Below are 115343 nucleotides of genomic sequence, written 5' to 3' on the forward strand. Positions count from 1 at the left end.
ATTTTAAATTTTTATAAATCATCCCATTCGTCATGGACACCGCTACAGCGTCCATGGCAAGCCCTACCCCTATCAGGGCTACTTCAACAAACCCCATTTATTTCAGATCACCGCACGATCCTACAGGAACCTTCCCTTCGATAGCCGCGATCACTTCCAGCGTTTCTTTCTTATCGAAATAGCTGCACAGCTCCAGGAAGTATACGCCCTGTTGTTCCACTAACTCTTTTGCCGCCACTTTAGCCGCGTCAAGATCCTTGACAAAGTGGACATATGTATTGCATTCTTCACTCTTAAGGCTGAATTTCTGCGTTTCTTCAACGCCGTCCATAACAATAACGATCCCGTATTCCTTAAGAGAATCCAGCGCCTCGATCTTGGCCAGCTCATCGGGCAGATAATCCGCATATGTGATCTCCATTTTGCCGGTTACAGACTCTTCCAGCTTTGCCGCTGCTTCTTCACCAAAATCTCCACACAGATCGATCAAATCATAGCCTTCCTTATCCAGCTTTTTAATCAGCTCCTCTGTCATCTCAAAAGAACTTGTTCCTGTCACCAAGCTATAGCTCTCATCATTCTCATAAACGAATGAATAGTTTTCCGGCGATGATCCCGGAACGTTTTCAATAAATGCAAACTTAAACATATTTCCTCCTAAACTTCTTTCTTATCCCCACGGCCCAGCCGCTCTTAAATAATGGCACCATTCCAATGCGCAAGCTGCGTTTATTATACCGCAAGTCTCGATACTTGGCGGCTTCGCCGCATGGAAACTTGCGGTGCAATGGTTCCTTCCTTGCGGCAACGCCGCTTCCAAATGGTGGAACCATTATAACGCGCAAGCCGCGTCGCAGCGCGTTTCAATGAACGCTTCCCCGCGGCAACGCCGTACCAAACGCCGCGTTCATTATACCACAATGCCCCTGGACTTTCCAATCCTCATGGTGTAAAATAGCTCTGATAAAATTCACGAGGAGGGATATTCGTTTTGAAGATTGTCATTTTTGACGGGCACACGATTAACCCGGGCGATTTGTCCTGGGAGGCACTTGAGGCCATAGGCGACCTGACTGTCTATGATGCCACGGAGCCGCAGCAGGCTCTGGAGCGCATTGGGGACGCTGAGATTCTCATGACCAGTAAATGCCCTATTACAAAAGAGTTTATGCAGCAGTGCCCCAATTTACGATACATTGGTTCAACTGCTACCGGATATAATAACATTGATGTGAAAGGGGCCAAAGATCTGGGAATCGCAGTCACCAACATTCCCGCTTATTCGACGGAAGCCGTGGCGCAGCACACCATCGCGCTGATGCTGGAGCTGTGCAACAATGTGGGTCTTCACAACCAGTCCGTCAAAAACGGCGAATGGGCGGCCTGCAAATATTTCTGCTACTGGAAGGAACCGGTCCGGCTTCTGGCCGGCAGATCACTGGGGATCGTCGGCTATGGACAGATCGGCAAAAAAGTAGCTGAAATCGCCAGAGCGCTGGGAATGAGCGTAAACGTATACAGCCAGGATCGGGAAGCCGCGATCAAATCCGATTTTGTTTCCCTTCATTGCCCGCTGACCAGGGAAAACGCCGGCTTTGTCAATGCCGATTTTATCGGGCGGATGAAGCAGGGCGCGGTTCTGATTAACACGGCCAGAGGCGGTCTGGTGGACGAAAATGCCCTTGCGCAGGCTCTGCGGGAAGGGCGGCTGAGCGCCGCAGCCGTAGACGTTCTTTCTCAGGAACCTCCCACACCGGAAAACCCGCTGCTTCATTTGGAAAACTGTATCATTACGCCTCACCTGGCCTGGGTACCTGAAGAAATGCGCAAGATCATTTGTCAGACCCTTGCCGATAACCTGAACAGTTTTCTGGAGGGCGGCACGCTGAATCGTGTGGACCTGTAAGCAGAGTGAAAAGATAAACGTTGGATATCCAAAACAGCGACCGCCTGTTCCGAGCCATGATCGGAATGGGAGATCGCTGTTTCTGTTATTGCTGCGGGCCTTTGGCCGCTTTTCTCCTTCTCCTGCGGAGAATCATTATGCTGACAGCAGTGATGACCGCTGCCAGCAGCAGAACCGCACCCAGAGCCATAAACATGATTTTGTTGGGCTGTTTCAGCAGCTGAACCGGATTTAAGCTGTCGACCTCAGCCTTGCGTCCCTGGAGCTGGCCGTAGTCTGCGGGTATTTTTCCATCCTCAAAGGATTCCAGGTAAGAAGCCAGCGCGTACCACGCTTTCAGTTCCCTGCCCCCGCTGTAAATAATATGGTCTTCAAAATTCTCAATGGGTTTTCCCTCCTTATCCTTCGGTTCAATGGAGAGAAGCCCAAAAGACTGCTCCTTTACAGATCCCAGCATCTGGCAGGAATAAAGATCCGTCGCAACCCGATAGAGCCGGTCATCTTTCAGCTCTTCATAGCTGCCGTTTCCCAGATCCAGACATATATCGACAGCCCGATTGAGAATCAGACGGCGGGGGTTGTAATTATAGGCCAGGCCGCTGGAGTACAGGCGTGCCACCGGCATCATGTCCGAAACAGAGGCATCCACCTCAGCCACGGCCCTCAACTCTTTACCGGTCAGATAGGCGCTGACAAGCGGATACCCTGTAGTGCCATCCTTTCCATATCCAAGAGAAAGCACGTTAAAGGCGTCCGCTACGGTAACGGGCCCCTCTCCCAGAGATGCTCGCACCACTCCCGCCGGTACAACAGCTACATCTATCGGCCGTGAATCTTTCCCTTCCGCACGGCGAACCCCATAGATGTAGGAATCGGCAATCAGGTTTCCCAGCGGGTCTTCCCCCTGGACAATGCTGAACTGTTCGATATCGGTAAAGGCTTTGTCGTTTTCCGCCAGCACATCCTTCATGCCATATCCGAATTCCGAAAAGTATGCTTCATCCGCCAGCTTTTCAAAATCTTTTAACCTTGAAAGAACACCGGCATCCTCTTCAACGCCGCTGTCCAGAGGAATCAGCTGATAGTTTTTCAGGTGGAAACCGCCGTCTTCTCCCTTTTCCATCACCAGATGACCCAGCTTATACGTATAGCTTCCGCAGGAAACCACCGCCGTACTTCCCACCATAATGGGTTCCGGCAGCTCCGTATGACTGTGGCCGCTGATTATCACATCAATGTCCGGGACTTCCTTTGCCAGAATCTCATCTTCCGATTTGTCGGGATCCTCGCTGGTTCCGCTATGGGACAGACATACGATCATATCGGCGTTTTCCTTTTCCTTGATTTCGCCGACAATGGATTTGGAACTTTCCACAGGATCCTTAAAATAAAGCCCGCTTTCCGGTGCGAATTCATCCGCCTCCCTGCCCAGAATCCCAAAGACCGCAATTCTCATACCGCCCTTTTCAAACACTTCATAGGGCTTGACCCCGTATGCGCCGCAGGCCTCTTTCAGCTTGGACGCGGCTTTCTTTTTCCCTTTATCAGCCAGCGTTCTTTTCCAGTCAACATTGGCTGAAAGCAGCGCAGGCAGAGGGTCGCCTGATTGGACCGCCGAGTTGAGCATGTCCGCCAAACCTTCCGCCCGGTAATCAAATTCATGGTTGCCGAAGGTGGTGGCGTCAAACTGCAGAGTTCCCATCATCCTCAGCTCCGAGGCTTCGGCAGAAAAGATGGACTGGTAGGGCGTTCCCATGGAAAAATCCCCTCCGTCCAGCAGCAGACTGTCAGGGTACGCTGTTTTGATCTGATTTACCGCAGTCCGCACCCTGGCAAACCCTCCCCGCTCCTGCGTGTTTCCGTCCCTGACAATTTTTTCGCCATCCATATGAGAATGCATATCGTGAGTAAATATAATTGAAACCGTTTTGTTTCCAGGTTCTGGCGCTCCGCCTTCCGCCCATACGGCCGCTGCGCAGAAAAGCGTCGTCATCAGCGCAGCCGATAAAATCGCGATACCTTTTTTCATTTCTGCCTCGCTTTCCCTGTTCCCGGATTACAGCGGTATTTCTTTTTTATTTATATTCATAAACTCGATTCTGGCAGTGCCTCCCAGGAATTTAACCGTCAGCTCCTCCAGCTTTTGTGCTGCCTGCCTCAAATCCCCGCTCCTTCCCGGATCCACGGATTCGATTATCAGAAAAGCATTTTTCGTATCCTCCGTAAGCATCGTGCGCTGTCCGTCACGCCAGTTCCAGCAGCGGCAGACCGCTCCCTCGTCATCCTTGTAGATGATCTCTCCCGGCAGAGCCTCGTCGTACTCTTCATCGCCCAAAGCCAGAAAAGGCTCTCCTCCTTCCGCCACGGTCAGACGCATATCGCCCGCAAAGGTGTCAATATCCTCGCCTCCGCAAGGCAGGCCAAAGCTCAGAGAAACCGCATTGTACAGATCGACCAGGGGATTGATACAGCCCACTTCTTTTCCCTTCTGCACCCGCTTCAGCAGTGCTTCGATCGAGCAGCGGGCGCCCTTCTTTGTTTTAAATTTCTTGAATGCGTCGCGCCAGACTGCAATCACTTCATTTTCACTAAGAGGGTCCTTTGTGATAAACTTTTTCGCATCCTCGTTGGCTTTCTCCAGTAGTTCTATAATGTCCGGCCTTACGGGTTCGGCGGAAGCCTCCGTGTTATCAATCCTTTTCGCCACTACCACCGCGATTTCGGCCTGCGGGAACAGCTCCCAAAAATCATCTTTTATTACAAATTTGGACATTGTATTTCCTCCCTTAATTTTTCATTTGTCAAACATACTGTCATTTTATCATACGGGTAAGTCGGACAGCAAGCCAAAGCGCCGGATTTCCTTGTCTTCCGGCTCCCTCTGAGACTTTCCACTGACTTATTATGTACGGAAATACCGCTCATTAAAATTTACGGCGATATTTCCGCATGTTTTTCATGCCGGTTTGCGGTCATCCTGCCCTGTTAACGGACAAAACCATAGTAAAGGTTGATGCCCCGGACAATTCCCTTGGCAAAGCTTTCAGGATCATTGGTCAGCAGATACACATCTCCCAGATTTGTGATATATCCCATTTCCACCAGGACAGACGGCATTGATGTCGCCCGCAGCACGTAGAGGCTGGGCCTGATAAAAACGCCTCTGTTTCGCAGTCCTGTCATATCGTTCAGCCCTTCAAGAATGCGCTCACCCATGGTATAGGCCGGGCTACCGGCGCTGTATACATAAGTTTCGCTTCCGCTGGCCGATGTGTTGGTGCTGGAATTACAGTGAAGGCTGATGAAGAAATCGGCGCCCCAGGTGTTGGCCTCGTAAACTCTGGCCTGCAAACTGGTGGCGTTGCTGGTTCCCAGCTGTTCTTCCGGCCAGTTTCGGGAAAGACGCACGTCGAAATTCGGGTCGTTTCCAAGGATCGCCGCAACCCGAACGCCGATATCATAAGTGATATCCTGCTCCCTCACACCGTTGGCTTCCGCTCCGGCATTGGGATTCTGCGGGTTATGTCCCTGATCGACAAATATTTTAATTGCCATAGCATATTCCTCCTTTTGATTCCTATTAGTATATGCGCAGGAGGTGTGAATTGCGCTTCTCAGGGCATATTGGCTTTTGGGGGATTGGTTGGGAGATTTTGTGGTTATGGGATATGAAAGGTTGCCCGGCGCTCGCGACTATGAGTGGCAGCCCGGCCTTCGTGGCTATGAGTGCCAGCCCGGCTTTCGTGGCTATGAGCGGCAGCCCGGCCTTCGTGGCTATGAGCGGCTGCCCGGCGCTTTTTGACAAAAACAGGGGGCAAAGCGGATGAAATTTGTAGGATTGCGGGGTTGAGCAGCAAAAAGCAGCAGGATTTAAAGCCATTTTGGGACAGATGTGCCAGGAATCGTTGAAAAAAGATCCGCTTTTTTGTTTTTTTAGCCGGCAAAGCGCCGGATTCGCTTTATTGCGTTACTGTGAAAAATACACAATCTGCATGAACACAATATCGTGCGAAAACGCAATAATACGAAAAAGCCGCCTACCAGCCAGACTCTGCGTAAGTCCAGCTGATAGGCAGCCCTTTCGTTTTCACACTTTTATTCAAGCTTGGCGCCGTAGAGCCAGGTCTATCTTTCATCATCGACCCGATCGGTCCACGGATTTCCGGCAGATGGCGGATCATCCAGCAGTAGTATATTGTTTACAGTCGCCGTCGCGCATGCCGTTACCATGTTGGCTGCCCTCGCCTAACACTGGATGCGGAATTTTATTTCCACGCCGTCCATTTCGACGTATTGATTATCTAAAAACTTTACGATGGCCTGAGCTGTGGTCATTCTCGTTGTTTCTGCCATAACGTCTCGTCTCCTTTCATCTGTCCCCGATTTATACCCTGGCGATCATTTTGCCGTATTTTTCTTTGGTTTCTTTAATAAAGGCTCTGACAGCTTCCGTATCAGGAAGCTCTTCGGAGCTGGAATGGCTGCGAACCATCATGGCAGCTTCGGCACTGCCGAATTCCAGACATTCCATGATATCCCATCCCTGGAACACCCCATACAGGAACGCCGATGCATATCCATCTCCACCGCCGAAGGATTTTAGGGCTTCTACAGGGAAAGGCTTGATACTGAAACTTGCACCGTCTTTCAGGTATGCGGTAGAGCCCTTCTTTCCATGTTTAATCACTACGATTTTCGCGTTTTCCGCCTGCCATGCGGCCGCCGATTCTTCATCGGTGCGGCCCGGCTCAATGAGCTTTTCCGTCAGATTGAATTCTTCCCTGGAGCCCATGATGATATCCGCTTCTCTGGCTACCATGGCGTAGTAGATGGAAATTTCATCGTCGTTTTTCCAGTTATATGCCCGATAATCGATATCGAAGATGATCCGTGTATTGTTCTTTTTCGCCAGCATCATGGCCTTGAGGGCCGCTTCTCTGGATGGGCTCGCCGCCAGAGCGGTGCCTGAGATCAGGAGCGCTTTAGCATTTTTTATGTATTCTTCGTCTACATCTTCTGTGGACAGCTGCAAATCCGCGATGCAGTTGCGGTACATGAGAATGCTGCTTTCTGTCGGTGAAAGGATTTCCGTAAAGGTCAGTCCCAGCTTTTCACCGTTCACGCATTTGGTAATGTGGGAGGTGTCGATGTCCTCCTTCTTGAAAACATCCACCACATACTCACCGAACTGGTCGTCGGAGACCTTGCCGATAAATCCCGCTTTCAGACCGTGACGACTCACGCCGATGGCTGTATTGGCAGGGGAACCGCCCACATATTTTTTAAACGTCGTAGACTCCGACAGGGGATGAAAGTAGTCAACCGGATTAAAGTCGATAGCTATGCGTCCCAAGAGTACCAGATCCATGGATCTTTTTTCATCAAAATCGATATACTTCATTTTCTTACCTCCTTGCGCTCCTTAAATTCACCGTACTACAGTCCGGTCGTTTCCGCAATTTACCACATTTTCTACCCCTGCTGCGCAGGGTGTGTTGAATACTTCAATGTGATGCTTTACATTTTCATATACGCCCTGAATCATGGCTTCGTTGAGCTCAAAGTAATTGTGAGAGCCATCGGTGCTCATATAGGTCTCGACTTTTTCCATCAGTTTGTTAAAGCTTGCGGTCGCAATGTTAACTTTGCGTATTCCCAGGCTGATGGCTTTCTGAAAGTCAGAATCGGATATGCCGCTGCCCCCGTGGAGCACCAGAGGAATATCTACCTTTTTTTGAATTTGTTTCAGCACGTCGAAAGCCAACACCGGTGCCGCCGGATAGTTGCCGTGGGCATTGCCGATGGCCACAGCCAGCGTATCGATTCCGGTCTGCTCGCAGAAACGCTTCGCATCTTCCGGGTCCGTGCAGCGTATCCCGTAATCCGAGCTGCCGTCCTCGCTTCCGCCCACCAGGCCCAGCTCCGCTTCTACGGTTGCTCCGTACTTTGCGGCCAGGTTCACAACCTTTTTGGTTTCTGCCATATTTTCTTCAAAGGGAAGTGTGGAAGCATCCAGCATCACAGAGGTAAATCCCAATTCCAGCGCCCGGTTGACTGTTTGGATCGTAAGCCCGTGATCCAGATGTACGGCGACATCCACTTTGGAATCCCAGGCCGCCTGTACCATCATGGGGCCGATCAGTTCCAGCGGAGAATGTCCCAGCCGCACTTCCGCTACCTGCAGAATGATAGGGATGTTCAATTCTTCCGCCGCTTTTATGGCTCCCCGGACCATCTCCATGTTTCCCACACTGAAAGCGCCGCAGCCGATATTCTGCTGCTCAGCTCGCTTTAGCAGTGTTTTCATCTTTACCAACGCCATCTCTGCCGCCTCCCGTTCTGACAGGTTCGTCTTTTCTGTGCATAGTTTATGTCGTGATTATGTATTAGTTAACTCTTGATCATCTTTTGTTAAGTTTATCTTAGCACTTGCTCAATACTTTGTCAATAAAAGTTCTTCACAAATTACTCAAAATATACTATAATATTATCATAAAGTTAACCAAAACTTTCAACGCTGAGAAAATCAAGATTAAGAGGAGGCCGGCTATATGCGGACGAAACGGATCGATTCGATTGAGCAGTTCATAGAGCAGGAAAAATCCGTATCCTTAGATACGCTGTGCGAAGAATTTGAGGTATCGAAAAATACCATTCGAAGAGATATTAATGAACTTGTAAAAAAGGGAACCATAAAAAAGGTATATGGGGGTGTGACTGTCAATCAGACCGCGGAAAGCCAGCCCCTGCTGCCCTATCAGCAGCGTCATGATTCCTTTGCTGAGGAAAAGGATGCGATCTGCCGGTTGGCGGTGGAGCATGTAAACGATGGGGATAATATCTACATCGACACCGGGACCACCTGCATGAACATGATCGACCACATGGCGGATATAAACTGTACGATCATCACCAACAGCCTGCATGTCTGCTGGAAGGCCGTGCCCTATCCGAACCTGAAGGTGATCTCTCTGCCCGGCATCCTCAAGAGGGAAACCCTTTCTTTTGTGGGATCCGATGTGACCAATCACCTGCAAACCTTCAATATTACCAAAGCTTTTATGGCCTGCGCCGGGCTTACTGTGAATAACGGCGTGACCAACGCTTCCACCGAAGAGTATCTCATAAAAAAAGCGGTCATTGAAAACAGCAGGCAGCATTATCTGCTTACAGATCATTCCAAATTCGACCGAGCTTCGCTTATGACCTATTGTGGGCTTGAGGAAATCCACCATATTATAACAGATATGGCGCCGGGAAAAAAGTATTTGAATTTCTGTAAAGAACATGGAATAACCATTGAAACCTGCCGATGAGGCAGGTTTTTTCTTTGGCTTTTCATTGTTTCCGGCAGGACAAGCTACAGCTTTTCAAGCTTTTCAAGAAGGCGGTCCACAGGCCGTTCCGCTTCCGGATCGCCGGTGCATTTGGTTGGCGTGCGGTTGAGGATATCGTTGAGGATGGGCTGCCGCGTACCGGCTGAGTCGACGGCAATATCGTTCCACATGACCAGATCCACCGCTTTGTTCAGGTAAGCGACCTGGCTGCGCCCGTGGGTCTTGGTAATTTGAAACTCGCCCGCCATATCCAGGTAGGCCTCAATCCGCCCTTCCGACAGCCCGGCTTCCATAAAGCTGTCGCAGATCTCCCGCTCAGTCAGAAGCAGGAGACGGTCTTTGTCATCCGGATCAACCCCCGCCAGCACAAAAGCGAACCTTGTTCCGCAGTTGACTCCGATCAGGGACGGCCTGCCCTGTAGCATGATTACATGCAGTTCCCAGCAAAAAAGGTCGTCCGTTTTATCGCCGTAAGGCGGTTTTTCCATTTTAAAAAATCGTTCCATGGGGATGGTAATTCCCAGCTGCATAGGCATACTCCTCTCTCAAAATATTTACCCTGAAATTCCGTAAGCAAACAGGCGCCTTTTCGCTTTTTCTTTGTAAAGTGATAAATCGATTCCGGCGCTTTTGGTAGAAAAGGGACACCGAAGCGGATATTTTTTCAACGGTTTGCGGTCCTGTCGATCAGTTTCAAGCGGAAACTCTCCCGGAACCGATCAGGAAAACCCGGAAACCCACGTTTTTCGTCCGCTTCGAGCCAATTCTGAACCAAAAAGCGCCAGAGGCAGGGGCAGACGGCACAGTCCTTTAAATAACAACTGTAACAGCCGCAAATAAACAAGGCGCTTCCTCCTCTATGTTAGTTTGGAAGGAAACGCCATGTATATACAGGCAGGTTTTATTTTTTATTATGTAGGCATCAACAGCGCCTACCGCTAAAAAAATTGGCTATGGAGTTGTGGGATTGGAACACCGCCTGTGCATCTTTTCTGTATCTGGCTGCCGCTTTCATGATGTATTCGGTCCAGGCGTTTCCGTCCCGCACCTGTGCTCCCGCAGCGTATGCGGACTGTGGAAAGGAAAAAGGAGCAAATTCTGCTCCTTCATTTTTATCGGGTATTTACCTGTCTCAAGCTTTTGCCAGAAATGCCTTATAGGCCATATATGCTTCATACACGTCGGCTTTGGAAACTACTTCCCAAGGTGCGTGCATGTTCATTACCGCAACGCCGGCATCGATCACGTCCATGTTGTAATTGCCCATAATATAGGCGATGGTGCCGCCGCCGCCCTGGTCCACTTTTCCCAGCTCCGCAGTCTGATAATTGATCTCCGCATCGTCCAGAATTCCCCGCAGCTGAGCGATATACTCCGGGTTGGCGTCATTGCAGCCGCTTTTTCCCTTGGCCCCCGTGTACTTGTTGAAAACGACACCCTGGCCCAGATATGCGGCATTTTTCTTTTCACTGACATTTACATAGAGAGGATCAACTCCTGCGCTAACGTCGCTAGAAAGCATTTTTGTATTGGAAAATGCCCGTCTGATCTTCACCTGTGACTGGTCACCCATGCAGGCTAAAAGCTCGGCGATCGTGTTCTCCATGAAAACAGATTGCGCCCCTGTGGCGCCCATGCTTCCAATTTCTTCTTTATCTACCAGGAAACAGCAGTTGGTATACTGGCAGGTTTCCACATCCAGAATCGCCGCCAGGGAAGTGTAAGCGCACACCCGGTCGTCGTGGCCATAGCCCATGACCATGCTGCGGTCCAGGCCGCAGTCCCTCGCCTTTCCGCTGGGCACCACTTCGATTTCTGCGCTGAGGAAGTCTTCCTCTTCAATATCGTAAGCCTCCCTCAGGATGCGAAGAATGTTGGCCTTTACCGCATCTTTTTCTTCATCCTTGAGGGGGATATTGCCCACTGTCACATCCAGGTTTTCACCCTCGATCACCTTGTCGGCAGTGCTCTTAAGCTGTTCCTGGGACAAGTGGATCAAAAGATCGCTGACACCGAAAACCGGATCGTTTTCATCCTCACCGATAACCAGATCAATCTTGGTTCCATCTTTCTTCACCACAACTCCGTGCAGGGAAAGGGGAATCGTAACCCACTGATATTTTTTAATGCCGCCGTAGTAGTGGGTATCCAGCAGCGCAAAGCCCTCGCTCTCATAGAGAGGGTTTTGTTTCAAATCCAACCGCGGCGAATCCACGTGTGCGCCGAGAATGCGCATGCCTTCTTCCAGCGGTTTTTCTCCAATCACAAACAGAGCGATGTTCTTACCTCTGTTGAGAGCGTAAACCTTGTCCCCGGCTTTCAGACTCCGGCCCTCCCGGATGATGTCCTTTAAGTTTACAAACTGTTTCTCTTCTGCCAGGCGCACCGCCTCTTTCACGCAGGCCCGCTCCGTCTTTCCTTTGGTGAGAAACTCCTTGTACCTGTCGTTAAAGGCAAATACCTGCTGTTTCTGCTCCTCTGTGTATTTTTCCCATGCGTTTTTCTTGTACATTTTATTCACTCCTTATCTATGCTAAATAATATTTACGTAGTTTGCGTTCGCCCTGCTCGCAAAGAACGCCTTGTTTTACCAGGTCCTTTAATATCCGTTTTGTTGTGGACTCCGCAAGGCCTAAAAGCTCTCTGGCCTCTTTGTTTGTGATGCTCTCGTGCTCTTCGATATACTGCAGGATCATTCGCTCACGCTCCAGTTTTATCGGCTTTTTATCGGCTTTTATCGGCTTTTCACTAGTATACCGATACAGGTTTACACGAAAGGAGTCCCCAATTTCCAGAAACTCCGGCTCCGGAAGACTGTATTCTGCAGCCCGTTTCACAATTCTGCGTATGCCGGTCCCCCACTCTTCAATGATTTCCATACGGCTCAGCACTTCCGCTACACCCCTGTTTCGAATCTTCGATCTGCCGCTCATGGCCTCCTCTAAAGTCAGCCCGCCATATAGCATGCCCGGCGAAGTCACTTCAAGTCGATCGTCATAAATAGCCACCTGCACACAGGCGTTGTCCAAATAATTCCTGTGGCACACTGCATTTACAATCATTTCCCGGATTGCCCCGATTGGAAGTTCATAGGCATCTTTCCTCACGATACCCTCTATTTCCGCACTCAGATCAATATGTCTCAGAACAAACTGATAAGCGCTTTCAATTTGCTTATAAAGCGGACCCCCATATTCTTTCTTATCAATAAAGATATCTCTGTCTGTCCCTTTAAACAGCGCACATTGAATTTTCGCAAAAGGAAAATGTTCCCCTGTCATTAATACAAATGCATTGGTAGCGGCCAATTGGGATTCTGTTTTTTTAAGGATTTTCCAGTTGAGCAATTGCTGTTCTGTTACAGGCTTTACCATCCGCTTTTCTTCCTCAGAAACTGCTGCCTCCAACATGTATTTTGTAATGTCGTCACAGAGCTTTTTAACTGTCTCGGCCTCCACCGGATATCCGATACAAATCTGCTCGTCCCAGGAAAGATTCATGCCTTCCAGCTCCAGTTCCTTTATCTTCATAGCATCCGCAGGTCTTGTTGTCCCTCCTACGCGCACGTAAGTACCCTGTACCTTGCCTTCGCTCTTTAAATAATAGGGTCTGCTGAATCCGGGGTAAACTTCAACGATTACAATACATTTATTATTAACCGTTTGGAAGGTTATATTAGGTATAATCTGAGGGAAGCAGCTATCTGAAACAGAATTGGCGATATCATCCATGATCCGAAACACTTTTTTTCGGCAGTTCTCTTTTGAATTCCAGGTTTTTGGATTCACCTTTTAGAATTTCCTGTAAAATCATGATATCCCCCTTTTACCGCAGATATGTTCAGTATATCATTTCTTCCCGGAAAATAAACACGAAAAAAGCAGATTTCGCAGCGTTTTTCTCGCTCCCGCCGGAATCTGCTTTTTATCCGTCTATTTTTTACGTTTCTTTACACACTCTGCCAGGAGGTACTCGATCTGCCCGTTGATGGAGCGAAAGTCCTCTTCCGCCCATTTGGCGATTTCATCCCACAGAGACGGCGCGATGCGAAGCAGGATCTGCTTCTTCTTTTTCTCTGACTCTTTGAGTTTTTTCTCCCGGTCTTTTATTTCCTTTTCCAGCGCTTCCAGCTTCGCAAGTTTTTTCTGCAGCTGCTGTTCTTTCAGGTCCAGATTTTCACTCATGGTCCTGTCCCCCGTTTAATAGATGGTTCCGCTGTTGACAATGGGCTGGGCTTCTTTGTTTCCGCAGAGCACGACTAATAGATTGCTGACCATGGCGGCTTTTCGCTCTTCATCCAGAACGACGATATCCTCTTCGCCCAACTGGTCCAGCGCCGATTTTACCATGCCCACAGCACCGGTAACGATCTTCTGTCTGGCTGCGATGATGGCGGAGGCCTGCTGTCTTTGCAGCATAGCGGCTGCGATTTCTTCCGCATAGGACAAATGGGTGATTCTCACTTCCAGAACTTCAAGCCCCGCATCTTCAACCCGCTGCTGCAGCTTGCCTTTCATGGTTTCGGCAATTTCCTGGCTGCTGCCCCGCAGGGTCTTTTCATCCGTATCCGTATCCTCCATATTATCGTAAGGGTAAAGTCTGGCTATATTCCGGATTGTGGAATCGCACTGGGTGGACAGGTACTGGAAATAGTCATCTACATTGAAGACGGCCTTGGTCGGGTTTACTACTTTCCAGACAACGATGGCCCCGATAATAATCGGATTACCCATGGCGTCGTTTACCTTCTGGGTGCCGTTGTTGAAGGTCAGGACTTTGGTGGAAACCTTTTTGCTCACCGGCTGTTTTTTGCCTTTACCGTTCTTTTTGTTACTTTCGTTCAATTCTTCGAGAAATCCCTCAGGCGCTCCCTGTTTTTCCGCTACTGGATTTCTTCCGGTAGTAAAGGGATTGACGAAAAAGAATCCATGGCTCTTGATGGTCCCGTAATATTTACCAAACAGAGTCAGCACCAGCGCTTCGTTGGGGTTGATGACTTTCAGCCCTGCGAAAAGCACGCAGATTATGCAGAAAACGATAACCGACACTGTAATCAAAACAGCCATCTCCTGCATGATTCCAAAAACCATTGCTGCCACAGAAGCCAGCAGCACCAGAATCAGAACCAGCAGCATCGCCATGCCGTTCAGCGGCTTTAACACTTTTTCTTCAATTTCTGTGTTTACATACTCATTCTTCATTTTACCTTCCTCCTTTTATTCCTGAAATACGGCAGGCATTCTTGCCCTCCACATTTTTGTTCTCCGGCTCTCAGGCAATCCAGCATGACGTTATTTGTATTTGACTGCGGTTCCATAGGCGATGACCTCCGCGGTCCCGTCCATGATGGCCGATGTAGCGTATTCGATGCGGATCACTGCGTCCGCTCCCAAGGCCTCGGCTTCTTCGACCATTCGCTGCGTGGCGATGGCCCGGGCTTCGTTGAGCATCTCGGTGTAGCCGTGCAGTTCGCCGCCCACGACATTTTTCAGTCCGGCCATGATATCCTTTCCGATGTGCTTAGATTGGACAACGTTCCCTTTGACAATTCCCAGGGCATCGATCTCTTTACCCGGTACGTAGTTGATGTTCAGCAACAGCATTTTTCTTTCCTCCGTTTATCATCCTTTTATTGCATTAATATTTATTTGATATCAAAATAATATCACATTATTATTTTTTGTCAAGCGAGCTGTCATAAGTTTTTTTGAATTTGTCTGAAATTTTTTTAATGACTTGACATGATTGCAGGCGATTGGTAAAATATTACATGTAAATAAATGGATATTTATTCTTGCTGCAGTTTTCCTGCATGTTGAGGAAGATTTCCTTGCCTTCAAGAAGTAAAATGCTATACTAAAAGGAGTAAGAGATTGGGAAAAAAGAAAGAACTGAAGGATTTGAATTTACTGGATCGATTTTTGTTTGCCGAAGCCGTGGAAGACCCGGAGATTTTGCAGGATATACTGGAGATTATTCTAGGCAGAGACGTGGTGCTGAAGCACTTGCCGCAGACGGAGAAAGAAGAGCGGAAGACGGTCTGGGGCCGCCAGGTCCGGCTGGATGTGTGGGCCATGGATGAGAATGAGGCGATCTACGATACGGAGGTGCAGAAAAAGAATACGCACAACCTCCCCAAGCGGACTCGTCTCTATAACGGACTCATCGACAGCAAGCTGTTAGAGTCCGGAGTCCTGGAATATAACCGGTTGAACGATGTGTATATCATCATGATCATGCCCTTTGATCTGTTTGGCCTTGGCTTGTACCGCTACACCTTCCGTATGGCCTGCAGGGAAGTCCCCGGACTGGAATTGGAGGATGGGGCCACCAGGATTCTGCTCAACACCAGAGGAACAAACTCTGCGGGCGTCAGCGAGGAACTGATCGCTCTGCTGCGATACATGGAGGATACCTCGAAGGAGGTGGCGGAGCATTCTTCCAGCGACCGCATTCTAAAAATGCAGGAAAAAATCGAAAAAATCCGATCCAGCGAGGAGATTGGAGTGAAATACATGAACGCATATGAGGAACGGATGCTGGAGCTGCAGGAGGCCAGGGAAGAAGGGCTACAGGAAGGCCTACAGGAAGGACGGGAGCATGGATTGCAGGAAGGACGCCGGGCTGGCCGGGAAGAGGAACGAAAAACGATGGCTGCTGAATTAAAGAAACTGGGAATGTCCCCGGAAGAAATTTCGAAAGTCACAAAACTGAGCCTTGAGGAGATTGAGGCATTATAAGCTCAAACTCTGGAAGCCGCTTTATCTAAAAACCGACCAAAAGCAGTATACATATTTCTGCCTGCTTTTCTGCGTCTTCTCAAATAAATAACACAGCTGGTTCCCCCTGAAAGCACTTGAATCCGGGTGTCTTCAGGGGATTTCTTTGCGGCATTTACGGCTGCGGCCGGACATTTTGCGACCAAGAGGCTCTTTTCCTGCTGATGGCTGCGGGATTTGTAAGCAAAACCGAGATTTGGTCGCAAGGCTGCAATCCATCGCTCGCTGTCTGAAAGAACCTCATAATTCATATAACACACATGATACAGGCCGCATATACGTCTTACCCCACAAGCAAGCAGGTTATAACGGTTCAGAAAAGCTGTTGCAAAACGGCATCTACTTTTCTACTATAATTTATTAAAGCGTTTCCGGCGCTTTCGCTATAAAGAAATATGCAAAGCAGATGTTTTTTCAACGTTTCTCTCTACCGCAGCATGCGAAAAAGCAAAATTGGATGGAATCTGAAGCTTTAAATGCTGCAAACCCATTGCTTTCGTCCGCTTTACCCATATTTTTTTCAAAAAGCTCCAAAGAAGCAGTGGCCTCCTGTTCCGGGCAGATCGCCAGGTATCTTGCGAGAACATTGCGGGAACATTGCCAGAATATCGCAAAAGTATTGCAAAACCCGGCGGCACAATGTGCCGCCGGGGAAAACATCCATTCAGGCATTTTATTTCTTTTTCACCGGGAAGCAGACTTCTGTCACCAGCTCTTCTGGGTTCTGCGTCTCTGACGGCCTAACATGGTAGATGCAAAAGGAGGTTCCATCGAATTCATAGCCATTGTCCCTGACCCAATTGGCCACTGCCAGATTGACTTCCGTCAGCTTTTCGTAGCTGCCCTTGTAGGTGGCGGAGGCGATTTGGCATTGAGGCATGGTTTTAAACTTCACATGCTCGGTATCCTCATAGCTTCCCTTCACTGCAATCTGGATTTCAACATCCACGTCCTGATCCTTGTGCCCTTCATCGTAAAACAGCGCCAGACCATAACAGGGATCACCCTGCTGCAGATTCATACCTACGGTTTCTTTATACAGCAGTTCCCAGAGAACCCCTTCCTGGTCGTATGCGGGAATAACCTGGCGCACACTGGCTACATAGCGCTGGGGCATGGTTTTTAAAGTCACATCATATTTCATCATTTCATCGTCCTTTCGTAGCAGCTGGATCGTGTTGTCGAGGAGCAGCAGCCGCTGATTCAGTTCGTCAGCCTGTTCCTGAAGCTCTTCCTTTTTCAGTACCAGAAACTCCTTTAAGGTCTCCGGTTCCTCGTAGCTCTGCAAAATTTCCGAAACCATAGACAGGCTGAACCCCATCATCTTCAGGGCGCTTATCCGACCTGCCAGCGGAAGCTGAGCCTCGCTGTAGTAGCGATATCCGGAAACGGAATCAATTTTTTCAGGCTTGAGGAGTCCGATCTCGTCGTAATGGCGAAGCATACGGATACTGATTCTCGCCAGCTTTGAAAAATTACCTATTTTTAACATTTGTTCTACCTCGCATATGCGTTTTTTGAGCTCAACTAAAGAATACTGCCTGACATGATGTGAGAGTCAAGGGGAAAGAACAAACTTTTTCAATCGTGCGAAAGCTCCTTGCGAAGCACCTCTTTTCCCCGATGATAATTTACCTTTGCAGCAGTTTCACTGATGCCCAGCGATTTTCCAATTTCTCGAAAAGAAAGCTCGAAATAAACCCGCAGAATCAACACGTCTTTTTGCTTTTTCTTCAGACCGCCGATTGCCCTGCGCAGTTCCCCTTTCATCAGTTTTGTTTCACAGATCACTCCCGGATCTTCGCCGCCATCGCAGAGCAATTCTTCTTCCAGCCTGCCAAAGTCCACCGAAACATCTTTATGCTTCTGCAGATATTTAAAATAGCTATTCTTTGCAATCTGACAGAGCCAGGTAAAAAACTGGCATTTCCCGTTGTACCGATGGATGGAGATGAAGGCCTGGTAAAAGGCTTCCTGGGTCAATTCTTCGGCAAGAAGGCGATCTCCGCCAGAAAGTCTGAGAAGAAAGGCAAAGAGAGCATGGTAATACTCCTTATATATAGCACCGAACTCCTTCATACCTGCTCCTTTAGCTCCTTCATCGGCTTCTTTTCGATCAGCACATCGTTATCCTGCGGCCCCGTCTCGCCGCTGGGATCCCAGCAATCGGGCACTTCCTGATAGAGCTCCAGCTCCGAAGTTTCCTCATTGAAGAAAAGATACGTGCCGTCGGCCAGCGGTTTGCCAAAGTGGGCGGCGGCTTTCAGTCTGCTCCGTTCTACGGCTTTCTGTCCCCAGTCCGTCTGTCCTTCAATCCAGGTGTTGAGCCGCACGGCCACGGGCTTTGGAAAGCTTTCATAAATTGACCTGCTTCCGCCATCTCCCAGCTCATAGTCCTTTACGTCCTGAATTTTAAAAGTTTTTCCATCCCAGACTGCGGTCACAATCATGGGCTGCTGTTCAAACCCTTTATATCTCGATTCCGGAGCGCCGTCCACGTTCTCGTATACATTTCCCCTGTATTCGAAAAACTGGTAAGCCGCACCTTTCAGATAAATCCTATACTGATTTTTATCCTGCTCCACATCCAGAATCGATGCGTCAAAGGTCTTAAAAACATTAAAATACTTGCTATAATCAGCTTTGTCCTTATTGCGTTTTTCCAGCTGCTCCGTCATCTGCCGGTACTGCTCCGCTGTCAGGACAGGCGGGTTCTCCTCCACTTTCTCCCAAGGCCACAGCCGCATACTATAATTTCTCCCGTATTCGGACTCGTATACCACCTGCTTGAATCCCAGAGAATAGTAGACAGTCGTGTCTGTCTGCCCATTATCCACCCCGCCCCTGCCCAGGACAATCGGCGGAACCTGACTGGTGACCGCAGCTTTATAGTTTACAATACACACGGTAGCCAAAATCACAACGAATACCAGCAGGACAGTCCCCACAATCCTGCGGCGCCTCACCTTCCTGGCCAGCAAAGAAAACTTTTGATCCGTCGCCTTACCGGGTTCCGACGTTTTCTCAACTTCCAGATTTCTATTTTCGTCCATAACAATACACACTCCTTCGTTTTCTATTTGAAACGTTTCGTAAAGTTAATACGTTTCAGACGGAAAAGGTTACACTTTTTTTCATTTGTTTATAGTATAATGTCCTAAAAGACAACGACGTATGGGAGTTGCTCCCAACTCTCTCGCCTATTCTTGTCATATGTGCCAAATAAAGGAGGGGCTTTTATGTATCTGCGCAAAGATACTGCCGCAAAGATTATCCAGGAGATCAGCATGATCCTGGATTACGACATCAATATCATGGATGAAAAGGGGGCTATTTTAGCCAGCACCAACCCGGACCGGGTGGGAATGTTTCATGAAGGCGCGTTCCGGATCATTCGCCATGGCCTGCGGGAGCTGGCAGTATATGAGGACGGCCAGTATCAGGGCTGCCGCAGGGGAATTAATCTGCCCATATTCCTCAACGACAGGATCATCGGCGTAATCGGAATCACAGGGGAAGTGTCGGAAGTGATGAAATACGGCAAGGTACTGAAAAAAATGACGGAAATCCTTCTGATGGACCTTTTTTCCTACCAGAAGAAAAGCCAGCAGGAACAGGTCCGCCTCATCTTCGTCAATGAATGGATCAATACGCAGCCCTTTGCCTTTTCGCCCGACTTTAAAGAATCTCTGGCAGAGTATGGGCTTCCCATTGAATCAAGCTACGCGGTCTGTCTGGTGACGCCGGCGTCCGTACTGGAAGATGCGGAGGATCTGAAAGAAAGAAGCTTTCTTCATGCCCGAAACGGAGAAACAGGGATTGTGATTTGTGCCGTCTCTTCGGCAGATCAGGCGGAAGCCTTCATAAAAAAAGCGGCCCGCAACTCCGGGGCGGATGAATTTCTGTGCGCCATAGGCGGCATGCAGAAGGATTATACCGGAGTCCGTCACTCTTATCGTCAGGCGCAGAAGCTGATGGCGTTAAAGCGTGGGAAGAAAGGATGTTTTTTCTACGAAGATTCCGTCGCCGAGCTCATTTTAAACGATGTAGACGCGGAATATAAAGAATTGCTGAGCCGCCAGCTTCTCTCACAGCTGACCCGGCAGGAGCGGCAGGAGTTTGCTGACTTTATGGAGGTTTACATCCGCTGCAACGGTTCGGTCAATGCCATTGCTAAAGAACTGTTCGTCCACAAGAACACGGTCCAGTACAAGATCAATAAAATCGTAAGAAAGACAGGGCGTGATCCCCGAGTTCTCAAGGATGCCTTCGTCCTGGCCATGACGGCTCAGTGGATGCAAAGAAACTAAGCCACCTACGGGTTATTTTTTCTCAGCTGAGCCGCAATGGCACCATACAGCTCATCGCTTTTGATCGGTTTGGCAAGGTAGCCGTTCATTCCCTTTTCCATAGCGGCATGCGCATCCTCGCTGAACGCATTGGCAGTCAATGCAATAATTGGAATCGTTGCCGCATTTCCATGTCCGCTGTTTCGGATTTCCTCCGTAGCTTCAAGGCCGTTCAGCTTCGGCATTTGTATGTCCATCAGAATCAAGTCAAAGGTCCCTGGCTCTTCCCTGCAAAATTCCGCGACAACCTCTTCACCGTCCCATGCGTGACGCATTCGTGCTCCCGTTTTTTTCAGCAGGTATTCGATAATCTCCGCATTGATCTCATTGTCTTCGGCGAAAAGAATATTTGCCCTCCCCAGCAGTTCCATATCCGCCTGCGACGGCATATCCAAATCAGGCTCTCTTTCCGCAGCGGCCTCCGCCCGCGCCTGATCCAGCGGAAGGTCAATGGTAAAGACAGTACCTTCATTGGGCTGGCTTTTTACTGACAGAACTCCGCCCATAAGTTCCACCAGCCGGAAGGTAATCGCAAGCCCCAGCCCCGTCCCCTTATGGGCAATCGAAGTAGACTCCTCCTGTTCGAAGGGTTCGAACATTCTGCCCATAAATTCTTCTGTCATGCCGATCCCCGTATCCGATACGGTAAATCGTATAATAGGTTCGCCTTCCCCTTCTATACTTTCGGCATATAAGCTTATCTTTCCTTTCTCAGGGGTAAACTTTATCGCATTGGACAGCAGATTGATAAGAATTTGTCGGATATGCAGCTCATCAGCCGATACCAGTTCCGCCTCCCTGCTGAGCCCCTCTCTGGAAATCAGCAAATCGATCTGCTTTTCTGCCGCCTGCGCACCGAACATATCCCGCAGTTCATCCAGCATTTCATAAAGATGAAATGCTTTGTTACTCAGGAAGATCTTCCCGCTTTCGATCCGCGACATATCCAGAATGTCGTTGATTAGCTCCAAAAGGAATTTCGATATTTTATCAATCTGCGCCAGACACTTATCCACCTTTTTTATATCGGGCAGACTTTCCCTTGCGATCTGTGTCATCCCGATGATACCGTTCATGGGCGTTCGAATTTCATGGGACATTCTGGAAAGAAACCGGCCTTTTTCCCGACTTGCGGCCTCTGCCTGCAACAGCGCCTCCCGCATTTTTTTCTGCCGTGCTCCATAAACTGCCGTTGCTCCTGCAGAAATAATCAAGATCAGATAGAGACTAATCAGCCATCCCTTTGCGCGGTTTGCCTGTTTTTCCGAATACACCTCCGCAGCGGAAACCAGCCTGTCAGCCAAGGTAAAAAATGTCTCACTTTGCGTAAACAGCTTCTCCTGATCGGCACCTTTCCTCACTTTCGCAATTTCGCCTTTCAGATCGTTCCAGGAAGCCTGGACCTGGTCCAGCAGCGCGCAGTAGTCCGCGTCCGTCACTTTCTCCAGCTGGTTTTCTCCCTGGCCGTGCTCCAAATCGTAAAGAATTCCATCTATCCGCTGGAGCAGCGGGTCATCGGATTTTCCGTACAATTCTTCCTTTACAAGCTTTTGCGTGGCACCCCGAACAATGCCTGAATAATTTACAATCCGGGCATTTCCCTGCAGGTTTTTAATGGTATAGAAAGAAAAAATCCCGACTCCGGCAAAGGAGACGAGAATCATCGCGATCATCATTTTTTGCTGCGGCTTCATTTTCTTCATTCTGTTCACCGATTCCTATATGCACTATACACATATTATACTGGCAGCCTCTATGCTTGTCCATTAAAAAATAGAATCACGACTCACATCCTTTCCCAAATCAGAGGGCCGTTTCATATACTATTCTGTAAAGGGGATGATCCATTGTCAAACAAAGAAAATATCAACCGGGAGCTTTTTGAAAAACAGCCTGTAAGGAAAGCTTTTATCACCCTTGCCGTTCCCACTGTTCTCAGTCAGGTAATCATTATTGTTTACAGCCTGGCGGATTCTTTTTTTGTGGGCAGGCTCGGCGATCCGAATCAGGTGGCCGCGCTGGCGATTTCTTTTCCTGTCTTTAATATGCTGACGGCGCTGGCCAATGTATTTGGTATCGGAGCGGCCAGTGTCATCTCCCGCAGCCTGGGTTCCCACAATGGAGAGCGGGCGGCAAAGGCTTCTTCCTGCGCCTTCTGGGGCGCAGTCCTGTCATCCGGGCTGATGGTGCTGATTCTCGTCTGTTTTATGAAAGACATCCTCTTTCTCCTGGGTGCCGGAGAGGATACATACACCTATACCCGGGAATATCTTATCTGGGTCGTTTTATTCGGCGGGCTTCCTGCTGAGCTGTCCCTTCTGCTGGGGCATCTGCTTCGTTCCGAAGGACGGACCAAATCGGCCAGCCTGGGAATGACGCTGGGCGGAGTGCTGAATATAGTCCTGGACCCGCTCTTTATTTTCTGTTTTCACTTAGGTGTGTCCGGTGCGGGAATGGCAACCATGCTTGCTAACACTGCATCCATGCTTTTTTTGTTTTTTATCTTTACACGAATTCGCTTTCATACGGCCTTGTCGCTGGATCCGAGGAAATTCACCCTGGGCGAAGGGATTCTGCTGAGCATCGTATCGGTGGGGCTCCCTTCGGGCCTCAATACCTTTCTGGTCAATCTGGATAACGCCTTAATGTCCGGCCTGACCTCAGCCTATTCCAATCAGGCGATAGCCGCCTACGGAATCACCCAGAAGATCACCACAGCTACCATCCATATCAGCCAGGGCATGGCTCAGGGGATCCTGCCTCTGATCGGCTACAATTATTCACAGGGAAGCCTTTCCCGGGTTCGGGAGACCAACCGTTTTGCCCTGCGCACACTTTTCATCTTCACGATTGCTTTCTTCGCAGCTATCGAGCTCTCCGCCCCCGCTCTTGCCCGCGTCTTTATCGACCAGGCGTCTACTGCCAGGGTGACTGCTGTATTTATGCGCTGCTGGATGCTCTGCTCCTTCGGTATGTGCCTGTTCCAGATGTACAATGCGATCTTCCAGGCGGTAGGGCTATGGAAGCAGGCCCTGCTGCTCACCGTCTGCCGGCTGGGTATCTTTTTCCCGGCGGCGGCTCTGGGGGCGGATGCGCTGTTTTCACTCCGGGGGTTGATGTTTTCCCAGCCTCTTTCGGATACCCTGACACTGCTTCTCTGCATGCTGGCCTACCGTAGAATGAACAGCCGCCTGCTTTCGGACACCGGGCCGGCAAAGCTCAGACAGTAATCACAGCCCTGCTCCCGCCGAATTTATCTTTCTTCACGATGATCTGGCGGTCAATCTTTTCTTTCAGCTCCGACACGTGAGAAATGATCCCCACCAGACGGTTTCCTTCCGTAAGATCCGCCAGTGCCTGGATCGCCTGCCGCAGGGATTCTTCATCCAGTGAGCCAAAGCCTTCATCCACGAACATGGTATCCAGCTTTACCCCGCCGGCAGAGGACTGAATCTCATCGGAAAGCCCCAGCGCCAGCGCAAGGGAGGCTTTAAAGGATTCGCCGCCGGAAAGCGTCTTGACGCTTCTTTCGGTACCGTTGTAGTGGTCGATTACATCCAGCTCAAGCCCACTCTGACTGCGGTTGTTCTCCGCTTCACACCGGCGTTTCAGCTCATACTGGCCGTCGGACATAATCATGAATCTGGTGTTGGCTCTGGCGATGATCCGGTCAAAGTAAGTCATCTGTACATAGGTTTCCAGCATGATTTTTTCTTTTCCGGTAATCGCCCCGCCCGCGGTATCCGACAAGGCTTTCATCCAGCCCCATTGTTCCTGCGCGGATTTAAGCTCCTGCTCTTTCTCGCGGATATGGGAGAAGGAGTCCTGATTCCGATCCAGCCGTGAACGGATCTGTCTCAGTTCCTGGGTAAGCCGGTTCTTTTCCCCTTCCAGGCGGCTTTTTTCTTCGCTCGCCTTATCCGGCTCCATCTCTTCAAAATGGCCGCCCCGTTCATTTAAAGTACGGACAGTCGCCTCAAGCGCCGTAAGCTTTTCCTTGCCGGCCAGCCATTCTTTTTCCGCTCTTTCGAAGTTCTTTTCAAGGGTCGATCGTTTATTGGTCAATGCTTTCAGATGCTTTTCCGCATCTTCTTTCGTGGAAAAATCCAGTTTTTCACTGAGGCTGTGCTCCTGTTCCCGCAGGCTTCTGATCTCACTTTCCAGCTCTGCCAATTCCCGCAAATCCAGGTTCAGTCCCTCTTTTTCTTCCTGAGATTTTTTCTCTAAAAGCGGCAGCTCCTGTTCCAGCTCCACCTTCTTGTTCGCCAGCTTCTGCTGCTGCTCCACCGTCCTGCTCAGCTCCAGGCGCTGCTGATTCAATGTTTCCCGTTCTTCTTCTATGCTCCGGGAAAGCTGGTCAAAGGTGCAGTCTTTAAAAAGCTGTTTCGCCTGCTGATCCACCTCTGCTCTCTGCGCCTCTGCCGTTCCCTTGATTTCACCGGCAGCAGCGCTGGCTTTGCCCATCTCCTCCTGAGCCTTTTCTTTCTTCAGGCGGGCCTGCTCCACTTCCTCTTCACTGGGAGCGCTCTGTGTAAGCCTGGCAGGCTGCGGATGGGAAAGGGAACCGCAAACCGGACACGGTTCGCCTTCTTTCAGCTCCTGCGCCAAAATTCCGGCCTGCTCATCAAGAAACGCCTGGTTTTTTCCTGCATATTCCATTTGCATGAGATCCGCCTGCGCCTTAGCTCCCTGATAGGCAAGAGCAGCCTTTTCCCAAAGCGCCATTGTTTTCTCATACTGTTTCTTCTTCCGGCTAAGCTGCTCCAGCTGATCTGCCATTCTGAGGTTTTCTTTTATCTCCTGATCTGTTTTTTCTTTCTCTATACCGATGTCCTTCAGAGTTTCCAGCGCTTCTCTCTGCTGCCGGATATCCCTGTCCACGGCTTCAATGGAAAGCTCCCGTTCTTTTTTCCTGCGCTCTTTTCGATCGGTTTCCCCGAGAAGCCTTTTTATGCGGCTGCTCTTTTCTTCCAGCTCATCATACTCAGGCAAACGGTTTTTTTCTTTTGCGATCTGCTGTGTCAGTTCCTCCCGTTCCGCCGCCGTGCCAGACTCCCGGTCCAGGATTTCCTTTTTTCTTTTCTGCTCCTGCTGTTCCCTTTCCATGGAGATTTGGGCAGCCTTTAAATCGGCGGCAGCTTTTTGCGCCTCCTTTGCCTTTTCGATTTCAAGATCCAGTGAGCGCAGCCTCTGATCCAGCTGCTGCAGCTGTTCAGTCTTTTGCTCATTCTGCTGGCTGTCCTGCCTGATAATTTTTTCAATCAGCTCCAGCATATCTCCGGCTGCGGGTTCCCCCTCCCTTGCCTGTTGCCAATGGCTGAAATAAGGATTTTCTTCCGCGCACTGAATCCCGTTCACATATTGCTCCAGGCTGGCTTCTACCTTTTTATATTGTCTCTCCTGCGCCAAGGCTTCTGCCTTCAGCTTGCTCTGAAGCACTTCGTAATTTTGGGTGAGGAAAATCTGGCGGAAAATCTTTTTCCGTTCCTCCGTGGGCGCCAGCAAAAGTTTTAGAAAGTCGCCTTGTGCGATCATGGCGATCTGGGTAAACTGGTCACGGTCAATACCCAGAATTTCTCTCACCGCCTCAGTCACGTCTCTGGTCTTGGTTATCACTCTGCCGTCAGGATAGTTTAGCTGCGCCTCCGCTTTTTGAACGGCGGTTCCGCTTCCTTTCTTGGCCGGCCTCAAATATTCCGGACTGCGTCGCACCGTATATTCTTCACGGTCATAGCAAAAGACCAGTTCTACAAAGGTGGGCACGGCCGGATCAGCATATTTGCTGCGGAACATGCTGGTTTCCCGCACAGTTCCGCTGGCTGCTCCAAAAAGGGCATAAGTGACTGCGTCAAAGATGGTCGTCTTTCCGGCGCCGGTGTCCCCTGTAATCAGGTACAGCCCCTGGGTTCCCAGCCTGTCCATTTCTATCACCGTCTCGCCCGCATATGGACCGAAAGCGCTCATAGTCAGTTTGATCGGTCTCATTTCTCATCCTCCCATATTTCTTTTATCAAATTCCGCACCAAATTTTCCTGCTTTTGCGACATGTCCCGTCCGTTCTGCATCCGGAAAAAATCCGCAAACAGCTCGGAGGGCTGCTTTGTTTCGGTGACAGTGGTCAAGTCCGCTCCCTGAGCACGGGTGCGGCTGTTATCGTAATCCAGCTTCATGATATTGGGGTAAACTGCCCTCAGTTTTCCGATAGCGTCGAAAACATCCTCTTCGTCCGTTAAGGTTATGTGCAGGTAGTCTTCCCGCCCGCCGGACTGGTAAAAATCCCTCGTCGTCACTTCCATATAGCTGCCCCTGATTTCCCGCATTTCCCGTTTTGGAATCAGCGGTACGGTCCGCAGAACAACATCCCCTTTCTCCTTCATCTCCACTATGGTAAGAGATTTTTCGTGAGACACCTCGGAAAAAGAGTATTTCAGCGGGGTTCCGCAGTAGCGGGCCAGCTTCGTCTCTCCGTCCTGCTCTTCTTCGGGGGCAAGCCGGATATTCTGCGGGCTGTGAAGATGACCCAGAGCCACATAATCAAAATCCGCAAAAATCCCTGCATCTACGTTATCGGTCCCTCCTACGGAAATCTCTTCGGAGTCGCATCTGCTGGCACCTGTGACAAATTGATGGGTCACCAGGATGTTCCGCTCCTGCGAATCCAGGGACAGCTTGTTCACCGCCGTGCGCAGAGCCTCATTATAGGTGCTGACCTCTCTATCGTCGTCATCGGTGAGAACGGCTTTCACGTGGGCCGGTTTGAGAAAAGGCAGAAGATAAACGTTTATTTTTCCAAAATCGTCTTCAAAGGTCACCGGCCGGATCTGCCCGTCGTAAACTGGGGAAACATGGATGCCGCCAGCTGTCATGAGCCGGGCGCCGAAGGCCAGCCTTTCCGGAGAGTCGTGATTTCCGCTGATAACCAGCACGCTGCGGTTTTGGCGGGAGCATCGCACCAGAAAGTCATCGAATAGACCAACGGCCTCTGCGGACGGAACGCTTTTATCGTAAACATCCCCGGCGATGAGAACCGCATCTGCCTGCTCATCTTCAATCGTTTCCAAAATTTTTTCCAATATATACGTTTGATCTTCTATCATGGAAAACCCGTTAACCCTCTTTCCAAGATGAAGATCGGACAAATGTATCAGTTTCATAAATCCCCCTGTCGATTGACCGGCTCCGCACCGGCCCCAATAAATCAAATCCTGCATGCTGTTATTATAGCACCTCTCTCGCCTGTAGCAAATATCGCGTTTTTAAGTACACTGACCTCTTTTCTTTCTGCCAGTCACAAAGTTAAGTGCGGCATTTTGAGCAGGCGTAATGGTTCGGGTCTGAGATGCTAAGAAAGACTGCCCAAAAGGCAAATTGCTATTTTTATCAACACGCAGCGGGAAACCGGATTTTTGTTGACCTTTTTTCAAGGTTGCGGAGCATACATGTACAGAAACTCGATCAATATGCGTCTTTGAGCAGGAGCAGAGGCCGCAAACCTTGGAAATACCTCAACAAGAAAGCTGAAATAAATCCGTTGTTGAACAAATACGCACATCAGTTAAAAAAGGCCTCGTTCTTCCAGAAAAAAATGTCTGTCCGATTTCGCATTACAATGTGCCAAAGTGTTTTCGGATCTTTCATCAAAAAGGACCAGCGGTTCCGGTAACTAATCCCTTTTTTTCGAAAAGTTACCGCATCTTGCAGCACCGGGCCGGACTGAGTCCACCCATCCGTTCCGGTATAATTTCTTTTTTCTCTGGGAAACTACCTTTGGAGGAGGTGGCATTTATGGATAGAAATTTTAAAGTCGCGGATTTATCGGAAGAAAAGATTGCTGAGATCAATGAGTTTCAGCGGAAGCTGCGGTCAGAGACGAATCAAAATATCGTGCTGATCGCCTATGCGCCCAGCGAAGAGCGGTAATCGCCGCTGATTTTAAGTGGGCTGTCTGAGGCTGAGTTTGGGACCGGAGGCAGGCTGGCAGCTGAAATCCGGTCCGAATTAGGTTGGCGTCATTTTTGCGTCAACAGCAAAAAGAAAACCCTGCAATCGTTAAAATTGCAAGGTTTTTGTGGTGGAGAATAGGGGGATCGAACCCCTGACCTCCTGATTGCGAACCAGGCGCTCTCCCAGCTGAGCTAATCCCCCACGCTGCTATTAATTGAACAGCATTATTATAGCACGATTGGGTTGGAAATAGCAATAAAAATGTTACGTTACTATAAATTCCAGGTGCCGCATATTCACGGATCTAGAACAACTGCATCCGCTTTTAACTCAATTCCCCAACACCCAGAGCTTTACCACAGCCAACGACTCACGCAGGTATGCTGACGGAAGGTAGTACCAATCCGTATCGGCTCCCAATCCGGCAGCTTCTATCCCGGTCAGTTTGGCCATATTTCCGGCTCTGTAAACATGAAAATAATTAGTTATATACACGCACGTATACGCCCTTTCCTGAAAGCGTCCGTCCAGCAGCTCACGGGAAAACTTGAAATTTTCGTAGGTGCTGGTGGCTTTTTCTTCCTTCACGATTTTGTCTTGTGGGATGCCCTTGTCAACCAGATAGGCTTCCATGGCAGCTGCCTCGGTGATCGTTTCCTGTGCGCCTTTGCCACCGCTGACGACAATCAGCGCGCCTGGATTCTTTTCCGAGTATTCTACCGCTTTGTCCAGCCTGTGGGCAAGGGAGCGCGAAACCTGATCGCCGTGAACCGCCGCGCCCAGCACAATGACGGCATCTTCTTTATAAGCCACCGAATCGCTGTGCCCCTGACAAGCGAGAAATCCAATCAAACATATGAGCAGCAGCAAAACGGCCAGCACCGCGTATTTCACGATTCGAGGGAAACCCTTTGCCGTTATCCTTTCTATTTTTTTGTACCAGATGCCATACGCAGCCAATGCGGCTCCCGCCATAAGAACCAGGATCGTACCTGTATTGACATTGGTTTTTACCGCTAAAAGCAGTCCGTCGGCAAGCAGTAAAACGCCTGCGATGAAAATGATTTTTGCAACAATTTTTTTGACCATAAATACTGTAGCTTCCCTTTCTTTAACATTCACCTATGAGCCCTGTGGGGGCCGCTTTCCGTATCGCTCACAGGCCTCTTCCATAAACTACAGATTATTATACCACAATCATGCCTGATCCTGCTCGTATACTATTCTGAGCAGATTGTATCGGCATTGCCGTAAGGGTGAATATCGTATAATAAAAGTTATCCATATTCGCTCCTTTTAAAAAGAATATGGATAACTTTGCAACGGTCCGGGCGATTCATTTTTTAAAATCAGGCTATTTAACAGGAAATGATCGAAAACAGACCCTTCCAGGCCATAACTTTTATCCACTAAGACGTTTTTTCTGTTTAAAGTGGATAAAAAATTCCAAATATGGAAAGCTGCACCCAGAAATGAACCTCTGGCCCGCCGCTTATATAAATCCCCTTACTTTTTCAGAGACAATCCCAGAGAAAGGGTATTGATCCCCTGGGTAATGATGGTGAAGGCCACCATGTAGCCCACCAGCGCCACACCCATCAGCGGATGGAACAGGGCCACAACCGCTATCAAAATGGAGAGAATACCGAAGATCATGCCCCCCAGCCACGGCTGTTTCTTTTGCTTCATCTTCCATGCGCCGCAGACCCGAATAATGCCCGAAACCAATACAAATGCCATGATGAAATAAATGATGACCGTGTCCGCGAAGAATGCGCCGTAGTAATTGCAGAGCAGCACAATGCCTCCTATGATGGAAAGGATTCCGAAGAAAGCGTCCCAGCCGGAGCCTTCTTTCTTGCCAAAATAATTAATGGTGATATTCAGTCCTGAAATAATCAGTATGATTCCCAACAGCCAGGCCAGACTCAGGGCCGCCACACCCGGCCGAAACACACAGAAAATACCCAGCAGTGTGGTCAGCACACCTAAAATAATGGTTACAATTTTCAAAATAGACCTCCTTAGTTTATCGATAACTTTTTTAAAACACTCAGATTGGGCGGACCTGCCGGCCGCCCGCTTTCATTTAACTGCTTGCCGCAGGTCGATCTGCTCCACCTCCGGGGTTTCCTCCCCTATGGAGCAGACGGACAAACAGTAATCCGGTCCGATATCCGGCTCGCAGAAATGGTAGAGCTGGTCGTCTTCGCTCTGCCGGACTGTAGGCGACGGTTCCATCCGGATTTCAAAGGCATGAAGGGGCAGGGCAAAACCCTTTCCCACCGCCTTCATAAAACTTTCTTTCAGGGTCCAGAGGCGATAAAATTCCCGCTCTTTTTCTTTTCCCTGCCAGCGTCCCAGATAGGCCCGCTCGTTTTCCGTAAAATAGCGGCTCAGATCGGAGACGGATATCCGCGCTCTTTTCTCTACGTCTACGCCGATTTCACCGTCACTGATTCCGCATACGGCGCGCTGCTGTGAATGGCTGATGTTAAAGCAAAGCTGCGGCAAATCGGCCAGCAGCGGCTTTCCGTAAGGGCCCTGGGTGATGGCCAGTTCCTTCAGGGAGAGGCCCTGCCCGGACAGAGCCTTTTCCAGCAGCAGCTCCGCCGCCAGACTCTGGGCCTGATCCTTACGGAAGCGGTATCGCAAAACCGCTTCCTTCCGCTCCCGTCGCACGCCGGAAAGAGCCCGGTAAAACAACCGATCTTCCATCAGCGGCTCCGTTCCGGCGATATAAATTTTCAACATTCCCTTGTTTTCCTTTTCTGTTCAAAGTCCGGGCGGCCTGCGCCTCTCCCGAAAAAATCCAAATTGACTTTTTTTGTATCCGCCGGACCCAAACACGGCCCGCCGGATACAATTTCAAAGCATTACAGATTGGAGAAAAATCCCAAACCATCCAGCGCCTCCACAAAGCGTCCCACATACTCCTTAGAAGTGGTCGGCCAGTTGTATTGCAGCCGGTAAAGCACCTGCATAGTGTAATGGTTCTCTTTTTTCACCGGCAGGGTTATCTTTCCGTGGCCCATATTCTGATAAGCGATCATGCTGGACAGCACCTCCGCTTTCTGCGGGTCCTTCTGGGCCTTTTCAAGCGCCGCCAGATAATCTTTCTCCTCCGCCAGCTCGATATCCATGCCGTGGCGTTTCATCTCATGAATGATGTCGCCCATGTAGATGCTGTGGTTGTTGTACGGATGGAAGAGGCAGCAGGCTTTCGGCGTTTTTGCCAGCTGCAGGATGGCCTGGGACGTGCTGTCGATCGGAGCCATTTCCGCCGCCGAATCCATCATGGTATAAGGGAACCTGCCGATCAGCTCGTAGGATTTCAGCCTGCCCACAAAGCTGTTGGTGGAGAAGTTCATCTGGAACTCTCCGTCCGTATCGCGGGCGGACAGGTTTCCTACCCGCATGATCTTGGCGCTGAGGCCCTGGGAAACTTCTTCCAAAATCGCCCGTTCAGCCAGGAATTTACTGTGGCCGTACTTGGTATCCAGCGCCTGGCCGAAGTAGAGCATGTTTTCGCTCATCACCGTGTCCTCCGGCGGCATTCCGCCAACGCTGAAACCGGAAACGCTGGTGGTGGAAATATGAACCAGACGGCTGCCGGTTTCCTTGCAGTAAGCGATGCAGTTGAGCGCGCCGCCCACATTGACGTCCTCGATATCCGTGCCGCTGGAGAAATGCTTTACATTGGCCGCACAGTTGATTACCGTATTGATTTCACAGTCTTGCAAACGATCAAAAGCCTCGGTGCCGGTCACATCGCCTTCGGTGATAAACAGCCGTTTGCCGATCAATTCCTCGAAGGTATCCTCAAAGTAATAGAAGAGCATGGATTTCAGCCGATCTTCCGCGGAGTTGTAACGTCCCTTCCGCAGAATGCAGTGCGCTTTTCCCTCTTCGGTCAAGAGGAATTCCCGCAGGATATGGATTCCCAAAAATCCGGTAGCTCCGGTCAGCAGGATGTTGCCCAAAGGCTGCATTTCGCCCTCCTGGAAGGCTTCCAGGTTGTTTCCTTTCAGAACGTTTTCGATATTGGCATAGTCGTAGAGGGACAGGTCCGCAAGCTCCGAAACCGGACCGGACTCTTCCTGGAACAGCGCCGCCAGTTTTCTCGGGGTCGGATGGGAGAAGACATCGCCATAGGTGATATCAAAGCCCGCCTCCGTAGCCGCGATAATAACTCTGGTTACCACCAGCGAGGTTCCGCCCAGGTCAAAGAAGCTGTCGTCGATTCCCACCTGATCCATTTCCAGAACTTCGGCGAAAATCTTACAGAACACTTCCTCCGCCTTGGTGGTCGGCTTCACATACTCAGCCGCCGCGGCCAGCTCCGGCTCCGGCAGCTGCTTTCTGTCGATCTTGCCGTTTGGCGTCATCGGCATCTCATCCAGCTGGCGGTAGGCCGTCGGAATCATGTATTTGGTCAGTTTTTCCGCCAGGGCTTCTTTCAGCGCTTCCACGGAAATCGTTTCTCCCGCCGTATAATAGGCGCAAAGATGCTCCGTCTCGTTGATCTTGCGAATCACAACCACCACTGCCTTCATCTGCGGATATTCGGCAATGCAGTTTTCGATTTCTTCCAGCTCGATCCGCAGGCCCCTCAGTTTTACCTGATGGTCGGTTCTGCCCAAAATGACGATATCGCCCTCATCGGTCCATCTGGCGTAATCGCCGCTCTTATAAATCCGTTCACCGTTAAATTCCACGAACCGCTCAGCCGTCATTTCCGGCAGATCGTGATACCCTCTGGCAACACCCATGCCGCCGATGTAAAGCTCGCCCACCACGCCAGGAGGCAGCAGATTGCCGTTGCTATCCACCACGTATTCCGTGTAATTGAGCAGCGGTCTGCCGATGGTAATCCGATCTTCACAGGTCAGCTCCTTGGCATTGCAGGATACCGTGATCTCCGTCGGCCCGTAGGTATTGAAAATGCGGGCATCGGTCACTTCTTTGAGTTTTTCCAGCAGTTTCAGGCTGTACTGTTCCCCGCCGGACATAACCACCTTGCACCGGGCAAGGGCCTGGCAGAATTCCAGCGATTCCATGTACTGGAGCATTCTGGACGGAGTGGCGTTGAAAATATCGGCCCCCGTTTTTTCCATCAATGCCGCCAGGTGGGCCGGGTGGTTGCCGTCGTCTTCATTGGCCAGCACCAGGGTCAGCCCGTTGCACAGGGCCACAGCCGTCTCCTTCAATGCCATATCAAAGGAAACCGTAGTAATGGACATCATCACGCTTCCGCAGGTCACGCAGGCGTGGACATGGGGGTTGGCCTCGTGGTCGTAAACATAGTTGGCAATGCCGCCGTGCTCCAGCATGACGCCCTTCGGCTTTCCGGTGGAACCGGAGGTGTAGATCATGTAAGCCAGATCCTTTTCGCTAACTTCCACCTTTGGATTGTCTGTGTTTTCGCAGGTTAAAAGCTCCTGAATATCAATGGCTCTGCCCGGCGCGAAATCGCCAAGGCGTTCTGCCGTGGTTATGACGAAAGCGGCCTGGCTGTCTTCGGTGATCTGACGAATCCGCTCCGCCGGGTATTCCGGGTCGCAGGGGATGTATGCTCCCCCGGCCTTCATCACGCCGTACATGGCGATCATCAATGCTCCCGTTCTACCCAGAAGGATGGCTGCCGTATCGCCCTTGGAGAAACCATGCTCCGCAAGACCGTTTGCCACCCGGTTCATCTGTGCGTTCAATTGCTCATAGGTATACGAACCTTCCGCCGCGATCAGGGCTGTCTTTTCCTTATGAAGGGCAACCTGTTTTTCGAAGACCCGATGGAGAACCTTTTCCTCCAATTCACAGGATCCGGCCTGGCGGAACTTATCAAGCCGCGCCTGCTGCTCTTCGGTCACCAGCGAAAGCTGACCCAGCAGCGCAGACGGTTCCTCCATCATGCGCTCCACGCACACAGCCATGGAAAGTGCCAGCTGGTCCATCAGCTCCCTGCTGTAGAGAGCATTGTTGTATTGCAGGCACACAGCCGGGTTTCCGTCTCTCTCCTCAATATGGATCGACAGTTTGAATTTCGGATGATCCGATTCCATGCTGTCAAGCTCCACCGGCTGCCCGGAAACCATGGGAAGTTCCAGCACGCCCAGCTGACAGGCGTACATGATCTGCGGCGCGAAATCATAGTCAGCGGCAATTTTGGTAAATGGGTATTCTTCATAGGAAACCGCGTCTCCCAGCACCTGGCTGGCCTCCTCAATCAGTCGGAGCACCGTCTTGCTTCCTTCCACATTGGCCGCCAGCGGCAGGGTCTTGACAAACATACCCATGGCGTTTTGCAGTTTCAGGTCCGACCTGCCGTTACTGATGGTGCACAGATAAATATCCTTGCTGCTGAGATATCTGGACAAGGTGTAAAACGCGGCGGCCAGGAACAGCTGCGCCGGTGTCACACTGTGCTCCCGGCAGAAACCGTCCACCTTTAAGCCATCGCACAGGGCTGTGCTTTCTTCTTTCCTGCCGCTCTGCTCCTGACCGGAAAGATCGGGAGCCAGCTCGCTTGCGCCCCGGCAGTTTTCCAGCATCTTGGCGAAGAATTCTCCGCCCTGGAGATAATGCTCCCCGTGCTCCTGCTCTTTTTCCCTGGCAGCAAAATCGTAATAGCTGAAGGTTTCCTTTTCCGGAATTTCCCCTCCCAGGACAGCCGCCAGCTGGTGCATGAACAGATCCAGCGAACCGCCGTCACAGATAATATGGTGGAAATCCGCAAACAGACAGGTACGCGCTTCCGTCTCCACAATGGACAGCCGGTACAGCGGCTCGTCTAAAATGACGAAAGGCTTGACGTACTGCGCCTTGTACTTGGCAAGCTCCGCTTCTGTCATGGAAAGCAGCGGAATCTCCTCCGGCTGGCCCTTGTAGGGCATCTGCACATATTCTTCCCCGTGGACCCGAATTCTGGTATTGATATACGGATGGGCCGCGATTACCGTTTCCGCGGCTTTTTTCAGCTGCGCCGCAGTAACGGAGGCCGGGAAGCTGAACATGGCCGGAATGTTGTAGGCCGTGCTCTCCGAATCCTTCATGGCATCATAGTAAACGCCCAGCTGGGTCTGAGTCAGCGGATACCATTCTTTGAGCTCCACCGCTTTTTCCTCCGCCGGTTCTTCGTTTCTCTTCTGCCGCAGCGCCAGATAGATCTCATCCTCTATGGAAAGAATGGTGCACTGCTTCATCATTTTTTTCACTTCCAGCTCCACTCCGTATTCCCGCTGCACAGCGGCCGCCAGCTTGATGGCGGAAAGGGAGGTCAGTCCTGCGTTCATCAGGTTTGTGCTTACAGAAAAGCCTTCGTGGCCGACGATTTGACTGATAATAGCCTTTAAATCGGTCTCCAGCAGAGTCATGGGCCGGTTATCATCGGAAACTGCGGCTTCGGCCTGTGGTTTGGGATCCGGCAGCGCCCGCTTGTTGACCTTCATATTCTGGTTCAGCGGGATTTGATCGATCTGCATGGTCACTGACGGTACCATGTATGGCGGTTTTTCCTCCATAATAAAGGCGCTCAGCCCGTTTACATCTATTTTTTCATCTCCTACCACGTAGGCTGCCACAGCCTTTCCGCCGGCGGGAGCATCAAAGGCCATGACCGTGGCGTCCTTAACGCCCGGATACTGACGGATCACCCGCTCGATCTCCGTCAGCTCCACACGGAAACCTCTGATCTTCACCTGGCTGTCCCGTCTGCCCACAAATTGCAGGTTGCCGTCCGCCAGGAACCGCACCATGTCGCCGGTGTGGTAGATCCGCTCAAAGCCTTCTTTGCTGCTGAATGGATTCGGCGTGAAAACCTTCTCCGTCTGCTCCGGCCTGTTGAGGTAGCCGCGGCTCACCTGGTAGCCGGCTACGCACAGCTCGCCGGTGGCCCCGGTGGGCACTCTTCTGCCGTACTTATCCACGATGTACAGCTCCATATTATCCATGGGCCGTCCGATGGGCACGTTGGAATAACGTCTGGTTTTATCCAGCCGGTAAATGGTCGTAAAGATGGTACATTCCGTAGGGCCATAGGCATTGTACAGCTCAAAGGCAGCCTCTGTCTGCAAAGGCACCAGTGTTTCGCCGCCCACGGACAAATGCTTTAAGGACTTGTTTTTCCCCTCCTCGGCAAACTGACGTCCCACCTGGGTAGTCATAAAGGAGTGGGTCACGTTCTCCTGTTCAAAATAATCGCTGAGACTGGTAAGCTCCAGACGCAGCTCTTCCGGCACAATGCATACCGCCGCGCCCCTTGTGAGGGCCGGGTACATATCCATCATGCAGGCGTCAAAACCGTAGCTGGCGTAAGCGGCCACCACGTTTTCTTCTTTCAAATCGTAGTAATTCCAGTACCACTGGCAGAACGCGCGCAAATTTTTGTGCAGCAGCATACAGCCCTTGGGCGTTCCGGTGGTTCCCGAGGTGTAAAGCAGGATATACAGATCCTCCGGCGACGGCGGGGTAAGGCTTTCCTTTTCCGGAAGCGGCAGGGTGGGGATATCCTTCAAAAGGAGCACCGGCCCGTCATATTCCGGCACCAGCTCCAACAGCTGTTCATCGGCGATGAGCAGCGACGCCTGGGCGTCCTTCATCATGAAGGCCAGCCGTTCGGCGGGATAAGTCGGGTCCAGCGGCTGGTAGGCAGCCCCTGCTTTCATGATGCCAAGAGATGCGATGGGCATGTATTCGCACCTTGGAATCAGCACGGAAACAACCTGCTCCCTGCCGATGCCCAGCTTCTGCACATAGCCCGCCACCCGGTCGGAAAGTTCATCCGCCTGGGCGTAGGTGTAACGTTTGTCTTTATAGATAACCGCCGTATGCTCCGGCATTTCCGCCGCCCGCCTGTTAAACAGGTCGATGATGGTTTCACTGCGGTCATAGACTACTTCCGCCCCGTGGAAACGATCCAGCTTCCGGCCTTCTTCCTCGTCGATGAGGGCGATATCTTTCAGGCACGGTTCGCTGAGGAAACCTTCCATAATATTTCCCATCATGGCGCAGAAGGCTTCGATGGTTTCATCCTCGTAGACATCGCTGCGGTATTCCAGGAACAGATCGTAGCTGCCCTTTTTCTTGAATACGTGGAGGGTGATATTGGCAAGGCTGCTGCCGGTTTCCAGGGCCTCCATGGGCAGTCTGGCTTCTTCGATCTCAATGGCGTTTAAGGTCTCGGCCTGATAAACAAAGAGAATATCCGAGCTGATGCCGTAAGTATTGGCCAGCTCACCGAAGGAGCAGCAATCGTGGTTCATGGTTTCGAAGAAATCCGCCTGCATTTTCTGTAAAAACGACTGAACTGCCGCGTCTTCCTCAATATTTGCGTATACGGGAATCGTGCGCACCAGCATGCCCACTGTGTTTTGGAAACGCGGGTCGTGGCGGCCGTTGTTGACCGTGGTAAAGAGGGATTCCGTCTGCCCGGTGTATTTTGCCAGGGCATAAGCAAATGCTCCCAGGAAGAAGGTGTTTTCCGTAACCCCGGCCTGTCTCGTGAAATGCTCCAAAGCGCCGGAACTGATGCGGCCCTCCAGGTTGCAGTAAAGCCGCTTGGCCGGATGGTCGGCCGACTGGTCTTCGTCTTTATCGAATAACAGGTTGGAATCCACTTCGTTTCCGGCCAGCAGCCGGTCGAAATATTCTTCCGCCTCCTGATAACGCTGGGTGTTCTTTAGCTTCTGTTCATAGTTGGACAGATCGAACTGGGTAATCTCCTCCGGCTGCAAATCCTGCCCCAGATAAGCTCTGGCTGCCTGGGAGAAAAAGCTGGCAAAGGATGCTCCGTCGGAAATGATGTGGTGCATATCTGCCAGCAGGCAGCCATCCTTTTCCGTCTCATAAAGTTCCATGCGGAACAGCGGTCCCTTTTCCAGATCAAAGGGCCGGACAAAGGATTCCTTGATTTGCTCCAGCTGTTTTTGAGAAACCTTCTCAAGTGGAATCTCAAATTCCTGCGCGGCGCCGGGAACCATTCCGTAGGTTTCATCCTGCTGACGCACGGCAATGCCCATGACCGGATAATGTTTGACTGTGTCCAGCAGGGCCTGGCGGAAACGCTGTAAATCCACGCCTTCCGGGATTGTGAATGCAAAGGGGATGTTATACATAACTCCCGTAGGATTTTGCAGGCATTCCAGGAAAACGCCCATCTGGCTGTCGGTGAGGGGGTAAAAATCCTTTTCTTCCCGGCAGTTTTCATAGGGATCTTCTTCCTTCTGACCGCACAGAGCAGCGATTTTTTCCGGCGTTTTGCCCTCGAAAACCTGCTGAGAGGCCAGATTCAGCTCTTCGGCAAAAGCTTGCAGACGCACAGCTTTAATGGAGTCGCCGCCCAGAGCAAAGAAGTCGTCTTTTCTGCCCACCTTTTCTACGCCCAGGATTTCTTCAAAGCCTTTACAGAGCAATTCTTCCTCCGGCGTTACCGGCGCTTCATATTCCGCCTTGAAAGCCGACAGCTGCGGCGGCTTGAGGGACAGCCGGTCCAGCTTGCGGTTCACGTTCAGGGGGAAGGCTTCCAGTTCCACAAAGAAGCTTGGGATCATGTAATCCGGCAGTTTCTTTTTCAGCTCTTCCTTGATTTTAGCAGCCGGGTCCTTTTGCGCGCTGTCTTTTTTCAGCTGAAAATAACCGCACAGATAGGTCTGTCCGTATTCGTTTTCAAAGCCTTTGACTGCTGCTGTTTCCACAAAATCAAGGCTGTTCATCAGGGTTTCGATTTCCCCGGTCTCCACCCGCTGGCCGTTGATTTTCACCATCCAGTCCTTACGGTTGACATAGATCAAATTTCCTTCCGGTGTGAATTTTCCCAGGTCATTGGAGTGATAGAGGATTTTGTCGTCCTCCCCTTCGGCGAAGGGATTGTCGCAGAACACTTCCGCCGTCTTTTCCGACAAATCGATATATCCCCGGGACAGAGGGCCGGAAATGCAGATTTCCCCGATTTCTCCCTCTTTGGTCCGGCTTCCGTCTTCGTTAAGCAGATAAATCTTCATGCCCTCAAAAGGCTTGCCGATGGGCGTATTGTCGTACTCCTTGTCCACCGTGAAAATCGTGGCGCCCGGCGTGGTTTCGCTGGCTCCGTAAAAATTGTACAGGGTGTAGCCCTGGCCGCTGGCTCCGCTGAGACGTTCGCTGCCGGTGGTTACATAACGCAGAGAATCGCTTTTATTGTGGAACAGCTTCAACAGCTGAGGACTGATAAAGGTAGCGTTAATCTGATGCTCCGCGATGTACTGCTCGATTTTGCGCACGTCCCGGCAATCCTGTTCGTTCTGAATATGTATGGTGTTTCCTGTATAAAGATTGGCGGTCAGGTCGATGATAAAGGCCACAAAATGGTACGGCACGTTGGACAGATATTGATCCTCCGGCAGGCATCCCGTGGCTTTGGCAATCCGGTAAGAGGAGTGGGAAAGGCTGCGGTGGTCGTGCAGAATTCCTTTGGGTGTTCCCGTGGAGCCTGATGTGTAAACGGCAAAGGCCGGATCTTCTTGCGAAACCTGTACCGGCTCTGCCAGGGGCTTTGCCGCTGCCGCGTCTTTTACAAAATCCGCTCCTAAAATCCAGTCCGCTTTGCACTGGTTTGTGATATAGTCGATTCGCTCCTGGGGGTAAGCCGAAGACAGGGGCACGAAAGCGCACCCGGCCTTTAGAATCGCCAGCATGGAAGCGATAAACTCCATTTCCCGGCCCATGAGCACCGGAATCAGGCTGCCTTTTTCGACCTTTTTTTCTACGATCAGTCCGGCTATTTTATCGCTGAGGACGTCAAGCTCCCTGTATGAGGTTTCCCTGCTCCCGCTCTGGTCCACAATGGCCGTTTTCTCTGCATATTTTCCTGCATTTTCCGCAAATGCTTCTAAAAAAGATTTCATGGTATATCCTGCCTTTCCTAAAAATCCACCTCTAAGAATTTTACTTTTCCGCCCTTGGCGCTCCTCTTGGGCGGTTCGTCGCCCAGGGTAAATTCCAGCTGGCCGCAGTTTAAAATGTTAAAATATTCGATGAGCCTTGCCTTAGCGTCTTCAAAGGCCAGTTGCTTCTTTTCTTCGTCCTCGGCCACCATGCGTATTTCAAAGCTCCGCTCTCCTTTTTGGAGCAGCTGGATGCTGTACACGCCGGTGACGTCCTTGAGCCGTGTCTCCACTTCCGCTCCGGCGCTTAAGGCCACTTTTCCGCCTACGGTGATGTTTTCCAGAACCCGGCCCATGACTTCCATGACCGGCAGGGTGCTGCCGCACTGGCAGCCATAAGTAATTCTCACTTTATCTTCTACGAAATAGCGGATCACCGGCTGCACATAGTTGGTCAGGTCGGTAATATAGATGCCCTGGGACCAGGTTCCCGGCTCCGCGGGGTTGCCGTCTTTGTCCACCGGTTCGATGATGACCCAGTCTTCGTTGATATGCAGCTTTCCCTTGTCGCAGGACATGGCCGCTTCGCCGCCTTCGGTGCTGCAATAGTTGTTGAGAATGGCGCAGCCAAAGGCTTCGGTCAGCGCCTGGTGTACTTTATCGCTGAGAACCTCCGCTGAGCAGGCGATGGCCTGGAGGTTCAGATTCATCTTGCCCTTTTTCTGGGCTTCGGCCAGCGCTCCCATGACCGACGGGTATCCGGTCAGAAGGTCAGGCTGGAACCGGTCCAGCTCCCGGGCGATTTCGTCCGGGTCTTTCAGAAGGGAGATCGGCAGCAGATTGTCCTTGTACTGCTCGTTGGCTCTGGCCATTTTGAGAAAACTGGAGTAGGAGGATACCTGCGGGTCCAGCATGACAACGGCGGCGATCCGGTGATTTTTCGGTTCCATGATGTCCGGGTCCACATTGCGCAGAAGCCTGGTCTGCATCAACGCGCCGTGGATTACGTTGTGGTACGAATCCCTTACCATGGGCATGGGGATGCCGGTGGTGCCCGATGTGGTGAGGGCGGAATACTTGCCCAGATAGGACTTTACCGCTGTGTCTTCGTTGTGAAGGTAGTCGTAAACTCCATCATAGGTAATCTGCGGGTCCGTGACCCAGCTTTCGTAGGATTCCATCAGCTTTGCCTTTGAAGTCGGGGGCAGCTGCTTCCGAGTGAAATTGTCTCCGATATCTTTATATAATTCTTTGTAAAAGGCAGAATGCTGCTTCGCATAGGCGACCAGTTCTTTCAGCCGCTCATGAGCTGCCGCTTGCCGCTGCTCTCTTGTCATTTCTTCCGCTTCCTTGCAGAGCTTTATCGCCTGCTCCATGGTTATTTCCTTCATTGCTCTCCTCCTGTTCCTTTGTATCAGTTATGTGGGGCTGTCCTGCGGGGTTGTCATGTGAGACCTCCTGCGAGACCGCTTTTTTGTATCCTTTTCCCTGGTTTTGCGGGAAAGTCAAAGGCTTTTTTCATAATGTGCCTAATTGTTCAACAAGGGGCTCGTTTCGCCTTTGTTGTTGAAGTTTTCCAAGGATTGCGGCCTCTGTGCCTGTTGAAATCTGCATATTGATCGAATTTCTGTGCTCGCACGCTCTGTATCCTTGAAAAAAGCTCAACAAATACTCGTTTTTTTGCTGTGTGTTGATAAAAATAGCAATTTGCCTTTTGAGCAAGGTTCCACACGATTTTGACCGAACTGTACCGGCGTTGCTGCAAGGTGCGGAATCGTTTAATTTGCAAACCGCTCACCAAAAGGGCAGTTCCGGTAACTTATCCCGATTTTTTCGAAAAGTTACGCATTTTTCAACGATCCTGCGGCCTTCAAAACGGTTGGCAGCACAAACTGTCATTTTTCTACGACTTCGAGCACCCGCAAACCCACAACTTTGCGTAACTTTGCATGATTTTTGCGAAAAGTTACCGCGGCTCGCAAGTTACAACTTTTTCCTCAAGGTAAGAATGTTCTTTCCATCTTCATACCGATAATCCACTTCATCCATACACTCTTTTACCAGATACACGCCCAGCCCTCCGATGGGCCGGTCTTTCGCCAACAGGTCCGGCTCCGCCGCTTCCGCAAGCGGATTGAAAGCCGCGCCTTTGTCGAAAAACTGAATCTGCAAAAATCCGCGGGTCTGGCCGCAGAGGATTTCCACTTCCATTTCCGCGTCCGTATCATCGTACGCATAACTTGCGATATTGACAAAGATCTCTTCCACCGCCAATTCCACCCGGTGAAGATCGGCAAAGCCCTGGTCGCTGGCCTCCTTTAGCACAAAGTCCATTACTTTGTCCAGGTTCTCCACCTTTGCGGAAGTCATCATTTTTTTCATAGGCTTTAGTCCTCTTGTATATCCAGCATGCGGGTAAAACCGCTCATGTTCATCACATCGTAAACCGCCGGCGTCGGATGCCGCAGCACCAGTTTCCCCTGACAGGCATCGGCCGTTTTCTTTGCCACCAAAAGCGACCGCAGCCCGGCGCTGGAAATGTACTCCAGCTTTTCCAGATCAATAATCAGTTCCTCAAATTGGGCATCTTTAACGGCTTCGGTCAGGTCCGGGGCCGTATTGGCGTCCAGCCGCCCTTCCAGATAAACCTCCATAACCTTTCCGGTTGTTTTAATATTCATTTCCATAATTCGGTTCTCCTTCCTACTCCTTTTTCGTTGTTATTTTGTCCGTTTACTCTTCACGTTTGTGTAAGCGCTGTAAACCTTCTTACCCTTCACTACTTTGTAAGACCGCATTTTATAATAGTAGGTGTGATGGTCGCTCAGCCCGGTACTGGTATAGGTCCGCAGCCTGCTCCTGGAATCCTTAACCATCTGGTACTTTCCGTTTTTACTTTTGGCCCGATAAATTTTATAGCCGTCCGCGCCGCTTACTTTGTTCCACTTCACTTTCATCTTATTGTTACCCGCGGTAAGCTTAAAGCCAGGCGCTTTGGTTCTGGGCACGGCCTTGACGGTTTTGGAAAAGCCCCCGTATGTGGTCTTTCCATTCTCTTTTTTGTAGGTCCGGACTTTGTAGTAATAGGTCTTGCCTGTAGTCAGGTTTTTATTGGTCCAGGATTTAGACGCGGTGGTCTTAACCTTTTTGTAGCTTCCGTTCTTCTTTGTTGCCCGGTAAACCTGATAACCATCGGTTCCTTTGACCGCTTTCCAGGAAAGCTTCACGCTCTTGTAAGTCGTAGAAGCTTTTACCTTTGGCATCGACGGAATCGCCTCAAGCGTCTCCGTTCTTATGACATGACCGCAGGTCTTACAGGAGTACGTCTTCACACCAGCCTGACCATAGGTCGGTTCTTTTGTCACTACACCGTTGTTTTCCTGGTGCTCCCCATAGCCGTCTTTTTTGCTCTTGTCGGTTATCGGACAGTCTGCCGCCAGACACTCGTGCCAGTGATGCGTGTCGTCACTGCTCCAATCGGACGACCAGTTGTGAATATGAAGCAGCACAGGCTCCGAGGCATAGTCTGTCCTATTGGATCCGCTTAGATATTCCAAAAGAAGATAAACCTTTGCCGTGCCGGGCAGATTTTGTGGCATGGTAAAGGTACCTGTTCCTTCTCCCTCTTTGGTTGATAGAGGTTCTGTAGTCATCTGACCGTAATAAAGTACCGTCGCAGTCTTACTGTTATATTCCCCATCTGTGATCATAACGGAAATTTGATCCTTACCGAAGAGCTCTTTGCTACTGCCTTTATACGTATATGGCACTGTGACGATGTTTCCTTTCTGGATTCCGGTACCGAGGGTAAGCTTCTTACTCTCATCCAACAGAGTCAGCTTCCATTCGTTCTTCCCAGCATAGTTCTCACTTGATCCCACTTTTGCTACAACTGCTCTTTGCTGGTTATCCTGAGGCCTTTTAATATCCCCATCCGTATAGTGAATCTTGTCTTTCAAGGAGTCGCCGGGGTCAGCAGATGCGAAAAGGACTGGTTCCAGATCGAGATTAAAAGCGGGACTGGCCACTGGCGCTCCTGCAGACTTTTGACCAGGCGCTTCCTTCGCCTCTATTGAGGTTATACTACCGTCCTCAGTTACAATACCGATATTTTCCTGATCCCCATTCTTAGGCGACCTGGTCCACCATTGGATGTCATTATTACTCCATATTTTAGCCCTGCTCTTTGCCGTCGTACTATCACTCCAGTATCCATACGCCAGGTTGGTCGCTTCCTTTGCATCCAGAGCAAATACCTTCTCATTTGTCAGTCCACACCACGCGAGCTCGTCCATTCCGTCCCCCAGCCCATTATCGTCCGCACGGTTGGAGACTGCAATGGCGGCCTTTTCTATCGCCGTCCACCCCCCAAAAAATCGGTATCATGATCTCCCTTATTCAGCCACCCTTTAAGGTCAGAATCTTCCCACTTATTGGAGTTCTCTTTATCGTAAGCGAACGTATTACTTATATATACTCCCTTATCCGAGTTAAGAAACATGGTCGGACTTGCATTATAATCTGTGGTATTGGCGTCCAGTACGCGAAATTCAATAAAATCTCCAATACTACATCCAAAATACACCTTGCTTCCTTTCCACTCAGAATTTGCATCCTTAGGCTTCTCCGGATCGGAAATGCCCGGGATGTTTCCGTCCGTATCTTTTAAGTTTATGTCCTTTACCTCTCTTTCCTGCTTGGGCGTGCTGCTTTTGGCCTGTGCTTCCATAGGTTTACTTCCCACTCCCAAAAGCAGTCCCGCTACCAGCATCACGGTAAGCATTCCTGCCAAGCCTTTCCTTAATAATCTGTTTTTCATTATTGATCTCCCTTCCGACTGATCCTTGCGATCAGACAATTCATTCCCAAAATATTATCGTAATCAATGTTTTTCGCTATGGCCCGCGCCACGGCGATTTCTTCAAATACATCTTCGCTGACCGGTTTTTCCAGGGGGTTGGCCGGCACGCCGTTATCCCGGAAGGAAATGCAGATTTCCTCATTGTCGATCATAATGCGCACGTCGATGCAATCCTTCTTTTTGCCGGTCCTCTGATTGATCTGATTGACCGCCATTTCCTCCAGCACCACGCCCACTTTATTGGCTGTAACTTCCGGCACCGAATTTTCCCGGCAAAAGTCGATGGCTTTCTGGGAAAGGGCCGTAGCCTGCCCGATGGTCCGAATCATGGTTACGTCCAGTATCCTCCCCTGCTGCGGGTCCGGGATCAGGAAGAAACCTTTCAGCTCCGGTTCTTTGGCTGCGATCCGCTTTATGATTACAAGGAGTACGGCGATGGTCAAAAGTTCTCCGATGGGGAAAGCCAGCCAGACGCCTGTTGCGCCGATCAGTTTGCCCAAAAGCCAGGCTGCGGGAACAACGATAAAGAAACCTTCCAGCAAAGCGATCACATTGGATATCTTTGGCCGGGCCATGATTTTGTAAACGCACATGGAGATAAACAAGAACCCCATAAACGGCAGGCTGATGGCGTAGATTCGGATTGCTTCCGAGGCGATGGCCACCTGCACCGGGTCCGTGACCCCGAAGAGACCGGTGATAAAACCCGGCACCGCTTCGAAGATCACCAGCAGGACGATGGTGGAAATACCGGTGATGGTAAGGGCCTTTTTGATGGTGAAACGGATCCCTGCGTAGTCTTCTTCTCCGTACAGCGTCCCCAAAAGCGGCGATATGGTCTGGGCCGAGCCGCCCACGAACATGGACACGATGGACAAACAGGAGGTGCATACGGAAAAAGCGGTCACCCCGTCGCTGCCCAGATAGGTCATGACGATGAGATTGATGCAGGTCAGGCGGAAAAAGTTCAGGCTGGTGTTGATGGCATCGGGAAGCCCTACCACCGTGATTTCTTTGATCATTTTTCCAGTGCTTTCCGGCAGTTTGTAAAATCGCAGCTGCTTCGAGGTTATGATCCCGTAAAGTACCATGCAAAACCCCACCAGGTAACCGGTCCCTGTGGCCAGCGCCGCGCCGCTGATGCCTGCGTCCAGGCAGACGATGTAAACGATGTCCAGTGCCAGATTCACCACATTGGCTACGATCAGCACGGAAGACGCCAGCTTCACCCGCCCGGTGGCTCGCACAAAATACACAAGGCCCGGAACCAGGATCAGAAACGGCGCTGCCAGCATGACATATTTTATGTAGTCGTAAACCAGCGGCGTCAGGTCCGGCGCTTTTGTGGTCAAAGCCTCTGCGATGCCGCCGCATAGGAACCATCCCAAAGCACAGACCGCCAGGGCGACTACAGCCATGGCCAGAGTAGCCATGGTGAAAAGCTGCCTGGCCCGTTCTTTCTGCCTTCTGCCCAGAGCCACCGAATACAGTGTACAGCCGCCGACTCCGAACAAAACGTAAACCGCGTTAAACAGCAGCGTCACCGGCAGCACCAGGTTGACGGCTGCCAGTGCGTCGGCTCCCAGCAGGTTGCCCACAATGATCCCGTCCACGACAATACTCATGGACAAGGCCATGGTCATCAGTACCGTGGGCAGAAAGAATTTCATAAACTGTTGGTTGATAATGGTTCCCTTTCTCTCAAACATAGGGCCTCCTTTTTTTGTCATATATCTGGTACGGCGGGCAAGTCATGGCATTTTGCCTGACTGGGCGCGCCATGTTGTGTCGAAATTTGTCGAATGAGCAATTTCAATATAAAATTTAAAAAAATAGAATTTTTTATATCAAAAATCAACGTTTGCAAGCATTGTTTCACGCTTTTCCTTGGATATTCAGGGAAAATCCGGAAAAAACACTGGATTATGCCCGTCATCCCTGATAAAAAAATATAAAAAAAGTAATTTTTCGTTTTTTTGTATCCATTCTCCCCATTCCTTAGTTTTGAAACGCATATTTACCCTTGCAATTGGTGAACCGAGAATCGCATCCATTTTTTAACAATATGCAAATTTGTTCAACAACAGGTTCATTTTGGCTTTGTTGTTGATGTATTTCCAAGGCTTTGCGGTCTCTGCACCTGCTCAAAACGGCATATTGATTGAATTTCTACGTTTTCATGCTCCGTATCCTTGGAAAAAGTTCAACAAGAACCCAGTTTTTCGTTGCGTGTTGAGGAAAATATTGATTCTGCTTTTTTGGGGGCGCAGTTTACTGTAGCTTTGCAACCAAAACACTGTTTTTCTCTTTTTTCCCGCGACCATGGCCCTCAAAAAAGCGCCTTGGTGGCAGATCCGCCTTTGAAAGCGGCCTCATTTGGGATGGCAGATCCGTCCTTGGAAACAGCCCAGCTACCTTTCTATAGCCAGGGTCAGCATGGTGATGTCGTCGGATTGCACAGCTCCTTCGGTAAAGACAGCGATTTCCCCTTCGATTTTATCAATCAGCCTGCTACAGTCAGTTCCCTGCTGAGCAAGCGCTTCTTCTGCTGCCGCAAACAAGCGGTCTTCACCGAAAAAGCCGTTTTCCTGGCTCTCTGCCTCTGTGACCCCATCGGTATAAACAAGCAGGCGGAAATCATCAGTAACTTCCATCACATGCTCCTCGTACTGGATGCCTCCCATGGGCCCCAGCACCATATCCGCCGGATCCCTGATCCACGCCAGACGCCCCCGGTCCCAATAAAGAGGCGGATTGTGCCCGGCATTAGCATAAGTAAAGGTATGGTTTTTCCGGTCGAGAATTCCGGCGAAGGAGGTGACAAACATCATGGCGTCATTGTTTTCCGACAGCGTATTGTTCAAAATGGTGAAAAGCTTGCCCGGCGCAAAACCCCGGCAGGTATCCACCACTGTCTTGGCCTTTACCATGAACATGGCGGCGGAAATATCCTTTCCGGAAACATCGGCGATACAGATGAACACCCGGTCCTCATCCAGTTGGGCGAAGTGGTAAAAATCGCCGCTGACCTCTTTGGCCGGTTTGATAAAGGGAACCAGGTCAAAACCGCTGCCCTGCCAGTCACCCGGCAGCATACTGTTCTGAATTTTCTTAGCCATCTCCAGTTCAGCGGCCAGCTTCTCCTCTGCGATGGTTCTCTGGCGGATGTCCTCCACATAGCGGCGGATATCCTCGGTCATGACATTGATGGAATCCCCCAGCTGGTCCAGCTCGTTTCCGGTCTTCTCCAAAGTAAGCTGATCCTCTTTTAGCCTGCTTCCGCCCGCAAAGCGCACCGCATATTCAGTGACAACATCCATGGGCTCCACGACCCGTTTCTGAACCCCTTTGAGAAGCAGGAAAAGAATGCCGATGAAAACCGTTGCCGCAATGGCGTCGCTTATAATGATCCGGTACCACAGCGTATCCATCGCGCCCGCGCCCGCCATGGTGTAATCCTTGTACAGCAGTTTCAGACACACCAGCGTGAAAAAGGTCAAAAATGCGCTGAGCATGGTCAGGAACACGGTAATAAACTGGGCTCTCAGCCCGGTGACCGCCCGGTAGGAAGCCATTTTTTCAGCAGCAGCGCTCCGTTTCATCGGTAAAACGGCAAGCAGCAAAATGCATGCGATCAAGGCTACTGCCAGCACCGCGATAACGGGCGAACCCTGCTTGCCTGATTTTACGCTCAATGCAATCAGGATCGCCGCCAAAAGGAGCGCCGCGCCTGTCAGAAGGTAATCGGGGATATATCGTTTTGCTTCATATCTGCGGCCATAGACTGCATTTGGAATGCACGGTTTTATCCGAAAAACATTGGTACATATCTGAAAAATCAGCATGCCGCCCATAATGGAAAAGTTATAGGCCTGCAGCGCCACCGGTACAAAAAACTCAGCAAAGGTGAAGGCGTGGAAAAGCTGCCCGCCCGCCGCAATGACGCTTACGGACGCACAGGCGGAAAGAAAAGAAATTCCCATGAATTTGACGACGGAGAGAGCCGAATCTAAAAAGTGCGGTTCATGGGCCTTTCGAAAAAACAGAGTATGCCATAGCTTGTAGGGCAGGTAGGCCATAAGAAAGTTTCCCACAAAGCCGAATGTGCAAAGAATATCCAGGCCGGTGACAATATCTCCGGCCAGATTGCCAAAGGCGCAGCCTAAAGCTCCGGGGACGCCGAAAAGCAGACCCGCGGCCATGGGAACCAGGCCCGTAAGCCGGATTTCAGAGTACCCGTCATTAAAATTTAATGCGTCAAAAGGAAGGATCAGCAGAAAGTAGATGACCCCAACAAGAAGAAAAACAACAATCTGTCTAAGCATCTGTCTTTGTTTTCCCATACGCAGTTCCTCCTTTATGCCGGTTTTTCCTCACCCGACCGCTGCTCCAGTTCTTTGGCTTTGGCAAACCGGTTATATATCCGCACGATCATCGCTGTCGCGGCCACTGTAATTACGCAGAAGAGGCAGCAGACCGCCGCGCTCTGTCCTTCAAATCCGACAAGCCCTAATAGAAACAGGTAAATACAGGGATGCACTGCGTAATATTTGGAGATATGTTTGCTCAGATATTTTATTTCTCCTGAAAGATGCCGCCGCTCTTGGATGGCATTTCGCAGAAAGTAAAATATCGCTGCCAAAATCAGGATCACGGATAAATTTGTCAGCGCTCGGAAAAGGTCGGGATAAATATATCCCTGCCCCATAAAATTATAGGTTTCTTTTAGTCCCTCACATTGGAAAGCCGTATAGACAATATAGGCCGCCGCAATGAGAACCGCGACCGGCATCAGCCTGAGATAAAACTTCTTTTTACCACTGACCCGCTTGATGATTTCCCCAAAGAACACCCCCATAAACGCAAAGACAATGTACGGGAGCACGCAGAAAGAGGTATAGGATTCACCGCCCAGCAGCGGAGAAAGGATCGTATCCAAGGCGGTAACCCCCGTCTTTTGCATAACGAGAAAAGGGCTTGCCGCACTGGTTGCCACTGCCAGCACCGGATAAAGCCAAATCGGCGCTTTGCAGGCACGCATCAATGCCAGAATCAGATACAGCGCACCGGCCAGAAAGAAGATATTAATGTAGGGAAGGAACATTTTCGCCATTTCCAGCCCCGCATCCACTGCGGCGTTACCGGCAATGCTCATGATCCCAAGCGCCAAAAGAATCCCAGCTATGTAACCAAGGTTGTTGAGATACTGCAGTATGATCCAGCGCACGCCTGCCCCTGCGGTTTGCTTTGTCGTTTTCCTGCTGTAGCTTGTGCCCATGCCCATTATAAAAATGTAGATGGGCGCGCCGCTGGTTACGCTGACGATATATACAATTTCATAGAGCGCCGACTCTTTTCCATTGCCCACGCCGCACAGCTGAAACGCGTGGATAAAAAAGATCGCGCACAAGAAAAGCGCTTTCAGGCAATCAAATTCCTCTTGTCTCCCGGTGTTAATCTCTTTATTTTTAAAGAATTGATTCATAACTAGCTTTTCCTCCAGGTGAAACGTTCATTTTTATTGGAGACACATTCCGATTTGCATCATTATAGCACAAGAAAAAACCGGATCGCTTGGACGTGCAAAAATCATCAATTTTTCGGTAAAAACAGCAATACACTGTAACCCTATTACGAATCCCTATCCAAAAGGCAAATTGCTATCTTTTATCAACACGCAGCGGGAAACCGGGTTCTTGTTGACCTTTTTTCAAGGATACAGAGCATGCGGACATGGAAACTCGATCAATATGCAGTTTCAAGCAAAAGCAGCGCCCGCAAACCTTGAAAATGCTTCAACAACAAAGCCAAAACGAATCCGTTGTTGAACAAATAGGTCCATTGTTTAAAAACTCCGCTTCTCCGATTTATAAGGGCTACGTCTGGCAACTTAGCTACCCGCCCGCCAAAACCGACGAGTATCAAACAGGCGCCGAAAAAGGTAGGGCAACGATAGTTTTGCCGGGTTAGGCATTGGAAAATAGGGAAGAATATCGAAATATAAAAACGTCCAAAGGCTAAATGATATTTTTAGGAAATCAAGCGGTAAAATCCAGGCAAAACTATCAAAATATCACAGCAACATACGCTCCGTTGATATTTATCCGTTTCCACTCTCCCGAATCGCTATGAAACTATCAAAATTCTGCTACCGCCGTGGGTCTATTGATATTCCGACGTCGAGGGCCTGCCGCAACTATGGTATCCACCCTGTTGACACACGGGCATCCTTCCTTTATAATGAATTTAGTCCGTTTTCGGACGTATTAAAACGTATGCCCTATGTCAATTAAAAGAAAGGAATTTCGCAATGAAAGAAAAGAACACTTCCGCCATCGGCCATTCTCTGGAAACCTATTATTCCATCTGCAAGGAATATGAAAAGCTCTGGGCGGAGTTTGCCAAAGCCTGCAAGCTGTCTCCGGCGGAATGCGGAATTCTTTTTACTCTGCGGGAAGGGGTTGACACCCAGGCGGAGATCTGCGAGGAACTGAGCATGCCCAAGCAGACAGCCAATTCCGCCATCAAAAAGCTGGAAGCAAAAGAGTTGATCCGGCTGCTGCCTTCTGAAAAAGATCAGCGCACGAAAAAAATCTGTTTTACAAAGGATGGGGAGCTGTTCGCAGAAAAAAACATTGATGCCATCAACGCTGCCGAAGAGCGTATCTGGGCCGCCATGACCGCAGAAGAAAAGGAATTTTTAATTGATATATCGCGAAAATATAACCGCCTGTTCAAACAGGAGCTGGAGGAATTTTTGAATCATGAACATTAAATTATCAGATCATTTCACATATAAACGCCTGCTCAGATTCGTGGCGCCGTCGATCGCAATGATGATTTTCACTTCGATTTATGGCATCGTTGACGGGCTGTTCGTCTCAAATTTTGCCGGGAAAATACCCTTTGCCGCCATTAATTTAATCATGCCCTTCATCATGGTCCTCGGGGCTCTGGGCTTTATGGTGGGCACAGGGGGCAGCGCCATCGTTGCCAAAACCCTGGGCGAAGGTGATGAGAAAAGGGCCAACGATTATTTTTCCATGATGGTCTATGTTACGATCATCGGCGGCATCCTGTTCGCTGCAGCCGGATTTTTCCTCATGCGCCCCATCTCTTTATTCCTGGGAGCGACTGATGAGATGCTGGACTACTGTGTCTTGTACGGCCAGATTACCATGATTTCACTTCCGGCGTACATGCTGCAAAACGTATTCCAAAGTTTTTTCATTACCGCGGAAAAACCACACCTTGGGTTTATTGTGACAGTGGCCTGCGGACTGACTAATATTGTGCTGGATTTTCTGTTTATCGCCGGATTTGGCTGGGGACTGGTAGGCGCGGCTGTGGCTACAGCCTTCAGCGAATTTGTCGGCGGAATCGTTCCCATCGTGTATTTTGCAAGGAAAAACAACAGTATCCTCAAGCTAGTAGGCTTTAAGTATAACTGCCGCATTTTCGGCAAGACCTGCGTCAACGGCTCCTCCGAGCTGATGAGCAATATTTCCATGTCCGTCGTCGCCATGCTCTATAATTTTCAGCTGCTGCGGTTTGCCGGGGAAAACGGCGTCGCTGCCTTTGGCGTTATGATGTACGCCAACTTTATCTTCATGGCGATTTTCTTCGGCTATTCCATCGGCGTCGCGCCTCTGATCGGATACAACTTCGGAGCTGAGAATCACAGCGAACAGAAAAATCTCTTTGTCAAAAGCATGAAGTTTTTGGGGATCAGCGGCCTGCTGCTGGCGGGACTCTCTATCGTTTTGGCCGGCCCGCTTTCCAGCATTTTTGTCGGTTACGATTCGGAGCTGTTTGAGCTGACCCGCCACGGGATGCGGCTCTACGCCGTCTGCTTTATCCTGGTGGGGTTCAATGTTTTCGCCTCTTCTTATTTCACTGCCCTGAACAACGGCCTGATCTCTGCTGTGATTTCCTTTATCCGGGCATTGATTTTCAAGACAGCGGCAGTCTTGATTCTTCCCATGTTCTGGGGGCTGGACGGGGTGTGGCTCTCCGCCATTGCCGCGGAGATTTTGGGCATTATCATGGTGGCCGGCTTTCTTGCGAAGTATAGGAAGAGGTATCATTATCTGTAAAAAAATGCGGCCCCGGAGCTTTATGTTCTCTGGGGCCGGGTTATCTAAATTTATCATCCGCCATATATTCTTCTAAACAAATCCCTTGAGCATATATTTTTGTCGCATCCTCCGTGCCAACATACCGATAATGCCACGGTTCATTAACAACGCCTGTTATATCTGATTTATCTGAGGGGTAGCGTTTTATAAACCCGTACAGATGCGCGTTTTTCGCAAGCCATCTATATACTTTATCACTCGAACTTTTTGTGGTCCTCGCATTTATATCAACGGCAATGCCTAATTGGTGTTCACTGGTGCCAGGAGCTGCGACCCATTGTGCGGCAAGTTTTTTTGCTTCAGATTTAGAATTACCCTCATTTACATATGCCTCTACTTTTTCATCTAGCAATTGCTGCTGCTTTTCTTGTGTCCTGTACCCTGCCGCAACAAACAAATCCAATCCGCTTGCCCTTGCCGCGTTAAACATTTTCTGCAATTCCGGATATATTCTGGAATCTACCTTTTCGCCGTTCGACAGCTCTGTCAGCTCCACCTCATAATCATCGGGAATATAATTATCGCGGTTTACAAGAATAAGGTTCCATCCATTCGCTTCACTGGCAATATGGTGCGTTAGGCCGTTAAAGGAAGGCAATGAAAAATCAGGATTAAAAATGGTATTGTTTGCTGCAATGCCTATTAATATGGCAAGCAGCAGAATCAATATTATTTTCTTTTTATAGGTTTTTCTTTTGATATATCGTTTCATTTATCTTATCTCCGTTTTTGCAAATTCTGTCCAATACATGCTGACGAACCAGGCATACCGCCATATTCCCCTCATCTGGGACCCATCAAAGACCTTTCACTATGTATAACGGAGAGAATATGCAAAAAGATAGGATAAACCTCAAACTTTTTTAAGAGCGCACATCGCAAAAACCAAAAAGGGAAGGCTGTTGCATCCGTTTTTTACGGATTGTAAATTCTCTTTTCATATAGTCTGCCTTTTTCCTCTAGGTTCATTTCAATGCAACTAAATTAATCTAAAGAAAAAGAACGCTACATTTGTAACGTTCTTGCTGGCGGAGGACACGGGACTCGAATTTGATTCGAGGCTTTTTTAGTTTTTGCACATAAGTTAAAAATGTTGTAATTGATGGGCTTAAGGGGGGCATTGTTATTTAAGGATTCTTCTTTCAGTAGATAGCTTTGATTTTACACCAAAATTTACACCATAAGCCCTTGGATGCTTTAAATGTTCTCGGCTTCCTCCAACGCTTCATATTCTGCCTTCAATTCTTGACGCAGTTCTTCTTCTGTAGGCAAATATAATTTGTACTTTGAAGCAAATATCTGCAAATTGTCTTCTGGTAATGTATACTTCACCACCGCATCACTCTTATCCGCACATAATACAATTCCAATCGGTGGATTGTCGCCTTCATTCATAAGCTCCCGGGTGTAATAGTTGACATACATCTGCATCTGGCCTAAGTCTTGATGTGTTAGATCACCCAGTTTTAAATCAATTAGCACAAAACACTTTAAGATATAATTGTAAAATACCAGGTCGATGTAAAAATGTCGGCCATCAAATGTTATACGCTTTTGCCGTGAAACAAAAGAAAAGCCTCTTCCCAGTTCCAGTAAAAATTTCTGAAGGTGGTTGATAAGCGCTTGTTCTAAGTCAGATTCGTAAAAATCATCATTTGGTGATAAACCTAAAAATTCCAAAACATATGGATCTCTTATAATATCTTCCGGCGTTTTACCAGGTTCAAGTGTCTGGATTTCGGAAGTAACATTTTCCTTGTCCTGACTTGACAGCAAACGTTCATAAAAGAAAGAATTAATCTGACGCTCTAACTGTCTGGTACTCCAACCTGACTGAACCGCTTCATTTGCGTAGAATTGTCTGGCTTTCTCGTTTTCTACACGCATAAGATGTCTGTAATGCGTCCAGCTCAATTGGTCACTCAGTGCGTGACGATTTGGAAATGTCAGATAAAATTTACGCATATATTTTAGATTGGTTTCAGTAAAGCCTTTTCCGAAATCTTTTGTCATTTGTTTTGAGAGGGCTTTTAATAATCCGCTTCCGTATTCTGCTTTAGAACTGCCATCTTGCTTTTCAACTATGGCCTTTCCAATTTCCCAGTACGCTTCGACCATCGCAAAATTTGCCGTTGAGTAGACTTTATGCCGCGCTGAATTTAAAACCTCTTTTATTGAATTATAAAATTGTAAATCAAGCAATTGTTTTTCCATAATATTATCCTTATATTAACCACCGTGTGAGATTTTCTTTCAGCAAATTCCAATTAAATCCTAAGTATATTATAGCCACTTTTTAAGTAATAGTTACTATTATTCTCTTCACCGCGAATCAACTATTCTTACTCTATTATCCCTGTTTTTTGTATTTTATCATTTCTTGATTAAGATAACAACTATCGCCCTTTCCATATGATTTGCCTTTTTCATCTAAGTTTATTTCAGTACAACTAAATGAACCTAAAGAAAAAGAACGCTACATTTGTAACGTTCTTGCTGGCGGAGGACACGGGACTTACGCAGCTTGCTTCGCAATCTGCCATCCTGCGCCTGCACTATCGCTCTGGCTTGGACCGCTCTCTACAAAACAGTCCGCCGGACTGTTTTACTTCACGTTCGCGCCCTTTCGGGTTCGAATCCCTCCTGAATCTATATTCCACCAAAAGAAAAACACGCCCAATTGGACGTGTTTTTCTTTTGGCGGAGGACACGGGACTCGAACCCGCGGGGCTGTTACACCTTACTCGCTTTCCAGGCGAGCTCCTTAGCCACTCGGTCAATCCTCCATAGCTGCCCTAACTCGTCCCCAATCTGAGAACGCTTAGCGCACTTAATAATTTACCACATAACGGGTGCCTTGGCAAGTACAAACTTGACTTTTATTCAAATTCTTTTTTCATTGTCTGCGCACGTTTTTCTGTAAGAGCTTGAAAATCCTGCAGCGTATGCTCATATTCCGCGTTCATGTACTGGGACGCCATGATAAAGTCAGCCGTAGCACTGTTGGTAGCCACCGGAATATCGTACACGACCGCAATTCGCAGCAGCGCCTTTATATCCGGATCGTGAGGCTGTGCTTCCAGGGGATCCCAGAAAAAGATCATCATGTCGATCTCGCCGTCAGCAATCTTGGCCCCTACCTGCAGGTCGCCTCCCAGCGGGCCGCTTTTATATGCTTTCACCGGCAGGCCGGTAGCCTCAGCGATCAGTCGGGATGTGGTTCCCGTCCCGCACAGGAAATGCTTTTTCAGCTCCTCCTTGTTTTTTACGCACCAATGCACCATTTCATCTTTCAAATGATCGTGGGCGATCAATGCAATTTTCTTTTGTTTTTCCATTATTACATCCATAAATTGTCCTCCTTTGTTTTTAATTATATCAGAAAACCAGAACACCTTTATCCAAAACAGCAAAATTTAACCTATATTTAACATCCCCTATCTCAAAGAGAACCATGCGGACAAATGCCATTTGGCCGGTACTCTGTACAGGACGCCACTCAATGGCCGGCCGCATGTTAACGCAGGCCGCATAATTTCTGTGTCCTCCGCCAAAATATATATGCTCAAGGGATTTGCTTAGAAGAATATATGGGGGATGGCCAATTGAACGCCGGTATGGTATCGCCAGCGGGCTTCACTTCCTGACAGTGAAGAATATGACATGCCAATTAATCTACTTCTGATAAGAAAAGATAAACATAAGTACAATCTCGTTGAATTTATGTTTTGAATAGAGTAAAATATAATCAAACGGAGGAGTATGCTAATGGATAGGGATTTGATTTTTGAAAAACTGACAAAAGGCCTTGCTGATATATATGGAGACTTACTTGTCAGGATCCTGTTATATGGTTCGGTAGCCAGGGGAACAGACGATGAAGAATCTGATATAGATATTGCCGTGTTGCTCAAGCCTGGAGAAACAGAAGAAATGGGAGAAAAGATGCTTGACTTGGTTGTTGACCTGGAATTGGAGTGCAACAAAGTCTTATCTGTTTTACGCATAGATTATGATAAATTTAAAGAATGGGAAGATATAATGCCTTTCTATAAGAATGTTAAGAAAGATGGGATCCTATTATGGCCGGCAGCATAACCGAATTATCGAGATACCGTTACAGCAGAGCACTCGAAGAAATGGAGAATGCGAGGCTGAGTTTTTCCGAAAGAAGATGGATTGTCAGAGATGAGAGAACACGCTGATTATGAAGATTATAGATGACGGTATTTGGGATTGTTTTAACTCGAAGCTTAAAGCTTGCCATAATTACACCTCCAAAGATGGGAGCTTTTGTTTCATTTATAACCCTAACCGCTCCTTTAATGCGTTTTGAAGGACGGCAGAAAAGTTAATACCTTTTGCAGAAGCTTCTTCATTCAGCCATTCTGGAATTGTAAGCGTTTTCTTGACAGCCTTATTGTTATGCATCTTACGATATTCAAGCGTATCACAGACCACGTAATTGACAAACTTATCGTTACCCGCATGGATTGATTTTAAGTCGCTTGGGGTGGGTATTGTTTTACCCTCCTTTTCATACCCATACAAAGTAAATGCTAGTACGTCTTCGGCCATTTTAAACCCGTCTTTTAAGTCATCGCCACAAGTGTAGCAGTTTTCAAAATCCGGAAAGTTGATAGAATACTTTCCTGCGTTCTCTTTTGTGAAGATCGCTGGATATATATACTTCATGGTTTCCCTCCTGTCTATGTTATTGGAATGGGTTATTTCAACCCCGCATCCTTCAAAATACTGTTTGCTGTGCCTTTTGACAACTGTTTACTTTTGTGTCTCGGAACCGGGAAGTCTTTACCTTTTAGATCGCTGTTTTTTGTTGGACGTGCTTAGGCGGGTTCGAGCGCCGCTGCGCCGATTCCAATAAATAAAATCAGAGCAAGAAACCGGTTATTCCCTGCTCTGATAAAAATATCGCTTTTATTTCAGACAATCATACACCGCATCCGGCATCTGGTCGATATCGAGAACGCCCTTATGGCGGATCTCCTTATTTTCCAGATCCTTGAGTCCTGCCGGTACGCGCACCTTCGTCTCTTCGTACAGCTTCTTCACCGACTCAAATCCGGTTTCACCCTTTTCCAGACCGATGGATTCCGTAACGCTGTCGGCAAACTTGTAGGCGCTGGCCGTGGAAGCAATCAGGGTAGGAGTCTTATCTCCGGTATAAGCCACATAATCCTCATAAACACGGTAAGCGACTGCCGTATGGGTATCCATCAGGTAGCCGTACTTATTGTACATATGGCCGATCGTTTCATTGGTCCGCTTTACATCCGCATAACCGCCGTAGAAGTCGTCCAACGCATAGTTGATCTTCGGGCTCACGGTATATTTCTTGTCCTTTTCCAGGCTTTCCATCAAGCCCTTGATCTCTTCGCCGTCCTGGCCGCTCAGATGGTACAGCAGCCGCTCCAGATTGCTGGAAATGAGAATGTCCATGGACGGAGAGTTGGTCAGGAAAAATTCCCGGTTGGTATTGTAAGTTCCGGTGTTGATAAAGTCGGTCAGCACTTTGTTTTCATTGGAAGCGCAGATAAACTTTTTAACCGGAATTCCCATCTGTCCTGCGTAATAAGCTGCCAGAATGTTTCCGAAGTTGCCGGTAGGCACAACGATATTTATCTTGTCACCGTTTTGAATCACGCCTCGTTCCACCAGCTTGATGTAGCCGTAAACGTAGTACGCCACCTGCGGCACCAGTCTGCCGATGTTGATGGAATTGGCGGACGAAAGCTTGCAGTTGATCTCCGCCAGTTTTTCAGCGAAATCGCCGTCATTGAAGATTTTCTTCACGCCGGTCTGGGCATCGTCAAAATTGCCGTTGATGGCAAAGACGTGGGTGTTTTCGCCTTCCTGAGTAACCATCTGGCGCTCCTGCACCTGGCTGACGCCCTTGTTGGGATAGAACACGATGATCTCCGTCCCCTGCACATCGGCAAAGCCTTCCAGGGCCGCTTTTCCCGTATCTCCCGATGTGGCCGTCAGAATGCAGATCTTTTTGTCTTCCTTCTCTTTTTTCATGGCTGTCGTCAGAAGATATGGCAGAATGGACAGGGCCATGTCTTTGAAAGCCGCGGTTTTTCCATGATACAGTTCCAGGAAATAAGCGTCTCCGCCCTTTACGATCGGCACGATCTCCTCTTCTTCAAATTTGGAATCATAGGCGCCCTCAATGCACGCCTGCATTTCTTCATCGGTATAATCTTCAAAGAACGCCCGAATTACGCGAAAAGCGACCTCCTGATAGGATTTTCCCACCATATCCTCGATCTCAAAGGGCAGCGCCGGAATCTCGTTGGGAACGTAAAGCCCCTTGTCCTCCGCTATGCCCTGAATGATCGCCTGGGCTGACGTCTTTATATATTTACTTCCTCTGGTACTCTGGTAATGTATCATTTCTTTACTCCTTTACACGATCAATATTCCTTGATTTTAACAAAAAAATCCCATAAGTTCAATGAAAAATACTAATCTGCGAGAATGTCCCGGTATTCTTCATGCTTTTGGAACCATTTTACCGCATAAGAGCAGGTAACCTTTGCTTTCTTGCCTTCTGAGGCGATCTGCTTTACTGCCGCTTCTACCAGCTGTCCGGCCGCTCCCTGCCCGCGGAGCGAATCATCCACAAAGGTATGGTCGATGTCCACAAGACCGTTTCCCGCATCGGGGAACGTGATCTCCGCCACCAGCCTGCCCGTTTCGTTTGTCGCAAAAATACGATTTTTCTCTTTCTGTAATTCCATAATTTACCCCTGCTTTCCGCACTTCAGTGCGTTCAAAATAATATCAACGATTTCGTCCACATCGGCAAGCGCCCCTTTTCCCAGATCCCCGCAGGCCAGAAGGCTTGCTTTGGGGTCGATAAAATGATAGCCGTACTGTTTCAGCTTTTCAATATTGGCCTGCACGATGGGATTCTCATACATGTTCGTGTTCATGGCCGGCGCTATGTAAACCGGCGCCTGGTTGGCCGCCGCCATGACGACCGTGGAAAGAAAATCATCGGCAATACCGCCGGCGATTTTTCCGATTATATTGGCCGATGCCGGAGCGATCAGCACCAGGTCGGCTTTCTTTGCCAGTGAAATGTGCTTCACTTCGCTGGGCGTAATCTCTTCAAACATGTCCATATAGACTTTATTCTTGCTCAGCGTCTGAAAGGTCAGCGGCGTGATAAATTTACTGCCGCTTTCGGTCAGGATCACGTCCACATTATGCCCCTGTTTTGTCAGACGGCTGGTTATCTCCGCCGCTTTGTAAGCGGCAATGCTGCCGGTTACCCCTAGTATTACATTCATTTTACTTCCTCCCAAACCCGTTTGGCGATCATATCCGCGATCTGCTCGTTGTTCTCCATTGTATCGTAAGTGCCGTCTCTGTGGATCAGATAGCCTCTATGCATGGTCCTTCCGATTTCAGCCAGATCATTGGCGAGAACAAAGGTGCAGTCGTTCTTTTTCAAAAGATTATGCCCCACCTGAATCAGCTCTTCGTGCGGCACATGGCTGAGGAGCTTAAAGCCCACCAGCGTCGTCTTCGGGCTGAGTTTTTTAATCATACCGATCACCTTGGGAGAACGCTGCATGATGATCGTCAGATCATCGATGCTGGAGCTGATCTTGTTTCCCTCCAGCCTGGTCGTGTCACCGGACTTGATTTTCTCCAAAGTAGTGACCTCTTTCACCATATAATCGCTGACCGCCATGGCATGAACAACCCCGTCGATCTTTTCTTCCGTAAGCAGGCGTTTCAGCTCTGCTTCCAGGTCGCGGACGCCTTCAATGGGAATCGCCGTGACGTTGGCGCCTTCCAGAGGCTGCGCCCTCAGACCATGCAGATAATAAAGCTGTTCAATCTGCTGTGAATACGCTTCCAGGAAACGTTCACCGATGGCATGCCCCAGTCTGCCGGTGGAAGTATTGGTGATGGACCGCACGTCGTCGATTCGTTCGCTGGTCCCGCCTGCTGTAATGATGATCTTCATCGATTGCTGTTTCTCCTTTGCTTATTTCTGTTCTATGATTTCCAGCGTTACCCCGTTGGGATCTTTGATAAAAAAGAATCTGGTGTTGGGATTGGGCTGGATCGGACCTGCCGTGATTTCAACACCCTTATCCTTCATCCGTTCCATAGCCTCATCGAGAGAGTCTACGGAAAGTCCCAGGCTCAAGTGGTCGCTGAAGCTGACATCGGTTACGGCTTTATCGCCGATCAGCTCGATCTCCGCCGGGCCGTCCGCCAGGAAAGCAATCTCGGCATTGGGGCCGGCCGGGAATCTGCGGGCCACCTCCATACCGATCACCTCTTCATAAAACCGGATCGATTCTTCCAAATCCTTCACATGTATCGTCGCAAATGTAAATTTCATTTTTGTCCTCCTTTACTCCTCTGTCATTTCTTTTTTAAGCAGCAGTTTTCCATCGGGGCTGAGCACTTCCAAGGTATGCTGCTGCTCGCTGAAAAAGTCTCGTTTTGCTCCCGCCGTACCAAGCTTATAACGGTATACGAAGCCCTTATCGTCCTTTGACAGGATATAAATATCGACCGCCGTTTTTTCAGGAACCTTGATGCTGCCTTTCCAGTCAACCTTCGGGGAATCCCCATCTAGCCCCGAGACTTCCATCTCTTTTTCATAGACTTGTTTTCCGTCCGCGATCCCGACGATCCGGGCCGTGTTAGGCGCTTCACTGGAAAGTTCGTCGAAGCCGAAATGGATCTCCATGTCAAAATCAATTTTATCTTTTTTCACGTGGGGATCCGGGCCGCTGGCTAACCAACTGAAATCAATCGGAAGATATGGAGATTCTCCCTCTATGGACTCAGTTCTCACGGTTTCCCCATCCTCCAGAATCACTTCCGGATCTACGCTTTTAAAGGCGGAAACCGGAATTGTCCCGACAAAGGTGTTGTCTTTTCGTTTAAGCGGGTAAGTCTTTCCGTCTATTTTAACCTTCGCCTTTGTACCTTCCCGAAACTCCGCCGGCGTAACGGATATACCGCACTGGATGGTACCGTCCTCGGCAGAAACCGTATCCGCGCCTTTGAACTCGACACTGCTGTCAGCAAAAATTGTCGGCGGTTCCCCACCATAAGAGCTGTCGTACGATATGGTCTGCGGGGCCGAAACCACACTGTCCTCAATCATCAAATTTTTCATGGCGCCAATCCAAACCGCGATTACAACCAGCACCAGAAGCATCAGCGCGATCGCTGCCGCCCCAACGCCAATAACGATGTACTGCTTTTTCTTTTCCATATTCCTTCCTCCTTTTTATTGAATCTCCACATTTAAACACATTGTTATTTTACTACACATTTGATGCAATTGCTATAATTACGTGGAAATTCCGGGCCGGGAAAGCCTGCGCCGGAAAAGAAAAAGACGCAGGGCCCGCCTGCGCCTGACATTGCTATTCAAAAGTGTCTTAGTCGTCAACGCCAACCATTACGGAAGTGGCTTTGATTACCGCATAGGCTTCTTTTCCCACTTCCAACCCCAGCTCTTCAATCGCTGACATGGAAATAGTGGAACTGATCTTGTTGCCTCCGCCGATATCGAGGATTACGATGCCGTTTACCGCACCCTTTTTGATTTCTACGACTTTTCCTTTTAACTGATTTCTAGCGCTTAATTTCATGATTCTTCATCCTTTCTCCGGTAATAATACCGTTTCTTCTATGAAAGCTATATACCCTCATTCGCCGATTTTTAACATCCTTTATTATACGACAGTTTTTCCTGTCGATAAGCAACGCAGAATTCTCGCCGCTGATCTACGCTCCCACAGTAACTTCTCCATTTTCGTTGACGCCGATTACTTTCTCGCCGCCGGCCCGCAGGCTGCGGATATAGCGGATATCTTCCGCCGTGATCTTCTCCCCCGGACAAATCAGAGGGATACCCGGCGGATATGGAATAATCGAGGAGGCGCAGATTTTTCCTTCCGACCGTTCCAGCGCCAGCCTCTGCTTGGCCTTTGGTATGGCAAAAATTTCTTTTTTCTCCGGCGCCCGGCCCGCATTGCCGCCAGCAGCTGCTCCCGGCTTTCCCGGCTCCCGGTCCCTTTCCCGGTTTCCCAGTTTTTCCCTGATATCCCTCAACGCATGGAGAAGGGTATCAAAATCCCGCCTCTGATTTCCAATGCCGGTCATGAGCATCAGAATATTGCCCGTGGTCAGCTCAGCAAACACGCCCCGCTCCATCAGCAGATTCTCCAGCTCACTCGCCGAGATTCCCAGAAGACCCGTATCAATGTTGATTTTACTGTAATCAAAGTTTTCCAGATTGTCGATCACGCGAATACCGGGAATCCGCTTTACTTCTTCATAAAAATACCGCAGGTTTCCCTGCCACTGCTCCATCAGCTCCGTACCCTGCTGTTCCAGAATATCGGCATTGATATCCAGCGAAGCCATCAAAAGATAGGACGGGCTGGTACTTTGTATGGCCTGCAGCTTGTCCTCCAGCACATAGCGGTCTACCCTGTCCGAATTCAAATTGAGAACGGCGCTTTGGGTAAAGGACGCCAGTGTTTTATGAATACTGTTGATGACAATATCCGCTCCCGCTTCCTCTGCGCTGACCGGTCCCGTTCCCCGGCCCAGCCATTTGAGATGCGCTCCATGGGCCTGATCCACGATCAGGATTTTTCCGTGCCTGTGGACCACCTTGGCAATCGCCCGGATATCACTGCATACTCCATAGTAGTTGGGGCTGGGAAGGATCACTGCCGCAGCCTGAGGCTCTTCCTCCATGGCCCGCTGTACCTCCTGCGGAGTCACGGCTCCCAGTATTCCATATTCTTCGATCAGCTCCGGGTACAGATACACCGGGGCGATATTTCCCAGGGTCAGGGCATTGAACACGGATTTATGGCAGTTCCTGGCCATAAGCAGCTTTCCTCCGGCCGGCACACTGGCCAGGATGGCAGCGATGATGCCCCCGCTCGTCCCGTTAATCAGCATATAAGAACGGTCTGTTTCGTACAGCCCGGCGTACCGTTCCTGCGTTCTTTTTAGAATACCTTCCGTTTGGAACAGATTGTCCGCTCCCGGAATCTCGGTGATATCACAGTCCATAAATTTATCCAGGAATTCCCCATACCCCAGCCGGCGGTACAGGCTGGCCCCCTTATGCCCCGGCATATGAAAGGATACCGGCCGTTTGTCCGCATGCTCCATGAGGAATTGTATCGTTGTCTTTTGTTTGTCCACGAAATTTCTCCTTTCCAAGTCTCTCCATTATACCGTTTTTGTGTTAGAATAGGAAGCAAAAGGAGGAAATCCCATGCTCCATTCTGACACAAACGTTCATTCAAAATATTCCGGCCACGCCGGTCCGATTGCTGTCCCCAGGGAGGCGGCATACTTGATAAACCGGCTGACAGCCTGCGGTTATGAAGCCTTTGCCGTCGGCGGCTGCGTCCGCGACAGTCTGCTGGGCAAAACGCCCAACGACTGGGACATCTGCACCAGCGCGCTTCCCGATGACATGAAGCAATGTTTTTCAGGTCTTCCTGTCATTGAAACCGGCATCAAACACGGCACACTGACCGTTGTTCTGGAGCACCGGCCTTTTGAAATAACAACCTACCGTATTGACGGTGAATACCGGGACGGCCGCCATCCGGAGCAGGTCCGGTTCACTTCTGACCTGCAGGCGGATCTGAGCCGCCGCGATTTTACCATAAACGCGATGGCTTATCACCCGGGCACAGGGCTGGTGGATCCTTTCGGCGGTCTGCAGGATCTGCAGGCCGGCATAATCCGTTGTGTGGGCGATGCTCCCAGGCGATTTGAAGAGGACGCGCTGCGCATCATGCGGGGAATCCGTTTTGCCGCTCAGCTGGGTTTTGATATCGAAGGGAAAACGGCCGGAGCACTCCTTGACAGCAGAGAACTTCTGGACAGGATTTCCTCCGAAAGAATCCGTACTGAGTTTGACAAGCTGCTCTGCGGATCCGGAGCCATGGACGTTCTCGCCGGGTACCGGGATATTGTTGCCCAGATTATCCCCGAAGCCAGGCCCATGTTCGATCTGGACCAACAGAACGATTATCACATTTACACGGTTTGGGATCACACGCTCCACGTAATCGATCAAATAAAGAACACCCCGGAATTAAAGCTGTGCGCCTTCTTCCACGATATCGGCAAGCCGGAGATGATGACGGTCACGGAAGACGGCTGGGGGCATTTTTACCGGCACGAATTGGCCAGTGAACGAATCGCGGATACGGTCCTTGCCCGGCTCAAATATGACAACCGCACCCGGGAAACGGTCACTTCCGTAGTCCGCAATCACAGTATCGTATTCCGTCCATCCGCAAAGCAGGCGCGAAAGCTGCTTCATAAACTGGGTGAAGAAAAGCTGCGGCTGCTGATCCAGCTGGAATACGCGGACGTAAAAAGTCAGAACCCCATCTACACGGAAAGCCGGGTATCGACCATCGGCGCTTTCAGCCAAAAGGTCGATGAGGTTCTGGCCTCGGAAAACTGTTTTTCACTTCGGGATCTTGCCATTGGAGGCCGCGATCTGCTGGATCTGGGAGCAGCGCAGGGACCGGAGATCGGAAAAATTTTGAATACCCTGCTGGACATGGTGATGGAGGATGAGCTTCCCAATCAGCGGGACGCCCTTCTCGATACCGCTATAAAAACATTTGGTCTGCATACGCATACAGAAGATACAGGAGGCAGAACATCATGAAAATAAAAGATTTAAAAAGGCCGGATCCGGGATTCCTCAGGGTCACGTTCATAGGAAAGGAAGTCCTTGCCGACGACGGAGCACCCTATCTGATTATGGCGCTGGCTGAAAGAGAGGATGGCGGAGAGGTTTCTTCTGATTTTTGGATTCTTGGTGAAAGCACGGCTGTTGCTGAGGACTCCTGTGTTACAAACCGGGATGTCTTTCGCTATGAGGAATTCTCCGACCCGCGGGTGGTCAAATCCGTTCAAGTTGAGTGTTCGTCGGCTGAATTCTCAAAAGCTGGACACGGCTTCATGCACGCGGAGCTTGCTCCGGAATTCTGTCAGGCTATGCGGCTGGATGAATGTGAGGACGGACTGCTGCTTCTCCAATATTTTCTGCATAATGGATGTATCACAGAATCCTGGGCGGATAAACCCCTGGATATGGTCTGCCTGTTTCTTTGCAATGCGGACCCTTCTGAAGAGTTCTACGAAAGCTGCGGCGCAAAGGACGCCAGCTTTTCAATTCATGTCGGTGAGGCGCGCCATGCGTATTTGGCAGAACAGACTTTCTACTGCCCATACGGCAGCTGCGATGCTCCCCGGGTAATCCGGCCTGCAAGTGAGCAGGCGGCCGATATTTCGATCTGCGTAAACGGGCTCTACCGCTTTGATCCCTGGGCGCATTTGGATCAGTTTTTCGCAGCGTTGGAAAAACGCTTTGCCACAGGTTTGGCAGAAAAGGAACAGGCGTATCGACAGCATGTCAGCGAGTTGATTTTGAGCTGTCCAAAGGGTAAAGAACTGTTGGTTCTGGAATGGCAGAGTCAGACGTGCGTCCCCCGTTTTTTCGCCAGAAAGCATCTGGATGAAGCGTATAACTATGAGGTTTCCATTCTATCAAATCTTTTCATTCCCCATTTTAATAACGACCGGCAGCTCACAGTCATTGATGTGGTGCCCGGCGATTATTGCGAGGGGCTGGAAATCGAATTGTTTTCTTATGAAATTCAGGAGTAAGCAGACCCCGTGAAGGTGCAGGCGGATTAATCGCCTGCGCATTGTTTTTTGGCAGGCAGTTCAGAGATGATAATGGCTGCGAACATGAGGACACACCCTAGAATCATGCGCCCCCGGAACACTTCGTTAGCCAGGGTGACGGCAAAAATTGTTCCAAATACGGTCTCCGTCGACAGCAGGATGGCCGTATGGTTGGCCGGGGCAAACCTTTGGCACAGATTCTGCAGCAAAAATGCGAAGGCAGTATTGAAAGTCACCAGATAGGCCAGTCCTAAAAGCGGCGCAAGGTGCATATTAGACAGGCTGGCCGGCGTGTCAAACAGCAGCGCTGTAATCAGCGAAAATACCGCCGCCGCCGCGATCTCCAGAAAAGTGAAAAGCGTCGCATCCATATCCTTCATAAAGATACCGATAAACACCACTTGCAGAGAAAAAGCCACCGCAAATAAAAAGGTCAGAAAATCCCCCAGTCCAATGGTAAAATCGTCCTTGAGCGTTAAAAGCGCAATGCCCGCCAGTGCGATAAAGGCCGCGACAATGATCCTTTTGGAGGGTTTCGTTTTCAGAATAATCCATGACAACAGCGGCACCAGCACTGTGTACAGGGAAATGATGAAGCTCTGTTTTCCCGGAGTTGTATATTGAAGCCCGATGGTCTGCAGGGTATTGCCCAGATACATGAGAAAGCCTATCAGTATCGCGCAGGGAATCATTTTTTTGGTCATCAGCTTGAATTTTTTCAGACAGAACAGAGCCATCACCAGCGTGGCGCCCACATAGCGGTATGCCATGATGTTCATCGGACTCATATCCTCCAAAGCAAATTTTCCGGCTACAAAACCGCCGCCCCAAAAGAGCGCCACAAACAAAAGGCCGCTATCCGCCATGACAATGTTGCGCCTGTTTTTCTGCTGTTCATTGATGTCCATAAATAAGCCTCCTGTATTTGCTTTCATGCTTCGTATTCTAAATCATTTAGCATGGAAAAGCAAATGTGACAGGAGGCTTTTTGTGTCAGGTAGCCAGTTACTGGGTCACAAAGATATTAACCTGACGGCAAAATACTACGTTGATGTGGACATGGTAGAAAAGTAGCAAGCGGTGGAGAAAATCTCCCATCTTGGCATAGAGTGATAAATATAGTTGGCAGTTCAATTCTCAAAAAAATAAAATAGCCTTGAAATATTAAAATTTCAAGGCTGTTGGTATCCCGTAGGGGAGTCGAACCCCTGTTGCCGCCGTGAGAGGGCGGCGTCTTAACCACTTGACCAACGGGACATATTAAGCTGTCGAGTTATATTATAACTTTCTTCCCGCTTCTTGTCCACAAGTTTTTCATTATTCTTTTTGAAAAAATATCGCGATTTCGTGCTGCGCCGTAAAACTGAAAATCAGGCGAAGCCGGCCCTGGCCTCCTGCCCTTGTCTGCCAGAGCTTTTGAGTTGCTGTAGGTTACTGCAAGTTGTTGCGAGTTTCCTGGCAAAAGCTGTGCCGGCGCTTTTTGATACAAAATTGATTAAAAGCGGATGAAATGTGTGGGTTTGAGGGGTTTGCGGATTTTATTCTCAGGGAATTTCACGATAAATTGAGCGGCAAGGCCGAGAAACGTTGAAAAAAGATCCGCTTTTGCCTCTTTTTTTTCCAAAAGATCCGGAATCACTTTACTGCTTTATCACTTTATCGTAAAATCCACAAAAAAAACTTTCTTTTGTGACGCAATAGGCCCGCAATCCAGCAATCAGCGGCCAGATATCTCGCTCATCCCCTTACTATCGATGCATATGAACCGTCATATACTCACCTTTATACTCATAACCCAGCTTGAGCGCCATACTCCTGGATATCAAATTCGCTGCGTCCCAACAGGGGCGGATCCCCATTTCCACGCACTTGAGCACAGTTGCCGCCGCGCAGGCCATTGCCAGTCCCCGGCACCGATGAGATTCACGGGTTGCCACCTGCAGCTCCGCTCCGCCGTCATATACCGTCATTGTTGATGCTCCGGAAACGAGAAGTCCGTTATCCAGAACTGCAAAGCCAAACCCTCTGCTCAGAAAATCATCCGCCGAGGCAAAGGTTTCGCAGAATTCTCTGGACCAGGCTTCCTTCATAGCCTGACAATATATATCCTCATCAAAGGCTTTGAGCAGAAAACCGTCCGGGACTGTCTGCGAATACTGCCGCAGCAAATCCCGGTCAAAATCATAGTCCTTTTGCACAATCCCAAAGCGGGTGACGGGCACCGGATGATTGTGAGCCTGATCCATCAGAATCCGCTCCCATTCAGGCTCGTCCTCATCGAAAATAGCCACGCTCTCATCGCCGGGGTCCGCATCGAAAAAATGCTCCGCCAGGTAAATCCCATCTTTTGAATCCGCCCTGCCGCCAAAAAAGCTGTACTCGCCGCTGATGATCAGGGCGGCCTCAGGCGATTCCCACGAACGCACAAAAGCATCTCCCATATATCCCTGCAGACAGGCGATCACCATGGAATCCTGAATGCCGCTGAACAACGGCGCGATTTTCTCCATCTCCGCTTTTCTTACTTTGATCATAATATCCTCCCGAAAGAAAGCTTCTGCGGTTCACAATCCGCACCCGTACAAATTCCGCTTATTCTTCAGTTTTATCCGCTTTATCCGCGGCCCTGCAACAAACCCTTACAGCAATCTCCCTATATTGTATAGGACAACAGCTCGATCTCCACCTCATCATCAAAGTCTTCCGGCACTACATCCACCCCGCACAGCTCATGGCCTTCCTCAGCTGAGGAGATCAGCCCAAAACTAAATGCTTCATCCCCCTCATCCGCCGGCGCGTCCAGATAATCCTTCGTATAGAACTCCAGCTGCAAATCCGCATCTGTACTGTATTCCACTACCAGCAGCCTTTCATCCCGGTCGCAGTATTCCTCCAGATCGGAAAAGTCCATCTCCAGGCAGGAGGCATCTGTCCATATATTGTGCAGATACACCCCATGAAGCCTTATTTCCACATCCTCGCCGTTCTTTCCCTTTATGGAAAAAGTCTTTGGTTCCGCGTATCGGCCGCATCCGCACCGGAGCACCTTTCCCACGAGAACCTCTTCAATGGGCTCCATCATCTCCACAGTGATACCCAGAATATCCGCGTTCCAGCTGACGTCAAACATGGCAGGATCCACGTCATAGGCCGCCAGCGCCAGCATGTCCACATCCTTTTCCATCCATTCCTGAGGCACGCATCCTTTTTCCGCGTAATGCTTAATGAGCATAATTTCCTCATAGGGCTGCTCCTCCAGATAGCTCTCAGTAACCCCTTCGGTTTCGTAGCGTTTGCCGTTTATATGAAAGGCATCGATATCCGTCACAGAAACATCGCCATCCATTTCCATGGATTCAATCAAAACCTGACGGTTTGTCTGGTCTTCATCTTCTTCCCAGTCCTCATCCTCATCCCAATCATCGTAATCCTCCATATTATCCTCATGGAGTACCATCATCCGGGAAACAACCTCCAGCTCCCCATCTTCCACCTCATCAATTTCCCTGAGGCCTAAAAGCAGGGCCTTTTTATCCTGCACCTCTATTTCTCTGCCAATCAGCACTTCTCTTTTTACCTCTGCGTGATCGTTCAACAAATCCCTCAATATCATTACAATTCCTCCTTTTGTTCTTATTATTACTAGTATAGCCTACCTGCCCCAAGAATGAAAGTCCCAATCTTTCCTGATAAACCGCAAAGATAGCTTACAAATTACGGAAAAACCAAGCGTTTGGCCATAAATTAGCAATCTAATTATATTTTTAAACAACCCAATTATTGAGCCGCATGCCTGCCTCACATAAAATGTATACAAGAAAAAGGTCGACTGCTCGTCGGCCGGTACAAGGAGGAAACAAGGATGCTCACAGAAAGACTCCGGAGAATGAAAAAGAAATATTTTGATACCATTCCCGCGATAACTGCAGAACGGCTGGTGCTGGCAACAGAGGCATATCAAAAGTTTGCAGGAGACGCGATTCCGGTCTTCCGTGCGAAGATCGTCAAATATGTAATGGAACGCATGACAACACTGGTAATGGAGGACGAGCTGATCGTGGGAACGCCCACCAACGAATATAAAGGCGCGAATCTATTCCCCGAATATACATCCAGCAAATGGCTGATTGCGGATATCGACGAATTTCCTGTAAGAAAGACTGACCCTTACCGGATCAGTCCCCAGGACAGGGAGACCATACTGGAAACCCTCAAATACTGGGACGGGAAAGCCATTGAAGACCTGGCCCCCCAGATTCTGCCGGACTACATAGAAAATGCCCGCCAGAAGGACCTCATTTCCGTGGGATGCCGCAATGGGGTTTCCGGCGAGACCATGCCCAACCACAGAAAATTTCTGGAAGTGGGACTGAAGGGATACATGGAAGAATGCCGCAGAAACATCGAGGAAACAAAGGGCGGTACCAAAGAAAAGCAGGAAAAAATCGATTTCTGGCAGGCCTGCATTATCCTCTGTGAAGGTTTGATTACCTATGCTCATCGCCTGGCCGATGAAGCGGAGCGCCAGGCCGCCGGGTGTAAGGACGCAAGGAGAAAAGCGGAGCTCATGCAGATTGCCGAAAACTGCCGCACTGTTCCGGAGAATCCGCCGCAGAGCTTCCACCAGGCCCTGCAAATGGTCTGGTTCATTCAGGTGGCCTTCCATATCGAAGCCCCTACCACTGCCTGCGGATTCGGAAGATTCGATCAGTACATGTATCCGTTCCTTGCCGCGGATTACGAGGCCGGAAGGCTTACAAAGGACGAAGCCCTGGAAATGCTGGAATGTTTTTACCTCAAGTGCTGCGAGGTCTATGAAGTGAGGGACAGATGGTATGCCAAATCCTTTGCCGGGTACCCGATGTGGGAAATCCTCATGGTCGGCGGGCAGACCCGAGAAGGATTGGACGCTACCAACGATCTTTCCTATCTGTGCCTGGATGCGGCGGCGGACCTGCAGACGACCCAGCCGGTGCTGGCAGTCCGGGTATTTGAAGGAACGCCGAAGGAGCTGATCCGCAAGGGTGCGGAAATGATTCAGCAGGGAATGGCAAATCCGGGATTCTTCAATGACGAGGCGGCGATTCCCATGACTTTGGGAAAGGGATGCACCATAGAAGAAGCCAGAGACTGGGCCATTGTCGGCTGCATTCAGCCGGGGCCCGGAGGCGGAACTACCGACGGTTCGCCGGATGCCGGTTACGTCAATGCGCCGAAGGTTCTGGAACTGGTTCTGCACAACGGCAGAGATCCCAAAACCGGAGAACTGCTCGGCCTGGAAACAGGCGACCCCCGCGATTTTAAATCAATTGAAGATTTGACTGCGGCTGTAAAAAAACAACTGGAATATTTTTACCGAATGATTAAGGACGGCTACGATCTGATGGTGCCGTATCACATGCTGCGGCTGCCGGTGATCTTCGCCTCCATGGCTATGGAGGGCTGTGTGGAATCCGGAAGGCCGGTACAGGAAGGCGGTACCAAGTACAACACTGCCGGAATGTTCATAACCGGAGCCGCCAACCTGGCCGACTCCCTGGTCGCCATTGAAGATGTAGTCTTTGATGAAAAGATGGTTACTATGGATAAGCTGATTGATGCCTTGGACAAGAATTTTGAAGGCGAGGAACGGCTTAGACAGCTGCTCATCAACAAGCCTCCGAAATTCGGCAACGATAACGAGCACGTTGACGGCGTGGCAAGAGATCTGCTGCGCTTCTGCGCCGATACGGTCCAGAGCTGGGAAGATTCCAGACACGGAAGGTATTCCTTCTGCAATCTGTCACAGACCGTAAACATTTCCCACGGGGAAGTCTGCGGGGCCACCCCGGACGGCAGACTGGCCGGCGAGCCTTACTGCGACAACTCCTCCCCAACCATGGGACGGGACCTCTGCGGGCCGACGGCAACTGTCAAATCGGTGGCAGCCATTGAACAGAAAAATTTCCACGACGGTGCCCTTTTCAACCTCCGTTTTGATCCGAAGGGAATCGAAGGCGAAAAAGGACTGAACGTCATCGAAGGGGTCATTAAAACATACTTCGACCACGGCGGTGAACATATCCAGATCAACGTGGTGGACGACGAAACCCTGCGCAAAGCACAGAGCAAGCCGGAGGATTACCGGGGCCTCATGGTTCGGGTGGCCGGATATATGGCGTATTTCACTGAACTGGATAAGGCAGCCCAGGATACCATCATCGACCGGACCGCTCATTTGAAATAACCACGGAATCAGGAGACAACATGGAAAAGGAACCTTTGCAGGCTCTCGTCGGCGGAATACAGAAATTTTCCACAGAAGACGGGCCCGGCATCAGAACCACAGTTTTTCTCAAGGGCTGTCCGCTCCGGTGCAAATGGTGCCACAACCCGGAGCTGATCGACTTTGAGCAGCATATCATCCGCATGCCCAACAACTGCATAAAATGCGGTTACTGTATAAAGGAATGTCCTCAGGAGGCTGTTTATCTTCGGGACGATAAGGAGATCGACATCCGCTGGGATTTATGCGATACTTGTCTCAAATGCGCGGACATCTGTTACGCGCAGGCCCTCAAGCCTGTCGCCCGGCTCATGACTGCGGAAGAAGTCCTCTATCAAGTAGCACAGGACAAGCAGTTTTACTCCCATACCCGGGGAGGCCTTACCATCAGCGGGGGAGAGATGCTTTCCCATCCGCGCTTTACAGAAGCTCTGATCGGTGCCGCCGGGGAGCGCGATATCTCAGTATGCCTGGACACATCCGGCTTCGGAGACGGGGACCTTTTGGAACGCCTGACTGAAAAGGAAAATGTTTCGCATGTCCTGTATGACATGAAAGCCATTGATAATAAACAGCACCTGGCTTACACGGGCCGGGAAAACAAACTGATTCTCGAAAATCTGGAACGGATCGCGAAAAACAGCCGCCTGCGGGAAAAGATTATCATGCGTATGCCCCTGATCCGGGGAATCAACGATACGGACAGCCAGATCGACCAGGCGGCGGACCTCTACCGGGATCTGGGAATCGGTAAAATAACGCTCCTTCCTTATCACAACCTGGGAGCATTGAAAGAAGAGCATATCGGCGGATCTCAAACACTTTTTGAGGCACCGGATGACGCGCGCGTCGATTCTATTAAAGAACGCTTGCAAAGCAGGACGGGCGCTGAAATAGAAATATTGGGGAGATTGTAGAGGAAGCAGGGATTTCCGCAGAACAAGCAAAAAGGAGACTCTCATGAAAAATCAACAAAAACAAGAACGAGAAACACTGGAGAGAGGTCTGAAGAGCCGTCATCTGAGCATGATTGCCATTGGCGGAACCATCGGCACCGGACTCTTCCTGGCTATGGGCGGAACCATAGCTGACGCAGGACCGGGCGGGGCGCTGGTCGCTTATATCATCATGGGGATCGTCGTATATTTTATGATGACCGCGCTGGGAGAAATGGCCACAAAGCTGCCGATTCCGGGAGCCTTTACCGCTTATGCGGACCGTTTCATCGATCCGGCCTGGGGCTTTATGAACGGATGGTGCTACTGGTTTGGCTGCTCCATGACCGTAGCCGCCGAATTGGTTGCCGGCGCCATCATCATCAAGTACTGGTTCCCCGGATCCAATTCCACCCTCTGGGCAATTCTCTTTATGGCCATTCTGCTGGCATTTAACCTCTTCTCCGTGAAAGGCTTCGGAGAAGCTGAGTACTGGTTTGCAGGAATTAAAGTGGTAGTAACTATCATATTCCTGATCGTCGGCGTGCTGATGATTCTGGGAATCATGAAGGGAGATGAAGCCGGATTTTCCAACTGGGTGCTGGACGGCGGCGATGACGGAAAAGCGCCGTTCCCCAATGGTGTCAGCGGAATCATCCTCGTATTCCTGGTGGCAGCCTTCTCCTTCTCCAATACAGAGGTCGTGGGACTGACTGCCGCAGAATCGGAAAACCCAAGGAAGGATGTGCCCAAAGCAATCAAAAGCGTATTCTGGCGTATTCTGCTCTTCTATCTGGGCACCATCGTCATAATCGCTACCATCATACCGTTTACCGAACCATCGCTGCTGGATGCGGCTGAAGATAATATTGCGGCCTCTCCCTTTACTATGGTATTTAAAAATGCTGGATTCGCTGCCGCGGCTTCTGTAATGAACGCAGTTATCCTGACCTCTGTGCTGTCATGCGGAAACTCCACCATGTACAGCGCTTCCCGTACCTTACAGGTAATGGCCAAAAAAGGCACTGCGCCGAAATTCTTCGCCAAGCTCAGCAGGACCGGGGTCCCGGTCAGAGCAGTCGTTGCTACAGCCGTAGTGGGCGCCACCGCTTTCATAGCTTCCCTGGTGGGTGACGGTATCGCTTACACAGCCGCCTACTACCTCTGCGGAATCGCCGGAGTTATCAACTGGCTGACGATCTCACTGGCCCACTATCGTTTCAGAAAGGGCTGGCTCAAGCAGGGTCACGAGCTTAGCGAGCTGGATTACAAAGCGCCGCTGTATCCTTTCGGTACGCTCTTTGCCATTGCCATCTGCATTCTGGTAACCTTGACCTGCAACTACTGGCTGTTCTCAGACTTCAACTGGTTTGACTTCATCACCTGCTATGGCATGATCCCGCTGGGATTCCTTCTCTTCTTCGGCTACAAGAAGAAGCACGGAACCAAATGGGTGAAGTACGAAGACATGGATTTTGACCCTCCCGAAGGCGTAGACAAGCACGACATATCCGCCATAGCCTGAAAATAAATTGAAATACAAAAAGACTGCCGCTGGAAAAAGCGCGGCAGTCTTTTTGTATTTGTGCGCATTGGGGCCTTGCTCCTCGCGGCCCCCCAAAAGCGCCTTGCGGCCTTAATTCGCGCCTTGTGTCCTCAAAGAAGCGCCTTGCGACCAAGGGGCTTTTTTGAGGGCTATGGTCGCGGGATTTGCTGGGAAAATCAGAATTTGGTCGCAAACCCGCAGCCGTTGTCTGCTGCACCCGGGCTGCGGTAACCTTTCACAAAATTAATGCAAAGTTACGCAAAGTTGTGGGTTTGCGGGTACCCGAAACCATAAAAAGCGAAACTTTGTGCTGGTAGCCATTTCCGAGGCCGCCGGATTGTCGAAAAATGCGTAACTTTTTGAAAAAATCCGGATTAGTTACCGGTTGGATACTGCGCCTCACGCAGACCGGCCCTCTTCCTTTTCCCCAGATTCCGCAGGCGCGGTTCTTGCACTCATCACTTCCATGAACACCAGGCTGGCGATAATGACTGCTCCTCCCGCCCAGCCGAACAGCCCCAGCTGCTCGCCCAAAAGCACGGCGGAAAAGATGGCTCCCGAGGCAGGCTCCAGAGCGCACATGATCCCAACGCGGGTAGAGGGTACGTATTTCTGTCCAACCGCCTGCAGAAGGTAAGCAATCGCTGTACAGAACAGCCCGATGAAAATCAGCACGCACCAGTCAAAGCCTGCGGGCCGCACCTGCCAGGCCCCGGTAAAGACGGCGGCAATGGACCCGTAAACAGCAATGAAAATCATCATCAAAACGGAAAGCAAAGTCGGGTCGTTCCGCTCGTCCTTTGTCATTCGATCCAGAAAAACGATCTGCAGGGAACCCGCCAGGGAGCCGCCGATACAGATGATATCTCCCAAAGCAAAGCTCAGGCCCATGTCCGAGGAATAACTGAGCAGGAAGATTCCCGCAAGGCACATGGCCACGCTGGCCACCGTAATCTTGGAAATCTTCTGCTTATAGATCATCCAATTGAGAAAGGGAATGATGACAAACCCCAGACAGCTGAAAAAGGACGCTTTCGAAGACGTCGTGTAGCGGATGCCCACTGTGGCGAACACATACATGATGAAAATCAGGAACGAGAGTATAAAGGCATTTTTCACCACAGTACGGTTGAGCAGCCGAAAGCGCCGATGGAATACGGCGGAAAGAAATATGGCGGCAATGATGAACCGGATGGCAATAATCAGAAAGGCGGGCAGATCTTCCGTCGCTTTGAGTGCCGGAAACCCCGCTCCCCACATGAGGGTGCAGACAATGATGCCCAGCGCCGCCAAACGTTCTTTTTTCTTCATCTCCATAGTTTTCTGTCTCTCCAATCTTTCAAAATCTATATTTCCTGAATAACGGCAAACTCCGCGCCCACCTCCCGCAGCGAGAAGTTGACCATCAGGCTTTCCTCCACGTTCTCTGTAAAAACGTCTACCTTAGGTGCGCAGTAAGCGGCAATTCCCAGATCCACGGCCGGGGAAAAAACCTCCGGGTAGCCCAGTTTGTTCATGAGGTCAAAAGCGCTGTTCTGACTGGTCAGCTCATATTTTGTCACCGCAAATCGACCCTTCAGGCGGCTCAATGTCACATTCAGATCAATTTCATTGTTGAATTTATAGACGATATCTTCCGCCTCATGAAGGGTGGCTGACCGGCTGCACAGCTGATTGGTAGCCGTATCGTAGTTATAGGCGGTAATCATAAAGATCTGCCTTTGTCCGTCCAGCCTGACGACCGCGTAATGCTTGCCCCAGGTCAACAGGTCGCCCTGCATTTTCGCCAGAGCCGTATACCCGTAATATGACGGCTTGGGAATTCCGCAGGAAGTGAGAATCCCCGCCTCTCCCCGCAGCCGCAGCTCATCTCCTTCTCCGGGATCCCGCAGCCGTATGTGAATCGGCTCGTTCCCCAGAATTCCTTTATATAAAAGCAGCGGCACACAAGCCACCGTGTCCAGCCCGTATGCCTGTGCGGCAGCAAGGCCGGAAGCGGCCTGAACCGTTACCTCGAAGCCTCTAGCACGCAGCTGTTTTTCCAGCTCCTGCTTTGGAGTCCCGTCATCGCCCCCTGTTTCCAAAAGAACCTGGGGCTCCCCCAGCTCCCTGAGCAGGAAAAACAATCGCGGCCCCAGCATCCGATAGTCTTCCGGGGTAACGATCACTCTGAAAAACGGACGCAGAACCTTAATCTCACGTTTTGCGGCATCCACAATCAGATCCAACTTGAGGTTGCTGACGCTCTCCTGACCGGTAATCTGCGAGTCAATAAAGGAAAGTGTCCTTCTGACGATGGAAATACTGCTGCTGTCGTTAACCCGCTCCATTTTTTCCGGATAGATCGCCGATTTGACCCGTGCTCCGTATAGCTCCCGATGCTGCTCCGGCGTTCTTCCAAACCACCTCAGGAAAAACTTTTCATAATATGCGGCAGTGGAAAATCCCACCTCCCTGGCCACAGTATGGATCTTCCTGCGCATATCCAAAAGCGGAATTTCCGAAAGCTCCACCCTGGCAAAGCAGAGAAAGTCCCGAAAGCTCATGCCAATGTTATCCTTAATCAGGTGGGACAGATAGTAGGTGCTCAAATGCTCCATATCCGCCAGGTCATCCAGGGTTATCTTTCTTGCGTGCTCCGCGTAAATATATTCGATGATCCGGCTGACCCTTTCCACCTGCACGGGATCATCGCTTCCCGAATTGACGATGGTTTCGCCGTTGAAGGCAAAAAGATTGAAATGCCGGTCAAGGCAGTCGATCAGTTCAATCGTCAGGTCGATACATTCCTGCTTGTAATGCAGGCTTTTCTTCAAATAGTTGAGCAGAATCAGCAGAAGCACCTTCCGCAGATAATCCAGATTCGGGTCCGTGCGGTCCGGATTGTAGGTTCGGTAACAGCTTCTGGAAAGGCGAGGAAAATATTGGGAGAAAAAAGCATTGCTGATCTGGATAATAGCCGTGATGTTGTCCCCTTTCGTCCTGTACATGCTGTGGACCTCGTGGCCGTTGCTGGCGAAAACGCTGCCTTCCGGCATCCTGTACACGCAGCTTCCGTTTTTCAGCTCGAGCTCGCCTTTCAGCACGTAAACCAATTCCACATCCTGATGAAAGTGAAGGGGGTATTCCGTTATATTGACAATTTTAATATTGATGGGAAAATCGTCCGCATAGGCAATTTTTTCTGCTAACATCTCCGTTCCTCTCTGGCAATTCTTTTCAATGCGCGCAAAACGCTCTACAGAAGATGGGTCTATTATACTACATCACACCGCTCATTACACGAGGTCCAAAGGCTTTTTCTCAGCAATCCGGTTTATATTTATAGCAACCCAATAGTTGCCGCCTGACCGTCGGCGGCTTACAATGGAAGCATAGCTTTTACATTGGAGGAACAGAAATGAATACAACACCTGTATTGAGGCAGACCATCGCTCTTCCCGACGGTTCGGAAATGCCCAGGCTGGGTCAGGGTACCTGGAAAATGGGGGAAAACGACGCAAATTTTCATCAGGAGGTAGAAGGCCTGAAATTTGGAATTGAAATCGGCATGAACCTCATCGACACGGCGGAAATGTACGCTGACGGAAAGGCGGAAAATATAGTAGGAAACGCAATTCGTCCCTTTTCAAGAAAGGATCTTTATCTGGTGAGCAAGGTCTACCCGGACAATGCCTGCCGGGCGCATATCTACAGCAGTCTCGCCCGCTCGCTGAAGCTGATGGAAACCGACTATCTGGACCTTTATCTGCTGCACTGGCGGGAAAACGCCGATTTGGCGGAGGTGGCCTACTGCATGGAGGATCTCCGGCAGCAGGGAAAAATCCGGCGCTGGGGAGTTTCCAATTTTGATGTGGACGACATGGAGGATCTCTGGAGGGTGCCGGACGGAAAGAATTGCTGCGTCAATCAGATCCTGTACAACCTGGGGACCAGGGGCATTGAATATGATCTGCTCGCCTGGCAGCGGGAAAAGGGCGTGCCCTTCATGGCCTACAGTCCGGTAGGACAGGCCGGCGCCCTCACAACCCAGGACGGCGTTTCCAAGGCCATGCTCATGAGCGACAAAAACGTTTTGGAAGTCGCTGAAAGACATGGGATCTCCGTTGTTCAGCTGCTGCTTGCCTTTGTCCTGCGTCTTGAAGACATGGCGGCGATTCCCAAGGCCACGGCGCCTGCCCATATTGAAGAAAACGCGGCTGCCTCCCGCATCGTCCTCACCGATGAGGACCTGGAACAGCTGGAGCAATCCTTTCCCGCGCCCAGACAAAAAATACCCATGGAAAAATACTGATGCGGCAGAGACCGCTCAGTCCGGCGGATTCTGCGAAGTTACAGCAGTTTCCGCTTTTTCATAATCAGAATCACCAGCACACAGATGACGGCGATCCCGCCGCAGATCATACCAAAACCGTATTGTATATGGGAAAGGGGCATCCACTTCTCATCCACGTTCATTCCATAGAGTCCGGAAACGATGGTGGGAATACCCATAATCAGCGTCACGGAGGTCAGCAGCTTCATGACCCGGTTCAGCTTGTCGTTGAGCACAGAGGCGATCAATTCTCTGGACCCGTGGATGATACTGATGTAAATATCAGTCATTTCCGCCGCCTGCTTGATCTCAATTACCACATCGTCCAGCAGCTCTTTATCCTCCGAATATTTTTTGATCCGCTCATAGCGCACAAGACGGTCGATGACCAGCATATTGGATTTTAAAGACGCAGTAAAGTAGACCAGATTGGATTCCAGCTCATGGAGATCGATCAGGTCCGTGTCCTCAGCAATGTTGTTGATGGCACGGGTCTCGATCTCCTTTCTGGTCTTGTCGATATAGCGCAGGAGCCTTTGATATTCCACAGCTACGGAATACAGCACCTGATATACAAAACGCATCTGCTTCTTGGTGCTGAGCGAGCGCATGCTTTTCTTCCCAAAGATGGAGAAGATGTCGCTGGCCTCGGAACAGACGGTGATGATGGCCGTTTCCGTCAGAAAAATACCCAGAGGGATCGTCGTGTAGGCATCCCTCCCATGGCGCGTTTCCTGACTGGGAATATCGATCACAATAAAGGTATAACCGGATTCCTGTTCGACTCGGGAGGTTTCTTCATCGTCCAAAATGGCGACAATGTCATTGGTATCAATATCATATTTTCCTGCAATCAGCTGGATCTCTTCCATGGTGGGATCCACCAGATCGACCCAGATCCCTTCTTCAAAATCTTTCCGCTCAGACAGAATCCCGCCGTCGGTTCTATAAAGTTTCATCATTGCCCTTACCTCCCGTTTTTCGTCTTGTTACAGTTTATACGATAAAGGGGCGCCCGTCAATTCGCGGAAGGCAACAAAGCCTTGATTATAGCCGCTCTGCGGGGTATAATAGTGGGGCAAAGTTTTGAAAAGAGAGGATCACACATATGAATTACGATAAACTGGCGGAACTCCTGTTTCCGCAGATCACCAAGACACCGGAGGATTACGAAAAGATCTTTCCGCCCCGTCAGCTTCCTGAGGGCGCAAAGGTCACCAGGCTGGGCCCCAGCCCCACAGGCTTTATTCATCTGGGAAACCTGTACGGTGCTTTTGTGGATGAAAGGCTGGCCCATCAGAGCGGCGGCATCTTTTATCTGAGAATCGAAGATACGGACGACAAGCGCTATGTGGAAGGAGCGGTGGAGACCATTATCACATCGCTGGACTTCTTTGGCATTGACTTTGACGAGGGTGCGACAATCGACGGTTCTGTCGGCGATTACGGCCCGTACTATCAGAGCCAGCGGGGGGAAATCTATCAGTGCTATGTGAAGGAGCTGCTGAAAAAAGGGCAGGCCTATCCCTGCTTCCTCACCGAAGAAGAGATTGCCGATATCCGCAAAAAACAGGAAGAAAATAAGGAAAATCCGGGAATTTACGGTGAATACGCGCCCAGCAGGAATCTTTCCCTGGAGGAAATTCAGGCCAATATCGAAGCCGGAAAGCCCTATGTCATCCGTCTTAAATCCGACGGGCATCAGGACCCGGAGAAGGCCAGGTCCATTTCCGTGGAGGACGGCATCCGCGGCGTACTGACCATGCCGGAAAACTATCAGGATGTGGTTATTCTCAAAGCGACCGGGATTCCGACTTACCATTTTGCCCATGCAGTTGACGATCACCTCATGCGCACAACCCATGTAATCCGCGGTGAAGAATGGATCTCTTCCCTGCCGATCCACGTGGAGCTTTTTGAAAAGCTGGGATTTGAAATGCCGCTGTTCTGTCACACGGCTCAGCTGATGAAGCTGGACAACGGCAACAAACGCAAGCTTTCCAAGAGAAAAGACCCGGAGCTTTCTCTGGACTATTACAGGCAGGAAGGCTACATGCCGCAGGCCGTAAGGGAATACCTGCTGACAATCCTCAATTCCAATTACGAGGAATGGCGTCAGGCCAACCCGGATGCCGATGCCGCCGACTTCCCGTTCCAGGCGGAAAAGATGAGCAACTCCGGCGCCCTTTTCGATCTGGACAAGCTCAATGACGTTTCTAAGGATGTTCTGGTTAAGATTCCCGCAGCGGAGCTTTGCTCTTTCATGAAGAAATGGGCCGCGGAATTCAAACCTGAAGTTCTGCCGCTCTTTGAGGGAAACGAAGCATATATTGAAAAAATTCTCGATCTGGGCAGAAACGGTAAGAAGCCCAGAAAGGACCTGATCTGTGGAAAACAGATCTTCGAATTCATTCGCTATTTCTTCGATGATTATTTTGAAATCGAGGATGCTTATCCGGAAAACGCTGCTCCGGATGCCAAAGAGATTTTGAGCAGATATCTGCAGACCTATGACCACGGCGACGACCAGAGCCAGTGGTTCGATAAGATCCGGGCCATTGCGGAGGACCTGGGCTATGCCGGCCGTCCAAAGGATTATAAGAAGAATCCTGACCAGTACAAGGGTCATGTCGGTGATGTGAGTACCGTGATCCGTATCGCGGTCATGGGCCGCAGCCAGTCCCCGGACGTCTGGGAAATTCAGCAGATTTTAGGTGAAGAACGGACAAAGGCCAGAATTGAGGCACAGATTCAAAGCTAAAACCGCTGACCGGGAAAACTGCCGGTGAGATGATATCGAATATAAAAAGCGCCTGCCTTCATACACATTTGTATGGGAGGCAGAGCGCTTCTTTTTTATTCATGTTTTTTCATCTTTTAGGCATCTCAAAATCAGCAAGCGCTTTGTTAAGATAATCGTTGAAAGGCTTCATCCTTTTGAAGATATCCACCGCAGTCGTCAGGAACGCCTGCGGGTCCTTCAGGTCTTCATCTTTGACCGCATATTCCAGATACCAGCTTTTGTATTTCAGGAATTCCGCCTGAGGATGCTCCTTGTCATAGCCCCTGGGCACATTCTTCAGCGCCGTTCCCTGGACGGTAAAATACTTTTGGAAATCGGGATCACAAATGATCTGTTCCCACTCTTTGGGATTCGCGGAAATATAGTCCCTGACCATTGCCGTAGCATCTTTAAACATGTCGGCGAACAGGCCCCCGCCGAGGAAGGACTGATCTCCGGGTTTAATCATAATATAATAGCCGACAGGCACCGGAAGCTTTCCCTTTGAAGCGATATGCGCACGAAACGCGGGGTTATAGGGCGACTTGTCATGGGAAAAACGCGTGTCCCTCACCAGCTTGAAGGTCAGGTCTCCGGGTACATTGTGTATGATACTGCTGTCCGTCTTTCCAATTTCAAGGATCAATTCCTGCAGCAGTTCTTCAAACTGCGCGTTCGCTTCCTTTAGCTCCCCCTTGTGGGCATGATACCATTCGCGGTTGTTGTTTTGGCTGAGCTCCGATAAATAGTTTAAAATCGATTCCGTATTCATAGATTTCTACCTCCTATATCATTAGACGCCCGCCTGCCCGCCGTGTGACAAAAAACTTTTATTCTTCCTCTTCAAAGATAAAAGTATAGAGCGTTTGGTAGAGTTTCTGCGGATCGATCGGTTTCGCCAGGTGAGCGTTCATGCCCGCCGCCTTGCTCTTTTCGATATCATCGTCGAAAGCATTGGCCGTCATGGCAATGATGGGAACACTTCCGGCATCCTTGTTGCTGAGATGACGGATATTGACCGTCGCGGCCAGCCCATCCATCAGCGGCATACGAATATCCATCAGAATCGCGCTGTAATAACCTTCTTCCGATTTACTGAACATTTCCATGGCCCGCAGACCGTTCTCTGCGGATTCTACCAGGAATCCCTTGCTTTCCAGCAGCATTACCGCCACTTCCGTATTGATGGCATTATCCTCGGCAAGGAGAATCCGTTTTCCAGTAAAGTCGTAATCTAACTGTTCTTCTTTATGTTCCCGCTCTTCTTTTTCTCCCATTGCTTTTGAAAAAGCGGAGACCAGAGAGGATTTGAACATCGGTTTGCTCATCAGCAGGTTGACTCCCGCCAGCTTGGCCTCGTGCTCAATGGAACTCCAGTCATATGCGGTAATGATAATGATCGTTACCTCCGGCCCCACGATCTCGCGGATTCGTCTGGCGGTTTCGATTCCATCCATTTCCGGCATCTTCCAGTCAATTAAAATCATATCGTAATATTTTCCGGACTCCCAGAGCATCTTGACTTGATTGATGGCCTTACGGCCACTGTCCACCCATTCGGCTTTGACGCCCATTTCCCGCAAAGTAACCACTGCGCTCTCACATACGGCAACATCGTCATCCACGACCAGCGTTTTCAGATGAGAAAAATTGTGGTGGTGTTTTTTCTGATGATTGCGGTGCTTTTCGTCATCCTTGAGTCCCAGCTTCACATCTACGGTAAATTCAGTGCCGATACCCTTGATGGAGCGCACGGTAATGCTGCCGTCCATCATATCCACAATGTTCTTGCTGATGGCAAGACCCAGCCCCGTACCGCCGTATACGGCAGTTGTTCCGGTAGATTCCTGTGAAAAAGGTTCGAAGATATGGGGAAGGAATTCCTCGCTCATGCCGACGCCCGTATCGTTAACGACGAATCTTAACACAGCATCGTTCTTTGTCCGCTTTCGCTGGGAGACGGAAAGCGAAACCGTTCCACCCTCTCCTGTAAACTTGATCGCATTGCTCAAAATGTTTATAAGTACCTGCTGCAGCTTCATGGCATCGCCAATATAGCAGTCGCTCAGCACAGGGTCGATGATACATTCATATCCCACATCTTTGGCCGCAGCCTGCGTATAGCATATGGAATTGACCCCTCCCAGGAATTCCTCCGTGGGGATCTCTTCGTTTTTCAACAGCATTTTGCCGCTTTCGATTCGGCTCATATCCAGAATGTCGTTAATCAGCGAGAGCAGAAATCTGGATGAAATTCCGATCTTGGAGATGCATTCGGCTACCCGGTCATCATCACCGATGGCCTGAGCCGCAATGGTACTCATGCCGATGATGGCATTCATGGGCGTGCGTATTTCATGACTCATACGGGAGAGGAAATCCGTTTTCGCCGCATTGGCCTGCTCTGCGGCCACAAGCGCCGAGGCCAGCTCCTCTTTCTGTCTCTGCTCCTGCCGGACGACATCCGTAAGATCCGTGCGGGCAACACACACCCGCTTCAATTCTTTACTTATATAGAACACCTGGAACCGCTTGATCCTTGGATTTTTACCATCTCCATCGTGCATTTCCACTACAAAGTTATAGAAATCCTTCTGCTCCAGCTGCTCTTCCATATAGGCATACTCCAGATTGCACAGATATGCCTCTTTTGAAGCCGCATCCATCAGGCGGTCAGCGGCAATCCGAATTTCCTTCTGAAAATTCCCCTGCTTTGGAATCCTGCACCTTTGGCTTCTTGGCAGGGAGAGAATACGGTAGAAATCCTGAGCCACATCAATCTCCATGATGTTGTCGTAATCCAGATCAGCGATCCGATTCAACAGCTGTTCCTGAAGCTTCTGTTCCGTGATATCCAGGGTGTAGAAGAACATAATGACATCCCCGCTCTCCGGATTGAGGCAGGAGCGAAGTCTCGTGCTTCCCCAGAAAATGCTGCCGTCATTGCGCCACCGCAGATAGTCGAACTGATAGTCCACTTTTCCGGCCGCATAGTCGGTCAGCACTTTTTCCCGATCAAGCTCTCTGTTGATTTTACTTCCATACTCTTGATCCACTGCGGAATTCACCAGATTTTCTATCGTATCAAAATAAGAATCTCCTACCCTGGCCACTGACACATCCGCTGTGGAAAGATACGTTTCCAGCCTGTCCTGGGTAACATTGAGCGTTCCCTGAATACTTCCCTCCTCGGAAGCCAGATCCGCAAAATAGGCCAGTTCCTGCTCGTATAGCTCTCTGACCCTCTCATGCAGCTGTTTCTCTTCCGTAATATCAATAAAAACGCAGTAAAAATACGGTTCACCGTCTTCTTCCACAAACAGCTGTGCCTTTACGGAGACCCATTTGAGATCCCCGTTCTTACAGCGCAGTCTGTTTTCAACCTGTATGCTGTTTCCGCTCTCAAGCTGCCGTGCCAAGGTTTCCTGCAGATTTTTAAAGTCGTCATCGGAAAAAACAACCTCTGACATGCGGTTTCCCATAGCCGCAAATTCTTCCCGTGTGTATCCAAGGAACTCAAAAAGACCATCATTGGCATCAATGATAGAGAGTTCCTTATCATACCGGCATCGAAAAACAGCGCCGGGAATATTGTTGTAAAGATGCAGCACCTCTTCCTGTGCCTGCTTTTGCGCGTTGATATCGATACAGACCGAGGCAATTGCCGGGCGCCCGTCCTCGGCTGTAGTCCGTCTCCCCAAATCATGAACCCAGATATAGGAGCCATCCTTTTTCTTCATTCGATATTCAATGATGTATTCATTTCCCCTGTCCAGCTGCTCCGTCACCGAGGCATCCACCATCTTCCGGTCATCGGGGTGCATACAGTTGTTGATCAATCCATCAATATCAGCTACAAACTCTTCCTCATTTTCATATCCCAGGTAATCCAGCATCTTCTGATTGATGAAATAAAACGGAAAGCCTTCTTCTATGTAACCACCCATCATACCGCCGGGCAGGGAATCGTTGAGAAGGGACTGCCTTTGCCGTGCGATTTCTCCCATTACTAAGGTCTGCGGATAGTGCTCACCGCCCCGCTGGCTGCTCCCTGGCTCCGCCGCATGAAAGCTGCAGATTTTCCACGGCCCGTCCTGCTCCCGCAGAAGGGAAAAAAATACGCGCAGGTGCCAGGTATACATCGAATTTTTCAGGTCCATATCCATAGACAGGTTGTACACGTTTTCCGTCAGCTGCTGATGGTGAATGGCAGAGAGTGTACAGCTAAAGGGTTCCCTCATCTCCTCAATGTCCTGACGGATGTATTCCGTCATATCCGCTTTCCCCTGAGCGAATTCGTCTTTGCCTGTCCCTACAAATGCAATTGATTCCGCAAGCAGCGCGGCTGCGCCTTCGCCATCACATTTTTCAAACCAGCTGCTGCAAAATTGCCGTACGATTTCCTCTGCTGAATTGTTGTGCTTCATATCTTCGGCTCCTTCCACAGACAGCATCCTCCTTTGTTATTGGACTTCGCGCCATACAGAGCCTCATCGGCTCTTCCAAGCATCTCCGGAAGGGTTTCTTCTCCACTGCCGCTGATGGTGACGCCTCCCGAACACGCGGTCGAAAATCCTTCCTGAACGTAATGATTCTGAAATGCTTTACATATTTCTTCGCCCTTTTTAAGGGCAGTTTCCTCGGATCCCAGCTTTTTCATGATAACTACAAACTCATCTCCTCCGAAGCGGGATATGATATCGGAGCTTCTCGTATGGGCATGCAGAACCTCGCTGAAATCTTTGAGCATGCGGTCTCCTTCCGCATGGCCGAAGGAATCGTTGATCTGTTTCAGGTTGTCCAAATCAAACAGGTAAACAGCTGCGGGGAAATCTTCTTTTTGCAGAGCTTCCACGGCGGCATCCAGTCCCCGTCGGTTGAGAAGCTTAGTCAGATAATCTCTGTAAGCGTCGTCCTGCAGCATCTGGCGCTGCTTGCGGAAAGATGTGATGCCTCTGACATTCATAACCCGCCTCCACAGGCTCTTCTGTGAATGAGGCTTGAAGGCAAAATCATCCGCTCCTGTAACGAGCGCTTTTTCCTCAAGCTCTTCATCCGCAGGGGCCGTAGCAATTACGGAAATGTCCCATGCGTTTTTCTCCTTGCGCAGTATTTCTAAAACGGAAAAGCCGCCCCGTTCATGCAGAGTCAGGCTCAGGATTACTGCCGCCAGCTGATCCTCATGGCTTACGATGCAGGAAATGGCCGATTCGGCGTCTCCTGCTTCCAGAACGCGGTATTTGCTTTCAAATGTCTCCCTCACTTCCCGGCGATACTGCTCGTCCTCGTCAGCCACCAGCAGGACCTGCGGACGATGACCCTTATCCTGGCAGCAGTCCGCCTTCCTCTGCGCCGCCGCTTCTTCCTCGCTTTTGAGCAATTTTTCAAACTCCCTGGCAGGCATAGGTTTTGCGAAGTAGTATCCCTGCACATAATCACAGCCCAGCTCGCATAAACGCTCCCATTGTTCTTTTGTTTCCACGCCTTCTGCCACAACGCTCAGTTCCATCCAGCGGGCAAGTCCCATGATAAAGCGCAGAATACCTTCTTCGGCGGGTTTTGCCGTCTCGCTCTGAATGAACTTCATATCCAGTTTGAGAATATCCAATGGCATCTCGTTGAGCATGTTCAGAGAAGAATATCCCGTCCCGAAATCATCCATCTCTATGATGAAGCCCAGTCCGCGCAGATGATCGAGCGTATCAATGATCTGCTCCTGATTTTCCGTATAGGCGCTCTCTGTGATTTCCAGATGCAGAAGCGACGGCGAAAGCTGATATTTCTCTATAAAGCCAACTAAAACGTCTGCGAGATTCGCCTGATAAATATCGGCCCGGGACACATTTACTGAGATGGGAATACGTGGATACCCCTGATCGATCCACTGACGGAGAATGGCGCAGGACCGTTCCCATACGAACTGATCCAGTTTTGTAATAAATCCGTTTTTTTCAAACAGCGGTATGAATTCCGCCGGGGACAGAAAACCCCATTCAGGATGATTCCAGCGCACCAGGGCTTCGGCTCCGGCAAGGCGGCCTTCCCCCTCGGTCGCGTATTTCGGCTGCAGATAGACGAGAAATTGCTCTTCTGACAGAGCCCATTCCATACTGTCTGTAATCTCCTGCTCACGGAGCAGCTTGTTTCTCAGGGTCTCATCATAGACGGCAAAGTGTTTTCCGTACTGACCTTTAATACTGCTGGAGGCAAGAAACGCCCGGTCGCACATCTGCTCCACTGAAATCGTCCGGTCCTTAACCGCGTAAACGCCCCATTTCAGCACAACGCTCTTTGTATTGGACAGCATGTTGAGCTGAGATTCGTTTTGAACAAACAGTTCATCTGTGTAATCGCTGCTGCGCTCCACCAGACAGGCAAACTGGTCCGCGTTAAAGCGGCCGCATATACCGTCTTCGCCCACAAGCTTCCTGTACATATCCGCTACGCCGCAAAGAAGACGGTCTCCGGCGGGGACGCCGAATATATCGTTGATAAGCTTAAAGTTTTCGATGTCGGAACAGATGATATCATATTCCTGCTCCGGGTTTTTTAAAAGGCTCTCATTGACACGCCGATAAAAAAATTCTTTACTGTAGAGTCCTGTCAGCTGGTCGTACTGAAATTGGTTAATCATGGCGGCAGTCTCCCGCAAGTGAATAATACTGGCGACTCTGTGTAGAATAACCTGCGGATTATATGGTTTCGGAACATAATCCGACGCACCATGGGCCAGCGCTGAAACTTCGTCGGATTCACTATCGCTCTGAGTCGTCACAATCACGGGGATTGCGGAAATGGCCGGCTCCGCCTTCGCCAGATTAAGGAACGTGTAACCGTCCATCACCGGCATGATAATATCCAAAAGAATCAGTGCGATCTCCTCTGCGTGATCTGCTAATATGGCTAGAGCTTCTTTTCCGTTTTCCGCTTCTAAGACAACGTACTGCGGCGTCAGGATTTCTCGCAGCATAGCTCTGTTTATATCATTATCCTCTACGACTAAAATTTGTTTTTGCGGCATCTCTATTTAACCTCTCAGCTTGAATTGACTGGTATCCGAGAAAAATCCGCCTGATGGAACAGCAGATTTTTTCTCTTTTTTTCAAAAACACGTACGTTATTTCATTATACCTTATGCGGTTAAATTACGCAACCAACGTGATATAACTTGGGACGTCCGCCAATCCGCTGTCTGGCCGCGCAATGCGGTGTAAAATGGCGAAAAGGGCCGCAGCTATCGAACTGCGACCCTTTTCCGGTTATGCACTGTACTAGTTATAGCAATTACAGAAGATAATCACTAACAGTAAGAAGAAAAACAATAAGCTAGTATCGATACCTTCTCCATTGAGAAGCCCACAGTTGTTACCCATTTCATTCACCTACTTTTCTAATTTTTAACTTCAATATAGACTATGGCTCAAAGCGGAAAAATGTTACTTATCCTTCGGAAATTTTCTCGTTACGCGCCTTTTCGTTCATCCTGCGGGTAGTAAGAGGCTGCCAAGCGGAAGGTCCCTTTGCTGCGGTCATATTGATAGATGGAGTTGGAAAGGATCTCGAAATCCTGCGTGCATACCCGGTTGCCTTCTTCCAGCAGACGGATGAGGCTCTTGAGATTTCCCTTTTCCTTGGGAACCGCCATTACCTCGTGAATGGAACTGGGGATCAGGTAAAAATCGCCTCCGATCTTATCCGCCAGCACCTCGACGGCCTCCTGATACATCATCGTTGTAGCGCCGTGCAGCTTCGACTCGTTGGTCATGATATAGAGCATATCCGACATTTTGAGAATTTCCACAGGAAACATTCTGCCCGTATTTACATAAGCGAGTCGGTCCAGCTCCTCCTGATCCATTCCCAATTCCTCCATGATGGTGTTGTTAACCAGCACCGTAGCCATTCCCTGTTCCTGTTTTCCCATTATGATCCGATAGATAATGGACAGATCCATCACTTCTCTGTGAGGCACCGTCTTGAGCAGTTCTTTGTTCCTCTGGGTATTAACCAGATTCATAATGATCGAATCCTTTCTCTTGCTCAGGTCCAGATCCAGCTCTTCGGTAGAAAACCGGGCTGTGTAGTGGATGATCATTGCCGCGATTTTACAGAGCACCCGGTCCAAATCCTCACATTCCTGAAACAAACTGTACATTTCATCCAGATAAATATTGGGCATGGCCGCTATGTCCCCTGTGTTTTCCGGCCTCACGATCAAAGTATCCTTTTCCTGATTGATTTTGCGTACTGTGCTGATCTCTACCCGGTAATTCATAAAGCCCGGCGGCAGAAACTCCTTGATACGTTCAGCGATAACTTTCTTAAACAATTCATAATTCATCATGATAACCCCTTTTGCTTTGCGTTTTATGGAAATATTTTACATGTTTAATATAGCATTTTGCCGCGCAATTGTCAATATTTTACTTGAAATTTATTCCATATTTGTTTTTTCGGTTTGCAAAAAACAAAAGTTATCCAGATTCCCTTGTTTTAGGGAGAATCTGGATAACTTTTCAACGGTTCCGGAGGTTCATTTTTTGAAATCCAGCCATGTGGCGGTAAATGAGCCAAAACAGGCCCCTCCGGCCCACAACTTTTATCCATAATGAAGGTTTTTTTGCTGAATATGGGTAAGCTCCCGAAGGATAATCGGCTAATAGAAAAAGCACTTTCCGCAGACTTCCGGTGAAGGAATAAGCTCATTGATTTTCTTGCAATGGGCCTGGCAGATCTTTCTGTCGATTCCCGTTTCCGAAATGGCACCCGCAGGACAGGCCTTTATCATTTCCTGGCTGCAGGATACGCCTTTGGCTTCCTTATAGCAGTATTGTCTCTGGATCTCCTGATACATGGCTTCCAGCTGCTCCGCGTTCAGCACCTCGAAGGCCTCTGCGTATTGCCCGTCTGTTATGATGGAGCCGAACCTGCCGGCAAACCCATTCTTAGTCTTAAAGGACCCGGCCGGTCCGAATTCACCCATGCCGGCGGCATAGGCAACCAGTTTGTGGGACCATTCTTCTCTGCACCGCTCTTCGTCCCAGTCGGTAGGCGTATTGGTACAGGATGACAGTCTCCCCACCGTATCCAGAGCCTCGCGGATTACGCCGTTCAGGCGCATGGACAGCCACATGGACTCATTGAAAGCGGTCAGCCATTCTTCCGAAGGCTGGTCTCCGCCGCGATTGGATTCTGTTATCTCCGGGGCAAAGGGAACAAAGTGGACTACCACTGTATTGCCCGGCCTGTAGATCCTCTTTGGATGATCGCAGATCGTTCTTGAAAAGTACATATCAAAGATGGGATTTCTTGAATCCGCATAGCCGACGATGGGTTCCCCGAATCTGGTCTTAATATCCGGCCTGGCCTGAAACTCCTTTACGGCCTCCTCCACGTCTCTCATAATTTTCGCTTTAATATCTGCTCCGATTTGCATATACATAATCGCTCCTCTCCGGGCATCGCACCCTACTCCTTAATTCTTTCTATTTTAAAAACGTTGATGACTCTTGCGTCAGGGCAACAGAACAGACATTCATCTTCGCTGTCTTCTCCCGGTACTGTCCCTCCATATCGTAAAATGTCGATATACGGGAAGGCAGTATGCAACATCATCGGACACATTTTTCCCCGGTCCCTGTCGAAATCGAAGGTATCTCCGATTTTATGCCCGTAATGACAAGGTCCCTGTTCCTTCTTGTCTACCATGGTAATTCTGATTTTCGGTCTCCCTGCCATTTAAGCCACCTCTCTTTTTTGATATTTTTTCTGTTACCACTTTACTTCATTTGTGGCCTGTTTAAAAGTGCCAATTTCCCACTATTTTTTGGGGTCAATTCGACAAAGCCCGCACAATCCGAGCCGCAGCGTCTCCGATATCCGCCTGCCTGATCCCTCCGAATCCAGCCATAACCAGGTTTCGTTTGCTGCCCAGCGCAAAATACCGTTCCATGGAATAGACCTTGACGCCCTGCTGTTCAATGCGCACCAGCATTTCTTCCGTCGTAAGGAAATGGGCTTCAATAATCAGGTGCAGTCCCGCGCCTTTTCCCAATATGCGAAAACCGTCCCCCAACCCTTTTTCCAGCTCGGCTACCAGGATATCGTGTTTTCTCTTGTTGGCCAGGCAGATTTTCCGTATATGCCGCTCCCATCCGCCCTCTTCCATGAAAATCCGCAGAGCGCCCTGCACAACGGAGGATACCGTATTGTGGTATTCGGAAAACCACATATCGTACCGGTTCTTCAATTCCGCCGGCAGGACCATATAAGCCAGGCGCAGCGAGGGGGCCAGCGCTTTGGAAACGCTGCCCATGTAAATGACTTTTCCACCGGGATCCAGCCCCTGCATAGAAGGAATGGATCTGGCGCCGTAGCGAAAAATGCTGTCGTAATCGTCCTCAATCAGAAAAAAATTCTTTTCCTGCGCCATGCGGAGAAGTTCCATTCTGGTCTGAATGGGCATGACCGCTCCCAGTGGAAACTGGTGGGACGGCGTTACGTATACGGCGTCTACGTTTTTTTCTTTCAGCGCCGACAGGTCGATTCCGTTTTGACCTACCGGGACAGGAACCGCCTCCACTTGATGATTTTCCAGGACCGACCGCACTCCGTCATAGCCGGGCTCCTCAATGGCGCAGCGCCCGGGCCGCAGCAGCTGGACCAGTATACTGAGAAGATATTGGGTTCCGCCCCCGATGATGATCTGATCCGGCCCGCAGGTGACGCCGCGGGTACGTTCCAGATAATCGGCCAGATAGCTCCGCAGCTCCATGTCCCCGCAGGAGTCCCCGTAAACCGCCAGCTTGCTTCCGCCTCCTTCATCCAGCGCTTTCTCCGTAGCCTTCCTCCATTTTGCCATAGGGAAATCCTCCATGTGGCAGTTTCCGTATTTCATATCATACCGATAACTGCGCCCGGCGGTTCGCTCCTTATGGAAATCCTTAAGCCTCTTTGTCACGGCATCGCTGTCGATCAGGGAAGTATCCACATACTTGACATAATAGCCGCTTCCCCTCTTGTTCTCCAGATACCCCTCGGAACAAAGCTGCAGGTAGGCCAGCTCCACCGTATTGCGGCTGACTCCCAGGTTTTCGGCCTGGATTCTGGTGGCGGAAAGCCGGTGGCCTTCTTTCAGCTCACCGGACTTGATTTCCTCCCGGATATGCTCGTAGATCTGTGCGTACAGCGGTTTCTTAATGGTTCGATCCAGTATAATCATGATACCCTCCAAAATTGTAACCTATAGATTTATTATAATTGGCCCTTTCTCCTGGTGCAATTTGTTTTATAATAAATTCATACAATAATTTGTCAATAGAAAGGATACGGAATATGAGCAGAGAAATGTATAAGAAGGAAAGACAGATTCCTGATGAAACAGTAAAGAAAATGTTGGAAAACTATGGGTCAGAAGGCACGCTGGCTGTAAACGGCGATGATGGATACCCGTACTGCGTACCGATGAATTTCGTATATGTAAACGATGCCATCTATATGCACAGCGCTAAATACGGCTACAAAATCGACGCCCTGCAAGCCGACCAGAAAGCATGTTTCTCCGTAATCGTGCGTTCAGAAGTGGTACCTGAACTGTTCACCACCAGATACGAAAGCATCGTAGCCACCGGAGATATTGAATTCATTGAGGACGACAGCGAAAGACAGCTCGTCATGGAAGCCTTCATAGACCGCTTTTCTCCTGATTTCCGCGAGGGCGGCATGAAATTTATCAAGGGCGCCATGGGAAAAACGGCAGTGCTCAAGCTGAACATTAAAGAAATGAAAGGCAAAGCCTTCCGTTCTGACAAATGGTAGATAATTATAAATCCAAATGGTGGTTATGGGAGACAGTTCAAAAGCTTGTGTAAACGAAAAACTAACATAAGATTAAAAAAGTAATAGCGTAAGGGCAAAGCCGATTTCTAAGGGCGTTGCCCTTTATCTGCATAATACCAGCTTTGTCTTCAAAGTAGCGTTCTCCCTTGTCATAACTAAGCTGTAGCCTGTCTTCAAATGTCTGCAATTTTGACTTATCTCCAACTCGCAAAAACGCTGCATCTGCCTGGAACTTCTGATGTTTGAATTGAAGTTTCATGATTTCTCCCCTCCATTTTCTTCTGTCATCTGTTCCTGCAGAAGTCTTTTTAATTCCTCTTTGCTTGGAAGAACCGTTTTATATTTGCTTGCGAAAATCTGGTTATTATCCTCTGGTAACGTCATTTCTACAATGGCATTCTTCTTATCCTTGCACAAAACAATACCAATTGTCGAATTCTCTTCCGGCAGTTTTATATTCCTATCATAATAATGGACATACATCTGCATCTGGCCTATATCTTGGTGTTTTAACTCTCCAATTTTCAAATCAAAGAGAACAAAACAACGTAACAACCGATTATAAAACACTAAATCCACCATAAAATGTTCTTCATCATAAGTAAATCGAACCTGTCTTCCAATAAATGCAAATCCTGTTCCAAGTTCTAACAAGAACTGTTGTAAATGGTCAATAATACGGCTTTCCAACTCAGACTCCGAGTATTCAGGAAGTTCTGGCAATCCGAGGAATTCTAGTATATAAGGATCTTTCACTGCATCACTTGGGTGTTCAAATGTCTGTCCTTCTAATGCTAACTGATACACCTTATCTTTATTTGTACTAAGTGCAATTCGTTCATAGAGTGAACTATCATATTGTCTTTTTAGTTCATTTAAACTCCAATTATTTTTTATGGATTCAATTTCATAAAAATGCCTCTCTTCTATATTTGAAATTCTCATTAGTTTCAAGTAATGTGACCAGCTTAGGAAAAACTTCCTTCCTGTATCAACAATTGGAAGATTTTCAAATTGGCTAAACACTGTTTCGCCAATTTGATCCTTAGAATAAACTTTATAAAACTGACGTATATTCTTTAAGCTACCAACCGAAAAACCTTTTCCAAAATGATTTGTCAAATATTCAGATAATTCCTGTATGATTTTTTTCCCATAAGCAGCGCGATTTTCGCCATGCTGTTCCTCTTCCACAATTATCCTGCCCACCTCATAATAAGCATATACCATCGAAAGATTAACTGCTGTTTTTGCGTTTTTACGTGCTTTTTCAAGAATGCCAGAAACATTTTCCAAAAATTTCTTATCAGATGACTGTATTGTAAGTTTTTGTTCCATCATCCATACCCCCTAGATTACTTTTATTCTGGTATCTGGTGCCAACCTCTTAAATATTTCTCCAGCTCTACGAATTTGTTCTTTTCCAATTTCACCAATATTTTTATAACCCGCTTTATATGCCTCTGTCTTCTCTAAATATGGTTATGGCAATTGTACCATAATGAATTTACGATTCATTCCATCCTCAGTAGTACAGTTAGGGACCTTAAAAGATCTGCCCAACCTATTGTAGCCTCTCCACTAGGCGTGCTCGGGACTTTCACCCGTTAGAACGCGCCAACCCAAAAGGGATTGTCACATTAATGCGGCAATCCCTTCGTTATTATCTTTTATCCATCAATCACACCTGCCAGCTGTTCAGATACTGCTCCTGCTGCGGGGTAAGAGCGTCGATCTCAATGCCCCAGCTGGCCAGTTTTCTTCTGGCGATCTTGTCGTCGATCTCAGCGGATACGTCGATAACCTTTTTCTCCAGCTTCTGATAATTTTCTTTTATATACATGGCGGAAAGCGCCTGCACGGCAAAGCTCAGGTCCATGATTTCAGCGGGATGCCCGTCGGCTGCCGCAATGTTGACCAGTTTTCCTTCTGCGATTACATTGATCCATTTTCCATTGGAGAGCCGGTATCCCATGATGTTCTTCCGGGTTTCCTTTGCCTCTGCCGCTGCCTCTTCCAGCCCGGCCATGTCGATCTCAACGTTAAAGTGTCCCGCATTGGCCAGGATTGCCCGATCCTTCATGTTCATCATGTGGTCTACGGTAATGGTGTGCTTGCAGCCTGTCGCTGTCACAAAGATATCTCCCAGCGGCGCGGCCTGTTCCATCTTCATCACATCGAAGCTGTCCATTCTGGCCTCGATCGCCTTGACCGGATCGATTTCCGTTACAATGACCTTCGCCCCCAGAGCCGAGGCCCGCATAGCGATTCCCCTGCTGCACCAGCCATAGCCTACCACTACGACTGTCTTGCCGGCGACGATGAGATTCGTATTGCGCATAATGCTGTCCCACACCGATTGTCCCGTGCCGTAGCGGTTGTCAAAGAGGTGCTTGCATTGAGCGTCGTTTACCGCCACCATCGGGAATTTGAGCACGCCTTCCTTTTCCATGGCCGCAAGACGGATCACGCCGGTGGTCGTCTCTTCGCATCCGCCCCAGACCTCTTCCGCCAGGTCCGGTCGCTGATTGTGAAGCAGTCCCACCAGGTCTCCTCCATCGTCGATGATAATATTGGGCTTTTGCTCCAGACACATTTCAATGTGCCGCTCATATTCCTCATCGGTCGCTCCATGATAAGCGTACACCCTCAGCCCCGAATCCGCCAGCGCCGCCGCCACATCGTCCTGGGTGGAGAGGGTATTGCTGCCGGTCACGGACATCTGCGCGCCGCCTGCCGCCAGAACCTGACACAGGTAGGCGGTTTTGGCTTCCAGATGAACCGAAAGGCTGATCTTCACGCCTTCAAAGGGCTTTGTCTTTAAAAATTCTTCTTCCAGCCCAGCCAAGAGCGGCATATTATTTTTTACCCACTTGATCTTCTGGTGGCCTGAAGGCGCCAGGCTGATATCTTTTATCTGATAGTTTTCCATTGATTTACTCCACAGTTACGGATTTCGCCAGATTTTTCGGCTTGTCGATGTTGCAGCCTCTGAACTTAGCCACATAGTAAGCGAACAGCTGCAGCGGCACTACCGACAGCAGGGGGGTCACTTCGTCCATACAGTCCGGAATGTAGATCACCTCTGTGGACTGTTTTTCAATTTCACTGTTGCCTTCTTTGGCAACGCCCACTACATTGGCGCCTCTGGCCTTGATCTCCTGAATGTTGGATAGCATCTTTTCAAAGAGGAAGTCCTGCGTTGCCAGGGCAAACACCAGCGTGTCTTCTTCGATGAGGGCGATGGTCCCGTGTTTCAGCTCTCCTGCCGCGATAGCAAAGGAGTTGATATAGGAAATCTCTTTTAATTTGAGGGAGCCTTCATAGGATACCCCCGAGTCAACGCCTCTTCCAATGAAGAATACCTGCTCTTTGCGGCAATACTTTTTGGCGATCTTCTCGATCTCTTTTTCTGTTTTCAGCAGTTCCGTAAGCTTATCGGGAATTGCCTTCAGCTCTTCGATAAAGCGAGCGTAATAGTCCTTATCGATCACACCCTTGGTATGGCCCATATACAGTCCCAGCAGGTACATGCACATCAGCTGAGTGGTATAGGCCTTGGTGGAAGCCACTGCGATTTCCGGGCCCGCCCAGGTGTAAAATACGTCATCGGATTCTCTGGCTACGGAGCTGCCCACCACATTGACTACCGAAAGAATTCTGGCGCCCTTTCTCTTGGCTTCCCGGAGGGCCGCCAGGGTATCCAGCGTCTCGCCGGACTGACTGATGGCGATGAACAGCGTATTTTCATCCACAAAAGGATCGCGGTAGCGGAATTCGGAAGCAATATCCACCTCTACCGGAATGCGCGCCATCTTTTCAATAGCTGCCTTGCCCACAAGGCCGGCATGATAAGCCGTTCCGCAGGCTACAATATAAACCTTGTTAAAGTTCTCAATATCTTCTTTGGTCATGGAAATGCCATCCAGATTGATGGTATCATCTTCATTGAGCCTTCTGGTCAGGGTTTCGTACAAGCCCTTTGGCTGCTCGTGGATCTCCTTCATCATGAAATGCTCGTATCCGTCTTTTTCCGCGGCATCCGCGTCCCATGTAACGTGGAACACATCCCGTTTTACGATTCTCTGATTCTCATCGTAAATTTTGATATCGTCCTTTGTGAGAACGATGGTCTCATTGTTTTCAATCAGATAGATCTTTCTCACATATTTCAGCAGGGCCGGAATATCGGAAGCGATAAAGTTGCAGCCTTCGCCGATACCGGCTACCATTGGCGCATCCTTCCTGACCGCCACGATCTTATCGGGCTCGGCCGCAGCGATTACACCGATGGCATAGGCGCCTCTCATCTGCTCCACTGCCCGGTTAACTGCCTTGTGCAGGTCGCCATCGTAATAGATTCCCACAAGATGGGCGATCACTTCCGTGTCCGTATCGGACTTGAATTTTATACCGTATTCATCAATGAGCCATTCCCGCAGCTCGACAAAATTCTCGATAATGCCATTATGTACAACCGTAATGGTATCATCGCTGTTGCTGTGGGGATGGGCGTTGATATCGGACGGCGCCCCGTGGGTAGCCCATCTGGTGTGACCGATACCGGTGGTGCTTTCATAATCAGGATCGCCGATGATCTTTTCCAGATTGGCAATCTCTCCCACATGCTTGCGGGTTTCAATACGGCCGTTTCTGCACAGGGCAATGCCCGCCGAATCGTACCCTCTGTATTCCAAACGCTTGAGTCCTTCAATGATGACTTCCTTAGCGTTATTCTCAGTGCCTGCGTATCCTACAATACCGCACATATGTTACCTCCTAACCAAACCTCTTTGTCAATAGCTTCGCCAGATCCTGAGCCAGCTCCGTAATGTGGTCCACGTCCTGCCCTTCCAGCATTACCCGAACCAGCGGCTCTGTTCCTGACGGACGGATCAGCACTCTTCCGCTGCCCTCCATCTCTTCCTCTACCTTTTTGATCGCATCCCGGATTTCCGGATCGCTTTCATACTTGGTTTTATTTTCGTTTTTAACCTTGGCGTTCTTTAAAACCTGGGGATAGATCTCAATTTCGTCCGACAGCTGGGACGGTTTTTTGCCCGATGCCAATACGGCCTTCACCAGCTGCAGGGACGAGAGGATTCCGTCTCCTGTGGTGGAGTGGTCGAGGAAAATGATGTGGCCCGACTGTTCTCCGCCAATGACGCAGCCCGTATTAATCATGCTTTCCAATACGTAGCGGTCCCCTACGGAGGTTACGTCTACGCTGCATCCCAGAGATTGGATATATTTGTGAAAACCGATGTTGCTCATCACGGTAGCCGTAACTTTATTGTCTTTCAGCTGCCCTGCGTCTTTCAGCATTTTGGCGCAGATGCAGATGACCTTGTCTCCGTCGATCACCCTGCCCTTTTCGTCGATGGCGATCAGGCGGTCCGCGTCGCCGTCATAGGCGAGCCCCATGAAGGCGCCCTGCCTGATGACCTCCTGCTGCAGCTTTTCCGGATGGGTGGAGCCGCAGCCATCGTTGATATTGAGTCCGTCCGGCGCATTACCGATTACCGTCACATCGGCACCCAGACCGCCGTATACCATTTCGGCCACCTTATAGGAAGCTCCGTTGGCGCAGTCCAGTACGATTTTCAGTCCGTCCAGCCGGCAGTCGATGGTGCCCGACAGATAATTGGCATAGATGGCCAGCGCATCGTTATCGGCTTCCAGGCATCTTCCCAGCTTGTCGCCGGTGATATGGCTGTTGACATCAATATCCCTTAAAATAATATCCTCGATTTCGTCTTCAATCTCATCGTCCAGCTTAAAGCCTTCGCTGTTGAAAAACTTAATCCCGTTATATTCAAAAGGATTGTGGGACGCGGAAATCACAACACCCACGTCCGCCTGGTAATGTTTTACCAGATACGCTACTGCCGGGGTTGGCAGAACTCCCACCTTAATCACATTTCCTCCCACCGCGAGGATTCCCGCGCTGAGGGCATCCTCCAGCATATCCCCTGATATTCTCGTATCTTTGCCGATCAGAACGACTGGCTTGCCTTTTTTCTTGCTGAGTACGTGAGCCCCCGCTTTGCCCAGCTTAAAGGCCAGCTCCGGGGTCAGTTCCGCGTTGGCTATGCCTCTCACTCCGTCGGTTCCAAAAAGTCTTCCCATTTTTAATCTCCTTTTCTGCGTTTCTTTTACCGGACATACACACACTTAACTCTGCCCGTTGATCGTAATCTCCACTTTCTGCGGGCTTATTTTCAAGCTGTTAAACTTTTTATCCGAGGTCACGTCCACCGCCACTGTATGATTGCCTTCTTTCAGGCCTTTCAAATCAATGGATAATTTAAAGTCAGAGGCTTTGAGGTCTTTCAGCAAATCCTCGCTGCCTGTGACCGTAGCCTTTACTTCGGCCGTATTGATGTATGCGTTCAGGCCGTCTTCCACATTTTTGATCTCGCTGTTTTTCGTGGACAGGGAAATGCTCTTAGTAGACAGCCCCTTAATCTTTATTTTTACGCCAATGCTCTTTGACTCATCGGCTACTTCCACGCCCTGCGGCAGCCGGGGCTGAATCTTCAGAGTTGTGCTGGCTTTTACTTTGCTGATGTTCACCGGATCGGCGGTAACGCTTTTAATGTCCTCTACGGCGTCCTTCGGTCCTCTTATGGATATCTCCTCGGGAACTGAGATGTCCGTCATCTCATATTCCTCAGGAACGGTTCCCTTGACCTCCACGTTCAGGGGAACGGTTTTGGTATAGTAGAGAGCCGCCTGCACTTCAACGGACTTCGCAGATAAAGATATGTCGTAAACCGGTTCATTATTCCCGTTCACAGCTACCGGTTCAGCGGTAAAGGTCTTCATCTCATCGGTGATCTCCGAAGCTTTTACCTCCGCCTGCACGGCTTTCACCGAATTTACCACAGATTTGGCTCCCTTCACCTCGATCTCCGTCGGACTGACGGTCACGTTGCCCGGTTCGGTGCCGGATGCTGTCTTTCCCGTAAACTTAACGCTGATCTGCTTGTATACGGAAACCAGCTCTTCCAGATTCACTTTAATTTTGGGCGTCTTGATCTGCTTCAGGGACACATTGTCCGGGACCTGCACGGAAACCGGCACGTAGTTCTCGCCTTCCTCATAGCCAAAGATATCCGCCGTGGCTTTGATCTTTTCTTTATCAAGGAGGTTCAGCTCCGCCCGCTTTCCTTCCACTACGATATCCACGGAGAAATTGGCTCCTCCCTGAATCGCCAGATCCCTTTGATCCAGCGTATCCACGTTGAGCAGCTCCACAGGAATGTTTTCAATGGTCTGGCTTGTAGTGGGGTTGATCTCTCCCATTACGTAGAACCACAGAAAAACCGCTAAAAGCAGAGAAAGAATTTTCAATACGGTCTTATTTCTTAGCATCGTTCTTCCTCCTTATCTTTTTAAAGAAGTCCGGGAAGAACGTCTTTTTATCTCCGATGTCCCCATTGTTGAGGTACAGATTCAGCAGGGTTTTTTCCACGGTCTTGGTATCCAGGAACCTGGAAAGCTTGCCATTGACGGCCATGGAAATGATCCCCGTCTCTTCCGATACGATCAGTGTCACTGCGTCTGAATGTTCCGTAATGCCGATTCCCGCTCTGTGACGGGTGCCCAGCTCCTTGCCGATGGTCTTGTTCTGTGACAGCGGCAGAACGCATCCGGCCGCAAAGATGCGGTCGCTGCGGATGATAACCGCCCCGTCATGAAGGGGCGAACCTTCGTAGAAAATATTCCCTAAAAGCTCGGAAGAAATTTCCGCGTCGATTACCGTACCTGATTCCGCCATGTCGGTGAGGGCGGTCTCCCGCTCCAAAACAATCAAGGCTCCCACCCGGTCCTTTGAAAACCCTTCAATGGCGCGAATGAATTCCGTAGTAACGTGTTTGGCCTTTTCCTTGTCCAGCTGTCCGAATCCGCCGGGACGTACCAGCTTGGTCCGTCCCAGGTATTCCAGGCCTCTTCTCAGCTCCGGCTGGAACACGATAACAAGAGCCACCAGACCCAGTGTCATGGTGCCCCTCAGAATCCAATTGAGCGTATACAGATTAAGCTGATCGGAAAGAAAAGTCGCAATAACTAAAACAAGCAGACCCTTTACCAACTGCTCTGCTCTTGTTTCTCGTATAAACCCTAGAATTTTATAAATAATGAAGGCAACAATCAGGATGTCGATGATATCGGTGATACCCACTCCTGATACAACGTTTCTGAAAAAATCCTGCATGTGATATCCCCTTATGCTTTATCTTATATATTGTACAGAAATTCAGCCCTTTTTTCAATAGCAAGACAGATATTTCCCGTGTAAAACCAAAGGCCGCCAATGCGGCAGGTAAAAATCCAACGTGCCGGGGTCTTTGACGATGATAAAAAAGAAGAGACATGCCGCATTAGATTTTATCTAACGCGGCTGTCTCCCAATCTTCTCTCAGGACCCGAAGGTCCGCAAAATTCTAGTACGCGGTTTCCAAAAGTCCGTAGTCGTTATCGTTTCTCTTATAAACAACGCCTACGCTGTCAGTCTCCATGTTGAGGAATACAAAGAAATTGTGTTCCAAAAGCTCCATCTGTACCACAGCCTCGTCAACTGTCATCGGTACCAGGTCGAATCTCTTCTTTCTTACAACCTGAATATCATCCTGATCCTCTTCCGTCTCCGGAAGCTCCGCAAATGCGAAATCCTTATGATCTTTATATTTTCTCTGCAGCTTGGTCTTGAACTTAGACATCTGACGAGATAATTTTTCTACGACTCTGTCGACTCCTTCATACGGGTCTTCTGCCAGGACTTCCGCCCGGAAGATGGTTCCCTTTGTATTGATAGTAGCCTCAACCTTATACTTTCCTTTCTCCCTCAGGGTCATAACATTTGCAGTAATTTCGTTTGAAAAGTATTTGTCCAGTTTTGCGAACTTCTTTTCAATAGTCTCCTTCAGTTTTTCACTGGCATTGTAGTTCTTACTGTTGATAACTATCTTCATACCATTAACCTCCTTGCCGCGATACGAACTATGCCGTATCCGCTTATTAGTGTAAACATATTATAGCAATAAATACAAATTTATTCAATGAATTTGCGTCAGAATATACAGAAAAAGCACGCGATCTGTGCCGGCCGTTCAGCTGACCTGGTCTTTGCCCCCACACTTGCCTTTACCTGACTTTGTCAGAGGACTTACTTCTAAGCTACGCCATGATCACTGCCGCCTTGCGGATCAGCTTACGTGGGACCTTTCGCCCGTAGCTGGCCTGGCCTTTCAACCACAGACCTGAACAGCCGGCACAGACCGCGCCTTGAATATTCTATTGTTTGGGCGCTATATTGGCGCCGCAGGCAAAGGAAAGAACGTGGATTTCCTTTGCGCCTTTCTCTTTCAAAACTTTGCCGCACCCGTCCATGGTGCTCCCTGTGGTGTAAATATCATCCACCAGCAGGAGCTTGCGCCCGGCGATCTTATAGCGGTTCTCAGGCGCTACGGCGAATGCTCCCTCCAGGTTCTGCTGCCGCTCAAAGGCGCCCAATCCCTTCATGGGCAGCGTTTGCCTGCAGCGGATCAGCAGGCCCGCCGCGCAGGGCACTCCCATCCGCTGCGCCAGCCTCGCCGCCATAACGGCAGCCTGGTTAAAGCCCCTCCTGGCCTGTTTCTTTCCGTGCATGGGCACCGGCACGATCAGGTCAAAGGATTCCTCCTCCAGCAGCATCCGGTCATAGAGAATATCTCCCAGCTTTCTGCCGATATAAGACTTTTTTCTGTACTTGTAATCCAGCAGAATCCCTCTTTCATACAAGCCGTATTGAACACAGGTATAGCCCCTGTCGAACGCATGCCCATAGGTCCTGCAGTCCCAGCACAGATCATGCCGATAGTCCTCCTGCAGAATCTTTCCGCACTTGGCGCAGGTTTTCTGTCCCAGCCAGTGAAGCTTGTCCACACATTCGTCGCAGAGCGCGTAAGGGCGCGTTTTGTCGATGATGCTCCCGCAGGAAATACAGTATATGTTGGACGGATATAACAGCTCCAGTCCTTTCTCAATAATCCCCATTTTCTCCCCCTTGCAGTCAGAAGCTCAGCAGCGCCTTCAGACGCACCGCCAGTCCTGAATACCTTTCTGTAATCCGATTGTTGTCCACCATGCTGTGCATTTTATTCTCTGAACCCACCAGTACGACGGCAGTTTTTCCCCTGGTAACGCCTGTGTACAGCAGATTTCTCGTAGCCAGCACCGGAGGGAACCAGGACATGGGCATGATGACGATGGGAAACTCGCTCCCCTGGCTCTTGTGAACCGTCACCGCATAGGCCAGTTCCAGCTCGTCCAGCTGGCTGAAATCATAAGTTACGTATTTGCACTCATCGAACACCACGACCACTTCGTTGAATTCCCGGTTTATGCTGTTGATGAAGCCAACATCGCCGTTAAAAACGCCTTCTCCCTCCGTAAAGTCTTCCTGGTTTCTCCATTTGAGCTGATAATTATTCTTAATCTGCATCACCTTGTCGTGTTCGCGGAAGATCCGGTCCCCTGCCTTTCGTTCTTCCAGCTCCGCGCACGGCGGATTAAAAACATCCTGCAGCTCCCGGTTGAGATTGATGCTCCCCAGAAGTCCTTTCCTAACCGGAGTCAGCACCTGGATATCCCGCACGGGCATGATTTCCGTATAATAGGCTGGCAGCCGGCGGACGCAGAGATCCTTAATGAGGTTCAGCATGTCCTTCTCTGTTTTCTGGCGCATCATGAAAAAGTCCTTGTCCTTTTCATTGCAGTCCGGATATTCCCCCCGGTTGATCTTATGGGCGTTGACGACAATGAGGCTTTCTTTGGCCTGGCGGAAAATTTCCGTCAGCTTGGCGCAGTAGATGTACTCGCTGTTGATGATATCGCGCAGCACGTTTCCCGCGCCCACCGATGGCAGCTGATCGGCGTCTCCCACCAGGATCAGCCTCGTCCCGGGCCTTATGGCGCTGACCAGGCCGTTCATCAGCATCAGATCGATCATGGACGCCTCATCGATAATCACTGCGTCATAATCCAGTGGGTCCTCGGCGGTCTTGCCAAAGCGCATGGTGTCCTCGCCTTCGGAATAATAGTATTCCAGCAGCCGGTGAATGGTACTGGCCTCGTAGCCGGAGGTCTCGGTGATCCGTTTGGCCGCTCTGCCCGTGGGTGCGGCGATGGCTGTTTTCAGACCGCTGTGCTGCAAAATATTGATGATGGAATTGATAATGGTGGTCTTTCCTGTACCCGGCCCGCCGGTTATGACCGACACCCCCTGATGCAGGGAAGTCTTTACGGCGTATTTCTGATTTTCGGAAAGCACGATTCCGCTCTCGGTTTCCGTAACCGCGATCAGGCTGTCCAGATCGGAACCGATTACTTTCAGTCCGGCGGAATTGAGAGCTGCCAGGCATTTGCAAACGTTCTGCTCAGCCAGGTAGTAGGGCATCAGAAATACCACGTTGCGGTTTTCCAGATTTTCAATATGCACGTCTCCCTGGAAAGCCATTTCCACCAGACAGTCGTTTATCTTATCGCTCTCCACTTCCAAAAGGCTTCCCGCCTTTTCGCAGAGCGCTTTCTGCGGCAGAAAGGTGTTTCCTTCACCTGCGAAATACCAGAGGGTGAATTTGACGCCGCTCTTGATGCGATGCTCATCATCCCGGGCCACGCCCATCTTTTCCGCGATTTTATCAGCCTTCTTAAAGCCGATGCCAAAGACATCCTCGGCCAGCCGGTAAGGGTTCTCCTCCACTGCCGCGATGGTATCCGACCCGTAAACGCGGTACAGCTTCATGGCGTAATCCGCATTGATGCCGAACTGCTGCAAATACAGGGTGATCTTAGCGAATTCCCTGTGGCTGCGGAAAGCTTCCGCCACTGCCTCTGCTTTCTTTTCACCGATGCCGTCGATTTCCGTCAGCCGGTGGGGCTGTTTTTCTATGATTTCAAAGGTTTCACTCCCAAATTTAGCGACAATGGCCGCCGCCGTCTTCTTGCCGATTCCTTTGAGCACGCCGGATGCCAGAAACTCCTGGATCCCGTCCTCTGTGGAGGGCATGACCTCTTCAAAGCCGCTGACAGCAAACTGCTCCCCATAGGTGGGATGGATTTTCCACTGGCCCCGCAGCACGTAGCTGCTGCCCTTATGGCACGAAGGCAGATTTCCTACGGCAGTGAATTGTTCATCCTCTGTTTCGAAAACCGCAATGGTGTAACCGTTGTCCTGGTTGTGAAAAATGATTTCCGCGATGCTCCCTTGTTTCTCTTCCATCATTTGACTCGCTTCACCCCCAGACCCCGGCCCCCACAAGGGGCGGAAATTATGATTTGTTTTACTTCTTTCGGCAGCTTAACCATAGCCCCTCCCAATCAGCCTTTTACTTTGTAGAGTCTGCGGTTGTCCAGAGTCCACACTCTGTCGCTGAATTCGCCCGGCTCCGTTTTGTCCAGCGCATCCTGCATATCGAACATCCTGGCATCGATCATATCCAGATAATGGAGGATCTCCGCCTCCGGAAACAGCGGCTTTTTCGGGCTGCCGAACTCCGGTTCATAGTGATGGGAAAGAATCATATGCTCCAGCATAATCGCCTTTTCTTCCGGGAAATCCAGCTCCCGGGTCAGCCGGTCCAGCACCTTGACGCCCTGGATCAGATGGCCCAGCATCTGCCCCTCAAAGGAATAGCCGGAGGAAATCCCCAGCTCGTTGGATTCGATTTCGTTGAGCTTTTCCATATCGTGGAGGATGACGCCCGCCATCACCAGATCCGCATTGAGATTGGTGTAAACCTGACACATTCTCTCCCCGTTCATAAGCATCCGCTTTATATGATAGAGCAGTCCGGCCATCTCCGCATGGTGGTTCTTCTGCGCGGCCGGGTAGTACATCAGCTTTTCCTTGTTTTCCGTCAGCATCTTCACACAGAGCTTTTTCAGATCTTCGTCCGCGAAAGCCTCTGCTTTGCCCATAATGTAATCGTACATCTCCTCAGGCTTTTCCGGCGCGGCTTTGATAAAATCGCTGAAATCAACCTCGTCATTATCCGCCCGTCTGCGAATCCGCAGCACCCGGAACTGCTTGAGTCCGTTCCATTCGGTCACGTTGGCCCGGATTTTGACAATGTCCCCCTCCTTGATCTGCGCAAGAGACGGCAGCTCTTCATCAGCCACGTCCCACTTTTTTCCCGATATCTCTCCGGTCTTGTCGCCCAGCATCACATCCAGATATTGCTTTTTGTTGGCCCCGATCTTCACCGCAATGGATTTCACCATAAAAAAATCGGTTACTTCCTGGGCCGTTTTTATATTGGCAATGTAAATTTCCTTCATGTATTTATTCGTTTCCTCTCTAAAATCTGTTTTATCATTATATACTACCCTCCCTGTATCTTCAAGAAAAGACGGCCTTTTTAAATTTTTTAAAATGGTATATAATAGAGGCTATATTAGGATTTCATACCAGTTAAGGAGAAACTTATCAATGAAACATTTAGGTTTAGTTCGGGTGGGCGCCGCGGTACCTGCCCTGAAAGTTGCCAACACAAAATACAATACCCAACAGATTCTTGCGTTATTGGAACAGGCGGAAATGGAACGGACAGGCTTTCTGGTTTTTCCGGAGCTTGCGATCACAGGCTACACCTGCGGAGATCTGTTCTATCAGGAACATTTATATCAGAGCCAGCTGGACGGTCTTGCGGAAGTCGTCCGGGCTACGGAAAACAAGAGCATAACCGTAGTTCTCGGCTGCTACCTGCGCATTGAAAACAATCTCTACAATTGCGCCGCTCTGATTCAGGGAGGATCTATCATGGGAGTCGTGCCCAAGATGTTCCTGCCCAATTCCAAGGAATATTACGAAGCCAGATGGTTTGCCAGCGGCATCGATCTTTCCCGCCGTCAGAAAACCGTCAGACTCTTTGGAAAGGACGTTCCTTTCGGCCACCTGCTCTTTTTCGATGAAGCGGCGGAGCTGTGCGTGGGTATGGAAATCTGCGAAGATCTGTGGCTTCCCGCCTCACCCGGATCACAGCTGGCCCTTGCGGGAGCTCAGATTATTTTCAATACTTCCGCCAGCAACGATACGGTGGGAAAAGCCGATTACCGGAGAGCCCTCATTACCGTGGAAAGCGCCAAGAGCAACTGCGGTTATGTCTACACTTCGGCGGGAGTGAGCGAGTCCACCACCGATGTGGTATTCAGCGGACACAGTCTGATCGCGGAAAACGGAATTATACTCAAAGAAAGCGACCGTTTCGCACGCGAAAGCGGGATCGTATACAGCGAGATCGATTTTGAACGCATTCTCTTCGAACGGTCTCAGAACAGCAATATGAGCCAGTGCGCCACTGCCTTCGGCGAGCCGGAAAAGTATCAGAAGGTATTTTTATCGCCGGTAACGCTGGTGGAGCCGCAGGACAAACTCTATCGCCATTATGACAAAAATCCGTTCGTACCGGAGGACAATCTCCAGGTCAACCGGCGCTGCGGGGAAATTTTCAGCCTGCAGGCCGCAGGACTGGCCAAGAGGATCGAACATTCCCATTCAAGGAAATCCGTTGTGGGCATCTCCGGCGGGCTGGACTCCACGCTGGCTCTGCTGGTATGCGCCTACACCCACAAGCTGATCGGCCGTCCGGCCAGCGATATCGTTGCCGTTACCATGCCCGGTTTCGGCACCACCGGCAAGACCTACAACAACGCCCTGACCATCATGAAGCTGCTGGGCGCGGAAGTTCGCGAAATCTCCATTAAAGATTCGGTCAATCTGCATTTTGAGGATATCGGCCACGATCCGCAGGTCCACGATGTAACCTATGAAAACTCTCAGGCCAGGGAACGTACCCAGATCCTGATGGATACGGCCAACAAGGAAGGCGGTCTGGTGGTGGGAACCGGCGACCTTTCGGAAATGGCGCTGGGCTGGTGCACCTACAACGGCGACCACATGTCCATGTACGGAGTCAATGCCAGCGTTCCCAAGACTCTGGTGCGTTTCGTCGTAAAATGGGTCATGGAAAACAAACTGAGCGGTCCCAATGAGGACCCGGATTTCAGCTCCGATAACGCCCTGCTGAAAACAACGCTGCAGGATATTCTCGATACGCCGATTTCGCCGGAGCTCCTGCCTCCCGACCCCAACGGGGACATCGCGCAGAAGACGGAAGAAAGCGTGGGGCCCTACATTCTCCACGACTTTTTCATCTACTATACGATCCGCTACGGAATGGAGCCGGAAAAACTGCTCTTCACCGCGAAGAACGCCTTTGCCGGCGAGTACGATGAGGCCTTTATCAAGAAATGGATGGCTACCTTCTATCGCAGGTTCTTCGCGCAGCAGTTCAAGAGAAGCTGCGTACCGGACGGTCCGAAGGTCGGTTCTGTCAGCCTCTCCCCGAGGGGCGACTGGCGGATGCCAAGCGATGCTGACGCCGCCATCTGGCTGGACGAAATAAAATAAAAGGGTTAAGAGAGGCCGGGGAAATTCCGGTCTCTTATTCTATAAGGAGTATTGGCATGGAAGCAAACGACACTAAAAGACTTTTGGAATTTATCGTTGAAAATTCCCCCAGCGCAGTTATCGTTGTGGATAAGAACGGAATCATACAGAAAACCAATCAGAGGCATCATGAGGAATCCGGCTTTTCGGAGGAAGAATTAAAGGGAAAACATATCAACACCTTGATAGAAAACCGCATTATTTCAGGGTCCTGCAGCCTGCGGGTCATTGAAACCAAACGGCCGGTTCTGATGGAGCAGATTTACAAAGGCAGCCCCCACATGCTTAAAGCCCTGCCTCTGACCGATGAAAACGGAGAGGTGGAATATGTCATTTCCTATATTCTGGACATCAGCGAAAAGTACAATTTAATCAGCGAACTGGAAAAGACAAAATTTGAAAACAAAAAGTATTCCATTGAGCTTCTGCAGGCCCGAAAGGAGCTGCGAAAAAACAATCAGATCGTATTCCGCAGCACCCGGATGCGCGACCTTCTGGAACGGGCGGAAAAAATCGCAGTAACTGATTCTACTGTGCTGATTACCGGAGAATCCGGCAGCGGCAAAGGGGCTCTCGCCAAATATATTCACGCTTACAGCAGCCGTTCGGAGGAGTCCTTTTTATCGATCAACTGCGGGGCCATACCGGAGAACCTGGTGGAATCGGAGCTGTTTGGATATGAAAAGGGCGCTTTCAGCGGCGCTCAAACCTCCGGGAAACAGGGTATCTTTGAATATGCGGATAAGGGTACTATATTTTTGGATGAAATTGGCGACATGCCTTACCCTCTGCAGGTAAAACTGCTCAATGTGCTGCAGGATAAAGAGTTCTACAAGATCGGCGCCACGGTGCCAACCAAGGTGAATGTCCGAATCATCGCTGCCACCAATGCCGACCTTGCGCAGAAGATACGCGAAAACACCTTTCGTTCCGATCTGTTTTACAGGCTGAATGTGCTTTCCCTCCATGTTCCGCCTCTTCGCCAGCGGCCTGAAGATATCCCGGTGCTCACGGAACATTTCCGCAAAAAAATTAATGACCGCTACAATATGAATAAATCCATTTCGCCCGCTGTCATTAAGACCCTCTGTGAAATGCACTGGCCGGGGAACATCCGTCAGTTGGAAAATTTTATTGAAAGGATTATGCTCTTTTCCCGCTCCGACACTGTGGAGGTTTCTGACCTGGACGAAGCCAACGGTTCCATTTCTCTGTGCGATTCCGAGGCTTTAGCCGACTCACTGAAACAGTCTACTTTAAAAGAGGCCGCCCAGCAGAGAGAAAAAGAACTTCTGATTGAAGGGCTGAAAACCTTTAAAACAGCCACCGCACTGGCAAAACATCTCGGGGTTCACCAATCTACCATTTCCCGTAAGCTGAAAAAATACGGGATCTGGTAAGTTCAATTTGCCGCGGTTCATGCGGTTTTGCATGTCCATGCAGAACTGCATGAGCTGTTTTTAAAGGCCTCCTTTTGACACTCTGTCTGTGTAAATTCCATGGGGTTTATTCTTATGGAGGCAAGGCTTCCAAACGATGAATACTTTGTAACTCCACCTTTATTCATGCAAATTTGCATGCCGCCTTTTAAGCGCCCTTTTCAAAAACGTTTAAAATTCGGCATTTTTCTTTTGGCATGGTACTTGCTGTATATATTGTCAAAAGAAATTGTTTAAAAATTTTAAAAAATTATTGGAGGAACAAGTATTATGAAAAGCATTACCTTTAAACAGAATGGCCGGTTTTATCACGGCTGGTGGATTGTCCTTGCGGGTTTTCTGCTCATGACCTTTGCCTATGTGGGGCTTCTTTCCGTTACCAGCATTTTTGTCATCCCGGTAACTACGGATCTGCAGGTGCAGCGGGCGGATTTCGTTCTCTATTCCACTCTTATGTGCCTGGTCAGCGTGGTCCTTTCCGCCTATGCAGGCAAATTCATGGGTAAGGGCAACATTAAATGGATCATGGCCATCAACTCGATTCTGGGAGCGCTGCTCTACTTTGGATTCTCCCAGTCCTCTCATATGTGGCAGTTCTATCTCTTTGGTCTGCTGCTGGGCATCCCTTATACCTGCCTCACCAATCTGCCGATTTCCATTCTGATCAACAACTGGTTCGGCGGAAAAATCAAAGGCACGGCTATGGGCCTTGCGTTTTTAGGCAGCGGAATCGGCGGCATGATTCTCACACCGGCTCTCAACGCGGTTATCACAGCATATGACTGGAGAGTCGGTTATATGGCTCTGGCAGGTATTTTCCTGGTGATTCTCACACCGGCGATTCTGCTGACTGTTGTAAAGACTCCTGAAGAAAAAGGCTTTACCCGTATGGGCGAAACCGCAGAGGAACAGCAAAGCGGCACGCTTTCCGGTATGACGCTGGCCGAAGCCAAGAAGACACCAATGCTCTGGATGGTTTGCGCGGCAGTTGTTCTGGCGGTCTTTGCTTCCAGCGGCATTCTGGCAAATTCCGTATCATTCTTTATCGAATGTGGATTTTCTTCCGCAAAAGCCGCAAGCCTAGCGGGAATCATGCTCGGTTCCCTGATCATCGGCAAGCCGATCGTTGGCGCTGTCTGCGACAGATTTGGCATATCGAAAGGAGCCTTCCTCAGCTTTGCTACCTTTGCCCTCGGCTTTCTGCTGCTCTATTTCATGGCCGGCGCTTCCATGCTGGTAGTTCCGTTCATCGCCTGCTATGCCTTCGGCTGCGCATCGATCACCATTTGTCCGCCGCTTCTGATTAACGGATTGTTCGGGGAAAAGGATTATGGCACGATCGTAGGTGTTCTCAACATGGCCACCAATATTGGAGGAGCTTTCGGCGGCATGATCGCAGCGAAAGTATACGATATCACCAACAGCTATGCGATTTTCTGGATGATCTGCGCCATCGGTGTCGCTGCCGCCTGCGTCCTCTGCGTAGCCAGCTTTGCGATCAAAAATAAAAAAGATTTAGTTAAAGCATAACATAACAGGAGGTTACAAAAATGAAATATCAGCAAGCAAAAGAAAGCATCGTTGATTGGATGGAAGAGCATAAGGACCCGTATTTTAGAATAGCCGATGAAATATGGGAGAATCCGGAGCTGGGAATGGAAGAGTACGCTTCCAGTAAGCTGGTGGCGGACTGCCTTGAAGAAGCCGGATTCACTGTGGAACGCGGGGTTGCGGGAATGCCTACCGCCTTTATGGCTGTATGGGGCGGCGGCCACCCTGTCCTTGGCTTTGGCTCCGAATATGACGCGCTCCCGGGAGTGTCCCAAAAGAAGGATTCCAACCACCCGGACCCGGTCGTTGAGGGCGCTCCTGGCCATGGCTGCGGCCACAATCTGATGGCAGTCACCGGTCCTTTTGCCGCTATTGCGCTCAAGCGTCAAATGGAGCAGGAGAACCTGACCGGAACGATCAAGGTCTTTGGCACTCCTGCGGAAGAATTATGCCTGGGTAAAGCGTTCATGGGCAAGGCAGGCCTCTTTGAGGGCGTGGACGCGATACTCGACTGGCACTCCATGCAGTGGACAAAACCGGGCTGCTTTTATGCCAATGCCTATTTCAACAGAAAATATCATTTTAAAGGCAAGACAGCCCACGGCAACGCTCCCTGGCACGGACGCAGCTCTCTGGATGCCGCCATGCTGATGGGCCATGCGCTGGAGCTGCTCAGAGAACATATAAAGCCAGGGCTTGAAGGAGCTGCCAATACGCTGAATTACGCATTCCCCGATGAAGGGAACGCATTTCCAAACGTGGTTCCCGATCATACTACTCTCTGGTGCATCGGGCGGATGTGCGACGCTGAGACGGTCGCCGACGCGCTGCAGCGTATTGATGACTGTGCAAAGGGCGCGGCTCTTGCCACAGGAACTACGGTTACATCCGAAGAGATCACAGCCACGCAGAACCTCCTGCCCAACGAAACGCTGAGCGCCGCTCTGGAGGAAAATGCCCATTGGGTCGGCGCGCCGCAATTTACGGAAGAGGAAAATCAGGCTGCCAGAGAAATTCAGGAACAGATGGGCTGTGCGGTTTCAGACTATGAGGGCGTAATTGAAGAAGTCTCTCTGACCGGCCAGCCTACGACGGATGCCTCTGAATACAGCTGGTCCGCTCCCACAGGGACGCTCCATGTACAGATGGCGCCTTCCGCGGCTATGGGCTGGCACAATTGGGGAATCACCCGTTTCGCCGGTTCCAGCATCGGCAAGAAGACATTATTCACCGCAGCTAAGATCCTGGCCGCGACAGGTTATGATCTTGTCATGGAGCCATCCATTATTAAAACGGCTACCGAGGAATGGAAACAGCGCACTGGCGGAAAACCGTACACATCCCTCCTCTCAGATGACGCGAAGCCTGCCTTGGACATCAATAAAGCCATGATGGATAAATTCAGGAAATAAAGAATACGCTTTAACGCTTCATTTATATATTCCCACAAAAAGAGAACGCATACGATTTGAAACCGTATGCGTTCTTTTACATTCTTATTCTTCATCCAGAACATAAGCGTGGGCTTTTGTTCTGCCGTCTTTTTTCTTCAGATATACACCGTGGATTTCCGGCGCGAATCCCGGGAAGCGGTTGATGCCTTCCTCGAGAATCAGGAAATACTCCACGGCTGCCTTGCTCCAGCGTTCTCCCGGCGCAACGCAGAAAATTCCCGGCGGATATGGCAGCGCTCCCTCCAGCGCCACCTCTCCTTCGATGTTTTCGATCTCTACCATTTTCGCACGGTTGCGGATCAAAGCAACGCCCGCTTCATACGGCGTCATGGCAACCTGCGGGAAGGTTTCCTCGCGGAACAGCTCTCTCTGGAATTCCTTTGCGTTGCGGTCCTTGTAGAAATCGTGCATCTCCTGGCAGAGATCCCGGATTCCCACGCCTCTGTAACGTTCCTCATTATCCCAGTACAGGTACGGGATCACCTGGCTTACCGGAGCATTCTGGCGCACCAGCTGCTCAAAGCGCATCAGCTGAGCCACCAGCGAATCCAGCTTTTCTTTGCTCTCAGCCGGCGTCATCAAAAACAGGATGGAATTGAAATCGTTCTTTTCCGGAATGATCCGGTTATCCCGCAGGAAGCTGGCCAAAATGGTGGCCGGAATTCCAAAGTCCTGATATTCCCCGGTTTGGGCATCGATTCCCGGTGTGGTCAGCATCAGTTTGTTGGGGTCGAGGAAATACTGATCCTTTCCGTAGCCTTCAAAGGAATGCCATTTTTCCCCCGGAATAAAGCG

90 protein-coding genes, 3 tRNA genes and 1 pseudogene (2 of these 94 running past the window's edge) are annotated in these 115343 nt (G+C 49.8%); 22 read left to right on the forward strand and 72 right to left on the reverse strand.

The window, feature by feature from the left end; genetic code table 11:
• Nucleotides 1-97, reverse strand: partial view of a manganese efflux pump MntP family protein gene (locus NE619_RS03000; protein WP_256130881.1) — the beginning only. The gene continues 455 nt to the left of window position 1, outside the view; the window shows 97 of its 552 coding nt (coding positions 1-97); the start codon lies at nt 95-97; the stop codon falls past the left edge of the window.
• Nucleotides 98-649: a DUF6506 family protein gene (locus tag NE619_RS03005; RefSeq protein ID WP_256130882.1), complete on the reverse strand. Its 552-nt coding sequence runs from the start codon at nt 647-649 to the stop codon at nt 98-100.
• Nucleotides 650-991: 342 nt separating this feature from the next.
• Between NE619_RS03005 and NE619_RS03010 the strand changes: the two genes are divergently transcribed.
• Nucleotides 992-1906 (forward strand): D-2-hydroxyacid dehydrogenase, encoded by a 915-nt coding sequence (locus NE619_RS03010; protein ID WP_256130883.1) that lies wholly within the window; start codon nt 992-994, stop codon nt 1904-1906.
• A gap of 85 nt (nt 1907-1991) precedes the next feature.
• Here NE619_RS03010 and NE619_RS03015 read toward each other — a convergent pair whose 3' ends face one another.
• The 3 genes from NE619_RS03015 to NE619_RS03025 all read right to left on the reverse strand — a co-directional run bounded on the left by NE619_RS03015 (nt 1992) and on the right by NE619_RS03025 (nt 5461).
• On the reverse strand, nt 1992-3935 hold the full coding sequence (locus tag NE619_RS03015; RefSeq protein WP_256130884.1) for a bifunctional metallophosphatase/5'-nucleotidase: 1944 nt from the start codon (nt 3933-3935) through the stop codon (nt 1992-1994).
• A gap of 27 nt (nt 3936-3962) precedes the next feature.
• On the reverse strand, nt 3963-4679 hold the full coding sequence (locus NE619_RS03020; RefSeq protein ID WP_256130885.1) for a B3/4 domain-containing protein: 717 nt from the start codon (nt 4677-4679) through the stop codon (nt 3963-3965).
• 212 nt (nt 4680-4891) lie between these two features.
• A complete protein-coding gene (locus NE619_RS03025; protein ID WP_256130886.1) occupies nt 4892-5461 on the reverse strand; it encodes an N-acetylmuramoyl-L-alanine amidase family protein in 570 nt (189 codons plus the stop codon).
• Nucleotides 5462-5601: 140 nt separating this feature from the next.
• Here NE619_RS03025 and NE619_RS03030 point away from each other — a divergent pair, with 140 nt between their 5' ends.
• Nucleotides 5602-5733: a hypothetical protein gene (locus NE619_RS03030; protein WP_256130888.1), complete on the forward strand. Its 132-nt coding sequence runs from the start codon at nt 5602-5604 to the stop codon at nt 5731-5733.
• A 557-nt stretch (nt 5734-6290) separates the two neighbouring features.
• Here the strand turns inward: NE619_RS03030 and iolC are convergent.
• Both iolC and NE619_RS03040 read right to left on the reverse strand, forming a co-directional pair.
• Nucleotides 6291-7307, reverse strand: coding sequence for a 5-dehydro-2-deoxygluconokinase (iolC, locus tag NE619_RS03035; protein ID WP_256130889.1), 1017 nt, complete (start codon nt 7305-7307; stop codon nt 6291-6293).
• A gap of 27 nt (nt 7308-7334) precedes the next feature.
• A complete protein-coding gene (locus tag NE619_RS03040) occupies nt 7335-8228 on the reverse strand; it encodes a class II fructose-bisphosphate aldolase (RefSeq protein WP_256130890.1) in 894 nt (297 codons plus the stop codon).
• Nucleotides 8229-8457: 229 nt separating this feature from the next.
• Here NE619_RS03040 and NE619_RS03045 point away from each other — a divergent pair, with 229 nt between their 5' ends.
• The gene (locus NE619_RS03045; RefSeq protein ID WP_256130891.1) at nt 8458-9222 is read left to right on the forward strand and encodes a DeoR/GlpR family DNA-binding transcription regulator; all 765 of its coding nucleotides are present in this window, start codon (nt 8458-8460) and stop codon (nt 9220-9222) included.
• A gap of 44 nt (nt 9223-9266) precedes the next feature.
• Here NE619_RS03045 and NE619_RS03050 read toward each other — a convergent pair whose 3' ends face one another.
• The 6 genes from NE619_RS03050 to NE619_RS03075 all read right to left on the reverse strand — a co-directional run bounded on the left by NE619_RS03050 (nt 9267) and on the right by NE619_RS03075 (nt 14846).
• Nucleotides 9267-9773 (reverse strand): DUF6933 domain-containing protein, encoded by a 507-nt coding sequence (locus tag NE619_RS03050; protein WP_256130892.1) that lies wholly within the window; start codon nt 9771-9773, stop codon nt 9267-9269.
• A gap of 602 nt (nt 9774-10375) precedes the next feature.
• A complete protein-coding gene (locus tag NE619_RS03055) occupies nt 10376-11755 on the reverse strand; it encodes an aminopeptidase (protein WP_256130893.1) in 1380 nt (459 codons plus the stop codon).
• A gap of 16 nt (nt 11756-11771) precedes the next feature.
• Nucleotides 11772-13031 (reverse strand): ATP-binding protein, encoded by a 1260-nt coding sequence (locus NE619_RS03060; protein ID WP_256130894.1) that lies wholly within the window; start codon nt 13029-13031, stop codon nt 11772-11774.
• Nucleotides 13032-13175: 144 nt separating this feature from the next.
• Nucleotides 13176-13427, reverse strand: coding sequence for a hypothetical protein (locus NE619_RS03065; RefSeq protein WP_330640657.1), 252 nt, complete (start codon nt 13425-13427; stop codon nt 13176-13178).
• A gap of 15 nt (nt 13428-13442) precedes the next feature.
• On the reverse strand, nt 13443-14444 hold the full coding sequence (locus NE619_RS03070) for an SPFH domain-containing protein (RefSeq protein ID WP_256130895.1): 1002 nt from the start codon (nt 14442-14444) through the stop codon (nt 13443-13445).
• Nucleotides 14445-14534: 90 nt separating this feature from the next.
• Entirely contained in the window at nt 14535-14846 is a 312-nt protein-coding gene (locus NE619_RS03075; RefSeq protein ID WP_256130896.1) for a YbjQ family protein, read from the reverse strand.
• A 270-nt stretch (nt 14847-15116) separates the two neighbouring features.
• On the opposite strand from NE619_RS03075, the gene NE619_RS03080 reads away from it, so the two are divergent.
• Entirely contained in the window at nt 15117-15983 is an 867-nt protein-coding gene (locus NE619_RS03080; RefSeq protein ID WP_256130897.1) for an Rpn family recombination-promoting nuclease/putative transposase, read from the forward strand.
• A gap of 712 nt (nt 15984-16695) precedes the next feature.
• On the opposite strand, the gene NE619_RS03085 is transcribed toward NE619_RS03080, so the two are convergent.
• The 3 genes from NE619_RS03085 to NE619_RS03095 all read right to left on the reverse strand — a co-directional run bounded on the left by NE619_RS03085 (nt 16696) and on the right by NE619_RS03095 (nt 19075).
• Nucleotides 16696-17514 carry a MerR family transcriptional regulator gene (locus NE619_RS03085; RefSeq protein WP_256130898.1) on the reverse strand — a complete coding sequence of 273 codons (819 nt, stop codon included), beginning with the start codon at nt 17512-17514 and terminating at the stop codon, nt 16696-16698.
• 89 nt (nt 17515-17603) lie between these two features.
• Nucleotides 17604-18101, reverse strand: coding sequence for an RNA polymerase sigma factor (locus NE619_RS03090; protein WP_256130899.1), 498 nt, complete (start codon nt 18099-18101; stop codon nt 17604-17606).
• The gene (locus tag NE619_RS03095) at nt 18098-19075 is read right to left on the reverse strand and encodes a hypothetical protein (protein ID WP_256130900.1); all 978 of its coding nucleotides are present in this window, start codon (nt 19073-19075) and stop codon (nt 18098-18100) included. The genes NE619_RS03090 and NE619_RS03095 overlap by 4 nt, the downstream gene beginning before the upstream one ends.
• Before the next feature lie 186 nt (nt 19076-19261).
• Here NE619_RS03095 and NE619_RS03100 point away from each other — a divergent pair, with 186 nt between their 5' ends.
• A complete protein-coding gene (locus tag NE619_RS03100; protein WP_256130901.1) occupies nt 19262-20332 on the forward strand; it encodes a CdaR family transcriptional regulator in 1071 nt (356 codons plus the stop codon).
• Nucleotides 20333-20337: 5 nt separating this feature from the next.
• Here NE619_RS03100 and NE619_RS03105 read toward each other — a convergent pair whose 3' ends face one another.
• Nucleotides 20338-22074 (reverse strand): hybrid sensor histidine kinase/response regulator, encoded by a 1737-nt coding sequence (locus NE619_RS03105; RefSeq protein WP_256130902.1) that lies wholly within the window; start codon nt 22072-22074, stop codon nt 20338-20340.
• 144 nt (nt 22075-22218) lie between these two features.
• On the opposite strand from NE619_RS03105, the gene NE619_RS03110 reads away from it, so the two are divergent.
• Nucleotides 22219-23601 (forward strand): MATE family efflux transporter, encoded by a 1383-nt coding sequence (locus NE619_RS03110; RefSeq protein WP_256130903.1) that lies wholly within the window; start codon nt 22219-22221, stop codon nt 23599-23601.
• On the opposite strand, the gene NE619_RS03115 is transcribed toward NE619_RS03110, so the two are convergent.
• On the reverse strand, nt 23591-26356 hold the full coding sequence (locus NE619_RS03115; RefSeq protein ID WP_256130904.1) for an SbcC/MukB-like Walker B domain-containing protein: 2766 nt from the start codon (nt 26354-26356) through the stop codon (nt 23591-23593). The two genes, NE619_RS03110 and NE619_RS03115, sit on opposite strands and share 11 nt — an antisense overlap.
• On the reverse strand, nt 26353-27525 hold the full coding sequence (locus NE619_RS03120; RefSeq protein WP_256130905.1) for an exonuclease SbcCD subunit D: 1173 nt from the start codon (nt 27523-27525) through the stop codon (nt 26353-26355). Before NE619_RS03120 ends, NE619_RS03115 begins: the two co-directional genes overlap by 4 nt.
• Nucleotides 27526-28156: 631 nt before the next feature.
• Between NE619_RS03120 and NE619_RS03125 the strand changes: the two genes are divergently transcribed.
• Entirely contained in the window at nt 28157-28291 is a 135-nt protein-coding gene (locus tag NE619_RS03125; protein WP_256130906.1) for a hypothetical protein, read from the forward strand.
• Between the two features lie 149 nt (nt 28292-28440).
• Here NE619_RS03125 and NE619_RS03130 read toward each other — a convergent pair.
• The 13 genes from NE619_RS03130 to NE619_RS03190 form a co-directional block, all read right to left on the reverse strand.
• Nucleotides 28441-28516: transfer RNA gene (locus NE619_RS03130), tRNA-Ala, on the reverse strand.
• A 129-nt stretch (nt 28517-28645) separates the two neighbouring features.
• Nucleotides 28646-29404 (reverse strand): YdcF family protein, encoded by a 759-nt coding sequence (locus NE619_RS03135; protein ID WP_256130907.1) that lies wholly within the window; start codon nt 29402-29404, stop codon nt 28646-28648.
• A gap of 417 nt (nt 29405-29821) precedes the next feature.
• Nucleotides 29822-30328, reverse strand: a complete 507-nt coding sequence (locus NE619_RS03140) for an HdeD family acid-resistance protein (protein WP_256130908.1) — start codon at nt 30326-30328, stop codon at nt 29822-29824.
• A gap of 72 nt (nt 30329-30400) precedes the next feature.
• On the reverse strand, nt 30401-31069 hold the full coding sequence (locus NE619_RS03145) for a 4'-phosphopantetheinyl transferase family protein (protein WP_256130909.1): 669 nt from the start codon (nt 31067-31069) through the stop codon (nt 30401-30403).
• A 122-nt stretch (nt 31070-31191) separates the two neighbouring features.
• Nucleotides 31192-40194, reverse strand: a complete 9003-nt coding sequence (locus NE619_RS03150; protein ID WP_256130910.1) for a non-ribosomal peptide synthetase — start codon at nt 40192-40194, stop codon at nt 31192-31194.
• Between the two features lie 17 nt (nt 40195-40211).
• The gene (locus tag NE619_RS03155) at nt 40212-41564 is read right to left on the reverse strand and encodes a phenylacetate--CoA ligase family protein (protein ID WP_256130911.1); all 1353 of its coding nucleotides are present in this window, start codon (nt 41562-41564) and stop codon (nt 40212-40214) included.
• A 592-nt stretch (nt 41565-42156) separates the two neighbouring features.
• Nucleotides 42157-42555, reverse strand: a complete 399-nt coding sequence (locus tag NE619_RS03160) for an ATP-binding protein (protein WP_256130912.1) — start codon at nt 42553-42555, stop codon at nt 42157-42159.
• 5 nt (nt 42556-42560) lie between these two features.
• Entirely contained in the window at nt 42561-42860 is a 300-nt protein-coding gene (locus NE619_RS03165; RefSeq protein ID WP_256130913.1) for an STAS domain-containing protein, read from the reverse strand.
• A gap of 33 nt (nt 42861-42893) precedes the next feature.
• Nucleotides 42894-44468: a fibronectin type III domain-containing protein gene (locus NE619_RS03170; protein ID WP_256130914.1), complete on the reverse strand. Its 1575-nt coding sequence runs from the start codon at nt 44466-44468 to the stop codon at nt 42894-42896.
• A 56-nt stretch (nt 44469-44524) separates the two neighbouring features.
• Complete coding sequence (locus NE619_RS03175; protein ID WP_256130915.1) at nt 44525-44992, reverse strand: hypothetical protein; 468 nt, start codon at nt 44990-44992, stop codon at nt 44525-44527.
• The gene (locus NE619_RS03180; protein ID WP_256130916.1) at nt 44992-46743 is read right to left on the reverse strand and encodes an MATE family efflux transporter; all 1752 of its coding nucleotides are present in this window, start codon (nt 46741-46743) and stop codon (nt 44992-44994) included. The genes NE619_RS03175 and NE619_RS03180 overlap by 1 nt, the downstream gene beginning before the upstream one ends.
• Before the next feature lie 702 nt (nt 46744-47445).
• Nucleotides 47446-49377: a PP2C family protein-serine/threonine phosphatase gene (locus NE619_RS03185; RefSeq protein ID WP_256130917.1), complete on the reverse strand. Its 1932-nt coding sequence runs from the start codon at nt 49375-49377 to the stop codon at nt 47446-47448.
• 14 nt (nt 49378-49391) lie between these two features.
• Nucleotides 49392-50519, reverse strand: coding sequence for an acyltransferase family protein (locus NE619_RS03190; protein ID WP_256130918.1), 1128 nt, complete (start codon nt 50517-50519; stop codon nt 49392-49394).
• An 825-nt stretch (nt 50520-51344) separates the two neighbouring features.
• Here NE619_RS03190 and NE619_RS03195 point away from each other — a divergent pair.
• Complete coding sequence (locus tag NE619_RS03195; RefSeq protein ID WP_256130919.1) at nt 51345-51809, forward strand: MarR family winged helix-turn-helix transcriptional regulator; 465 nt, start codon at nt 51345-51347, stop codon at nt 51807-51809.
• Nucleotides 51799-53130 (forward strand): MATE family efflux transporter, encoded by a 1332-nt coding sequence (locus NE619_RS03200; RefSeq protein WP_256130920.1) that lies wholly within the window; start codon nt 51799-51801, stop codon nt 53128-53130. The genes NE619_RS03195 and NE619_RS03200 overlap by 11 nt, the downstream gene beginning before the upstream one ends.
• 40 nt (nt 53131-53170) lie before the next feature.
• Here the strand turns inward: NE619_RS03200 and NE619_RS03205 are convergent, their stop codons facing one another.
• From NE619_RS03205 to NE619_RS03220, 4 genes are all read right to left on the reverse strand, one after another.
• Nucleotides 53171-53884: a M15 family metallopeptidase gene (locus NE619_RS03205; protein ID WP_256130921.1), complete on the reverse strand. Its 714-nt coding sequence runs from the start codon at nt 53882-53884 to the stop codon at nt 53171-53173.
• Between the two features lie 485 nt (nt 53885-54369).
• Nucleotides 54370-55386 (reverse strand): PDDEXK nuclease domain-containing protein, encoded by a 1017-nt coding sequence (locus NE619_RS03210; RefSeq protein ID WP_256130922.1) that lies wholly within the window; start codon nt 55384-55386, stop codon nt 54370-54372.
• A gap of 484 nt (nt 55387-55870) precedes the next feature.
• Nucleotides 55871-55958 (reverse strand) — tRNA-Ser (locus NE619_RS03215).
• A gap of 93 nt (nt 55959-56051) precedes the next feature.
• Nucleotides 56052-56522: a methylglyoxal synthase gene (locus NE619_RS03220; protein WP_256130923.1), complete on the reverse strand. Its 471-nt coding sequence runs from the start codon at nt 56520-56522 to the stop codon at nt 56052-56054.
• Nucleotides 56523-56940: 418 nt separating this feature from the next.
• Here NE619_RS03220 and NE619_RS03225 point away from each other — a divergent pair, with 418 nt between their 5' ends.
• Nucleotides 56941-57270 (forward strand): nucleotidyltransferase family protein, encoded by a 330-nt coding sequence (locus NE619_RS03225; protein ID WP_256130924.1) that lies wholly within the window; start codon nt 56941-56943, stop codon nt 57268-57270.
• Between the two features lie 204 nt (nt 57271-57474).
• Here the strand turns inward: NE619_RS03225 and NE619_RS03230 are convergent, their stop codons facing one another.
• The 10 genes and pseudogenes from NE619_RS03230 to NE619_RS03275 all read right to left on the reverse strand — a co-directional run bounded on the left by NE619_RS03230 (nt 57475) and on the right by NE619_RS03275 (nt 64407).
• Complete coding sequence (locus NE619_RS03230; protein ID WP_256130925.1) at nt 57475-57867, reverse strand: type II toxin-antitoxin system HicB family antitoxin; 393 nt, start codon at nt 57865-57867, stop codon at nt 57475-57477.
• Between the two features lie 32 nt (nt 57868-57899).
• Nucleotides 57900-57977 (reverse strand): annotated as a pseudogene (locus NE619_RS19280) (type II toxin-antitoxin system HicA family toxin); the annotation flags it as partial.
• A gap of 133 nt (nt 57978-58110) precedes the next feature.
• A complete protein-coding gene (gene thrC / locus NE619_RS03240; protein WP_256130926.1) occupies nt 58111-59589 on the reverse strand; it encodes a threonine synthase in 1479 nt (492 codons plus the stop codon).
• 71 nt (nt 59590-59660) lie between these two features.
• Nucleotides 59661-59936 (reverse strand): GNAT family N-acetyltransferase, encoded by a 276-nt coding sequence (locus NE619_RS03245; RefSeq protein ID WP_256130927.1) that lies wholly within the window; start codon nt 59934-59936, stop codon nt 59661-59663.
• Nucleotides 59937-59939: 3 nt separating this feature from the next.
• Nucleotides 59940-60491: a bifunctional phosphopantothenoylcysteine decarboxylase/phosphopantothenate--cysteine ligase CoaBC gene (gene coaBC, locus NE619_RS03250; protein ID WP_256130928.1), complete on the reverse strand. Its 552-nt coding sequence runs from the start codon at nt 60489-60491 to the stop codon at nt 59940-59942.
• Nucleotides 60488-61177, reverse strand: a complete 690-nt coding sequence (locus tag NE619_RS03255; RefSeq protein WP_256130929.1) for a phosphopantothenoylcysteine decarboxylase — start codon at nt 61175-61177, stop codon at nt 60488-60490. The genes coaBC and NE619_RS03255 overlap by 4 nt, the downstream gene beginning before the upstream one ends.
• A 21-nt stretch (nt 61178-61198) precedes the next feature.
• Nucleotides 61199-61561 (reverse strand): VOC family protein, encoded by a 363-nt coding sequence (locus NE619_RS03260; RefSeq protein WP_256130930.1) that lies wholly within the window; start codon nt 61559-61561, stop codon nt 61199-61201.
• Nucleotides 61562-61573: 12 nt separating this feature from the next.
• Entirely contained in the window at nt 61574-62449 is an 876-nt protein-coding gene (locus tag NE619_RS03265) for a hypothetical protein (RefSeq protein WP_256130931.1), read from the reverse strand.
• A gap of 169 nt (nt 62450-62618) precedes the next feature.
• Complete coding sequence (locus NE619_RS03270) at nt 62619-62831, reverse strand: TOBE domain-containing protein (RefSeq protein WP_256130932.1); 213 nt, start codon at nt 62829-62831, stop codon at nt 62619-62621.
• 136 nt (nt 62832-62967) lie between these two features.
• Nucleotides 62968-64407, reverse strand: coding sequence for an aminotransferase class I/II-fold pyridoxal phosphate-dependent enzyme (locus tag NE619_RS03275; protein WP_256130933.1), 1440 nt, complete (start codon nt 64405-64407; stop codon nt 62968-62970).
• 73 nt (nt 64408-64480) lie between these two features.
• Between NE619_RS03275 and NE619_RS03280 the strand changes: the two genes are divergently transcribed.
• Together NE619_RS03280 and NE619_RS03285 are read left to right on the forward strand one after the other, a co-directional pair.
• Entirely contained in the window at nt 64481-65902 is a 1422-nt protein-coding gene (locus tag NE619_RS03280) for a CCA tRNA nucleotidyltransferase (RefSeq protein ID WP_256130934.1), read from the forward strand.
• Nucleotides 65899-66906, forward strand: a complete 1008-nt coding sequence (locus tag NE619_RS03285) for a hypothetical protein (RefSeq protein ID WP_256130935.1) — start codon at nt 65899-65901, stop codon at nt 66904-66906. Before NE619_RS03280 ends, NE619_RS03285 begins: the two co-directional genes overlap by 4 nt.
• A gap of 26 nt (nt 66907-66932) precedes the next feature.
• Here NE619_RS03285 and NE619_RS03290 read toward each other — a convergent pair whose 3' ends face one another.
• The 4 genes from NE619_RS03290 to NE619_RS03305 all read right to left on the reverse strand — a co-directional run bounded on the left by NE619_RS03290 (nt 66933) and on the right by NE619_RS03305 (nt 70540).
• Nucleotides 66933-67835 carry a DMT family transporter gene (locus tag NE619_RS03290; protein ID WP_256130936.1) on the reverse strand — a complete coding sequence of 301 codons (903 nt, stop codon included), beginning with the start codon at nt 67833-67835 and terminating at the stop codon, nt 66933-66935.
• Between the two features lie 274 nt (nt 67836-68109).
• Nucleotides 68110-68184: transfer RNA gene (locus tag NE619_RS03295), tRNA-Glu, on the reverse strand.
• 491 nt (nt 68185-68675) lie between these two features.
• On the reverse strand, nt 68676-69461 hold the full coding sequence (locus tag NE619_RS03300; protein ID WP_256130937.1) for a GNAT family N-acetyltransferase: 786 nt from the start codon (nt 69459-69461) through the stop codon (nt 68676-68678).
• A gap of 119 nt (nt 69462-69580) precedes the next feature.
• The gene (locus NE619_RS03305) at nt 69581-70540 is read right to left on the reverse strand and encodes a hypothetical protein (RefSeq protein WP_256130938.1); all 960 of its coding nucleotides are present in this window, start codon (nt 70538-70540) and stop codon (nt 69581-69583) included.
• Between the two features lie 249 nt (nt 70541-70789).
• Here NE619_RS03305 and NE619_RS03310 point away from each other — a divergent pair, with 249 nt between their 5' ends.
• From NE619_RS03310 to NE619_RS03320, 3 genes are read left to right on the forward strand one after another with little or no spacing between them, the layout of a single operon-like run.
• Nucleotides 70790-73153, forward strand: a complete 2364-nt coding sequence (locus NE619_RS03310; RefSeq protein WP_256130939.1) for a glycyl radical protein — start codon at nt 70790-70792, stop codon at nt 73151-73153.
• 20 nt (nt 73154-73173) lie between these two features.
• The gene (locus NE619_RS03315) at nt 73174-74109 is read left to right on the forward strand and encodes a glycyl-radical enzyme activating protein (RefSeq protein WP_256130940.1); all 936 of its coding nucleotides are present in this window, start codon (nt 73174-73176) and stop codon (nt 74107-74109) included.
• Between the two features lie 43 nt (nt 74110-74152).
• Nucleotides 74153-75652 carry an amino acid permease gene (locus NE619_RS03320; protein WP_256130941.1) on the forward strand — a complete coding sequence of 500 codons (1500 nt, stop codon included), beginning with the start codon at nt 74153-74155 and terminating at the stop codon, nt 75650-75652.
• A 420-nt stretch (nt 75653-76072) separates the two neighbouring features.
• Here the strand turns inward: NE619_RS03320 and NE619_RS03325 are convergent, their stop codons facing one another.
• Complete coding sequence (locus NE619_RS03325) at nt 76073-76990, reverse strand: DMT family transporter (RefSeq protein ID WP_256130942.1); 918 nt, start codon at nt 76988-76990, stop codon at nt 76073-76075.
• Nucleotides 76991-77019: 29 nt separating this feature from the next.
• Entirely contained in the window at nt 77020-78867 is a 1848-nt protein-coding gene (locus NE619_RS03330; RefSeq protein ID WP_256130943.1) for a helix-turn-helix domain-containing protein, read from the reverse strand.
• A gap of 206 nt (nt 78868-79073) precedes the next feature.
• Here NE619_RS03330 and NE619_RS03335 point away from each other — a divergent pair, with 206 nt between their 5' ends.
• Nucleotides 79074-79967, forward strand: a complete 894-nt coding sequence (locus NE619_RS03335) for an aldo/keto reductase (protein WP_256130944.1) — start codon at nt 79074-79076, stop codon at nt 79965-79967.
• A gap of 38 nt (nt 79968-80005) precedes the next feature.
• On the opposite strand, the gene NE619_RS03340 is transcribed toward NE619_RS03335, so the two are convergent.
• A complete protein-coding gene (locus tag NE619_RS03340; protein ID WP_256130945.1) occupies nt 80006-80950 on the reverse strand; it encodes a magnesium transporter CorA family protein in 945 nt (314 codons plus the stop codon).
• A 146-nt stretch (nt 80951-81096) separates the two neighbouring features.
• Here NE619_RS03340 and gltX point away from each other — a divergent pair, with 146 nt between their 5' ends.
• The gene (gene gltX, locus NE619_RS03345) at nt 81097-82749 is read left to right on the forward strand and encodes a glutamate--tRNA ligase (RefSeq protein ID WP_256130946.1); all 1653 of its coding nucleotides are present in this window, start codon (nt 81097-81099) and stop codon (nt 82747-82749) included.
• A 109-nt stretch (nt 82750-82858) separates the two neighbouring features.
• On the opposite strand, the gene NE619_RS03350 is transcribed toward gltX, so the two are convergent.
• The 7 genes from NE619_RS03350 to NE619_RS03380 form a co-directional block, all read right to left on the reverse strand.
• Nucleotides 82859-83542 (reverse strand): DUF2461 domain-containing protein, encoded by a 684-nt coding sequence (locus tag NE619_RS03350; protein WP_256130947.1) that lies wholly within the window; start codon nt 83540-83542, stop codon nt 82859-82861.
• Between the two features lie 58 nt (nt 83543-83600).
• Nucleotides 83601-87215: a response regulator gene (locus NE619_RS03355; protein WP_330640658.1), complete on the reverse strand. Its 3615-nt coding sequence runs from the start codon at nt 87213-87215 to the stop codon at nt 83601-83603.
• Nucleotides 87194-89791 (reverse strand): EAL domain-containing protein, encoded by a 2598-nt coding sequence (locus NE619_RS03360; protein WP_256130948.1) that lies wholly within the window; start codon nt 89789-89791, stop codon nt 87194-87196. The genes NE619_RS03355 and NE619_RS03360 overlap by 22 nt, the downstream gene beginning before the upstream one ends.
• 441 nt (nt 89792-90232) lie before the next feature.
• A complete protein-coding gene (locus NE619_RS03365) occupies nt 90233-91114 on the reverse strand; it encodes a DUF5688 family protein (protein WP_256130949.1) in 882 nt (293 codons plus the stop codon).
• 312 nt (nt 91115-91426) lie between these two features.
• Nucleotides 91427-92212 (reverse strand): hypothetical protein, encoded by a 786-nt coding sequence (locus NE619_RS03370; protein WP_256130951.1) that lies wholly within the window; start codon nt 92210-92212, stop codon nt 91427-91429.
• 26 nt (nt 92213-92238) lie between these two features.
• Nucleotides 92239-92508 (reverse strand): TIGR04076 family protein, encoded by a 270-nt coding sequence (locus tag NE619_RS03375; RefSeq protein WP_256130952.1) that lies wholly within the window; start codon nt 92506-92508, stop codon nt 92239-92241.
• Between the two features lie 94 nt (nt 92509-92602).
• Nucleotides 92603-93991, reverse strand: a complete 1389-nt coding sequence (locus NE619_RS03380) for a PLP-dependent aminotransferase family protein (RefSeq protein WP_256130953.1) — start codon at nt 93989-93991, stop codon at nt 92603-92605.
• Between the two features lie 113 nt (nt 93992-94104).
• Between NE619_RS03380 and NE619_RS03385 the strand changes: the two genes are divergently transcribed.
• A complete protein-coding gene (locus NE619_RS03385; RefSeq protein WP_256130954.1) occupies nt 94105-94587 on the forward strand; it encodes a pyridoxamine 5'-phosphate oxidase family protein in 483 nt (160 codons plus the stop codon).
• A gap of 61 nt (nt 94588-94648) precedes the next feature.
• On the opposite strand, the gene NE619_RS03390 is transcribed toward NE619_RS03385, so the two are convergent.
• The 11 genes from NE619_RS03390 to NE619_RS03440 all read right to left on the reverse strand — a co-directional run bounded on the left by NE619_RS03390 (nt 94649) and on the right by NE619_RS03440 (nt 107934).
• Entirely contained in the window at nt 94649-94867 is a 219-nt protein-coding gene (locus NE619_RS03390; RefSeq protein WP_256130955.1) for a hypothetical protein, read from the reverse strand.
• On the reverse strand, nt 94864-95949 hold the full coding sequence (locus tag NE619_RS03395) for a PDDEXK nuclease domain-containing protein (protein ID WP_330640660.1): 1086 nt from the start codon (nt 95947-95949) through the stop codon (nt 94864-94866). Before NE619_RS03395 ends, NE619_RS03390 begins: the two co-directional genes overlap by 4 nt.
• Nucleotides 95950-96289: 340 nt before the next feature.
• Nucleotides 96290-97540 (reverse strand): adenosylhomocysteinase, encoded by a 1251-nt coding sequence (locus NE619_RS03400; RefSeq protein WP_256130956.1) that lies wholly within the window; start codon nt 97538-97540, stop codon nt 96290-96292.
• Between the two features lie 4 nt (nt 97541-97544).
• Nucleotides 97545-99377, reverse strand: coding sequence for a glutamine--fructose-6-phosphate transaminase (isomerizing) (glmS, locus tag NE619_RS03405; RefSeq protein ID WP_256130957.1), 1833 nt, complete (start codon nt 99375-99377; stop codon nt 97545-97547).
• A gap of 10 nt (nt 99378-99387) precedes the next feature.
• Nucleotides 99388-100737: a phosphoglucosamine mutase gene (glmM, locus tag NE619_RS03410; RefSeq protein ID WP_256130958.1), complete on the reverse strand. Its 1350-nt coding sequence runs from the start codon at nt 100735-100737 to the stop codon at nt 99388-99390.
• 45 nt (nt 100738-100782) lie between these two features.
• A complete protein-coding gene (locus NE619_RS03415; protein ID WP_256130959.1) occupies nt 100783-101985 on the reverse strand; it encodes a YbbR-like domain-containing protein in 1203 nt (400 codons plus the stop codon).
• A complete protein-coding gene (cdaA, locus tag NE619_RS03420) occupies nt 101972-102829 on the reverse strand; it encodes a diadenylate cyclase CdaA (protein WP_256130960.1) in 858 nt (285 codons plus the stop codon). Before cdaA ends, NE619_RS03415 begins: the two co-directional genes overlap by 14 nt.
• A gap of 229 nt (nt 102830-103058) precedes the next feature.
• Complete coding sequence (gene hpf, locus NE619_RS03425) at nt 103059-103586, reverse strand: ribosome hibernation-promoting factor, HPF/YfiA family (RefSeq protein ID WP_256130961.1); 528 nt, start codon at nt 103584-103586, stop codon at nt 103059-103061.
• Between the two features lie 322 nt (nt 103587-103908).
• A complete protein-coding gene (locus NE619_RS03430) occupies nt 103909-104649 on the reverse strand; it encodes a ComF family protein (protein ID WP_256130962.1) in 741 nt (246 codons plus the stop codon).
• 16 nt (nt 104650-104665) lie between these two features.
• On the reverse strand, nt 104666-106879 hold the full coding sequence (locus NE619_RS03435) for an ATP-dependent RecD-like DNA helicase (protein WP_256130963.1): 2214 nt from the start codon (nt 106877-106879) through the stop codon (nt 104666-104668).
• Between the two features lie 95 nt (nt 106880-106974).
• A complete protein-coding gene (locus NE619_RS03440; RefSeq protein ID WP_256130964.1) occupies nt 106975-107934 on the reverse strand; it encodes a 3'-5' exoribonuclease YhaM family protein in 960 nt (319 codons plus the stop codon).
• A gap of 151 nt (nt 107935-108085) precedes the next feature.
• Between NE619_RS03440 and NE619_RS03445 the strand changes: the two genes are divergently transcribed.
• From NE619_RS03445 to NE619_RS03460, 4 genes are all read left to right on the forward strand, one after another.
• Complete coding sequence (locus tag NE619_RS03445) at nt 108086-110065, forward strand: NAD(+) synthase (protein WP_256130965.1); 1980 nt, start codon at nt 108086-108088, stop codon at nt 110063-110065.
• Between the two features lie 56 nt (nt 110066-110121).
• Nucleotides 110122-111504, forward strand: a complete 1383-nt coding sequence (locus tag NE619_RS03450; RefSeq protein ID WP_256130966.1) for a sigma-54 interaction domain-containing protein — start codon at nt 110122-110124, stop codon at nt 111502-111504.
• A gap of 309 nt (nt 111505-111813) precedes the next feature.
• Nucleotides 111814-113073 carry an MFS transporter gene (locus NE619_RS03455; RefSeq protein ID WP_256130967.1) on the forward strand — a complete coding sequence of 420 codons (1260 nt, stop codon included), beginning with the start codon at nt 111814-111816 and terminating at the stop codon, nt 113071-113073.
• A 20-nt stretch (nt 113074-113093) separates the two neighbouring features.
• The gene (locus NE619_RS03460) at nt 113094-114506 is read left to right on the forward strand and encodes an amidohydrolase (RefSeq protein WP_256130968.1); all 1413 of its coding nucleotides are present in this window, start codon (nt 113094-113096) and stop codon (nt 114504-114506) included.
• An 84-nt stretch (nt 114507-114590) separates the two neighbouring features.
• Here the strand turns inward: NE619_RS03460 and speC are convergent, their stop codons facing one another.
• A protein-coding gene (gene speC / locus NE619_RS03465) for an ornithine decarboxylase (protein ID WP_256130969.1) crosses the window boundary here: on the reverse strand, nt 114591-115343 show its end. It continues 1404 nt past the right edge of the window; only the last 753 of its 2157 coding nucleotides appear in the window; the start codon falls outside the window, past its right edge; its stop codon occupies nt 114591-114593.

It is taken from the genome of Anaerovorax odorimutans (genome assembly GCF_024459955.1).
Classification (GTDB): Bacteria; Bacillota; Clostridia; order Peptostreptococcales; family Anaerovoracaceae; genus Hominibacterium; species Hominibacterium odorimutans_A.

What these genes read in the sequence shown, in the direction of transcription:
- NE619_RS03005 (WP_256130882.1), bottom strand. Translation starts at nt 649, where the DNA reads ATGTTTAAGTTTGCATTTATTGAAAACGTTCCGGGATCATCGCCGGAA.
- NE619_RS03015 (WP_256130884.1), bottom strand. Translation starts at nt 3,935, where the DNA reads ATGAAAAAAGGTATCGCGATTTTATCGGCTGCGCTGATGACGACGCTT.
- NE619_RS03020 (WP_256130885.1), bottom strand. Translation starts at nt 4,679, where the DNA reads ATGTCCAAATTTGTAATAAAAGATGATTTTTGGGAGCTGTTCCCGCAG.
- NE619_RS03025 (WP_256130886.1), bottom strand. Translation starts at nt 5,461, where the DNA reads ATGGCAATTAAAATATTTGTCGATCAGGGACATAACCCGCAGAATCCC.
- NE619_RS03030 (WP_256130888.1), top strand. Translation starts at nt 5,602, where the DNA reads ATGAGTGGCAGCCCGGCCTTCGTGGCTATGAGTGCCAGCCCGGCTTTC.
- iolC (WP_256130889.1), bottom strand. Translation starts at nt 7,307, where the DNA reads ATGAAGTATATCGATTTTGATGAAAAAAGATCCATGGATCTGGTACTC.
- NE619_RS03040 (WP_256130890.1), bottom strand. Translation starts at nt 8,228, where the DNA reads ATGGCGTTGGTAAAGATGAAAACACTGCTAAAGCGAGCTGAGCAGCAG.
- NE619_RS03045 (WP_256130891.1), top strand. Translation starts at nt 8,458, where the DNA reads ATGCGGACGAAACGGATCGATTCGATTGAGCAGTTCATAGAGCAGGAA.
- NE619_RS03050 (WP_256130892.1), bottom strand. Translation starts at nt 9,773, where the DNA reads ATGCAGCTGGGAATTACCATCCCCATGGAACGATTTTTTAAAATGGAA.
- NE619_RS03055 (WP_256130893.1), bottom strand. Translation starts at nt 11,755, where the DNA reads ATGTACAAGAAAAACGCATGGGAAAAATACACAGAGGAGCAGAAACAG.
- NE619_RS03065 (WP_330640657.1), bottom strand. Translation starts at nt 13,427, where the DNA reads ATGAGTGAAAATCTGGACCTGAAAGAACAGCAGCTGCAGAAAAAACTT.
- NE619_RS03070 (WP_256130895.1), bottom strand. Translation starts at nt 14,444, where the DNA reads ATGAAGAATGAGTATGTAAACACAGAAATTGAAGAAAAAGTGTTAAAG.
- NE619_RS03075 (WP_256130896.1), bottom strand. Translation starts at nt 14,846, where the DNA reads ATGCTGTTGCTGAACATCAACTACGTACCGGGTAAAGAGATCGATGCC.
- NE619_RS03085 (WP_256130898.1), bottom strand. Translation starts at nt 17,514, where the DNA reads ATGTTAAAAATAGGTAATTTTTCAAAGCTGGCGAGAATCAGTATCCGT.
- NE619_RS03090 (WP_256130899.1), bottom strand. Translation starts at nt 18,101, where the DNA reads ATGAAGGAGTTCGGTGCTATATATAAGGAGTATTACCATGCTCTCTTT.
- NE619_RS03095 (WP_256130900.1), bottom strand. Translation starts at nt 19,075, where the DNA reads ATGGACGAAAATAGAAATCTGGAAGTTGAGAAAACGTCGGAACCCGGT.
- NE619_RS03100 (WP_256130901.1), top strand. Translation starts at nt 19,262, where the DNA reads ATGTATCTGCGCAAAGATACTGCCGCAAAGATTATCCAGGAGATCAGC.
- NE619_RS03105 (WP_256130902.1), bottom strand. Translation starts at nt 22,074, where the DNA reads ATGAAGAAAATGAAGCCGCAGCAAAAAATGATGATCGCGATGATTCTC.
- NE619_RS03115 (WP_256130904.1), bottom strand. Translation starts at nt 26,356, where the DNA reads ATGAGACCGATCAAACTGACTATGAGCGCTTTCGGTCCATATGCGGGC.
- NE619_RS03120 (WP_256130905.1), bottom strand. Translation starts at nt 27,525, where the DNA reads ATGAAACTGATACATTTGTCCGATCTTCATCTTGGAAAGAGGGTTAAC.
- NE619_RS03125 (WP_256130906.1), top strand. Translation starts at nt 28,157, where the DNA reads ATGGATAGAAATTTTAAAGTCGCGGATTTATCGGAAGAAAAGATTGCT.
- NE619_RS03135 (WP_256130907.1), bottom strand. Translation starts at nt 29,404, where the DNA reads ATGGTCAAAAAAATTGTTGCAAAAATCATTTTCATCGCAGGCGTTTTA.
- NE619_RS03145 (WP_256130909.1), bottom strand. Translation starts at nt 31,069, where the DNA reads ATGTTGAAAATTTATATCGCCGGAACGGAGCCGCTGATGGAAGATCGG.
- NE619_RS03150 (WP_256130910.1), bottom strand. Translation starts at nt 40,194, where the DNA reads ATGAAATCTTTTTTAGAAGCATTTGCGGAAAATGCAGGAAAATATGCA.
- NE619_RS03155 (WP_256130911.1), bottom strand. Translation starts at nt 41,564, where the DNA reads ATGAAGGAAATAACCATGGAGCAGGCGATAAAGCTCTGCAAGGAAGCG.
- NE619_RS03160 (WP_256130912.1), bottom strand. Translation starts at nt 42,555, where the DNA reads ATGAAAAAAATGATGACTTCCGCAAAGGTGGAGAACCTGGACAAAGTA.
- NE619_RS03165 (WP_256130913.1), bottom strand. Translation starts at nt 42,860, where the DNA reads ATGGAAATGAATATTAAAACAACCGGAAAGGTTATGGAGGTTTATCTG.
- NE619_RS03170 (WP_256130914.1), bottom strand. Translation starts at nt 44,468, where the DNA reads ATGGACGAGCTCGCGTGGTGTGGACTGACAAATGAGAAGGTATTTGCT.
- NE619_RS03175 (WP_256130915.1), bottom strand. Translation starts at nt 44,992, where the DNA reads ATGAAAAACAGATTATTAAGGAAAGGCTTGGCAGGAATGCTTACCGTG.
- NE619_RS03180 (WP_256130916.1), bottom strand. Translation starts at nt 46,743, where the DNA reads ATGTTTGAGAGAAAGGGAACCATTATCAACCAACAGTTTATGAAATTC.
- NE619_RS03185 (WP_256130917.1), bottom strand. Translation starts at nt 49,377, where the DNA reads ATGGGAAAACAAAGACAGATGCTTAGACAGATTGTTGTTTTTCTTCTT.
- NE619_RS03190 (WP_256130918.1), bottom strand. Translation starts at nt 50,519, where the DNA reads ATGAATCAATTCTTTAAAAATAAAGAGATTAACACCGGGAGACAAGAG.
- NE619_RS03195 (WP_256130919.1), top strand. Translation starts at nt 51,345, where the DNA reads ATGAAAGAAAAGAACACTTCCGCCATCGGCCATTCTCTGGAAACCTAT.
- NE619_RS03200 (WP_256130920.1), top strand. Translation starts at nt 51,799, where the DNA reads ATGAACATTAAATTATCAGATCATTTCACATATAAACGCCTGCTCAGA.
- NE619_RS03205 (WP_256130921.1), bottom strand. Translation starts at nt 53,884, where the DNA reads ATGAAACGATATATCAAAAGAAAAACCTATAAAAAGAAAATAATATTG.
- NE619_RS03210 (WP_256130922.1), bottom strand. Translation starts at nt 55,386, where the DNA reads ATGGAAAAACAATTGCTTGATTTACAATTTTATAATTCAATAAAAGAG.
- NE619_RS03220 (WP_256130923.1), bottom strand. Translation starts at nt 56,522, where the DNA reads ATGGATGTAATAATGGAAAAACAAAAGAAAATTGCATTGATCGCCCAC.
- NE619_RS03225 (WP_256130924.1), top strand. Translation starts at nt 56,941, where the DNA reads ATGGATAGGGATTTGATTTTTGAAAAACTGACAAAAGGCCTTGCTGAT.
- NE619_RS03230 (WP_256130925.1), bottom strand. Translation starts at nt 57,867, where the DNA reads ATGAAGTATATATATCCAGCGATCTTCACAAAAGAGAACGCAGGAAAG.
- thrC (WP_256130926.1), bottom strand. Translation starts at nt 59,589, where the DNA reads ATGATACATTACCAGAGTACCAGAGGAAGTAAATATATAAAGACGTCA.
- NE619_RS03245 (WP_256130927.1), bottom strand. Translation starts at nt 59,936, where the DNA reads ATGGAATTACAGAAAGAGAAAAATCGTATTTTTGCGACAAACGAAACG.
- coaBC (WP_256130928.1), bottom strand. Translation starts at nt 60,491, where the DNA reads ATGAATGTAATACTAGGGGTAACCGGCAGCATTGCCGCTTACAAAGCG.
- NE619_RS03255 (WP_256130929.1), bottom strand. Translation starts at nt 61,177, where the DNA reads ATGAAGATCATCATTACAGCAGGCGGGACCAGCGAACGAATCGACGAC.
- NE619_RS03260 (WP_256130930.1), bottom strand. Translation starts at nt 61,561, where the DNA reads ATGAAATTTACATTTGCGACGATACATGTGAAGGATTTGGAAGAATCG.
- NE619_RS03265 (WP_256130931.1), bottom strand. Translation starts at nt 62,449, where the DNA reads ATGGAAAAGAAAAAGCAGTACATCGTTATTGGCGTTGGGGCGGCAGCG.
- NE619_RS03270 (WP_256130932.1), bottom strand. Translation starts at nt 62,831, where the DNA reads ATGAAATTAAGCGCTAGAAATCAGTTAAAAGGAAAAGTCGTAGAAATC.
- NE619_RS03280 (WP_256130934.1), top strand. Translation starts at nt 64,481, where the DNA reads ATGCTCCATTCTGACACAAACGTTCATTCAAAATATTCCGGCCACGCC.
- NE619_RS03285 (WP_256130935.1), top strand. Translation starts at nt 65,899, where the DNA reads ATGAAAATAAAAGATTTAAAAAGGCCGGATCCGGGATTCCTCAGGGTC.
- NE619_RS03290 (WP_256130936.1), bottom strand. Translation starts at nt 67,835, where the DNA reads ATGGACATCAATGAACAGCAGAAAAACAGGCGCAACATTGTCATGGCG.
- NE619_RS03300 (WP_256130937.1), bottom strand. Translation starts at nt 69,461, where the DNA reads ATGATCAAAGTAAGAAAAGCGGAGATGGAGAAAATCGCGCCGTTGTTC.
- NE619_RS03305 (WP_256130938.1), bottom strand. Translation starts at nt 70,540, where the DNA reads ATGATATTGAGGGATTTGTTGAACGATCACGCAGAGGTAAAAAGAGAA.
- NE619_RS03310 (WP_256130939.1), top strand. Translation starts at nt 70,790, where the DNA reads ATGCTCACAGAAAGACTCCGGAGAATGAAAAAGAAATATTTTGATACC.
- NE619_RS03315 (WP_256130940.1), top strand. Translation starts at nt 73,174, where the DNA reads ATGGAAAAGGAACCTTTGCAGGCTCTCGTCGGCGGAATACAGAAATTT.
- NE619_RS03320 (WP_256130941.1), top strand. Translation starts at nt 74,153, where the DNA reads ATGAAAAATCAACAAAAACAAGAACGAGAAACACTGGAGAGAGGTCTG.
- NE619_RS03325 (WP_256130942.1), bottom strand. Translation starts at nt 76,990, where the DNA reads ATGGAGATGAAGAAAAAAGAACGTTTGGCGGCGCTGGGCATCATTGTC.
- NE619_RS03330 (WP_256130943.1), bottom strand. Translation starts at nt 78,867, where the DNA reads ATGTTAGCAGAAAAAATTGCCTATGCGGACGATTTTCCCATCAATATT.
- NE619_RS03335 (WP_256130944.1), top strand. Translation starts at nt 79,074, where the DNA reads ATGAATACAACACCTGTATTGAGGCAGACCATCGCTCTTCCCGACGGT.
- NE619_RS03340 (WP_256130945.1), bottom strand. Translation starts at nt 80,950, where the DNA reads ATGATGAAACTTTATAGAACCGACGGCGGGATTCTGTCTGAGCGGAAA.
- gltX (WP_256130946.1), top strand. Translation starts at nt 81,097, where the DNA reads ATGAATTACGATAAACTGGCGGAACTCCTGTTTCCGCAGATCACCAAG.
- NE619_RS03350 (WP_256130947.1), bottom strand. Translation starts at nt 83,542, where the DNA reads ATGAATACGGAATCGATTTTAAACTATTTATCGGAGCTCAGCCAAAAC.
- NE619_RS03360 (WP_256130948.1), bottom strand. Translation starts at nt 89,791, where the DNA reads ATGCCGCAAAAACAAATTTTAGTCGTAGAGGATAATGATATAAACAGA.
- NE619_RS03365 (WP_256130949.1), bottom strand. Translation starts at nt 91,114, where the DNA reads ATGATGAATTATGAATTGTTTAAGAAAGTTATCGCTGAACGTATCAAG.
- NE619_RS03370 (WP_256130951.1), bottom strand. Translation starts at nt 92,212, where the DNA reads ATGTATATGCAAATCGGAGCAGATATTAAAGCGAAAATTATGAGAGAC.
- NE619_RS03375 (WP_256130952.1), bottom strand. Translation starts at nt 92,508, where the DNA reads ATGGCAGGGAGACCGAAAATCAGAATTACCATGGTAGACAAGAAGGAA.
- NE619_RS03380 (WP_256130953.1), bottom strand. Translation starts at nt 93,991, where the DNA reads ATGATTATACTGGATCGAACCATTAAGAAACCGCTGTACGCACAGATC.
- NE619_RS03385 (WP_256130954.1), top strand. Translation starts at nt 94,105, where the DNA reads ATGAGCAGAGAAATGTATAAGAAGGAAAGACAGATTCCTGATGAAACA.
- NE619_RS03390 (WP_256130955.1), bottom strand. Translation starts at nt 94,867, where the DNA reads ATGAAACTTCAATTCAAACATCAGAAGTTCCAGGCAGATGCAGCGTTT.
- NE619_RS03395 (WP_330640660.1), bottom strand. Translation starts at nt 95,949, where the DNA reads ATGATGGAACAAAAACTTACAATACAGTCATCTGATAAGAAATTTTTG.
- NE619_RS03400 (WP_256130956.1), bottom strand. Translation starts at nt 97,540, where the DNA reads ATGGAAAACTATCAGATAAAAGATATCAGCCTGGCGCCTTCAGGCCAC.
- glmS (WP_256130957.1), bottom strand. Translation starts at nt 99,377, where the DNA reads ATGTGCGGTATTGTAGGATACGCAGGCACTGAGAATAACGCTAAGGAA.
- glmM (WP_256130958.1), bottom strand. Translation starts at nt 100,737, where the DNA reads ATGGGAAGACTTTTTGGAACCGACGGAGTGAGAGGCATAGCCAACGCG.
- NE619_RS03415 (WP_256130959.1), bottom strand. Translation starts at nt 101,985, where the DNA reads ATGCTAAGAAATAAGACCGTATTGAAAATTCTTTCTCTGCTTTTAGCG.
- cdaA (WP_256130960.1), bottom strand. Translation starts at nt 102,829, where the DNA reads ATGCAGGATTTTTTCAGAAACGTTGTATCAGGAGTGGGTATCACCGAT.
- hpf (WP_256130961.1), bottom strand. Translation starts at nt 103,586, where the DNA reads ATGAAGATAGTTATCAACAGTAAGAACTACAATGCCAGTGAAAAACTG.
- NE619_RS03430 (WP_256130962.1), bottom strand. Translation starts at nt 104,649, where the DNA reads ATGGGGATTATTGAGAAAGGACTGGAGCTGTTATATCCGTCCAACATA.
- NE619_RS03435 (WP_256130963.1), bottom strand. Translation starts at nt 106,879, where the DNA reads ATGATGGAAGAGAAACAAGGGAGCATCGCGGAAATCATTTTTCACAAC.
- NE619_RS03440 (WP_256130964.1), bottom strand. Translation starts at nt 107,934, where the DNA reads ATGAAGGAAATTTACATTGCCAATATAAAAACGGCCCAGGAAGTAACC.
- NE619_RS03445 (WP_256130965.1), top strand. Translation starts at nt 108,086, where the DNA reads ATGAAACATTTAGGTTTAGTTCGGGTGGGCGCCGCGGTACCTGCCCTG.
- NE619_RS03450 (WP_256130966.1), top strand. Translation starts at nt 110,122, where the DNA reads ATGGAAGCAAACGACACTAAAAGACTTTTGGAATTTATCGTTGAAAAT.
- NE619_RS03455 (WP_256130967.1), top strand. Translation starts at nt 111,814, where the DNA reads ATGAAAAGCATTACCTTTAAACAGAATGGCCGGTTTTATCACGGCTGG.
- NE619_RS03460 (WP_256130968.1), top strand. Translation starts at nt 113,094, where the DNA reads ATGAAATATCAGCAAGCAAAAGAAAGCATCGTTGATTGGATGGAAGAG.